The organism is Halomonas sp. MCCC 1A11062 (assembly GCF_021404355.1).
Taxonomy (GTDB): domain Bacteria; phylum Pseudomonadota; class Gammaproteobacteria; order Pseudomonadales; family Halomonadaceae; genus Halomonas; species Halomonas aerodenitrificans.
This window is the reverse complement of sequence record NZ_JABFTW010000001.1, coordinates 1-114021: the sequence shown is the minus strand read 5'-3', so window position 1 is coordinate 114021 and position 114021 is coordinate 1. Positions and strand designations below refer to the sequence as shown.

Genomic DNA, 114021 nt, shown 5'->3' with positions numbered 1-114021 from the left:
TTCGTGCCGCGTGGCCGCTACGACGAGGTGATGAGCCGCCTGCTCGAGATCACCCGCGGCTTGCGCGTGGGTCATCCCGAGGCTGTGGGCACCCATCTTGGGCCGCTGATCAACGAGGCCCACCGCGACAGCGTGGCCGCCTACGTCGACCAGGCCTGTGCCGAGGGGGGGCGGATACTGTGCGGTGGCGAGGCGCCACAGAATGCCGAGCTGGCTCGGGGCAGCTACTACCTGCCCACCATCATCGAGGGGTTACCTCATGACAGCGCGGTGTGTCAGGAGGAGATCTTCGGCCCGGTGCTGGTGGCACTGCCCTACGACGACGAGGAGCAATTGGTGGGACTGGCCAACGACAACGTCTTCGGTCTGGCCGCCGGTATCTGGACTGCCGACTACCGCCGCGCCCTGCGCCTGGCCGCGCGATTGGAGGCGGGCACGGTGTGGATCAACACCTACAAGAAGTTCGCCATCTCCACCCCCTTCGGTGGCTACAAGGAGAGCGGCCTGGGACGCGAGAAGGGCCGTCAGGGCATCCAGGCCTACATGCAGCAGAAGAGCCTCTATCTGGGGCTGGAAAGCGAGCCCATGAGCTGGGCCAACTGACGCCGCGCCGGCAATCACAACAAAGGAATTCACCATGAGCACCATTACCGTCGGCGAAGCGATCGCCCGTACCCTCGAAGCTTATGCGGTCTCCGCCGTCTATGGCGTCATTTCCATCCACAACCTGCCGATTGCCGACGCCATTGGCCGCCGCGACAAGATCCGCTTCGTGCCCGCCCGCGGCGAAGCCGGTTCGGTGACCATGGCCGATGCTCATACCCGGGTGGGCAGCCTGGGCGTGGCGCTGACCAGCACCGGAGCTGGCGCCGGCAACGCTATTGGTGCTCTGCTCGAGGCTCTCAACGCCGGCACGCCCTTGCTTCACATCACCGGTCAGGTGGAGAAGGCCTACCTGGATCGGGATGCCGGTTTCATCCACGAGACCAAGGATCAGCTCACCTTCCTCAAGGCCAGTGGCAAGGCTGCCTACCGGGTCTGTACCCCCGAGCAGGCGGTGCCCCTGCTGCACCGTGCCATCCGCGAGGCGCTGACCCTGCCGCGGGGGCCGGTGAGCCTAGAGATTCCCATCGACATCCAGGCCGCTCAGGTAGCGTGGGTGGAAACCGCTCCGGTAGCGCCGCCCACCCCGGCGGCGGTGAGCGATGCTGAGATCGATGCCCTGGCCGCACGGGTCGAGGCAGCCAAGCGCCCCATGCTGTGGATCGGTGGCGGCACCCTGGAGGCGGGCAAGGCGGTGAAGCGCTTGGCGGATGCGGGCATCCCTGTGGTCTCCAGCACTCATGCCCGGGGAGTGCTGCCCGACGGTCACCCGCGCAGCCTGCGCGCCTTCCACAATGCTGCCTCGGTGGAGGCGCTGTTCGCCGAGAGTGACCTCATGATCGTTGCCGGCTCAAGGCTGCGCAGCAACGAGACCAAGACCTACTCAGTCGAACTGCCGCGCCCTCTGGTGCAGATCGATATCGATCCCGCCGCCGCCCATCGCAACTACCGGGCCGATGATTTCCTGTGCGGCGACTGTGCCGACGTGCTGAGCCGTCTCGCTGACCGCCTGGCGGGCCGCGAGCCGGACGCCACTTACGACACGACGGTGGTCAAGGCGGTGACCGAGGCCGAGCAGGCCCTGCGTGACCAGGTGGGCGAGTACGCCAAGCTCAGCGACGCGGTGCGTGCCGCCCTGCCCGAGGACGGCATCTTCGTACGTGACATCACTGTCTCCGGCAGCACCTGGGGCAGTCGGCTGCTGCCCATCCAGCGTCCGCTGACCAATATCCACTCCCTGGCGGGAGCCATCGGCCTGGGGCTGGCCCACGGCATCGGCTGCGCCGTGGCCCAGCCCCAGCGCAAGGTAGTCACTCTGGTCGGCGATGGCGGCCTGGCGCTGGGGCTCGGCGAGCTGGCAACCATGGCTCAGGAAAAGCTCGACATGACCTTGGTCGTGATGAACGACGGCGGCTACGGGGTGATGCGCGGCATCCAAGAGAAGTACTTCGAGGGGCGCCAGTACTACAACGAGCTGCACACCCCCGATTTTCAGCAGCTGGCCGATGCCATGGGCATCCGGCGCTGGAAGGTAAGCCACGGCGATGACTTCGGCGCGGTGCTGACCGAGGCGGTGGGTCATCCCGGCCCGGCATTGGTGGAGGTGGACATGCTCAGTGTCGGCGAACTCAAGTTCTCGGGACCGCCCCAGAAGAAGCTCTACTGACGACCTGATTCGTCTTGCCGTAACAGCGTGACGCCACCCACCGACCACTGGCTCGGTGGGTTGGGGAGATCGTGTCTTGAACTCGACTAACAGGAGGTGTCCAGCCCGCAAACATCGACTTGTCCCGAATTATAAAAACGCTTTGTTCTTATCCAAGAGGAACTAAAAAATGAAATATAACAAGGTAATTGCACTGGCGGCGATGCTGCCGGTGGGGCTGACTGCTGTCGCAACTTCCCAGGCTTTCGATGTGGTGCCTGCCGGACAGCCGGTCGTCACCGGCGAACCGAGCCGTGTGGGTCCGCCTTGGAACCACCGCTCGACCTTCAATATTCCCGGTACCAATACCGACTTGGCCTTCGGCGGCTATGCGAAGTTCGATGCCTTCTACGACTTCGATGCGGACCTCGGGGAGGTGACCGAGCCGCTCAATCTGCTCAATCCGGCCAACGAGACCGATGGGCGGACCAGCTTCACCGCTAACGAGTCGCGGCTCAACTTCCGCACCCATACCCGTACCGACCGTGGTACTGTGACCACCTTCGTCGAGGGACACTTCCTGCCGGGGGGCTCTTTCAACCTGCGGCATGCCTACGGTGAGTACATGGGTGTGCTGGCCGGCAAGAGCTGGACCAACTTCATGCACTTCCACGGCACGCCGCGGATTCTCAAGCTGGGCGGGCCCATTGGCTACGCAACTGGCTTGGTCAACCAAGTGCGCTACACTCACCGCGCCGGGCCCAATGCCTTCTCGATTTCCCTTGAGGAGCCCTCGAGCCTGATCTCGCCGATCGGTGGAGTGGAGTCCGAGACCGAGCTGCCGCACCTGACCGCACGCTACCAGTACGGTCAGACCTTCGGCATTTCCGGGGTGGTGCGTCAGTTCTCCACCAATGAGGCCACTACCGGCGTAGATGAGAGCGCCACCGGCTATGGCGTGGCCGCCCAGTTGGCCCTACCGCTGGGCAGCGCCACCAGCTTCAAGGCCAATGCCACCGTTGGCAGCGGGCTGGGTCGCTATCTCAGCATGGCGCCGGCGGCACCGGTCGCTGCGCGCACTCCGGACGCTTATCTCGATGCCAACGGCTCTCTGGAGACCGTGGACCTGCGTGCTTTCGGGGTCTCCCTAGAGCACAACTGGACCAGCAACTGGTCCAGCGGTATCGGCACCTCACGGGTCAGCCAGAGCCTGCCCGACGACATTGCCGGCTTCCAAGGTCATGCGGATCGCATCCAGTACTCCTTCGTCAATCTGATCTGGGACGTCAATCAGCGCCTCTCCACCGGTATCGAATATCAGCACTCCGATATCAAGCGGGTCAACGGCGAATCCGATGATGCCAGTCGTATCCAGGCCAGCGTGCAATTCCAGTTCTGAACGACTCTTGAATGGAAACGACATAGCTCGCTCTTATCACTAGCTCGCATACTTAGTGCCAATGGATACATTGGCACTTTTTTATTCCGCCCCAGTTATTTCGCTTCAATTATTTCATACAAACTGTTTCGTGCAGATGAGGATGGTATGCCCAAGACGATCCGTGCCCTAGACCGAGGACTCAGGGTGTTGACCGCCCTCGGTCAGGCAGATGAACCCCTTGGTCTCGCAGCGCTGCACCAACTGACCGGACTCGAGAAGAGTACCCTGCTGCGGATACTGGCGACCCTGAGCGAACGGGGCTGGGTCACTCAGGGTCTGGCGGATAGACGCTACCGCTTGGCCCGTCGCATGACGGCGCTAGGGGAGCGCCAGACGACGGTGGAGCTGATGGCCGAGCTGGCCCTGCCCACCCTACGGGAGCTGCATGATATCTTCGGCTGGCCCTCTGACCTGTGCATCCAAGAGGGGGCGGCCATGCGGGTGATCGAAAGCTCACGCTCTCTCGGTGGGCGGGTAATGCACTGCAACGTGTTGGACTTCACGCCATGTCTGCTGCGTTCTGCAGTGGGTCGCGCTTACCTGGCGAGCTGTGATGAGGCGCAGCGCGAACGTCTACTGAGAAAGCTGCTTGCCCTGGGCGGGCCCGTGGCCGAACTGGCCAGTAACCGGAGTTTTCTGAGGGTGCTGCTGGCCGAAGCGGATGGGCTTGGTCATTCGCGCCGTGTCCCGGGGGAGCGATTCATGGCCTCGGGGCGGGAGGCCGCCCACGACGCCATTGCAGTGCCCATCCGTGTGGGGAGCGAAGTATCGGCCTGCCTCAGCCTGGTCTACTTCTCCGGCGCTCAAGACGTCGACGAAGCGGTGCTTTCAAGAGGGCTTCGTCGAGCTGCCACGAGGCTTTCCGCCGCTTATGCCGCTCACCGGTGCATGTAACGGCTGTCCCGGCTTTTGCGGGACACCAGCCGGGTCGCTCCCGGGGTAGGCTGTCATTAGCCACAACGCCAACAGGAGCCGCCCATGCGACCCGCCGGACGCGCCGAGACCGACTCGCTCTATTTCGATTATCCCCACTTTCCCTTCGTTCGTCCCGCCGAGCTGGATGGCCGGGCGGTGCGCCATCGGGTGGCCATCGTCGGTGCCGGTCCGGTGGGCGTCACCGCGGCGCTGGAGTTGGCGCGCCACGGCATCGAGAGCGTGGTGCTCGACGACAAGGCCACTGTCAACGACGGCTCGCGGGCGATCTGCATCTCCCGTCACAGCCTGGAGATCCTGCAGCAGCTCGGCGTCGACACCCCCTTCGTGGCGAAGGGCCTGGGCTGGACCCGGGGCCGTACCTACTTTCGCGACCGCGAGATCTTCCGCTTCGAGATGCCCCACTCCGAGCAGGAGCGCTTCCTGCCGATGATCAACCTGCAGCAGCAGTACATCGAGCAGTTCCTGATCGACAAGGCCGGCGAGAGCGAGCTTGTCGAGCTGCGCTGGCAGAGCGCGGTGACCGACGTGAGTCAGGACGAGAGCGGCGTGACCCTCGAGGTGTCCACCCCGGAGGGCGATTATCGCCTCGAGTGCGATTACCTGCTGGCCGCCGACGGTGCGCGTAGCGTGGTGCGCAAGGCGTTCGGCCTGGCGCTGCACGGCGAGGCCTACGAGGGCCGCTACGTGATCGCCGACATCCACCTACGCTCCGGCTTTCCCACCGAGCGGCGCGCCTTCTTCCATTCCCCCGCCCTGCCCGATACCACCATCTTGGTGCACAAACAGCCAGACGACATTTGGCGTATCGATTACCAGCTCGGCCCCGACGAGGACCCGGACCAAGCGGTGGCGGAGGCCAGCATCCGCGAGCGGGTAGGTCTGATCGTGCGCGAGGTGCTGGGCGAGGGTGACGACTGGGAGCTCGAATGGTGGAGCCTCTACAAGGCCTACACCCTTGCGCTGGATGATTATCGACACGGCAGGGTGCTGTTCATCGGCGACAGCGCCCACTTGGTACCGATCTTCGGCGTGCGCGGTCTCAACAACGGCCTGGCCGACGCCGCCAACGCCGGCTGGAAGCTGGCCTGGGTGCTCAAGGGGCTGGCACCGGATCGGCTGCTCGACAGCTACAGCCCGGAGCGCCGCGGTGCCACGCTGGACGTCTTCACCAACGCCGGCAAGAGCACCCGCTTCATGACGCCGCCGAGCCGGGGCTACCGGCTGATGCGCGACGCAGCCCTGACGCTGGCGCTCACCAACGACTACGCCAGCGGCTTCGCCAATCCGCGCCAGGTCACGCCCTATACCTACGCCGGAAGCCCGCTGACCATGCCCGACGATGCCGGCTTCATTGCCGGGCCGATCCCAGGCGCACCGCTGTGCAACCATCGCCTGGGCGAGGGCGATTACCTGCTCGACCACCTGGGCAGTGGCTTCACCCTGTTGTACTTCAGCCGGGATGGCCAGGTCGATGCCGCGCTGGCAGAGCGGCTGGCTGTGCTGCAGGCGCAGGATAAGCGTATCGACCTGTTGGCCATTGCTCGTGAGGCGCCAGCCGAAAGCGCGCTGAAGGACGTCGATGGCAGCCTGTTCGCCGCCTACGGCGCCGAGACCGGCAGCGCCTACCTGGTGCGCCCCGACCGCCACGTGGCGGCGCGCTGGAAGCGGCTCGACCCTGCTGACTTCGAGCCCGCCATCATGACCGCCCTGGGTGGAAAATGAGATGACCGATACCACACTGCCTTTTGCCGACCTGGAGCGGGCCTACGAATGCCTGGCCGAGACCCTGGACTCACTCCCCGAGCATCAGGAGCGACTGTTCCTGGCCCAACTGGCCCTGGCGCTGGCCCACCGCGTCGGCGACGTCGAGCGGGTGATGGCTGCCGTCGAGGAGGCGCGGTGGGGCGTGGCTGAGGTCTCCGACGGCTGATGCTCGACGACCCGGGAGTGAGCAAGGGTTCACTTCATTGATCATAAATTGAGCAGGGTCAAAGCGAGATTCGGCAGAGGCGCTAGGGTAAGAATTGTCATAGAGGAGCGCCTCGATGAGTAAACCTCGACCTCCCCAAGAGAGCCGTCCACCACCAGGCGACGAGCAGCAGTTGCACCACTATCTTGAAGGCGAGCGTGCCCTGCTCGAGCTGCGCTGCTGCAAGCCGAAGGCGCTGAGCGCGCTGATCCATGATCTGGCGCACCCCATGAGCCCCTCGCTGGAGCAGGCCATCGCTCGTTGCCTGGCCGATCGGGAACTAACGGAGTTCGCCCCAGCGGAAACTCTGCTGCCCGTGATGATGCGGCGCTTCGGCCTCGACCCCGTTGCCTGCGGCCGCGATCCGGCCATTCATGCCCTGCGCACAGTGTGCAGCGCCTGCCCGAAAGTCGCGACCTGCTGGCTGGCGCAGCGTCATGACGCCTCATTGGAAGAGTGCACGAGCTTCTGCCCCAATGCCGAAACGCTCGCTGGCTGGGTCACGCGGCCGCCAGCCGATTGAGCGACTCGAGAGCGCTTCCGAATGGCTCAGACAGCAGCGGCAGCCAGCCGCACAAGCAGATCGTCGATCATGCCGATCTTGGCTTCGGCCTCGCGTATCTGGGTCTGAAACGCCTCGCGCTTCTTTCTCAAGCGGGCTTCCAGCTCGTCGCAGAAGGGGGGCTCGGGGCGAAAGCGCGGCATCGCTTCGCGGATCTCGTCCAGGCTGAATTCCAGTTCGCGGGCCCGCCTCACGAAGCGTAGCTCCGCCAGGGTCAGCTCGGTGTAGTCGCGATAGCCGTTGTCGCGTCTCGACGGGGGCGTGATCAGGCCACGCTTTTCATAGAAACGGATGGTGTCACGGCCAAGCCCGCTGGCTTTTTCCAGCTCGCCGATCAGCATGAGGAAACTCCTTGACTGTGGAGTTGGCTCCACACCTTACCATGGTTCGAGAAGCCCGCACGGCGGCAGTCCCGACATGGTGAGGAGGCAACGTGATGGAACCCCAGCTCGAGGAACGGCAGGTAGAAGCCAGCGATGGCGTGGCCATCGCTGCTCGCTTCGTCACACCGGCAAAACCCACGGCGGCGGTACTGATCGCCCCTGCCATGGGCGTGCCTCAGCGCTTCTATGCCCCGCTGGCGCAGTGGCTGGCGGGGCAAGGCATGGCCGTGGCCACCTTCGACTACCGTGGCATGGGGGCGTCGCGACCGGCGCGGCTGAGCGGTTTTCCGGCCACCATCATGGACTGGGCGCAGCTCGATGCGTCGGCGGTGCTCACGGCGCTGGAGCATCAGGCGCCGGGGCTGCCGCGCTACTGGATCGGCCACAGCCTGGGCGGACAGATACCGCCGCTGGTGGCGGGGCACGAGCGGCTCGAGCGCATCGTCACCGTGGCCTGCGGCAGCGGCTACTGGCGTGAGAACGCGCCGGCGCTGAAGCGGCGCGTGTGGCTGTTCTGGTTCGGTGCCGTGCCGCTGCTCACCCCGCTGCTGGGCTATTTTCCCGGCAAGCGGCTCAACATGGTCGGCGACTTGCCCCGTGGTGTGGTTGAGCAGTGGCGGCGCTGGTGCCTGCATCCGGAGTATGCGGTAGGGGCGGAGCCCGGTGTGCGTGAACGCTTCGCCGCCGTGCGTACGCCGGTGGTATCGCTCTCCTTCAGCGACGACGACTTCATGTCAGCGCGCAACACCGAGTCGTTGCACGGCTTCTACGTCAATGCGCCCCGCACTCTGCTGCGTATCCAGCCACGGGAAGCGGGCCTGACCCGTATCGGCCACTTCGGCTTCTTCCGCCCGGAGCATGAGCAGTCCCTATGGCAGCGTTATCTGCTGCCGGTACTGCAAGGCAGCGAGCCGTAGCTGACGGCGATGGCTAGAACGAGTGGCAGTTTCACCCTCTAACCTCTTTTCGTACGAAGCCCCGGTCAGGCCGGCTGCTCCTGCTCCAGCAGCGCCGCCACCGCTTCACCGACACGCTTGATGCCGGCCTCGACGGTTGGTGTCATTGCCGCAGCGTAATTTAGCCGCAGGCAGTGACGAAACTTCCCCGAGGCGGAGAACAGCGAGCCCGGGGTGATGTGCAGGCCCTCGCTCGCCAGCTGCTCCTTGAGACGCACGCAGTCGATATCGCCCGGCAGCTCCAGCCACAGCAGAAAACCGCCCTGGGGAAAGCTGACCCCGGTACCCGGCGGGAAGTAGCGCGTGACCCAGTCGATCATGATGTCGCGGTGGCGGCGGTACTGGCGCAGCATCTCGCGCAGGTGGCGCTCGTAATGGCCGTGCTGGACGAATTCGGCCACGGCGAGCTGCGGCAGCGTGGCCGAGGCACCGGTGGAGACGTACTTCATGTGCAGGGCCTGGTCGCGATAGCGCCCCGGCGCCATCCAGCCGACCCGCAGCCCCGGCACCAGCGTCTTGGAGAAGGCGCTGCACAGCAGCACCCGGCCGTCGTCGTCGAAGCTCTTGAGCGTGCGCGGCCGAGGCGCCTCGAAGGAGAGATCGCCGTAGATGTCGTCCTCGACGATCGACACGTCGAAGCGCTGGGCCAGGGCGACCAGGGCACGCTTGCGGGCCTCGGGCATGGTATAGCCGAGGGGATTGTTGCAGGTGGGCGTGATCTGGATGGCCTTGATCGGCCACTGCTCGAGCGCCAGTTCCAGCGCCTCCAGGCTGATGCCCGTCCGCGGGTCGGTGGGAATCTCCAGCGCCTTGAGTTTCTGCGCCTTGAGGATCTGCATGGTGCCGTAGAAACTCGGCGAGTCCACCGCTACCACGTCGCCGGGTTCGGTCAGGGTGCGCAGGGCCAGCGAGAGCGCTTCCTGGCAGCCGGTGGTGATCAGCACGTCGTCGGGGTGCAGCAGGCAGCCCGACTTGGCAGCCAGCCGCACGACCTGACGGCGCAGTGCGAGGCTGCCCTGCAGGCTGTCGTAGTTGAGCCCGTGGGCCGCCACGTGGCGGTGCAGCGTCCCCAACTGACGCTGCAAAGGGCGCAGGCTGACGGCAGCGAGATCGGGGATGCCGCGCCCCAGCATCAGCAGGCGGTCCTCATCGGGAGAGCGGGCCACCAGCTCCAGCACCTGGTCCCACTGGGAAACGTCGAGCGGACGCTGGGCGGGGCGCGACACCTTGGGCAGCAGGCTCGGCGTCGGCCGGGGCAGCACATAGTAGCCCGAGCGCGGGCGCGCTTCCGCCAGGCCGGCCTCCTCCAGGCGACGGTAGGCCTCCTGCACGGTGGAGACGCTGACCCCCAGCTCGGCGCACAGCGTACGCACGGAGGGCAGCCGATCGCCGACGCGGTACTGGCCCTGCTCGATGCGCTGGGTCAGGGTCTGCGCTACCTGATCGTAACGTTTCATGACAGATTCACCGAGCCTTTCTCCCTTTCGGTACAGAGGCGATGGAATTGGGCGGTACAGAGTCAGAATAGCTCTATCTGTACTGCAAAACTATTTTCATGATGAATCTGTATTGATTTTCCTCCCGGCCATAGCCTGTCAGAACCACCGACAGGAGATGCCGCCATGCTTACCCAACGCTTTCTTCATCTCTCCCGCTGGCTCAGGAGCCGGCAGCAGCGTCACCGGACTCGCTACGACCTGCGCCACCTCGACGATCACCTGCTGGCCGATATCGGCCTCGACCGGGCCACGGTCGAGCGCGAGCTGCGCAAGCCGTTCTGGCGCTGACTGGTGCGCCGGTGGGAACCGCAGCCGAGGGACGCTACCTAAAGGACAAGAGGTTCAGGCAGCCAAGGAGGAGCCCGCCATGATCGAGACACTGCCCGCCCCGGAGTATGTCGCCGCGTTCCGCATATCCGGCACGCTGCACAGCAAGGACTACGACATTCTCATTCCCGCCATCGAGTCGAAGCTCGAGGAGCACGAGCAGATCGGTGTGCTGGCCGACATGACCGACTTCGACCACATGACCCCCGGCGCGCTGCTGCGTGATCTCTCCTATGCCCTGAGCAAGCTGGGGGAGTACCACCGCTTCAAGCGCGCCGCGGTGATCGCCGACAAGCGCTGGATCGAGACCACCACCAAGCTGGCTGACAGGCTGTTTCCGCGTACCGAGATGCGCGTGTTCCATCACGGCGAGCTGGAAGAGGCCATGCGCTGGGTGGCCGGTTTCGCAGCGACTCGATGAGCGGCGGGCTATGAGGTCACGGCAGCGGCAGCCCGCTCGCCGTGCCACTGGCGCAGCAGCCAGGCGAAGGTGAGCCCCAGCGCCAGCAGCCACACGCCGGCGCAGGCCAGCAGCCACAGGCTATCGGCCAGGCGCAGTATCAGCCCGCCGAGGCTGACGCCTACCGACTGGCCGAGGAACAGGCAGCCGGCGAACACCGCCATGGCGGTGCCGCGCATGGCAGGCGCCATCTGGGTGGCGTTGATCTGCAGCGTGCTGTGCATCATGTAGAAACCCAGTCCGGCGGCGAAGGCGCTGGCGGTGGCCAGGGCCGGCAGCGGCGCCAGCGCCAGCCCGACGAAGCCGAGTCCCATCAGCACGCCGCCGCCCGCCGCCAGACCCGGCTCGCCCAGGCGGGTGACGAGCGGTCGCGCCAGGGCGGCGAAGATCAGTCCGCCCACGCCGAACAGCGCTACCATCAGCCCGGCCTGGGTCAGCGAAACCTCCAGCCGGGTATAGAGGTGGCTGGCAACGAAGGCCAGTGCGCCGAAGGCGGCGATTCCTTCCAGAAACACCAGCGCCAGGATGCGCCGGGCGCGGGAAATCAGCAGCACCTCGCGGATGCGCGAGAAGAAGGCGATGCGACCCTGGTCGGCCTTGGGCGGCGACAGCTGCGGCTGGCGGTGCAGGGTCGTGAGCAGCAGCCCCCCGGCGCCGAGGAACAGCAGCGTGAGCAGCACGAAGGCCGCCTGCCAGCCCAGCGTATCGGCCAGGAAGCCGCCCGCCACTTGCCCCGAGATCAACCCCAGCACCGCGCCGGAGAGCATGTGCGCCAGGGTCACCTGGCGCTGCTCGTAGGGCACGTTGTCGCCCACCCAGGCCATGGAGAGCGGGATGATGGCAGCGGCGGTGGCGCCGTTCAGGGTGCGGAACAGCAGCAGCATCGAGAGCGACTCGGAGAGCGCCGAACCCAGCGCACCCACGGCGCAGGCCAGGGTGGCCAGGCCGATCACCCGCAGAGTGCCGTGGCGGTCGCCCAGCGGGCCATAGGCGAGCTGCATGAGGCCGTAGGCGATGGCGAACAGGGTGATGTTCTGCGCCACGTCGGCCACCGGCCGGGCGAAGGCCTCGGACAGTGCCGGCAGCATGGCGTCGGTAACCCGCATCGAGGCCATGCTGGCAAAGCCCGCCAGCGCCAGCAGCAGGATGACGAGACGGCTGGGAGGCGACGCAGCAGTCATGGCACTCATGGCTTGCCCCCTTCGGCCTGCTCCACCCTCATGGCTCGTTCGGCGGGCCGTACCAGCCCCAGGAAACTGGCCACGGCCATCAGGCCGCCCAGGGCCACCACGATGGCCATGGTGCGCGAGGTACCGTCGTGCAACTGGGCCACGGCACTGCCGATCGCGGCGGCGATGCTCATCTGCAGGAAGCCGAACAGCGACGAGGCCGAGCCGGCGCAGTGGGGGTTGGGCGCCAGGGCGCCGGTCATCGACTGTGGCATCAAGATGCCCATGCCGACCATGAACAGCACATGCGGCCCGACCACGGCCCAGGCGGCATACACCCCGAAGAGCGCCAGGAACAGCATGAAGCTGCCGCCCAGCGCACAGATCAGGCTGGCCAGACCGACCAGCCGCTCGCGGCCCAGCCGGTGGCTGTAGCGGCCGCTGAGCAAGGTGCCGACGAAGAAGCCGGCCACGATAAGGGTGAAGAACAGGCCGTACTGGAACGGCGAGACGCCGAGGAAGTCGATCAGCACGAACGACGAGCCCGAGAGGTAAGCGAACAGCCCCGAGAAGGCCGCCGCGTTGGTCAGGGTATAGCCCATGAAGGTGCGCTGGCCGAGCAGCATGCGAAAATTGGCCACGATGACCTTGGGGTGGATCGACTGGCGCCGCTCCGGCGGCAGTGGCTCAGGCAGCGCCAGGATCAGCAGCGGCAGCATGGCGGCGGCGTAGAGTGCCAGCAGCACGAACACCGACTCCCAGCCCCACAGCAGCAGCAGACCGGCGCCGACGATGGGCGCCACCGCCGGGGCCAGCGACATGGTGCTGGCCATGTAGGAGAGAATGCGTCCGGCCTCGAGGGGGCCGTAGATGTCGCGCACCGCGGCACGACCCAACACCGGCCCGGTGGCGCCCCCCAGCGCCTGCAGGAAGCGCCCGGCCAGCAGCCATTCGATGCTGGGCGCGAAGGCGCACAGCAGGCTCGCGACCAGGAACAGGCTGAAGCCGAAGATCATCACCGGCTTGCGCCCGAAGCGATCGGAGAAGGGGCCGCAGAACAGCTGGGCGGCGGCGAAGCCGGCCATGTACAGGCTCAGGGTCAGCTGCACCTGATCGGGCCCGGTATCGAGCGCTTCGGCCATGGCCGGCATGGCCGGCAGATACATGTCGGTGGCCAGTGGGCCCAGCGCGGTCAGGGCCGCCAGGGTGATCACCGTGGCAGGGGACTTCAGCCTCAGCACATTGACCTCATTCTCGAAGGGCGTCTCGAAGGGCGCTCGGGGGCGAAAGACAACGACCGACGGGCGCCGCTTCTCCCGCTCCAGCTGGAACAGGGAGGGGCGGCGCCCGCCAGTCGTTAGCTTGCTTAATATAGCCTAATTAGCGCGGCGTTGCTCAACCTGCATCCGGCTGTGCCCCCGGAGCGGCCTTGGCGAAGGCTTCCATCGCGCGGCAGCGCTCGGCGATGCGGCGAATCGTCGGATACGCCGAGAGGTCGCACTCGAAGCGTTCGGCGTTGAACACCTGCGGCACCAGGCAGAGATCCGCCAGGGTCGGGCTGTCGCCGTGGCAGAACTCGCCGGTGGCGGGTTCGCCTGCAAGCCTCGCTTCCAGCGCGGTGAAGCCCTCGGCGATCCAGTGGCGGTACCAGGCCAGCTTGGCCGCTTCGTCCAGCTTCAGCTCGTGTACCAGGTACTTGAGCACCTTCAGATTGTTGAGCGGGTGGATCTCGCAGGCCACCAGTTGGGCCAGCGAGCGCACCCGGGCGCGGCCCTCGGGGTCTGCCGGCAGCAGCGCCGGCTCGGGATGGCGCTCCTCCAGGTACTCGCAGATCGCCAGCGACTGGCTAAGCTGGACGCCCTCGTCGGTCTCGAGGATCGGCACCAGCCCCTGGGGATTGCGGGCGAGGTTGGCCTCGTCCCGCTGCTCGCCCTTGACCAGATTGACCGGCACCTGGGCGTAGTCCAGCCCCTTGAGGTTGAGCGCAATGCGCACCCGATACGCCGCCGACGAACGGAAATAGCCGTACAGCGTTGTCATGCGTGGCTCCTTGTGTCGCGTCACTCTGGCTGGCTTGCTCTGGCTGGATTATTTGGGCCGGTAGGCCACTACCTGCTGGTCGATGGTGCCGAAGATGTTGTTGCCGTCACGGTCGAACATCTCGATGCGCACCCGGTCGCCGAAGCGCATGAAGGGCGTCTTGGCCGCGCCGTGCAGGATCTGCTCCACCATGCGCACTTCGGCCAGGCAACTATAGCCCACGCCGCCGTCGGCGACCGGCTTGCCTGGGCCGCCGTCAGGGTCGGGATTGGAGACGGTGCCCGAGCCGATGATGGCGCCGGCGCCCAGGTAGCGGGTCTTGGCCGCATGGGCGACCAGCTCGGGGAAGCCGAAGATCATGTCCGGGCCGGCCTCCGGCTCGCCGAACTTCTCGCCGTTGAGGTGTACCGTCAGCGGCAGGTGAACGCGGCCATCCCGCCAGGCGTCGCCCAGCTCGTCGGGGGTGACGCAGATCGGTGAGAAGCTCGAGGCCGGCTTGGCCTGGAAGAAGCCGAAGCCCTTGGCCAGCTCGCCGGGGATCAGCCCGCGCAGGCTGACGTCGTTGACCAGCATGATCAGCTTGATGTGGCCGGCGGCCTGCGCCGGGGTCACGCCCATGGGCACGTCGTCGGTGATCACCGCGATCTCGCCCTCGAAGTCGATGCCGTGCTCCTCGCTGACCGCCTCGATGTCCTCGGTGGGGGCGAGGAACTTGTCGCCGCCGCCCTGGTACATCAGCGGATCGGTCCAGAAGGTCTCGGGCATCTCGGCGTTGCGCGCCTGGCGCACCAGCTTGACGTGGTTGAGGTAGGCGGAGCCGTCGGCCCAGTGGTAGCTGCGCGGCAGCGGCGAGTGCAGCTTGCTCTGGTCCAGGCTGAAGGCACCCTCGGCGCTGCCGTCGTTGAGCTCGGCGTAGCGTGCTTCCAGCTTCGGGCTCACCGCGTCCCAGTTCTCGATGGCTTGCTGCAGGGTGGCGGCGATGTCGGTGGCGGAAACGGCGCGGGTGAGGTCGCGGGAGACCACCAGCAGTTCGCCGTCGCGGCCGTTTTTCAAAGTGGCGAGTTTCATCTTGGCACAATCCTTTCGTCAGGGGCGGGGCTCGTCGGCCCCGTCCGGTTCAGCGTTTCGTCTCTCGGGCTGTTCTGTAGCGCTCAAGGCTGTCAGGGCTGCTTGGGATCGAAGTGCGAACGCAGGGTCGACCACACGTCGACGTAGTCGCGCTGGCGAATGTCCGCGTTGAGCGCCGCTTCGGTCGGATGAAAGACATAGCGGCTCTCGAACATGAAGGCCAGGGTCGCATCCAGGCGCTGCGGTGTCAGCTCGGCGTTGGTGGCCTTCTCGAAGGTCTCGGCGTCGGGGCCGTGGGGCGACATGCAGTTGTGCAGGCTGGCGCCGCCGGGCAGGAAGCCCTCGGCCTTGGCATCGTACTCGCCGTGGATCAGGCCCATGAACTCGCTCATCAGGTTGCGATGGAAGTAGGGCGGGCGGAAGGTCTGCTCGGCCACCATCCAGCGCGGCGGGAAGATCACGAAGTCGATGTTGGCCATGCCCGGGGTGTCGGAGGGTGAGGTCAGCACGGTGAAGATCGAGGGGTCAGGGTGATCGAAGCTCACCGTGTTGATGGTGTTGAAATTGGCCAGGTCGTACTTGTAGGGGGCGTAGTTGCCGTGCCAGGCCACCACGTCCAGCGGCGAGTGGCCGAGCTTGGTCACCCAGAAGCGGCCGGAGAACTTGGCCACCAGCTCGAAGTCGCCCTCGATATTTTCATAGGCGGCCACGGGGCTCTCGAAGTCCCGCGGGTTGGCCAGGCCGTTGGCGCCGATGGGGCCGAGGCCGGGCAGTTCCAGGGGGCTGCCGTAGTTCTCGCAGACGTAGCCGCGGGCGGCGTCGGAACCCGCGGCCAGGCGCACCTGGAATTTCATGCCGCGGGGAATCACCGCGATCTCGCCGCCCTTGACCTCGAGCTCACCGAGCTCGGTGCGCAGGCGCAGGGTGCCCTGCTGCGGCACGATCAACAGCTCGCCGTCGGCGTCGTAGAAGAAGCGCTCGGTCATGTCGCGGTTGAAGGCGTAGACGTGCACGCCGCAGCCGGCCTGGGTACCGGCGTCGCCGTTGACGGCAATCGTCAGCAGGCCGTCGATGAAATCGGTGGGCTCGGCGGGAATCGGCAGCGGGTCCCAGCGCATCTGGTTGGGATCGGCGGCGGGCCTGGCCAGCGGCGAGGTGGCTACCCGGCGGTTTTCCAGCGGCCGATACTCGCTCTGCACCACCGAGGGGCGGATGCGGTAGAGCCAGCTGCGCAGGTTGGCGTGGCGCGGGGCGGTGAAGGCCGAGCCGGTGAGCTGCTCGGCATAGAGACCATAGGCGCAGCGCTGGGGCGAGTTCTGCCCCACCGGCAGGGCGCCGGACAGCGCCTCGCTGGCGAAGTGGTTACGGAAACCGCTCTGGTACTCGAGCGTCTGGGTCGTCATGTCGGAGGTCCTCTGTCTCAACGTCCTGTCGAATTTTGCTTTGCTCAAGCCGTTTGCTTGGCGGTGTCGTGTGTGGCCTGGCCGGCGATGGTCAGCGCCTCCTCGAGCACCTGCTGGTCGCCGATGTGGTTGGCCAGCAGCAGGATCAGCCGGGCATTGATGCGCTCGCTCTCGGCCTCGCTACGCTCGCGGTGCAGCTCGGTGAGCGCGGCGTAGAAGGCGTCCGGGTCGGTGAAGTTGGGGTTGAGCTCAAGCCGTGGCATGGGTGCCTCCCTGAACGGTGGAAGGAGCGAGATAGGCGCCCAGGGCGCGGTCCATCGCCTCGCCGACCGCTGCCGCCGTAACGTCGTGCCAGCGGGCGGTGACATGCTGGTCGGGGCGCAGCAGGTAGGCGATGCCGGCGCTAAGGCCGTAGCGCTCGCCGATCAGGTTCTCCACGTCCTCGATCTGGCGGCTGCGCGGCAGCTCGGTCAGGGCGTGCGGCGCCGGGCCGACGATCAGCAGATCCAGGTCGTCGCGGTGCTCGAGCAGCGGAGCGAGTTCGCTGCGCAGGGCCTCGGCCCGTGCGCTGTCGACGCGGCCGTCGAGCAGCAGTACGAAGCGCTCGCCGAGCTGGTTGAGCAGCCAGGCACGGCGGCCGGCCAGGCCGATCGGCGCATCCTTGGCCGGGCTGCCGGGGCGCAGCTCGAGCGGCAGGCCCTCGGTCTCGTGGCCATTGAGCGGCGAGTCGTCGTAGCGGCACGGCATGGAGAGTCGGCCGCTGTTGACCAGGCGGCGGGCGAAGGGGTAGTGCTCGGCCAGCTCCAGCACGCTGTCGCGAAACAGGCGGCTCACCCGGCTCTTGGGCGTGATGAAGTCGGTGGCGCGCGTCGAGTTGAGGATGTTCTCGGCGGCGCCGTGCTGGCGCTCGTCGTCATAGGTGGCGAGCAGTGCCGCGGGAGCCTGGCCCTTGAGCACCCGGGCCAGCTTCCAGGCCAGGTTGTCGGTGCCCTGCAGCGCGCCGTTGGCGCCGCGGGCGCCGAAGGGCGAGACCTGATGGGCAGCGTCGCCCATGAAGAACACCCGCCGATGGATGTAGCTGTCCATCTTGCGGCAGCGGAAGGTGTAGACGCTGGCCCACTCCAGCTCGAACTCCACGTCGGCGCCGAGCATCGCCTGCACCCGCGGGCGGATGTTCTCCTCCTTCTTCTCCTCTTCCGGGTCGGCGTCCCAGCCCAGTTGGAAGTCGATGCGCCAGACGTTGTCCGGCTGACGGTGCAGCAGCACCGACTGGTTGGGGTGGAAGGGCGGGTCGAACCAGAACCAGCGCTCGGTGGGAAATTCCGCCTTCATGATCACGTCGGCGATCAGGAAGCGGTCCTGGAACACCTGGCCCTTGCTCTCCAGGCCCAGCATGTCGCGAATCCTGCTGTTGGCGCCGTCGGCTACCAGCAGGTAGTCGCAGGAGAGGCGGTAGTCGCCGTCTTCGGTGCTGACCAGCACCTCGCTGCGCTCGGTCTGGCTGTCGACCTTGATGACCTTGTGCAACCAGCGCAGGTCGATCAGCTCGTTGAGCTCATTGGCGCGGTCGACCAGGTACTCCTCGAAGTAGTACTGCTGCAGGTTGATGAAGGCGGGCATGCGGTGGCCCTCTTCCGGCAGCAGGTCGAAGTCGTAAACCTCGCGCTCTTGGAAGAACACCCGGCCGCGCTGCCAGGTCACGCCCTTGTCGACCATCGGCTGGGCGCAGCCCAGGCGGTCGAGGATCTCCAGCGTGCGCTTGGCGAAGCAGATCGCCCGCGAGCCGACGCTGACGGTGTTGTTGTCATCGAGCACCACGCTGGCGATGCCCTGCTGGGCCAGGTCGATGGCCATGGCCAGACCGGTGGGGCCGGCGCCGACGATCACTACCGGGCAGTGGCGCACGTCGCCACGGTCGAGCTCCGGCGCGCGGCGGTACGGGTAGACGGGATTGTTGTAGGTGGTTGGCATCGTGCTCCCCTCGTGCTTACCGCCGGGTGGCGTACCGGCGGCAGGCCTGGTCCGGGACGTCCCCGGGTATCGTTGTCGTTACTGGTTTGCGACGACTTCCTGCAGCGAGTGCCACATCTCGGTGTCGCGCTCGGCGGTCCAGATACGCGGGTCGGGGTATTCGCCACCGGCCTCGTCGTAGCAGCGGGTGATGTCGAAGGGCAGGCAGTGGTCGAAGATCACCCAGTGGCCGTACTTGGGCTTGAGCTTGGCGTAGGTCTCGGCATAGCACTCGGAGAGCGACTTGCCGGCCGCCTTGCCCGCCTTGACGCTCTCGTACATGTCGGCGAGGAAGTCGCGAGTGCCCTGGATCGCCTCCTGGCACTGCTCGGGGGTGGTGAGCGCCTCGCCGCGACCCGGCACCAGCTTCTGCGGGGCCAACGCCTGCAGGCGGTCGAGGGTGGCGGGCCAGTCCTCGTGGTAGGCGTCGCCGGTATAGGGGGTGGCGCCGTATTCGACCAGATCGCCGGAGAACATCACCTTCTCCTCGGGCAGCCAGACGATGGTGTCGCCCTTGGTATGGCCGCGACCGAGGTGGATGATGCGTACCTCACGCTTGCCCATGAACACCGTCAGCTCCTGCTGGAAGACGATGTTGGGCCAGGTCAGGCCGGGCACCGAGTCGACGCCCTTGAACAAGCGCGGGAAGCGGCCGACTTCGGATTCGTAGTCCTGCTGGCCGCGCTCGACGATCAGGTCGTAGGTGTGCTGGCTGGCGTAGATGTTCTCGGCACCGTAGGCCGAGGCGCCCAGCACGCGTACGGCGTGGTAGTGGCTCATCACCACATGCTTGATCGGCAGGTCGGTGACCTCGCGGATGCGGCGAATCACGTCCTGGGCCATGATCGGCGTGGCCTGGGTGTCGATCACCATCACGCTGTCGTCGCCGATCACCACGCCGGTGTTGGGGTCGCCCTCGGCGGTATAGGCGTACAGGCCCTCGGCCAGTTGGGTGAAGCTGACCTGCTTCTCTTCGGTATCGGCGTGGGAAGCGAACTTCTTGCTCATGGTTCCTCCAGGGTCGTCAGGGTCGTCACGTGGGCCGTGTTCCGCCCACCAGCGGTGCCGGAATGCTGCCAGCATAGTTGTGTTTGAAACTATATGTCCAGCAAATCACGGACCAATACGCAAATCAAGCGATGATAGAATGAACATAATTTGCTTTAGATCATATGGTTAATAACTTTTTCGACCTAAGTCTAATAACGAAACTCTGTAAAATTAGTTGCACGGGAAATTAACTAACGGCAAGGTGAGGCTGACTAACATAGGCCGCGTCGTCACCGGCGAGCGCAGCCGAAGACAGCGACGCAGCCATTACAACAATGCAAAGCCACCACGTGGCGCGAGTACGCCACCCGTGACGATCCAGGAGCTCACAATGAAAACCACCAACCGCCTCATGATCGGCGCCGTAGCGGCGCTCGGGTTTGGCCTCGGCACGCCAGCGCTGGCCCAGACCGCCATCACCGTCAGTACCTGGGGCGGCCCCAATCACGGCGTCAACACCATCGTCTGGCCGACCTGGAAGGCGTGGATCGAGGAGGCCACCGAGGGCCGCGTGACCGTCGAAGTGGTGCACGACATGGGTCCGCCGGCGGCGCAGATGGAGATCGTCGCCGATGGCATTGCCGATGCCAGCTGGATCTTCCACGCGCACATGGCCGGCCGCTTCCTGGCCACCCAGCTGCCGGAGTTCCCCACCTTCGAGGAGTTCTCCTCCGAGGATGCCGCTGCGGCCTACTGGCACACGCATCAGGAATATCTGGCCCAGGCCAACGAGCATCGTGGCGTCGACGTGCTGGCCATGGGCGTGCACGGGCCGGGGCAAATCTTCACCCGCGACCAGATCGGCTCCATCGACGAGCTGGCGGGCAAGCGCCTGCGGGTCGGTGGCGGGGTGATGAGCGGGCTGGCCGATGCCATGCGCGTGACCGGCGTGGCGCTGCCGCCCACCGGCGTCTACGAAGCCGCCTCCCAGGGGGTGGTCGACGGCGCCATGCTGACCCTGGAAAGCCTGCGCAGCTTCCGCGTGGCCGAAGTGGCACCGCACACCCTGACTGTGGATGGCGGCTTCTATCGCGGCAGCTTCGCCATCGTCATGAACCCGATGTTCTGGGATCAGGTCTCGCCCGAGGATCGCGAGGCGATCGAGGCCGTCTCCGGTGAGCACCTGTCGCGGCTGTTCGGCTACATGATGGACGTTTCCGACGAGAGCGGCGTCGAGTTCGGCCAGGAGCGTGGCGCCACCTTCACCCAAGCGCCCGAAGCGGATATCGAGCGGTTGCGCGGTGTGACCGAGGAACTGATCGCCGAGTGGTCCAACGCCGTGGCGGATCGCGGGGTCGATGCCGAGGCTGCCCTGACACACTTCCGCGAGCAGTTGGCCCTGGCTGCCGAGAGCGAAGGTATCGCCGAGCGCGTCGTGCGCCAGTAACCCGCTGTACGTTTCTGGAGGCTAGACCATGCCGACCTCGTCCACGCTCTGGTTGCGAGTCGGCCGTGTCATGCAGCTGACGCTGGAGGGGGTGGCCGGTGCCACCCTCTTCGCCATGATGCTGCTGACCACGGCGGACGTGACCGGACGCTACTTCTTCAACTCGCCGATTCTCGGTACCGTCGAGCTGACCCAGCTGATGCTGGCCGCGCTGGTGTTCCTGTCGCTGCCGGTGGTGTGCTGGCGCGAGGAGCACGTCAGCGTCGATCTGCTCGACAGCGTGTTTCCCGCGCGCCTGATCTGGATCCGCCAGGTGCTGGTCAACCTGATTGTCACCGGGGCACTGTGGATCATGGCGCGGCGTATCTGGGCGCTGGCCGAGCGCGCCATGGAGTGGGGCGACGTGACCGAGTTTCTGCGCATCCCCAACGGCTATCTCATCTATCTCATCTCGATCATGCTGGCCGTCTCGGCCGCGCTGACGCTGCTGCGCGCCACCGGCTACCTGCTGGAAGGCGTGGGCGTGCTCGAACGCGGCGGCCCGCTCAGCCCCGAGAAAGGCAAGGGAGGCGATCATGACTGAAGCGCTGTATGGGTTCGCCGCCCTGCTGCTGCTGGCTTTTCTGCGGGTCCCCCTGGCGTTTGCCATGGGCATCGTCGGCTTCGCCGGCTTCTACTTCCTCACCGGCAACTGGAACGCCGCCGAAGCCATGGCCGCGCGGCGGGTGGTGGACACCGCCATGGACTACGGTCTGTCGGTGATCCCGCTGTTCATCCTGATGGGTAACCTGGTCTCCCACGCCGGGCTGTCCGATGCGCTGTTCCGCGCCTCCAATGGCTTCCTCGGCCACCGCAAGGGCGGTCAGGCCATGGCCACCATTGTCGCCTGCGGCGGCTTCAGCGCCATCTGCGGCTCGAGCCTGGCCACCGCCGCCACCATGGGCCGGGTCGCCATGCCGCAGATGCGCAAGTACGGCTACAAGGACACCCTGGCCTCGGCCTCCATCGCCGCCGGCGGCACCCTGGGCATCCTGATTCCCCCCAGCGTGATGCTGGTGATCTACGGCATCCTCACCGAAACCAGCATCCGCGAACTGTTCGCCGCCGGCTTCATTCCCGGCATACTGGGCATCATCCTCTACCTGGTCGCAGTGAAATGGGTGCTGTGGCGCGACCCTGCGGCCGGTCCCGCCGGCGAGAAGGTACCGTGGCCCGAGCGCTTCCAGGCGCTCAAGAGCGTGGGCAGCACCCTGGCCCTGTTCGTGCTGGTGATCGGCGGCATCTACCTCGGCGTGTTCACCCCCACCGAAGCGGCGGGCATCGGCGCCATGGGCGCCTTCATCATCGCCCTGCTGCGCCGGGCGCTCACCCCTCAGGTGCTGATGAACGTGCTGATGGACACCGTGCGTACCACCGCCATGCTGTTCGCCGTGGTGCTCACCGCGCTGATCTTTGCCAACTTCATCAACCGTGCCGGGCTGCCCAATGACCTGCTGGCCTTCGTCAACGGGCTCAACATCGCTCCGTTCATGGTCATTCTGGTGATACTCGCCATCTACGTGCTGCTCGGCTGCGTGTTCGAGAGCATGTCGATGCTGCTGCTCACCGTGCCGGTGTTCTTCCCGGTGGTGGCGGGGCTCGGCTTCGACCTGGTGTGGTTCGGCATTCTGGTGGTGATCGTGATCGAGATCAGCCTGATCACGCCACCGGTGGGAATGAACGTGTTCGTGCTGCGGGCGGTGCTGCCGGATGTTTCCACGGGCACGATCTTCCGCGGCGTGACGCCGTTCTGGGTGGCCGGCATGGCGCGTGCGTTGCTGGTGCTGGTGTTCCCGGGTATCGTGCTGTTCCTGCCGCAACTGCTCTATTGATCGCTGCCAAGTGCGGGTGAGGAGTCTCGAGATGAATACAGAAGAAGAACGCCAGGCCGGTCTCGCCATGGAGGGCGACGAGGACCTGGCCGGGCCGCCGACCAAGCAAGAGTTGGATCTCAATCAGTTCCTGCCCTACCGGCTCAACAGCCTGGCCGATCGCATCAGTCAGGCGCTGGCCGAACTCTACGAGGAGCGCTACCAGCTCAATATCGCCCAGTGGCGGATACTGGCCTGGCTCAGCCACTGCGACGAGCTGACGGCAAAGAAGATCTGCGCATACACCTATATGGACAAGGCCCGCGTGTCGCGGGCGATTCAAGGGCTGGAGGAGCGCGGGTTGATCAGCCGCACGCCGGCGCCCGAGGATCAACGTCAGCAGGACCTGCACCTTACCGCTGCCGGGCGGAAGCTTTTGACCAAGCTGATCCCCGAGGCCCAGGCCTGGGAGGCGGAGCTGGTCGCGACCCTCACCGCCGGTGAGTATCGCGACCTGCTCAACGTGATGCGCAAGCTCGAGCGGCAGCTGGAGCGGATCGGCGACAAGGGCTAGCCCGCTGGGCGGGCCGGTTTCACGCTTTCACCGCCGCTTCGGTGGGCACGCGCCCGCCCAGGCGGGCGGTGATTTCGGCGGCGGTTTCGCGCACCAGCTCACCCAGCTCCAGCAGCCGCGACTCGGGAATGCGAGCCACCGGGCCCGATACCGAGATCGCCGCCAGCGGCGTGCCGTGCTCATCGTGCAGGCACGCGGCCACGCAGTGCAGGCCGATGGCATGCTCCTCACGGTCGCAGGCAAAGCCTTGACGACGTACTTCGGCCAGGTTGGCGCGCAGCGACTCCGGGGTATGCAGAGTATTCTCGGTGACTCGCGTCAGGCCACGTTCGGCCAGCACCCGCTCGAACTCGTCGTCAGGCAGCCAGGCCATCAGCGCCTTGCCGACCCCCGAAGCGTGCAGCGGCGCGCGGGAGCCGAGCCGGGTGATCATGCGCATCATCTGCGGCGACTCGCTCTGGGCCAGGAACACTGCCGTGGCGCCGTCGCGGATGCCCAGGTTGGCGGTTTCGCCGGTCTCGGCGGTCAGCCGACGCAGGAAAGGCCGGCTGGCGGCGACGAAGTCGCGCGCTTCGAGAAAGCTGTTGCCGATGCGGAAGGTCTTGACGTCGACCTTCCACACGCCGAGCGCGGCGTCCTGGGTGATGAAGCCCTGCCCCTGCAGTGCCTGCAGCAGGCGGTGCGTGGTGGAGGGGGCCAGGTCGACCATCTCCGCCAGCTCCGAGAGCGCCAGGCCGCCCGGCGTGGCCGCCAGGCGCTCGAGCAGATTGAGGCCGCGCACCAGCGACTGACTATGACCGCTGGCGCTCTTGCCAGGGCCGGGCGGACGCCCCGCCGTTCTGCGTTTGACTTCACTCACCTGCGTATATCCTCTGCGTTGATCTGGGCCGCAAGGCCTGCAACAGGATACCCGCTCGGTGCTAGCTTGTCTCGATTGCGGAAATGGCTTCCACTCTTCTTTCGCAGGGGGGCGCTTCAGCGATGTCGCCACTGGGGCTCCCGCTTGGCGATAAAGGCATCGATGCCCTCTGCCACGTCCTCGGCCATCATGTTGCAGGCCATGGTCTCGCCGGCCAGGGCGTAGGCTTCGCGTAGCGGCATCTGCAGCTGTCGCTGGAACAGCGCCTTGCCGGTGCGCAGGGCCACGGCGCTCTTGGCGCACAGACTGGCGGTGAGCTGGTCGAGCACCTCGTCCAGCGCCTCGTCGTCGGCCACGCGATTGATCAGCCCCCAGTCGAACGCCTGCTCGGCATCGATGAACTCGCCGGTGAACAGCATCTCTATGGCGCGCTTGCGACCGATGTTGCGCGAGAGCGCCACCGCGGGGGTCGAGCAGAACAGCCCGACGTTGATGCCCGACACCGCGAAACGCGCCGATCTGGCCGCTACGGCCAGATCGCAGCTGGCCACCAACTGGCAGCCGGCGGCGGTGGCCAGGCCCTGTACCCGGGCGATTACCGGTACCGGCAGCTCGACGATGCGCTGCATCACCTCGCCGCACTGGGCGAACAGCGCCTGGTAATAAGCCTTGTCGGGGGTGGCGCGCATCTCCTTGAGGTCGTGCCCGGCGCAGAAGGCGCGCCCCTCGGCGGCGATGACCACGCAGCGCACCGAGTCATCATTGGCCAGGCGGGAAAGCTCGCCGCCCAGGGCCTTGAGCAGAGCCTCGGACAGCGCATTGAACTGGTGCGGACGGTTCAGCGTCAGGGTGGCGACACCGCGGTGGTCGCGACGAATTACCGGGCGCTCGTCGACGGTAGTAGTCATTGTCGTATCCTGTAGCAACGTGCCCTGCACCAGACTAGCCTGACACGTGCACATTTCGATACCTCTACGACCAAAGAGGATGTGCCGCGCTTCCTGTGTCCACCCAGCGAGAGTGAAGCATGAACCACACGTTTTCCGACCTCGAGACCCAGCACAAGGGCATGCCGGAAGTCGGGACCAGCCTGCTGTCGGGCGTCAGCCTACCCGCGGCGGTGATCCACGAGCCGGCGCTGGCCCACAACCTGGCCTGGATGCAGCGTTTTTGCGAAGACCACGGCGCGCGGCTGGCCCCGCACGGCAAGACCACCATGTGCCCCGAGCTGTTTCAGCGTCAGCTTGCCGCCGGTGCCTGGGGCATCACCCTGGCTACCGCACCACAGTGTCGGGCGGCCTTCCGTCATGGCGTCAACCGTCTGCTGATGGCCAACCAGCTCGTCGGCGAAGCCAACATGGCCATCGTCGCCGAGCTCATCGAGGCGGGAGCCGACTTCTACTGTGTGGTCGACAGCGTCGCGAACGCCGACCAGCTGGCGCGCTACTTCACCGCCCGCGGCCTGCGCCTCCAGGTGTTGATCGAGCTGGGCGTGCCGGGAGGGCGCTGCGGCTGCCGCGATACCGACGAGGTGATGGCGCTCGCCGAGCGTATCGACAGCGAGCAGGCGCTGGTGCTCTGCGGGCTCGAAGGCTACGAGGGGGTGGTGCACGGCAACGACCCCGAGCGTGCCGTGCGCGCCTATGCCTGGCAACTGGTGGAAGCGGCCCAGGCGCTGGACAAGGACGCCCTGATCGAGAGCCCCCGGCCGCTGATCACCGCGTCCGGCTCGGCCTGGTATGACATGATCGCCGAAGTGTTCCGCGAGGCGCATCTGGGCAAGCAGTTCGTGCCGGTGCTGCGCCCTGGCTGCTACGTGGTGCACGACCACGGCATCTATCGTCAGGCCCAGCATGACATCCTCGGACGCCGGCCGGAGCTCGAGCGCGGGCTCAAGCCAGCGCTCGAAGTATTCGCCCAGGTGCTGTCGCTGCCGGAGCCGGGGTTGGCCATCGTCGGCATGGGCAAGCGCGATATCGGTCACGACCAGCTGCCCGAACCGTTGCGCCGCTATCGTGAAGGCGACGAGCGACCGGGGCGCACGCTTTCGGTGGCGGGGTGGCGCGTGACCAAGCTGATGGATCAGCACGCCTTCGTGCAACTGCCTCACGACGAAGATGAGCCCGAAGTGGGCAATGGCAGGGTGCGGGTGGGCGACATCGTCGCCTTCGGCGCGTCACATCCCTGTCTCACCTTCGACAAGTGGCGGCGGGTTTGCCGCGTCGATGAGAGGCTGGAAGTGGTCGAGGTGATGCAGACCTGCTTCTAGCCGCGCTCAGGAGGGCGTGGCCTCACGCTCGGCCTTCAGCCGGGCCAACCTGTCGCCGAACAGGTAGGCGCCGAGCGCCACCAGGATCAGTACCGCTCCCGCCAGCATGGAGGACGATGGCTGCTCCTGATTGAGCGTCATGCCCAGGCCCAGAGCCAGTACCGGGGTGATCAAGGTGACGAGCGCCACGCTGGCGGCCGAGAGCCGCGACAGGATCAGAAAGTAGCAGAGGAAGCCCAGCAGCGAGCCGAACAGCGCCAGATAGAGCACAGACCACAGGCCGCGTGTGCTGAGCGGTATCGCCATGGGCTCGCCGCTGACCAGCCACAGGATGAAGAAACACGGCAGGCTCAGGGCCAGGGCGCCCAGGGTTTGCTCCAGTGGGCCGAGCCCGGCCGCTACCCGCTGCACGGCGATGCCGCTGCCGCAGAACAGGGTCACGGCAAGGACCATCATCAGCAGGGCCGGCAGCTGGTCGCTGCCCAACACCAGGCTGTCGGCGAAAACCACGCCCAGCCCCGCCAGGCCGAGGGTGCAGCCGAACCAGTGCCAGCGACGCAGCTTCACGGCACCGGGCAGTAGCTGCAGGATCAGCCCCGAGATCAGCGGCGCCATGCCAAAAATCACCGACATCATGCCGGAGGGTAGCGTCATCGAGGCGTGATAGCTCAGGGCCATGGCCCCGAATACTCCGGGAACCGCTGCCGCGTAGCTTGTCATGGCGCGCCGGTCCCTGCGTAGTCCGCTGCGCAGGACCACCAGCACCAGCAACCCCGCCAGAAAGGCGATCGCCATGCGCAACAGCACGCTGCCTACGGGCGCCCCCGCCTCGGCGCTCCACTTGATGGCCAGTGGCGTGGTGGCCCACACCAGCACTACGATCAGGTAGGCGGCGCTAGTCGGCATGCACTTTTCCTTGTGAAGGCGGCAATATACGTTTTGAAAAGAAATGATTAGCACAGCAAGGGGCTGCGCGTCTAACCACAAGGGCTGCGCATCTAACCAAGTGTTCGACCTCGCATAACCTGGGTTAGGCATTCTAGCGGCGAGGTTCTGATATGTTCCAAACGGGGCGCGAACATCTGTCATTGGAGGATGAATGAGCGACGAACTGAGCGAGTTCGAGCGGAGCATCAAGCGCGAGATAGATGCCTTCATGAAGCCCGGCCACGAGCCGTCGCCGGTGCGCGACCTGCTGGGCGACAAGAAGGACGAGCAAAAGAGTCGTGCCAAGAAGGGCAAGCAGAAGAGTGCCGGGGCGGCCGGGATGTCTGCCCAGTCCTACAAGACCGGCCACCTGGTCCGGCTTGCAGTGAGAACACGCAAGCTGGAAGCCGATACCGTCTTCGAGCACCGTTCCACCAGCATTTCCAAGCTCGAAGCCCAGTTGGAAGCCGAGAAGGCGGCAAAGCAGGCCGGCTACCCGATCATCGGCTACGTCATCGACATTCAGAGCCTTTAACGCAGACCGCCGCGCTAGGCGCGGCGGTCTAGTGGCGGTGAGCCGCTTGCTCACTCCTCGAAGTTGGTCTCGGAGTAGAGCACCCGTACACGCAGGGTGTGATCGACCTTGCGCAACGCCTCGAGCGCCTGCTCGCCGTAGGCCTTGTCCACGTCGATGACCACGTAGCCGACCTTGTCGTTGGTCTGCAGGTACTGCCCGGAGATGTTGATGCCGCTCTCGGAGAGCACCCGGTTGATCTCGGAGAGCACGCCCGGCACGTTGTCGTGGATGTGCAGCACGCGATGCTTGTCCGGGTGGGCCGGCAGTGCCACCTCGGGAAAGTTCACCGAGGTCACGGTGGTGCCGTTGTCGGAGTAGGTGATCAGCTTCTCGGAAACCTCGATGCCGATGTTCTCCTGGGCTTCCAGCGTCGAGCCGCCGACGTGGGGCGTGAGGATCACGTTGGGGATGCCGCGCAGCGGGCTGACGAACTCTTCGTCGTTGCCCTTGGGCTCCACCGGGAAGACGTCGATGGCGGCGCCATAGAGACGGCCGGCCTGGAGTGCCTCGGCCAGGTCCTCGATCACCACCACACTGCCGCGGGAGGCATTGATCAAGATGCCGCTGGGTTTCATCAGCGCCAGCTGTTCCTTGCCGATCATCCACTTGGTGGAGGGCAGCTCGGGTACGTGCAGGCTGACCACGTCGGCACGTGCCAGCAGCTCCTCGAGGCTGGCCACCTGGCTGGCGTTACCCATGCCGAGCTTGGTCACCACGTCGTAGAAGATGACGTTTAAGCCGAGCGACTCGGCCAGCACCGAGAGTTGGGCGCCGATATTGCCGTAGCCGACGATGCCCAGGGTCTTGCCGCGGGCCTCGTGGGAGTTCTTGGCGCTCTTCAACCAGCCGCCCTGGTGGGCGCGGAGGTTTCTCTCGGGGATGCCGCGCAGCAGCATGATCGCCTCGGCCAGCACCAGCTCCGCCACCGAGCGGGTGTTGGAGTAGGGAGCGTTGAATACCGGGATGCCACGTATCAGGGCGGCATTCAGGTCGACCTGATTGGTGCCGATGCAGAAGCAGCCCACGGCATTGAGCTTCTCGGCGGCGGCGAACACGCGCTCGGTGAGCTGAGTGCGTGAGCGAATGCCGAGGAAATGCGCGTCGCGCACCTTCTCTACCAGCGCCGCCTCGTCGAGCGAGGTGGGCAGATGCTCGATGTTGGTGTAACCGGCATTCAGAAAATTGTCCACCGCGCTCTGGTGGACGCCCTCGAGCAGCAGGATCTTGATCTTGCTCTTGTCCAGGGACGTTTTGGCCATGGTCGAATCAACCCCTTCGTGGTACGCCGCGTGCTGTGCTGGAAGACCGGAGGGTGCCGAAACGGCGTGGTGCCATCCGGTGTTCAGGCTGGGAACAGGGCGCTCATGTTAACACAACCGATACGCGTCAAGATGAAAATGCTGCGTCGCGAAGATGAGCGCGCTGCACGTGACTCGGCGCGGGCAGACGACCCCTGGGGCAGTGCGTATAGGGCTGTGCGTGTATACTGTGCCTCCTGAAAACAGCGGTGACCAATAGGGGTGTCATGGCCGAGCGTGACAAGCAAGCGATGGGCGAGACGGTGGGCGATGAAGCCGAGGTCGATTTCGCCGCTGCCGTGGAGCGACTGGAGCAATTGGTGGAGCAGCTGGAGTCGGGCGAGCTGACGCTGGAGGGCTCGCTTGCCGCCTTCGAGCAGGGCGTACGCCTGACCCGCAATGCCCAGCGTCGTCTCGACGAGGCCGAGCTGCGCGTGCGCACCCTGGTCGAGGGTCCCGACGGCGGCATCGACTTCGAACCCTTCGCCGGCCCGAGCGCGGAGGACGACAGTGAGCACTGACTCTCTTTCCGCCACCCTGGCGGTCGACCGCGCTCGGGTCGATGCCTTCCTGGCGCGCGCCTTCGAGCAGCGCCAGCCGCCGGCTCCGCGCCTGGAAGCCGCCATGCGCCATGCGCTGCTGGTGGGCGGCAAGCGCCTGCGCCCACTGCTGGTCTATCTGGCCGGACGCTCGCTCGGGGCCAGCGACGAGGCGCTCGATGCGCCTGCCGCTGCCGTCGAGCTAATCCATGCCTACTCGCTGGTGCATGACGACCTGCCGGCCATGGACGACGACGACCTGCGCCGGGGGCAGCCCACGGTGCACCGTGCCTTCGACGAGGCCACGGCGATACTCGCCGGCGATGCGCTGCAGAGCCTGGCCTTCGAAGTGCTCGCCCGTGCTGCGCATCCGCGCCTGCCGGCACTGATCTTCACGCTGGCCGTCGCCGCCGGTCGCGACGGCATGGTGGGAGGGCAGGCATTGGACCTGGCGGCCGTTGGCGGCCACCCTGACGTCGAGGCACTCGCCACCATGCATGCCCACAAGACCGGCGCGCTGATCTGCGCCGCGGTACGCATGGGGGCGTTGACGGCCGTACCCGAACAGGATCCTCGTGTGGCGGCGCTGGATCGCTACGCCGAGGCGCTCGGTCTGGCCTTTCAGATACACGACGACGTTCTCGACGTCATCGGCGACACCCAGACCCTGGGCAAGGCATCGGGTGCCGATGCCGCCCGCGACAAGCCGACCTATCCGGCCCTGCTGGGATTGGAAGGCGCTCGTCGCCGGGCCCAAGAGCTGACCGACGAAGCGCTGGCGGCGCTGGCGCCGCTGGGCGAGGCGGGCGACCCGCTGGCCCAACTGGCCCGCTACATGATCGAGCGCGACCACTAGCCGCCATACGGCATGACAGCCAGGACGACCGAATCGCAATGAAGCTCTACGACGTAATACCTGTCGAGCGCCCGGTAACCCCGCTGCTCGATTCGCTGAACACCCCGGCGGCTCTGCGCGCCATGAGCAGCGCCCAACTGCTGCAGGTGGCCGACGAACTGCGCGCTTACCTGCTCTACAGCGTGGGCCGCAGTGGCGGTCACTTCGGCGCCGGCCTGGGAGTGGTGGAGCTCACCGTGGCGCTGCACCATGCCCTGGAGACGCCCCACGACCGCCTGGTGTGGGACGTCGGCCATCAGGCCTATCCGCACAAGATCCTCACCGGCCGGCGCGAGACCATGCCGACCATCCGGCAGTACGGCGGCCTGGCGGCGTTTCCGCGGCGCGCCGAATCGCCCTACGACACCTTCGGCGTAGGCCACTCCAGTACCTCGATCTCGGCGGCGCTGGGCATGGCCCTGGCCGCTGCCACCCGCGGCGACAAGCGTCGCGTCTGTGCGGTGATCGGCGACGGTGCGCTGACCGCCGGCATGGCCTTCGAGGCGCTGGCCCACGCCGGTCACCTCGATGCCAACCTGCTGGTGGTGCTCAACGACAACGAGATGTCGATCTCCGAGAACGTCGGCGGCATTGCCAGCTACCTGGCCGGCATTCTCTCCAGCAAGCCCTACCTCGCCATCCGCGAAGAGGGCAAGCGGGTGCTGTCGCACCTGCCGGGAGCGCTGGAGCTGGCGCGGCGCACCGAGGAGCACATGAAGGGCATGGTCAGCCCTGCCACGCTGTTCGAGGAGATGGGTTTCAACTACATCGGCCCCCTCGACGGCCACGACCTGCCCACCCTGATCCAGACCCTGCGCAACATCCGTGACCTGGACGGCCCGCAGTTCCTGCACGTGAAGACCCGCAAGGGACGTGGTTTCCTGCCCGCCGAGGCCGACCCCATCGGCTATCACGCCATCACGAAGTTGGAAAAGAACGAGCTGGAGAAGAATGGCGATGCGCCCAGCAGTGCGCCGGTGGTGCCCGCAAGAAAAAAACCCAAGTACTGCAATGTCTTCGGCGAGTGGCTGTGCGACATGGCGGCGGTCGACAAGCGCCTGATCGGCATCACCCCGGCGATGCGCGAGGGGTCCGATCTGATCCGCTTCTCGAAGGAGTATCCCGACCGTTACTACGACGTGGCCATCGCCGAGCAGCATGCGGTGACGCTGGCCGCCGGCATGGCCTGTGAAGGGGCGAAGCCGGTGGTGGCGATCTACTCCACCTTCCTGCAGCGCGGCTACGATCAGCTGATCCACGACGTGGCGGTGCAGGAGCTCGACGTCACCTTCGCCATCGACCGCGCCGGCCTGGTGGGCGAAGACGGCCCCACCCACCACGGCAGCATGGATCTCTCCTACCTGCGCTGCGTGCCCGGCATGGTGATCCTGACGCCGGCCGACGAGGCCGAGTGCCGCGCCATGCTCAGCGCCGCCTACCATCACCCGGGACCCGCCGCGGTACGCTACCCCCGCGGCAGCGGGCCGGGCGTGGCGATACCCTCGAACCTCGAGCCGCTGGCGATCGGCAAGGCCGAGCTGCGCCGCGAGAGCGGCGCCGAGCCCGGCAAGCGGGTCGCCCTGCTCGCCTTCGGCAGCCTCAACGGCCCGGCGGCCGAGGTGGCCGCATCCCTCGATGCCACGCACCTCAACATGCGCTCGGTGAAGCCGCTCGATCGCGAGGCGATTCTGGCCGCCGCCGCCGACCACGAGCTGCTGGTCACCCTGGAGGAGAATGTGGTAGCCGGCGGCGCCGGCAGCGGCGTGAACGAGTTGCTTGCCGCCGAGGGCGTGCAGGTGGCGCTGCTCAACCTGGGCCTGCCCGACACCTTCGTCGAGCACGGCAAGCCCGCCGAACTGCTGACCGAGTGTGGCCTCGATGCTGCCGGTATCGAAGCGGCGATTCGCGCACGTCTGGGTTGAGGTCTTTGCCGCGGGGAAGGGAATCGGCCGGGCGCATGCCCGGCCGATTCGTTTGAGGGGTACTGGTTCTTCTCGTACTGCCAGCGTCATTCATCGTACTTCGAGGTGAAGCGAATGACGTATCAATTTGCCCTATATTTCTTATATTCGTGTAAGCGATCACCTACAAGCTTTGTAGTTCATTCGCTCATCCGCTTGTCAGCAATGGCCTGCGTTCAGCAACGACCCGCGTCGCCGCGGGGGTTGTGGCGGATTGCGTGTAAGCCGAAACGACACTCTGTGTCTCAATTGTAACCGTCACTCGGCCGATCGGGCCGTTTGGCACATGCCGCAAGCCTGATTACTCTCTCGCCTCACGAGCAAGGGCGATAACGCTTCTCACCTGAATGCTGACCGCATCTGCCTGACTGAGAGTGGGCTGATGCGGACAGGGCGTGGTGCGTTGTCGACGCAGCTGTAGCGACTCAGCTGTTGCGATTCCAAACAAGGCGGTCCATCAGGGAGCTTCTCCAATGGCGAAGGAAGGAACCGTTGCGCCTAAAGAGCGCATCAACATCAAGTACGTGCCGGCTACCGGCGATCAGCAGGCGGAAACCGAACTGCCGCTCAAGCTGCTGGTGGTAGGCGACTTCAAGGGTGGTGCCGAGGCCACGCCGATCGAGGCGCGGGAAAAGCTCTCGGTGGACAAGAACAACTTCAAGTCGGTAATGCGCGAAGCCGGTCTCAGCTTGACCGCCAGCGTGCCCAATCGCCTCGAGGAGGGCGAGGACGCCGGCGACCTGCCGGTCAACCTCGAATTCAAGTCGCTCGAGGACTTCACTCCCGACAGCGTGGCACGCCAGGTGCCCGAGCTGCGCAAGCTGGTCGAGCTGCGCGAGGCGCTGGTGGCGCTCAAGGGCCCGCTGGGCAACGTCCCTGCGTTCCGTGACCAGCTGCAGAAGCTGATGGAGAGCGACGAAGCGCGCACGCAGCTGCTCGCCGAACTCGAGCTGCTGGACACTCGCGACGACGCCAAGAGCTGAGGCTCCCGCGTCACAGAGGCATTCCGGGAGCGCGCCCACAGCGCATGAAGTTCCCGGCCAGGCAAAAGATTCGAGGCACGTACAATGAGCGAAATGGCACAGACGCAGGGGCAGGCCGCTGAGGCCAAAGCCGAGGGCTCCCTTCTCGATCAGGTGATGGCGCAGACCCGCCTGGCGCCGTCCGAGGACGGTTACGACATCGCCAAGCAGGGCGTGGCCGCCTTCATTGCCGAGCTGCTGCGCAGCGACGACGCGGCGCCGCAGGTCAACAAGGCGGTGGTGGACCGCATGATCGTCGAGCTCGACCGCAAGATCGGCAGTCAGGTCGACGAGATCCTGCACGACCGCGGCTTCCAGCAGATCGAATCGGCCTGGCGCGGGCTCAAGCTGCTGGTCGACCGCACCGACTTCCGCCAGAACATCAAGCTCGACCTGCTGCATGCCACCAAGGAAGAGCTGCTGGAGGACTTCGAGTTCGCGCCGGAGCTCAGCCAGAGCGGGCTCTACCAGCACGTCTACGCGACCGAGTACGGTCAGTTCGGCGGCGAGCCGGTGGGTGCCATCATCGGCAACTACGACTTCTCGCCCTCGACCCCCGACATCAAGCTGCTGCAGTTCACCGCCGCAGTGGGCGCCATGGCTCACGCGCCGTTCCTCTCCTCGGTGGCGCCGAGCTTCTTCGGCATCGACAGCTTCCAGGAGCTGCCTAACATCAAGGACTTCAAGGCGATCTTCGAAGGGCCCAAGTACGCCCGCTGGCGCAGCCTGCGCGAGTCCGAGGACGCCCGCTACCTGGGCCTGACCGCGCCGCGCTTCCTGCTGCGCATGCCCTACGACCCGGTGGAGAACCCGGTCAAGACCTTCCACTACCGCGAGACGGTCAGCGAGAGCCACGAAGATTACCTTTGGGGCAATACAGCCTACCTGCTCGCCGAGCGCCTCACCGACAGCTTCGCCAAGTACCGCTGGTGCCCCAACATCATTGGCCCGCAGAGCGGCGGCGCAGTGGAGAACCTGCCGGTGCACACCTACGAGGCGCTGGGCCAGTTGCAGGCCAAGATCCCCACCGAGGTGCTGGTCACCGACCGCCGTGAGTTCGAGATGGCCGAAGAGGGCTTCATCTCGCTGACCATGCGCAAGGGCAGCGACAACGCCGCCTTCTTCTCGGCCAACTCGGTGCAGAAGCCCAAGGTCTTCCCCAACACCCCCGAGGGCAAGGCCGCCGAGACCAACTACAAGCTCGGCACCCAGCTGCCCTACATGTTCATCATCAACCGCCTGGCTCACTACATCAAAGTGCTGCAGCGCGAGCAGATCGGCTCCTGGAAGGAGCGTCAGGATCTCGAGCGCGAGCTCAACGTGTGGATTCGCCAGTACGTTGCCGACCAGGAAAATCCCCCGGCCGAGGTGCGCAGCCGTCGTCCGCTGCGGGCCGCCTCGATCCAGGTCTCCGACGTCGAAGGCGATCCGGGCTGGTACCAGGTTTCCATGTCCGTGCGTCCGCACTTCAAGTACATGGGCGCCAACTTCGAGCTGTCGCTGGTGGGTCGTCTGGACAAGGAGTAAGGGGAGGGCGCGGCCATGACGATTCACCGTGGTGGCGTGCTCGGCAACCGGCTGTTCGAGCGGTTGGCGGCTCCCGAGCGACCGGAAGCCGGCGGCGCCGAGGCGAGCCTTGCCGAGATCGTCGAGTCCATCAAGCGCCATCTGGTCGATCTGCTCAACAGCCACCCGGGGCACAGCGAATGTGCCCCGGAGCTGGGGCTTCTCGACTTCAACGACGCGACCATCGGCGTGCTCGATCTGGAACGCAACATCCAGCGTGCCATTCGCCAGTGCATCGAGCGGTTCGAGCCGCGTGTGCGGCAGGTGGAAGTGGAGTCGCTGCCGCGTGGCAGCGACCCCTTGCAGCTGCGCTTCCAGGTGCACGCCACGGTGGATCTCGGGCGCGACCAGGGCCAGGCCACCATCGATCTGCTGCTCAACGACAAACGCTACCAGTGCCTGAACTGAGTACCCAAGCCGATTAGCCCCAGCCAGGAAGCGAGGCGTGCATGCTCAATCGTTATTACCGGGACGAGCTCGACTACCTGAAGCTGCAGGGGCGGGAGTTCGCCGAGGCCAACCCCGGCCTCAGCCGCTTCCTCTCCGAGCGCAGCACGGACCCGGACGTCGAGCGCCTGCTGGAAGGCTTCGCCTTTCTTACTGGACGCATGCGCGAGAAGGTCGAGGACGAGTTCCCCGAGCTGACCCACTCGCTGATCTCCATGCTGTGGCCCAACTATCTGCGCCCGGTGCCGAGCATGACGATCATGCAGTTCACGCCCAACAAGGGTGCCTTGAGCGGACGCCAGGAGGTGGCCGCCGGCACCACGCTGGCGGCGCGCCCCATCGACGGCACCGCCTGTCGCTTCCGTATCTGCCACGACGTGGCGCTCTATCCGCTGATGCATGCCGGCGTGGAGGCGCGCCACTCCCGTGAGTCCTCCATCGTCGAACTGGCTCTCGACGTGGACGGCGACCAGTCGCTGGATGCGCTGGGCATCGACAACCTGCGCCTGCATCTGGGCGGCGGCGGCTATACCGCACGCACGCTCTATCTGTGGCTGGGCCACTATCTGTCGCGCCTGGAGTTGGAGATCGATGGCGCCGTGGTTCCACTGCCTCGCGACATGCTCTCTCCGGTGGGCTTCGAGCGCGAGCACGCGCTGCTGCCCTATCCGCGCAACGTGCACCAGGGCTATCGCATCCTGCAGGAGTACCTGTGCTTTCCCGAGGCCTTCCACTTCGTCGATCTGGTGGGGCTGGGTCGGCTGCTGCCGGCGCGCCAGGCCTCGCTCATCGTGCTGCGCTTCGTCTTCTCACGCACGCTGCCGGCGGACGCCAAGGTGCGCGACGAGCATCTGGCGCTGTTCTGCGCCCCGGCCATCAACCTGTTCAGTCACGACGCCGACCCCATCGACCTCAACGGCGAGCGCAGCGAGTACCGCATTCGCCCCAGCAGCCGCGCGGCGGAGCACTACGAGGTGTTCAGCGTCGACGCGGTACAGGGTTGGCTGGAGGGCGATAGCGGCAAGATGCGCGGCGAGCCGCGTCAGTACGTGCCGTTCGAGAGCTTCCAGCATCAGATCGAACGTGACCGCGGCCGCGAGGCGCGCTATTTCCGCGTGCGGGTACGCGACAGCCTGCGCGGCGACGGCTTCGACCACGACATCGCCTTCGTGCGCGGCGACGAGCAGGCCTGCGTCGGCATGCGCGAGACCATCTCGCTGCGCCTGACCTGCAGCAACCGTACCCTGCCCGAGCGCCTGGCGGTGGGCGACATCATCGCTTCCACCGATACCAGTCCGGTGTTCGCCGCCTATCGCAACATCACCCGGCCCACCCCGGCGCTGCGCCCGACCCTGGACGGCAGCCTGCTGTGGACGCTGATCTCCAACCTATCGCTCAACTACCTGTCGCTGCTCGAGCGCGATGCGCTGTGCTCGGTGCTGCGGGCCTACGACTTCCGTGCCCTGGTCGACCGCCAGGCCGAGCGGGTGTCGCAGAAGCGTCTGGCCGGTGTGCTGAACATCGAGACCCGCTCCATCGACCGGCTCAAGCGTGGCCTGCCGGTACGCGGCCTGCGCTCGGTCATGACCTTGGACCAGGAAGCCTTCGGCGACGAGGGCAGCCTCTATCTGTTCGGCAGCGTGCTGGCACGATTCTTCTCGCTCTACGCCAGCATCAACTCGTTCCACGAACTCCACGTCGTCAATCGTCACAACCAGGAACGTTACGCATGGACCTTACAGTCGGGCCAACAACCCCTGATCTAGCGCCGCTGGCCCTGATCGAGGGAGCCCGGCGCTACGATTTCTACCAGCTCGTCGAGCTGCTGCATCGTCACCATGACGACGATCTCGAGCGCGTGGCCGACGTGCATCCCGGTCGCGAGCGGGTGCGCTTCAGCGCCTCGGCGTCGCTTGGCTTCCCCGGCAGCGACGTGGTGGCACTGGAACCGCGCCCGAGCGGCGAATACGCGCTGGAAGTCAGCTTCTTCGGCCTGCAGGGGGCCCAGTCGCCGCTGCCCGGCTACTACCTGGAATCGCTAGCCCATGAGGCGGCCCATCACGAAGGGGTCGCCCGCGACTTTCTAGACTTCTTCAACCACCGCCTGCTGACCCTGGTGCATCGCAGCTGGCGCAAGTACCGCCACTACGTGCGCTACCAGGATGGCGCCAGCGACGGCTTCTCCGCCGCGGTGTTCGCCCTGGTGGGGCTGGCCGACGAGGAGCTGCGCGGCGAGGCGCCGATCAACTGGGGCAAGATGCTGGCCTATGCCGGCCTGTTGGCGGGGCGCTCGCGCTCGCCCGAGGTGGTCGAGAGCGTGGTCGGTCACTGCTTCGACCTCGACGACGTGAGCGTCGAGCAGTGGGTGCACCGCTGGGTCGAGATTCCCGAGGACCAGCGCAGCCGCACCGGCCTCGGCGCCATGACCCTGGGCGAGGACATGGTGGCCGGCGAGCGGGTCGCCGACGTGGGCGGCAAGTTCGCCCTGTGCCTGCAGGGGCTCAGCCTGGCCCGCTTCCGCGACTTCCTGCCCGACGGCTGCGAGCATGCGCCGCTCAAGACCCTGGTCAGCTTCGTACTGCGCGAGCCGCTGGCCTACGACCTCGAACTGGAACTGCTGGAGAGCGCGGTGCAGCCCATGCGTCTTGGCGACCATGGCTGCTGTCAGCTCGGCTGGACCACTTTCGTCAATCCCCAAGCCGGTGCCGCCTCGGGGCGGCGCCGGGTGCGCATTCAGATGACAGGGTAACGCGATGACGTATCTTTCCCGGCCCCAGGTCGCCGCCAGCGCCGTCACCTTGGTGGTGCTCAACAGCGAACGGCTGGAGGGGCGTTCCACCAGCAGCCATGTATTTCCGGCCTCGGGGGGAACCCTGGGCAGCGCCGAGAGCGACGACTGGCTGCTGCAGGACCATGCCGGGCGAATCCGCCCCGCCCATGCCGAGATCCGCAGGGCCGACGGCCAGTTCTGCCTGATCGACCGCAGCGGTCACACCTTCATCAATCAGGCCACGCTGCCGCTGGGCCGCGAGCGCCGGGTCGCCCTGCGCGATGGCGACGAGCTGGGGATCGGCGAATACCGGGTGCGCGTGCATCTGGGCGACCGCCAGGCCGGCCTGCCCGGCGCCCAGCCGCTTGCCGCGCTGGTCGACGACGAACAGGAGGTGCTGGCGGAGCAGGGCGTGGTGCCGTACCGGGCCGCGCACTCGGCCGCCTTTCCGCCGCCGCGCCGCGACGACCCGCTGGAGGCCCTGGGCGAGGCCACGCCGGGCGCCAGCCAGCGCGATCCGCTCACTGCCCTGGCCCACGAGCATGACGCGGCGCAAGGCGATGACGATGCGCTGCTCGGCGTACTGGCCGAGCAGCGGCATGGCGACACGGGACAGCACGGCTCTCTGGAGTGGCGCGCAGCGACGCCGACCAATCGACGATACGAGGAAGATACCAACATGAACCGGGAAATGGACGAAGGCCTGCTGAACGATCTGGAACGCTCGGTGGGTGAGCAGCTCGAGGAGCGCTGGCAGGACAGCGTACCCGCCGGCGCCGGCTCCACCGGCAGCGATCCGCTGCTGCGCGCACTCGGCGCCGAGCTGCGCTTTGCCGACAGCGAAGAGCAGCTCAACTTCCTGGCCGAGGCCGGCCAGACCCTGCGCGCCGCCATCGAAGGCCTGCAGGCGCTGCACCGCGCCCAGGACGACAGCCGCTATCCGCTGCGCGACCGCCGCCTGCAGCCGATCGAGGACAACCCGCTGCGCCTGGGCCAGCCCTACCGCGAAACGGTAGAGACGATGTTCTCCGCCCGCCGCAGCCCGGTGCACCTCTCGGCGCCGGCGGCCGTCACCGAGTGCCTGACCCATCAGGGGCAGCATCAGGCGGCGGTGGAGGAGGCCATCGGCGAGGCGCTGCAGGCGATCCTCGATGCCTTCGCCCCCGATGCCCTGCTCAAGCGCTTCCACGCCTATCGCGGTGCCGGCAACCGTCTCGACGACGAGGGCAGCTGGGCCTGGGAGATGTATCGCCATTACTACCAGGAGCTCAACTCCGGCCGTCAGCAGGGCTTCGCCAAGCTGTTCTGGGAGGTGTTCGAGCAGGCCTACGACCAATCGGTGCGACGTCAGCAGCGCGAAGCCAAGTGAACACAACAAGACGGGACGCAGGAAACATGAGTACAAGACTTTTGCGCGCAAGCAAGGCCTCGGGGCGCTCCTTGACGTGGCTGGCGGTGCTGCTGCTGGCGCTGGTTCTCAGCGGCTGTACCACCATCGGCAAGACCTGGCAGGTGATCCGTGATCCCTCGGTCCCGGTGGGCCACCCCGAAGACCGCCCGACCCGGGTCGACCTGGCCATGCTCGCCGAGCCCGACGTCAATCCCAACTTCGAGGGCGAGGGTACGCCGCTGCGTTTCCAGATCCTGCAGCTCAAGGACGACTCCATGCTGATGGCGGCCGACCACCAGCAGCTGCTCAACGACCTGGAAGGCGCCCTGGGCACCAACTATCTCTCGCATGACGACTTCACCCTGCTGCCGGGGCAGTGGAAGTTCTACGAGCCGTTCGACATCGACGAAGAGACCCGCTACATCGGGCTGATCGCCTTCTACAACAACCCCGACCAGACCGAATGGAAGAAGGTGGTCCGGGTCGCCTCGCTCAGTGAGGACTACCACCTGCTGGTGCACCTGCGCGCCGACGAGGCCGAGCTGAGGAAGGAAGACTGATGGCCAGCCGCAACCGAGTGGTATGGAGCGAAGGGCTGTTCATCAAGCCGCAGCACTTCCAGCAGCAGCAGCGTAGCCTCGAGGGCCTGCTCGAGACGCGCCTGCGCGGCATCAGCCACGCCCTGTACGGCTTCCAGACCCTGGAGCTCAACGCCGAGTACCTGAGCTTCGGGCGCATCGCCATCAGCCGTGCCAGCGGCGTGATGCCCGACGGTACGGCCTTCCTGCTGCCCGAAGACGACATCGAGCCGCAGCCGCTGGAGATCGACGACGCCGGTATCGCCAACCAGCTCGTCTACCTCTGCCTGCCGCTGGCCACCGATGCGGTGGGCGAGGTGCGCTGGCCCGACGACGACCTGCCGACCCGCTATCGCCTGGCCCAGCGCAGCGTGCGCGACCTGCACTCCCGCGACGGCGACACCGCCATTCTCGATGTCGCCCGGGTCGCGCCCAGGCTGCTGCTCGAGCGCGACGACCGCAGCGCCTACACCTGCCTGGCGGTGGCGCGCATCCACGAGCGGCGCCCCGACGGCAGCCTGGTGCTCGACGAGCAGTTCATCCCTACGCTGCTCAACGTGCAGGCGGCGCCGGTGCTGCAGCGCTTCGTCGGCGAGATGGCCGGGCTGATGCGTGAGCGCGCGCGCAATATCGCCCATCGCCTCGCTTCGCCGCACCAGGCCGGCGTGGCCGACGTCTCCGACTTCATGCTGCTGCAGCTGCTCAACCGCGCCCAGCCGCGCTTCCAGCACCTGGCGCGCCTGGGTCATCTGCACCCGGAGCGGCTGTTCGCCACCATGCTGGAAACCGCCAGTGAACTGGTGACCTTCACCGACGAGTCGCGGCTGCCGCCGGAGTATCCGGCCTACGACCACGACCACCCCGAGCGGGCCTTCCGCATGCTGATGCAGAGCCTGCGACAGGCGCTCTCCACCGTGCTCGAGCCGCGCGCGCTGGCGATCCAGTTGCAGTCGCGCCGCTACGGCCTGCTGGTGGCACCGCTGGCCGATCCGGCCCTGCTCGAAAGTGCCGATTTCATCCTCGCGGTGCGTGCCGACATGCCCCACGAGCGGCTGCGCAAGCTGTTCCTGCAGCAGACCAAGGTGGCCAGCGTGGAGCGCATCCGCGACCTCATCAGCCTGCAGCTGCCTGGCGTACCGCTGGAGCCGCTGCCGGTGGCCCCGCGCGAACTGCCCTACCACGCCGGCTACAGCTACTTCCGTCTCGACCGGCAGAGCCAGGCCTGGAGCATGCTCGACGGTGCCAGCGGTTTCGCCTTCCACGTGGCGGGCGAATTCCCCGGGCTCGAAATGCAGTTCTGGGCGATCAGGAGCTAAGCCATGCAAGAACTTGCCACCACGCGATACGAACCCGAGGCTGGCGCCGTGGCGCGCTATGCCCCCACCCGCCATGAGGACCGCATCGACGAGCGCGGGCTGGAGCGGCTTATCCACAGCCATGCCGAACAGCTCGACGCCGACGAGGAGTACTGGTTCCGCCTGCGCGGCTACAACCTCAACCCGCTGGCCGACGCCGCCAGTTCGCTGCTGGGCATGGTGCTGCGGGTGCGCCAGCTCGACGGCGTGGGCGATCTCGACCGGCTCTACCGTCAGGTGGTCGACGAGATCGCCGCCATCGAGGTGGAGCTCACCGAGCAGGGCTACGACCGGCCCACGCTGCTGGCCTTCCGCTACGTGCTCTGCTCGTTCATCGACGAGGCGGTGATGGGCACGCCCTGGGGGCACCAGAGCAGCTGGGCCGAGCACTCGCTGCTGACGCGTTTCCACAATGAGACCTGGGGCGGCGAGAAGGTCTTCTCGATCCTCGCCCGGCTGCAGCAGGAGCCGCAGCGCTACCGCGACATGCTGGAGTTCATCTACCTCTGCCTGTGTCTCGGCTTCGAGGGACGCTACAAGGTCATGGACCACGGCCGCGAGGAGTACGAGCACATCGTGCGCACCCTCGGCGACCAGTTGGCGTCCCTCAGCGACACCCCCGAGGACAGCCTGACCCGGCCGCTCGACAACGTCATGCCGGGACGTCACCACCGCGGTCGCGGCATGCCGGTGTGGAGCGTGTTTGCGCTGTTCGCCGTCGCCATGGTTGGCGCCTACCTGGGCTTCGCCTGGACGCTCGATCAGCAAGCGGCCCAGGTCGGTACCCTTCTCGATCAGATTTACCGTTAGGAGATCCCATGCTCAGGGTAGAGCTTCCCGCGCTCATCGGCCGTCTCAACGCCGTTTCCCGTCAAGGCCTGGAGCAGGCCGCGGTGCTGTGCGCCGAGCAGCAGGCCCCCGAGGTCACCGCCGGCCATCTGCTGCTGGCGCTGATCGATCAGCCGCTGTGCGACCTGCGCTGCCTGCTCGAAGGGCAGGGCGTCGACCTTCATGAGCTGCGCGCACGGCTGGCCGAGGAGACCCGCCCGCCGCGGGATCTGGCCGTCACCACGCCGAGCTTCTCGCCGCTGCTGGTCGAGCTGCTGCAGGACGCCTGGCTGCTGGCCACGACCGAATTCAGCTATGACAGCCTGCGCAGCGGCCTGATCTTCACCGCCCTGCTGCACAACACCGGGCGCTATGTGGGACCGCGCAGCGCCGCGCTGCTGGCCGAGATCAATCGTGAGGGACTGCGTCGCGGCTTCGAGCGGCTGGCCGCCGACTCCGCCGAAGCGCCCCGCGCCGAGTCCGGCGACGCCGGGCGGCGTCCGGCCCAGGCCGCTCAGGGCGACAGCGCCCTGGCACGCTTCGCCACCTCGCTCACCGAGCAGGCCCGGCGCGGCGAGCTCGACCCGGTGCTGTGCCGCGATCCGGAAATCGACCAGATGCTCGACATCCTCGGTCGTCGGCGCAAGAACAACCCCATCGTCATCGGCGATGCCGGGGTGGGCAAGAGCGCCGTGGTGGAGGGTCTCGCCGCGCGCATCGTCGAGGGTCGCGTACCCTCGGCGCTGGCCGATGTCGAGCTGATGAGTCTCGACCTCGGTGCGCTGCAGGCCGGTGCCGCGGTCAAGGGCGAGTTCGAGAAGCGCCTCAAGGCGGTGATCGAGGAGGTCAAGTCCTCGCCGCGGCCGATCCTGTTGTTCATCGACGAGGCCCACACCCTGATCGGCGCCGGCAATCAGGAGGGCGGTGGCGACGCTGCCAACCTGCTCAAGCCGGCCCTGGCCCGCGGCGAACTGCGCACCATCGCCGCCACCACCTGGCGCGAGTACAAGAAGTACTTCGAGAAGGACCCGGCGCTCTCCCGGCGCTTCCAGCCGGTGGCCCTGGCCGAGCCCAGCGTCGACCAGGCGCTGATGATCCTGCGCGGCCTGCGCGACACCTACGAGAACGCCCACGGCGTACTGGTCGGCGACAGCGGCCTGCGCGCCGCCGCCGAGCTTTCGGCGCGCTACCTGGCCGGCCGCCAGCTGCCCGACAAGGCCATCGACGTGCTCGACACCGCCTGTGCGCGGCTCTCCCAGGCGCTGGATACGCCGCCGCGTCGGCTCAGCCACCTCAAGAGCGAGCACATTTCGGCCCAGCGCGAGCGCGAGCAGCTCGACCGCGAACGCCTGCTGGGGCGCAGCCCCGATCCGGCCCGCGAGGCCGAACTCGACGCCCGCCTGGCACGCCTGGAGGAGGAAGTCGAGCGGCTCGAGGCGGCCTGGATCGACCAGCGCGAGTGCGTCGACGCTATCATCGCGCTGCATCGTCAGCTGCTCGAAGCGGGCAAAGAAGACGCTGACGCCGAGCCTGCGGCTGCCGAGGCCGAGGTGGCCAGCGACGGCGTGACGGCAGCGGATGCCGTCGCCGCGAGCCCTGCTGATAGTCTTGCAGAAGGTCTTGAAGCAGGACTTGAAGAAGGCCTTGAAGCGGGTGTCGCCGAGAGCCCTGAAGAGAGCGCCGGCGAGGCTGCCGATGGGGGCGCCGTCGCAGAAGAAGATCCGCACGAAGCTCTGGCCCGCCACGAGGCGCGTCTGGCCGAGCTGCAGCAGGAGTTCGCCCTGGTCAACGCCAGCGTCGAGGAGGCACAGATCGCCCAGGTCATCGGCGACTGGACCGGGGTGCCGGTGGAGCGCATGACCAGCGATGAGCTGACCCGTCTCACCGAGCTGCCCGAGCACCTCGGCCGGCTGGTGCAGGGCCAGGACGTGGCCATCGAGCGCGTGCATCGTCACCTGCTCACCGCCCGCGCCGACCTGCGCCGTCCCGGCCGCCCACTGGGTGCCTTCCTGCTGGTCGGCCCCAGCGGCGTGGGCAAGACCGAGACCGTGGTGCAGATCGCCGAGCGTCTCTACGGCGGTCGCCAGTTCCTCACCACCATCAACATGTCCGAGTACCAGGAGAAGCACACCGTGTCGCGGCTGATCGGCTCGCCGCCGGGCTACGTGGGCTTCGGCGAGGGCGGTCTGCTGACCGAGGCGATCCGTCAGCGGCCCTACTCGGTGGTGCTGCTCGACGAGGTCGAGAAGGCTCACCCGGACGTGCTCAACCTGTTCTACCAGGCCTTCGACAAAGGCGAGCTGGCCGATGGGGAAGGGCGCCTGATCGACTGCAAGAACGTGGTGTTCTTCCTCACCTCGAACCTCGGCTACGAGGCCATCGTCGCCCACGCCGACGAGCCCGCGGCGCTGGACGACGCGCTCTACCCGGTGCTGGCGGGCTTCTTCAAGCCGGCGCTGCTGGCGCGCATGGAAGTGGTGCCCTACTTCCCGCTGGGCGCCGACACCCTGCGCGACATCGTGGCGGCCAAGCTCGACACCCTGGCCGAGCGTATCCGCTCGCGCCATCGCCAGGCCGAAGTAGTGCTCGACGAGGCCCTGCGCGACGCCATCTGCGTGCGCGCCACCCGCAGCGAGAACGGCGCACGCATGCTCGAGTCGGTGATCGACGGCGAGCTGCTGCCGCCGGTGTCGCGGGCGCTGCTCGACCGCATGGCGCGGCGCGAGCCGGTGACCCGGGTGGCCTTGGGCGTCGACGAGGCGGGCGCCTTTACCGCGGAGGTGGTGTAAGCGATGACGGCGAAGGCGATCGACATGCGCTGGTGCGAAGGCGACCTGCCGACGGGGCCCGGCCTCGACGGCATGGCGCGCGCGCTGGCGCTGGTCGAAAGCGCCTCGCCCGCCGAGCTGCGCGCCTGCGCCAGCGGCATTCTCCAGGCCAGCCACCAGCTGGCCTGGGTCAGCTGTCTCTACCTCGACGGCAGCGGACGCTGGCTGGGTGCCGACGGTCTGGGTGGCGATGGTAGTGACGTGCGCTTCGACTGCGACGACTTCCGTCACCCCTATGCCTATGCCATTCGTCAGGGCAAGCCGCTGCGCCTTGGCCTGCTGGAGGCGCGTTCGCGGCTCGACCACGCCGACTTCCAGGCTCAGGTGGCAGCGCTTTCCGGTGGGCTGCAGCTGGTGGTGCGTCCGCTGCGGGCGCTGGACGGCAAGCGTGAGTGGCTCGGTGCCCTGGCCATGGCCGGTGAAGCGGCTACCCTCGCCCGGCTCGAGGCGGACGGCGAGTTCGCTGCCTTCGAGGCGCTGCTGTGCCGACTGTGGGCGGGGCTGACCCGCCACCAGGGCGAGCGTCAGCGTGAGGCGAGCCTGCGTCAGTCGCTGGCCCAGCTCAGCGACGGCGCCCGGCGCCAGGCCCTGGCCGAGCGGCTGGCCGCGGATCTGCTGGGTGGCTCGCCGGCCATGCAGGCGCTGCGCAGCCAGGTGGTACGGGCGGCGGAAACCAACCTGGCGGTGCTGCTGCAGGGTGAGACCGGCACCGGCAAGGATCGCGTGGCTCGTGCCATTCATCGGCTCTCGGGACGGCGCGAAGGCGCCTTCATGGCGATCAACTGCGCGGCGATTCCCGAATCGCTGCTGGAGTCGGAACTGTTCGGTCACGCCAAGGGCGCCTTCTCAGGGGCCGACCGGGCCCGCGAAGGGCTGATCAGCCAGGCCGACGGTGGCACCCTGTTCCTCGACGAGATCGGCGACATGCCGCTGCCGCTGCAGGCCAAGCTGCTGCGGGTGCTGGAGAGTGGCTGCTACCGGCCGCTGGGCTCGAGCGAGGAGCGTCGCGCCGACCTGCGCCTGGTGGCGGCCACCCACCAGCCGCTGCGCGAACGGATTCGCGACCAGCACTTCCGCGCCGATCTCTACTACCGGCTGGGGCAGTTCCCGCTGACCCTGCCGCCGCTGCGCGAACGCAGCGAGGACATCGCCGAGCTGGCCGAAGCCTTCGTCGCCGATTTCTGTACCCGCGAGGGGCGCGGCGAGATGGGCATCACCCCGGCCGCGCTGCGCCAGCTGCGCGAGCGTGACTACCCGGGCAACGTGCGCGAGCTGAAGAACCTGATCGACTACGCCTGCGCCATGACCCGCCCCGGCGAGGATGTCGCCCCCGAGGCGCTGCCAGCCCAGGCCGATGGCGAGGCGCAGGCCGATGACGATGGCAGCGCCTCAACAGCGCCCGTCAAGGCGAATGCCGAAAGCGTGAAGGATCTGCGTCGCGCCTTGCGCGACTACGAAGCGGAGCTGATTCGCCAGCGCCTGCTGCTGTTCGATGGCAACCGCGCCCTGGCGGCCGAGAGCCTCGGCCTGCCCAAGCGCACCCTGGCACACAAGTGCCGACTGCTGGAACTGGATGCCAAATGAGTTCGACCTCTGTTTTCCGCCGCGCGCCGTGGCTGGCGCTGGCCGTGAGCCTGATCGTTGCCGCCGACGCCTGGGGCGACACCGCCGAGGCCGTGGTGGCCCAGGCCCGCGAGTGCGCGGCCGAGTCCTCGCGCCTGGAGCGGCTGGGCTGTTATGACGCCCTGTTCCTGACCTTCGACGAAGAGACGATGAGCGAAGAGCTGCGCCCCGCCCTGTGGCACGCGATCAACGCCCAGGAGGCCGAGCGCGAAGGCGACGATATGGGCCTGCTGGTGCGCGAGGAGGGTGAGGACGTGCGCATCAGCGCGCCGGCGTTGGGCAGCGTGCCGCCGCGGCCGCAGCTGGTGATCGCCTGCGAGAAGACCATCACCCGCTTCCAGCTCCACCTGCCTCAGGCGTTGGACGCGCCCCGGGTGCAGGTGCGCCTACGGGCCGGTGGACGCGAGCTGGAGCAGGTATGGCAGGCCCGCGACGGCGGCTACGTGGTCAGTGGCGGCCGGGGGCTGCCGGCCATCGCCACGCTGCAGCAGCTGCTGGACGCCGACGAGCTGGTACTGGGCAGCGATCAGGCCACCCTCGACGGCCTGCGCTTCGAGACCGCCGGGCTGCGCCAGGCGATTCAGCCGCTGCGCGACGCCTGTCGCTGGTGAGGTAGAGATGCGAATCGTCAACGAGACACAGTTGGAAGGCCTGCTGGCCGCGCTCCCCCCGGAGGGCGTGGGCAGGTCCGTGGTCGACAGCGCCGACTATGCCTGGCTCGACGAGGAGATGATGAAGATCGGCTCGCTGCAGCACGGCGGTGTCGATTGGGAGGGCGCCGAGACCCGCGCCGTGCGGCTGCTGAGCGAAACCGGCAAGGACCTCAAGGTGCTGGGCCACCTGCTGCACTGCCTGCAGCGCGGCGGCGACGGCGTGCGCTTCGCCCTCTCGCTGCGGCTGTTCGCCGGCAGTCTCGAAGGCTGGTGGAACCAGGCCTACCCCTACGGCGGCGTGCAGGGCGAACGGCTGCGGCCACGGCTGTTCCTCCAGTTCGCCCAGCGTGCGCTGACGCTGGCGGAAACCCTCGACTTCGACAACGCCGCCGACGAGCACCAGGCCTGCGAGGGTGCCCTGGAGGCCCTGCTGGCGGCGGCCCGGGGGCTCGAACTGCCCGATGAGCCGCTGGTGGACCTGCAGCGCCTGCTGCGTCAGGCCCGCCCCAGCCAGGCCGCGGCGTCCACCGCCGCGCCGTCGCGGGAAGAGGCTTCACCAAGTACCGCGCCGAGCGGTACCTCGGCGCCCACGGCCAAGCTGCCTGAGATGCGTCTGGAAGCGGGCAACGAGCGTGGCAACCGGCAGGCGCTGCTGAAGATGGCCGACTTCCTCAACGAGCAGAGCCCGAGCGACCCGCTCGGCTATCGGTTGCGGCGTCACGCCATCTGGCATGCCATCCAGGCGCTGCCGGCCACCCGCGACGGCGTCCGCTCCGAGCTGGCGCCACCCGCCGCCGACCGGGTGGCGGAGTATCGCGAGGCGCTCTCTCGCGGCGCCGACGCCGAGCTGTGGAAGCGCATCGAGAACAGTCTGGCGGTGAGCCCCTACTGGCTGGAGGGGCACCGTCTCAGCGCGAGCGCCGCCGAGCGGCTCGGCCATCCGCGTTGCGCCGCGGCCATTCGCGATGAGGCGGGTCGCTTCGTCGAGCGTCTGCCCGGCATCGAGGCGCTGACCTTCAACGACGGCAGCGCCTTCGTCGACGCGGAGACCCGCCAGTGGCTGGAGGCCGCCGCGGGCGGTAGCGCCGGGGGCGGACAGCAAGGCGGCGGCGATCCGTGGCAGGAGGGGCTCGCCGAGGCGCGCGAAAAGCTCGATGCAGAGGGCCTCGAAGCGGCACTGACGGGGCTCGACCGCGGCCTGGCCGAGGCCCGCTCGCCGCGCGAGGTCGCCTATTGGCGGCTGGCCAGCGCCGACCTGCTGCGCGATGCCGGTCTGGCGGCGCTGGCCGCCCAGCACTATCGCGCGGTGCACGCCTCGCTGGCGGGCCTGGGCTTGGAACAGTGGGAGCCGGCGCTGCTCGAGCGACTCGAGCGGGCGTTGGGGAAGGGCGCATGAACTGGCACATGAACACGATTCGAACACGAGCTGATCGGCACCCCGAGACGACCGACAGCAGCATCACCACCGACAACATCATCATCGACAGGGACGAGGGCTAAGGCTCATGTGGAAAAGTGTGAAGTCCGGTCTGAGTCGCTGGGTACCCGGCGCCTCCAGGGCTGAAAGCAACCTCAACCGGGCCAAGATGCACGGCAACAAGGCTCAGGGCATCGGCAAGCAGGCGAGCAAACTCACCGCCGTGCTCTGGTGGCTGCTGCTGGCCGCACTGGTCGCCGCCATCTGGTGGCTGGGGCCGATGTGGCAGGTACGCGACAGCTACCCGCTGGCGCCCTGGCTCAACCGTCTGCTGGCCACCCTGGCGCTGGCCACCCTGGTGGCGGTGGTGTGGGGCATCCGCCTCGCCCGCCGGCTGCGCGAGGTGAGCGACGAGCGCCGCCACAACGAGCAGTTGCAGCTCGACCCGGTGCTGGCCCAGGTAGAGCAGCAGGAAGCGACGCTGAACGCCACCCTGCACGAGCTGCTCGACAACCTCGGCGCCGGTCCCGGAGCGCGCTACAAGCTGCCCTGGTACCTGGTGATGGGCGTGGAGAACGCCGGCAAGACCAGCCTGATCAACCGCTCCGGCCAGAACTTCGCGCTGACCCACGTGATGAAGGCCTCCGGCCAGGGCAAGAAGGGCAATCAATACGGCTTCGACTGGTGGATCGGCGACAAGGCGGTACTGATCGACCCCGACGGCGAGCTGCTGACCCAGGGCGCGCTGGAAGGGGGCGAGCCCCAAGAGATGCAGAGCCGGCTGTGGGATCACTTCGTCGGCTGGCTGGAATACAACCGCCCCCAGCGCCCGCTGGACGGCGTGGTGCTGGTGCTCGACCTGGCGCGGCTGAGCGATGCCCGGGTAGCGGTGCGCAAGGCCTACGCCTCGCTGTTGCGTGCGCGCATGCGCGAGCTGATGGAGCGCCACGGCGCGCGTCTGCCGGTCTACGTCACCTTCAGCAAGATGGACCTGCTGCACGGCTTCGACGACTTTTTCCGCCACTACTCCCGCGCCGCGCGCCGGGCGCCGCTGGGCTTCACCTTCAGCGCCGAGAGCGTCGAGCGTATCGATCAGTGGGCCGACGAGTTCGCCAACTCCTACGATGCCATGCTCGAGCGCCTCAACCGCAGCCTGCCCACGCTGCTGGCCGAGTGCCGCGACCGCGAGGAGCGTGAATCGGTGTTCCGCTTCGTGCGCCAGCTCGCCGGCCTGCGCGACGTGCTGCTCGGCTTCCTGCGCGAGGCGCTCTCCAGCGACCGCTACTCCACCGCCGCCATGGTGCGTGGCACCTACTTCACCTCGGTGTACCAGCAGGGCGTGCCGGAAGATCCCTTCGTCGACGCCGCCGCTCGCCGCTACGGCATGGCCGATACCACTCAGCCGGCCCACCGCGCCGCGCGCAGCGCGCTCTACTTCACCGAGGAGCTGTTCGAGAAGGTGATCTACCCCGAGGCGGGGCTGGCCGGCGACAACGCCCGTGCCGCCCGGAGGCGGCGTCGCCTGCGTCGTACCAGTGCCTTTGCCTGCCTGGTGGGCGGTCTGGCGCTGGTGGGTGGCTGGAGCCACTTCTACCAGAAGAACACCCAGGCGCTGGCGGCGGTTGAGGAGAAGGCCGAGGCCTTCCTCGCCGCCCAGCCCGACGAGCTGCGCAGCGATGACCCCACCGGCTATGCGCTGCTGGAGCCCCTCGACCGGCTGCGCGCCGCCACCCTGGAGTTCGGCGACTATCGTGAGCACCTGCCGTGGCTGGCCGACATGGGCCTCTACCAGGGCCACGCCGTGGGACGTCAGGTGGAGAGCGCCTATCTGGCGATGCTCAGCTACCACTTCCTGCCCTCGCTGATGATCGGCATCATGGACGACATGAACCGCGCCGAGGCGGGCAGCAACGAGAAGCTGGCCCTGCTGCGCGTGCTGCGCATGATGTCCGACGCCAGTGGGCGTCAGCCCGAGCGGGTCGAAGCCTACATGGCGCGGCGCTGGCAGCGTGCCTTCCCGCAGCGCGGCAGCGTGCAGGAGCGCCTGCTCGACCACCTCGCCTACGCCATGGCGCACACCGACCTCGAAGGCCAGATCGCCTCCGGCGACCGTCACGCCGAGCAGGCCATGGCGGCACTGCGCGGCAGTCTGCAGGCCGCTCAGGAAGAGCTCTCGCGTCAGCCCATGGATGAGCGGGTCTACGCCACCCTCAAGGCCGAGAGCTCCACTCGCAGCGGCGCGGTGCTCGAACTCCCGCAGGGTGTGGGACCGTCGTTCAACGCCGTGTTCATGGCCCGCGACGACGAGCTGGAGCGCCTGCAGGTACCCAGCCTGGTGACCCGCGACGGCTTCGAGGGCTACTTCCTCAAGGAGATCGAACAGGCCACCGAGCTGGCGATGATCGACCTCTGGGTGCTGGGCCAGCGTGACGACATCGCCTTCAGCGCCGCCGACGAGCGCCAGCTGCGCGATGCTCTGCACGAGCGCTACGTCAGCGACTACCACGTGACCTGGCGTCAGGTGCTCGACGACCTCTACCTGGTACCGCTGCCCGACATCGATCAGGCCGTGTTCGTGGCCGATACCCTGCTCGGCGCCAGCCGGCCGCTGGATCGCCTGCTCGGCGAAGTGGCGCGCCACACCCGGCTCTACCCCGAGCTGCCGGAAGACGACGAGACCGCCCGCCAGGCGCTGGAGCGCTCGCCGCGCTACCGTCTGGCCGGCGAGATCGAGCGCAACTTCCGCGATCTCAATGCGCTGCTCGACGCCCGCGGCGACAACCCGGCCGACATCGCCGAGATCAAGGTGGCCATCGGCGAACTGCGCGACTACCTGCGCCAGGTGCAGGGCGCCAGCGACCCGGGCCGGGCGGCCTTCCTCAGCGCCCGCGACCGCCTGGCGCTGCGCGGCGGCGACCCCATCCACAACCTCAAGCGCATTGCCGAGAACACCCCGGCCCCGGTGGATCGCATGCTCGAGAGTCTGGCCGACCAGAGCTGGCAGCTGATGATGGCCAGCGCCATCCGTCACCTGGAGCACCAGTGGCTCGACGAGGTGGTGGGGCCCTATCAGGAGCGTCTGGCAGGCCGCTATCCGCTGGTGCCCAGCGCCTCGCGTGAGGTGGCACTGGCCGACTTCGAGGCCTTCTTCGCCGGCGGTGGCATCCTCGATCGCTTCTATCAGGAGAACCTGCGTCCCTTCATCGAAGAGGCTCCCGAGTTCCTGGTCGACGCCGAGGGTAGTCCGCTGCTGCGTCAGAGCGTGTTCACCGCCTTCCAGCGCGCCGAGCAGATCCGCCAGGCCTACTTCGGCCGCGACGGCGTGCTCGACGTGGAGTTCGCCCTGGAGCCGGTGAGCCTGAGCGCCGACAAGCGCCGCAGCGTGATCAACATCGACGGGCAGATCATCGACTACGCCCACAGCGCCAGCTCGCGGGTCTCGATGATCTGGCCCAACGCCCTGCGCGGCGGCAACGAGAGCCGCATCACCCTGGTGCCGAGCCAGGTCAACCGCTCGCCGCGCAGCCTCAGCCGCGACGGCGCCTGGGCCTGGTTCCGTCTGCTCGACGAGGCGGAGATCACCAGCGCCGGCGAGCGCGACCTGGAGCTGCGTTTCCAGGTCGACGGTGGCACGGCGCGCTATCGCCTCTACGCCACCGGCTCGCGCAACCCCTTCACCCGCCCACTGGTCGCCGGCTTCCAGCTGCCCACCGCGCTGTACGCCGAAGGAGGCTTCGATGTTGGCAGCCTTTAAGCGCCTGTTCGGCGGCGAACGCCGCAAGGAGGCGGCGCCTGCCAGCACGGAGGAGGCGGTGAAAGGGCTGGAGGAGGCCTCGATGGAAGACATCGACGCCTTCCTCGAGGCGGCCCGGCGTGCCGATACCAAAGGGCACTCTCCCTGGGTACTGCGCGATGAGGCCCGCCTGGCCACCCTGCGCCGGGCGCTGGAGTTCACCGTGCAGCACGGCCAGTGGCTGCAGCGCGACGGCGGCAACATCGCTCGCTGGCAGGGTCGGCTGCTCAAGCTGCGTCACGGCGAAGGGCCTACCCTCGGCATGCTGCTGGCGTGCCGACCGGATGACGAAGCGGCCTGGCAGCTGCGCTTCTTCTTCGTCGAGCCCGAGTGGCAGGGCAGCGGACACGGGGCCCGCCTGCTGCGGGCGGCGCGCCTCAGCCTGAACGGCGTACCGCTCAACGCCCGGCTGCCACTGGCCTGCCAGTCAGCGATACGCAGCCTGGAGCAGGCCGGCTTTGCACGCATGCACGTCAATGCCTTCGAGGTGGCCAGCTTCGAAGCGCCCGCCGAGTGGGACTAGGCGAATAGCGACAGGAGAACGACAGATGGGACGCAAACTGGTACTCGTGGGTGACATCGGCACCGATCACGACGGCTTTCCGCCGACGCCGGTCACCGCCGGCAGCCCGACCGTGATCATCGACGGCAAACCGGCAGCGCGCCTGGGCGACCCCCTGGCCCCGCACGACAAGCCCAAGCACCCCTCGCATCCGCGCTCCATTGCCGAGGGCTCGGGCACCATCCTGATCGATGGCAAGCCGGCAGCACTCACCGGCCACGCCGTCGATTGCGGCGGCGTGGTGATCGGTTCCGCCAGCGGGGAGGGCAGCTGACATGGCCGACCGCACCGGACTCCAGTTCACCCTCGACCTCGCCGGGGTCGACAGCGCCGAGCTGGCGGTGATCGACTTCACCCTGGAAGAGGCACTCTCGCAGCCCTTCCACCTCGAGGTGCGTTTCGCCAGCCGCGACGGCAGCCTCTCCGCCACCGAGCTGCTCGACCGCCCGGTGAGCCTGACGATCTGGCAGGACGGCGAGGTGCTGCGCCGGGTCCACGCCGTCGTCAGCGAGTTCGGTCGCGGCGACCGCGGCCATCGCCGTACCCTCTACTCCCTAGTCGCCCGCCCGGCGCTGTGGCGCCTCGACCTGCGCCACAACTCGCGCATCTTCCAGGAGGTCTCGCCGCTTACCGTACTCAACACCCTGTGCGACGAGCGTGGCCTCACCGACGTCGCCTTCGCCGTCACCCGAGATCTGGCGGAAAGAGAATTCCTCGTGCAGTACCGGGAGACCGATCTCGCCTTCGTCGAGCGCCTGGCCGCCGAAGAGGGCCTGTTCTACTTCCACGAATTCGAAGACGCGCCGAACGGCGCCCATCGTCTGGTGTTCGCCGATGCGCCCCAGACCCTGGCCCACCTGGGCGAGCGTACCTACCACGGCCGCGCCGGCGGCACCCCGCCGAGCCGCCACGTGCGCAAGCTCCAGCAGCTCGCCCGGGTCGCCCCGGCCTCGGTCACGCTCAAGGACTACTCGTTCAAGAACCCCGCCTATGCCCAGCTCCACGAGCACGCCGCGGGTGACCTGGAAGAGCACGCCCAAAGGGACGACTACGAACACTACGACTACCCCGGGCGCTACAAGGCCGACGCCTCCGGCGACGCCTTCACCCGCATCCGTCTCGAACACCTCAGAAGCGGCGCCCTGACCTGCGTCGCCGAGAGCGATCTGCCCGAGCTCGCCCCAGGGGTCAAGTTCACCCTCACCGACCACGACCTCAGTGAGCTCAACTGCGATTGGCAGGTGGTCAAGGTCAAGCACACCGGCAGCCAGCCCCAGGCCCTGGAAGAGGATGGTGTTACGCAGAGTGATGCGGCGGGCCTAGGCCTGCGGGGTCGGGCAGGCTCGGAAGCCATGACCAAGTTCGACAACGAACTGATCCTCACCCCCGCCGACCGCGCCTGGCGCCCCACGCCCAACGCCAAGCCCCGCGTCGACGGCCCGCAGATCGCCTTCGTCGTCGGCCCCGAGGGCGAAGAGATCTACTGCGACGAGCACGGCCGGGTCAAGGTCCAGTTCCCCTGGGACCGTTATGCCGAACCCAATGAAACGGCGAGTGCCTGGGTGCGTGTCTCCCAAGGCTGGGCCGGCGGCGGCTACGGTAGTCTCGCCATCCCGCGGATTGGGCATGAGGTGGTGGTGTCGTTCCTCGAGGGCGACCCGGATCAACCGCTGATCACCGGGCGCACCTACCACGCCGTCAATACGCCGCCCTACGAACTGCCGGCGCACAAGACGCGTACCGTCATCCGCACCCAGAGTCACAAAGGCGAAGGCTTCCAGGAGCTGCGCTTCGAAGACGAAGCCGGCCAGGAACAGATCTGGCTGCACGCCCAGAAAGACCTGGAGTTGCTGACCCACAACGACCGCACCGAAGAGATCGGCAACGACAGCTTCCTCACCGTGCACCACGACCGCATCGGCGAGATCCACGCCGACGATCACCTGACGGTACACGGCAGCCGCCACACCCAGATCGACGGCGACGACCACCTCATCGTCGACGCCAGCCGTCACGAGAAATACGGCCGCGCCCTACTGGTCGAAGCCGGCCAGGAGATCCACCACAAGGCGGGCATGAAGGTGGTGATCGAAGCCGGCGCCGAGATCACCCTCAAGGCCGGAGGCAGCTTCGTCAAGCTCGACCCCAGCGGCGTCACCATCGTCGGTAGCCAGGTCAAGATCAACTCCGGAGGCAGCCCCGGCTCCGGCAGCGGCCAGGCCGCCCAGGCACCGGCGCTGCCGCGGGAGGCGGTGGGGGAAGTGCACGAGAATGTCACCATGGGGCCGGTATTCGGTAAGCGTCTCGATCAGGCCATGGCCGACGATATCCCCATGATCGAGCGCTGCCAGATGCAGCGTGACGGAAGCTGCCCCCTGTCCGACTGCCCTTGCAGGGGGCGTGCAGCGTCATGAGGGTGATCCGCGCCGATACATTGTCCGAGCTGCTCGTTGGGAAGGGCCGCCACTTGAGTCATTGGCTGGTTCTCGAAGAGACCGGCCAGACACTCGCCTCTCTGTACCAGCGGGTACCGAAGCTCGAATACGAGTGGCTGTTTCTGGAAACGCCCTATGCCGACTTCCTGAAGCGGAGCCCAGTGGTGCTTCGGATAAACGATGCACCTGACGAGCTCTTGCAGGCATTTGCCCAGGACCCGCGCAAGGGAGTCTCGCCGGGTATCGTCGTGGCCAGCCAAGCTTCGGAAGATGCGGTGCTTACGCACTTGCGCCGTTGTTTGAGCGTTGCCTTCTACGGCGATCGCCAAGGCATGTTGCGGTACTACCACCCAGACGTGGCGGCAGTGCTCTTTGCTACTCCCGAACATGTCAGCCAGGCCTGGTTCGGTCCTATTGAGCGCTGGATATGGCACGGCGAAGCGCATCCGAGAACGCCGGCAGCGTCCGCATGGCATGCGCTATGTGCCGACGATGAAGTGTCTGTGCAACACGTCGATCCGCTCCGGCAGGCCGAGGCGGCGGCTCAGCTTGCACTTACCGCCGGGCAGGAAGCCGCACTCGAGCGCCATATTCGGGTGATGAGGGCCTGGAAGGCGTTCCGCCAACCGGGCGAGCGTCTTGATGACCCGGCAGCCTACCGCCGCTTTCTTGCCAGTGCCTACCTCGAGCAGGCGCTGGGTCGGCAAAGCGATCCGGCCGTTGCCCTTGAAGAGCCTATGCAACCCCCTAGTCAATGGAGTGCCACATGAGCCAGGAATTGAGCCAGCACAAGGCGTGTGAAGAACCCAAGCTCTTCATTCAGGTCATGGGCAAGGACCACCCCGAGGGCCACCGCTTCGTCTTCTTCGACCTGGAGAACCAGCAGGAGCAGGTGGACCTTGCCGAGGCAGTCGAGGAAGAAGACTTGCCGGAACCGCTGAGCCGCATCCATGGCTGGGCCTGGGAAGGGCAACCGCGCCGTAACGTCTGGCTGGAGATCGCCAGCGAAGGTGAGCCGATACGAGTACCGCTGTTCGGCAACGTAGGCGTCACGCCATGGCAAGAGCATGAGCGGCATACCGTCCACCAAGCGCATGTCGTGCAACCCGTCATCCCGTTGGCTTTCTGGCAGTCGCTGCAGGACGATGCTACCCACGCCCTGCCGTGTCGCCCCGGCTACCTCTACATCCATTATCGGGGGGCCATATGGCGAGAGATCGAGGTGGGTGTCTCCGAGTCGGGTGAGTGGCAGTTCCGTGATGTCGATCTGGCACAGCACCGCAGCGAGACAGATGGCTATGTGGAGGACCGTCGTCCCACCGTGGGGCTGCCGTTGACGGAAATCTGGCTGCCGGCCCGGCGCGAAATGAGCTGGATGGGCCGCGAGGTCAAGGTGGCGTTCTCCGACGTGCAGTGGTCGGCGGCCAGACTGAACCATCTGGAAGCCAACCCTACGGCGATCAATCAGCGCTTCCAGTCCGTTTCGCTGCGCGATCCGTCCGAACGCGTTGCAAGCGGAAGGCTGCTGGCCGCCGAGCGGCTGACGCCGCAGCGCGAACGAAGCGCCAGTCTGGAAATGCAGGTCGCTCACCCGCCGCTCTGGACCGAGGATCTTTCGGGCAGCGTATTGTCCTCGCTTTACCAGCAAGCCTTGAGCGAGCAGCAGCGCTTCGATGGAGGCGGTTCGGACGCAGTGAACGGCGCCTGGAACGAAGCCAACAGGGATGACTCGCCTCTGAAGCGGGAGGTCGGTCTGCGTGCCGCTGCTGTCGAGTCGGTGTGTCAGGCAAACCGCAGCACACCCGTGCAGATGGAAGAGGCCAGCGAGCCGCCAGTTTGGGAAGAGCTGCCTGAAGGCAGCGACATTCTTGAGGATGCCAGGCAGCGTGAGATACCGGGCCTCGTCATACATGACCCCTTGTTCGAACTTCGCCACGCCCTGAGCCAGACACAGCTGGCCCAGAACTACCTGGCGCTGCTGCTCGAGCGCTGCGCTTCCCGGCCACACTTTCGCAGCGCCGTGCTGGTGCAGAAGCGCGTCATGCCCGAGCGCCTAGGGGGTGAGAGCAACCCGCTGCGCCGCTTTGCTTCGCAGCCGGCGCTGCGCTACCTGGGTGGGGAGTTTCACACCAGCGTGGCCACGCTGGCACGAGACATTGCCCATCGTCTCTGGGAGTTTCACCAGAATCGCCTCGCCGACTTGCTGGGCAATGCGGTCTACCAGCGGATATTGGCGGATTACTTCAGCCTGGAGGGGGGAGACTATATCAGTGGTTTCTGCCTTGCCGAGCAGTGCTTCACCGCCCTGAGCCTCGACCCGAAACGAGTCGACACCCTGGTAGATCAAGACATTCCCAGTCTGTTCCACACTGCCAATCCGGCAAAGGCCCAACGCACTCTACTCTCCTTGCTCGAGGATGGCAGCCGCGAACCGCTGCACGCCATGTGCTTCCCCGACAGCGAGGCTCATCCAGTCGAGGTGCCTTTCGTACTACCGGAGGAGGAAATCAATGACGGTAGCGGTCGTTTCCGCCCAAGGGCGTTGGCCGAGGAGAGCGAACGCAACGACGTTCCGGATAAGGACGACCTGCAGACCTTTGAAGCTTCTTTTCTGGCTGCCATGGCTCGCCTCGGCACTCTGGATGAACTCAAGCGCTGGGCCGATGCTCTCGATAGCGTATTCGGCAAGATCGCCGAGAGCGGCAGGAACCTGCTGGGCCAGGTAGCAAGCGAAAGCCAGCGCACGTCCGCAACGGCCAGAATCTATCTACCCGCCTTCAATGCCTCGCGCGGCGCGTTTCATAGCCTGCTGGGCGATCTCACCTTTCGCCCGTTGGATGGGATCAATTTGGATCGTATGGTCTTGCTCGGTGTTGAGGATGTCGCCACGGGCATGACCTTCGGGCTTACGAGAGCGGATCGCCTGCACTTGCAGCAATACCAGCAGGGCCAGTTCTACGGTGAGGTGTATCGCACCTCGGACGGTCAGTTGCTGGGCGGCACCAATAAACAGCGGCTTCGCTCCATGGCCGAGGTAGGCGAAGCCCGGGAGGTACGCTTCGTGTTTGCGCCTGCCGATTCACGCGCCGCCGATCTGGTACGCCGTGGCAGCAGCCGTATTGGCTTTGCTGAGCGCGCCACGGAAGCTACACGGCTGCCTTATATTATGGTCGTCGTACAGTCAGTTAATTTGTGGCAAAGTTCTAGTGCGGTAAAGGAAAGAGCGAAAGCCCGCTTTGATACCGTGACCGCTCTGGTTGATTTAAGCCTCGCCACATTGAACGTAAGTGACTATATAGCTCGGCGGCATCAGGCGCCTAAAGTTGCTATTGTTAAGATTAGCAATATTAGTCAAAGAGTTTTGGTGCGAAATGGTCAGGCTAATATAATAACGCGTCTGTTTCCTGATTTAATAAAGGTCAACTGGGCAGTTGCCAAGTTTGCAGGCTTTCTGATGGCGATATCCATGACTTGGGACGCTATTGGGCGTATGCGTGAAGGGGATAATGACGCTGCGCTGGCTTATGGTGTGGCAGCGGTAGGTGCCACGATGTTGATGCTATTCAGCGGCCCGGTGGGCTGGGTCGGCTTAGCGTTGCTCTTGGGCGGTGCCGTGGGCGGTATATTGCTGACCGATGGTCCGTTGGAGCAGTGGATCAAGCATGGCCCCTTCGGCGATCAGCGTGGCCGTGCCCCATGGCTGGAGGAGCCGGAGGAAGCCTACTATCGCTTACAGGGTATATTCGCCAATATCCAGGTTTCACTGCGTAGGGTCAGCCCGGTGGAACGCGACTCCCTGCTCGCCAAGCTGGGCAACACCCATACCTCTCCAGTGGAAACGGTCATGCCAATGGGGCAGCTATGGCAAGCTCAGTTCGATCCGCGCCAGGCCATCAACACCGCCATCGAGGTACGTAGCGCCTTGCCCGGTATGGGGAGAGAGCTGAACGATGTCACGGTGCTGCGATTGGTACAGGGATCGCACTATCGTTCGCCAGCAGGCAGTTCATGGACGGAGAGATCCTCGACTCGTTTTCAACCGCTGCTTACGCAGCTGGGTGCGCAGCACATCACCTACTTTGTGCATTCTCCCGCCAACGAGGCCATGCGTGGCTTTGGCAGCAGCACCGAATATCGCTGGGACGTTCAGGTACAATTCCGTGAAGCGACGCAGATACCGCTGCGCCCTAGCCGGCGCATCTACCCGGCGCCAGCTCCACTGACAGCCATGCCGGACGATATGTCGGCCATCCTCAGCGTCGAGAGAGCCGAAGATGACTACTGGATCAAGGAAAGACTCAATGTCCGCTAAAGAACATCTCGGTGACTACTACGCCGATAGCGCTTATATCCCCACCAAGCGTCAGCAGTGGGAGGTGGCGAACCCTGAGCGAGACACTATTATTGGCTCTCGGCTTTCTTGGGACCGGCGGACCCAGGATAATGGCACTAATGAAGAGTATGGCTATAATAATATTGCCATTTCCCAGAACTGGGAGGAGCAACGTGCGAGTAGTGGGCTGGAAGGTGACGAGGTTTTCAAAGCTATAAAGGTACGTTACGATCATCAAGTTGTTATGCCGCCTAATTACACAGCCATGGCGAAATATCTTCATATGGTAATGGGTTTTGCTATTGTTGGATTTTGTTTGTTTTTATTTGGGTTTCTTTTTCTGACGGTTCTTGACTTTTTCCGATGGGCATTCGGTGGAGATAGTGTTGAGGAGTTTTATGCGGGTTTCTTGATTAATGCGGGCCTGTGCTTGCCTGTGGTAGCGATTTGTTTGATTCTTTGGCGAGGGGGGCGATATCTGGAAAAAAAACATCCATCCGTATTTTATGGCATGCGAGAGGCTCCCCTCTGGCAGCTTAATCGCCAAACGGGACTTTTCACCATCTATGATCCTAGGAATGCCTGGAAGACTCGCCTGGAAGCCCCTTTCTGGGAGTTTGATGCCTTTCTGGAAAGCTCCCCCGATACCCAGGGCAGTGCCACCTACTCGCTGATTCTCTATCACCCCTTCCAGCGGATCCGGCAGAAGCTGGATGCCCAGTTTCCGCCGACCAAGATGCCCGGTGAGCTGGTCGCGGCCTGGCAGTTCCTGCAGCGCTACATGGATGTTTCGCAGCCGCTGCCCGATGTGCCGGGCCTAGAGATTCATCGCCACAAGGACCCCACCACGGCGGCGGCGGACCAGCAGCAGGGCCGCAACCCGCGCTACTGGCGCGACATGGACGAAGCCAGCGTGAAGCAGATCCAGGAAGCGAAGTACCGCAAGAACATCCGCCTGCGCTAACCGCAGTCAACGAGCCAATCGCCGGGCCTTCTACTCGAAGGCCCTAGCCCCGCTATTGCCTGAAACCGCGCAGCGGGGCGGAAACATACAACCATCAGGGCCGACGCCAAGCGTCTGCCCCGGCGGTAGCGTGGGGAAATCCAGAGGCATGAGGGGTTGGCTGGCGCCTGCTCCGCTGACGGCGATGCCGGAAGATATGTCGGCTATCCTCAGCATCGATAGAGCGGAAGATGACTACTGGGCCAAGGAAAGACTCAATGTCCGCTGAAGAAATGGCTTGAGTGAACCTTTCCTTGCACCAGGTGAGCACGAGTTTTTCCAAAATACTTTGATGGCGCTCTGCCAGAAAGAAAAGAGGAGTTCTGGGGTGTTTAGGAGTTGTCTATGCACAATTCCTGAATGCCGGAGAGGATCGTATATTCTACGCCGTCGATTGCCATAATGATGAAGGAGTGCGGGATCTTTCCTGTGGAATGGTCAACTACAGCGATGTCCTGAATATTTGGATTGATTCATATTGTTGCAGTGTTAGTGGGGATAGGAAAAGGAATGATGAGCGCTATTAAATATTTTGTTCTTGTTGCAGTTGTTTTGTTCAGTATTTCGATATCGGCTGACGAAAATTATGGTGAGGAAGAGGCGGTAATAGAGTTGTTTTTCGAATATCTGGCTGCTTACTCAGATTCAGATTTTCATAAAGCAGCCACGTTTGTTCATCCGCAACATTTGAGAGACTATGAAAAATACACCCTCCCGGTTCTCATTGAGGCAAAGAACCACCCCTTGAGTTCGCAACACATGATTGTGGAGGTATTTTTTGAGGGGGTGCCAGACGAAAAAATATATGAAATAACCGGTGCTGAGATATCAGCGCGCCTTGATCGTGCCATGGTCAGGTTTCTTCCAGTAATTATTGAATCAGCGCGTCTAGAAAATATAAGCATCAAGTCTGTCGAATTCCTTAACGAAAACCGTGCCAGGGTAAGTTATGATTACCATCCTGAGGATGGTGGAGTAGAAGAGATTGAGGATAATTTCGCCAAGTATTATGGAGCGTGGCGCATTCTACTACCCGAGTCACCTAAACAAGCTTCAGAGAGTTTAAAGAGCCTTTTTGAGTAAGGCGGCCGACTGTCAGGTAAAGACCTTCACACTTAATTATGATGCAAGAAATGCCTGGAATACTCGCCTGGAAGCCCCTTTCTGGGAGTTCGATGCCCTTCTGGAAATCACCCCCCGCTACTGGCGCGACATGGACGAAGCCAGCGTGAAGCAGATTCAGGAAGAGAAGTAGCGCGAGAACATCCGCCTGCGCTAAGCGCAGTCAACAAGCCAATCGCCGGGTCTTCTACACGAAGGTCCTGGCCTCGCTATTGCCTGAAACCGCGTAGCGGGGCGGAAACATACAACCATCAGGGCCGACGCCAAGCGTCTGCCCTGATGGTAGCGGAGGGCTTCATAGTTGTGTGATCCCTTCGTACGCGTCTTGCCAGTAATGAAAGGCCTATCAGAATAGGAAATTACATGTCCTTAAGTAGCGAGTATTCCTTACGCCCACCAGTAGGGCGCATCACACAAACGGCTAACCGACTTCTGGTACGTGCCTTGGAGGCGCTTTTTTCCCTCTGGGGACTGCTGGCCGTCGGTGCCTGTGTGTTGGCAGGTATCGCATTAATGGTTGCTGGTTCATGGGCGAATGGGTTTCTGCTAATCATCGCCCCTTTCGGCCTGCTGTTCGCGATTGGACTAGCCTGGCTGGCGATCGCCACTTATCTGTTGATGCTGTTTGGCGAGCATGAAAGTGGTCGTACGTTTGCGATGTTCATACTTGCGATGTTCGTGTTGCCGCCAATGGTACTGTCAGTCATGTACGATACCTTGCTTTTCCGGGTTATGAGCCCTTCGCTGTCTGCCACTGTGCTGACTGGAATGACAGTGGGATTGTTGATTCTCGGCCTGTTTGTGGTCAACCAAGCTCTAGCTCGCTGGTCGCATCGTATCGACTTGTTGGCTCATGGTCTCAATCTGCTGTTGGTGTTAGCGGTAGTGGAGTTGACTTTTCCGTACCGGGAGACATTGCTTACCCATGTTCAAACTAGTAAATGCCATACAGTAGAAAGTACCTTGCGCTCTGGGATTAAGCAGAGCGGCACAATCTGTCTGGCAAGCTTTTCTATTGACGGTAAGACTCGTGAAATATGGATATCACCTGGCGCTAGGCGTAGTGTGCGTGTTCGACACGGAATATTTAACCATTATCGTTGAGAGCAGTTCCCTCGTTGCTTTTAATTGCTTTCTAAACTAATGAGAAAACCATGCTTCCATTAAATTTCAAACAGACTTTCGACATCGAATTTCTCCAGTCCCTGTATGATCACCTCCAAGGCTATGACGAATCGTTGAAGCTGGTGCTTAGGACAAAGAGTGGTCGCAAGACTGATGACCCTAGTCAGGCCTGCATTGGGGAGATTCGTAATTCCAGCAACAAACCGCTGTTTGGTATGGGGCCGAAGGAGGGAGTCGTTCACCTGAAGCATACAGGAGAGCTTCGAACTCCCTTGCTCGATTTTTTGAAAGAACAGGGCGTCGATAAGGAGGCAGTAAGTTTTGATATGGGCATCATCTGCGTGATGGCATACGCTGTGTTGGTCGCAGGTGGTGGACTGGTCTATGCCGTAAATAACTATGCCGAATTTCTATACCCTTATATTCTTGCCTGCGTAGCTTTTGTACTCTCAGGCCTAGCGCTGATGGCGTACTCCTACAAACCTGGCCAGGAAAAATGGTCGGTTCCTTCCTTTATCCTGCTCGCCATTGGTGCTTTGCCCACCGCTCCAGCAAGTCTATTGACATTGCCAATGGTCAAGTCCCTCGGGCGAGCCAAGTTAAAAAGGCTTCTTGAGCACGGTGAGGAAGAAAAAGGCTTATCGCACACCTAATTGAACCTACTTTTATCAGGGAATGAGAGAGTGAGTAAGAAAGAAGAAAAAGCTGTGTTGGAAGACCTGGATTTTAAATGCTCTTCATGTGGTTCATGTTTCTGTGAGGAGTCGCAATGGATTGCTGGGCTACTGGAGTCACGGACGGCCACTTGCCCGAGTTGTGGCGCTGAGTTGTTGCTAGGGAAGGAGGAAGAAGGAAAGCTGGCAGCCTTCATGAAAAAGAAGGATAGATTCGGGAAGGCAATGTTCGTCTTTATGTGTGCCTATTCCCTGGGTGGGCTCGTCGTGTCTTTACTTTTCGGCGGGCTGGGCTTTGTGCTTTATATGCCTGTTGGGCTCGTGGCCTTCACTGCTTTAAAGATGTCGTTCGACAGCAGGTCTGATCTTTCAATTCGATTGGAGGTGATGACCTGATCATTGTGTCGGCTTTTGGTTGTGCTCTAGAGGCGAGAAATTTTCTTTAACTGAAAAAGAGAGAATGTCGTGGGGAACAGAGTGTTTGGTGAGGTTGAAGTTGATTTTGAAAGCTTACCTGAAGAGAAAGAGGTGCCAAGGTTTGAGTCTCGATATGAGGCTTACTGTAGAGAAAGCAAGACAACCAAGGTCATCGCTAATGTAGTGATGTGTGTGGCAGGGTTGATGGTCTTTGTCGGGGGGTGCTTCCTGGTATTCGGGCCAAGCACCGTCATGGTCAACAGGTTTTCAGGTCCGACATTCATACAGTTTCTTCAGCTATATCCTGGGCCTATTGTTTCATTTGGTGCCCTCTTGGCTTTTTTGGGAGCCAAGCTCGTCCCTGATAATCACACGCCCGAAACGTATATGTTGACGTATTACGGGTTGAAAGGCGAGGAAGAGTGGGGCAAGCCACTGAAAGTAGATCATGTGAAGGGAGATCTCTTCCGTTTCGATCACTATAGCGACGAGGAGCTGAGTCGCCTTGGCTTTGGTAATAGTCAAGAGAATGTCGAGCGTGCCGATACTTGAGATGGCGTGACAGTGGGCTCAATGAAGCGATGTAATGATAATCTTTAGGAGCGGGGAATGAAGTGTACTGCGTGTGATTCGGGCAATCTAGTGCCCAGCTTTCTGGACGATCTGTTTCGTTGCCATACGTGTGATAACTGCGGCGGAAACTGGATTCTGATCGAGGATTATATCGGTTGGAAGGAACGGCATCCCGAGCATGTATTCTCTGGTGAGAGCATAGAGGCCGAAGATTCTCCGGGGGCGCTGATCTGCCCTATGAGCGGCGGAATCATGCGGAAATTTCGCGTTGCGAAGGACAACGCTCATCGTCTGGATTATAGCGCCAGGGTTGGTGGGGTGTGGTTGCACAAGGGCGAGTGGGAGATGCTGGTGGCTGAAGGACTGGCGGGTAACCTTAACGCCATTCTTACCGACCAGTGGCAGCATCGTATCCGCAAGGAGAAAGCCAGCGAGTCACTCGAGAACCTGTATCGCAGTAAGTTCGGCGATGCCGATTACGAGAAAGCCTGTGATATCAGGGAGTGGCTGCATGCTCATCCTCATAAGTGTGACATCCGCGCGTTCCTGATGGCTGATTCGCCTTTTTCAGCTTCCTGAGAACAGGATAAACGATTTCTTTATAGAGCCGGAGCCAAGCCAGGATGGGGGGAAGTATGGGAGCAGTAGATGATGTAGAAGCCGTTGATGAAGTTGATTCGAAACGTAACGGCGTGGCCTATGAAAGTTTGACGAACAACCCTTTTTTCATGCTTAAGGTGTCTCCAGAGGATAGTCTGGAGGTGCTTACGGATCGCTTCGAAGACATCGTCGATGACCATCTCATCGATGAGCAAGCAGCTCTGAAATATTACCAGGCCTTGAGCAGCTCGTTACCTCGCCTTGAGGCAGAGGTGGCTTGGCTGCCTGGAGTGCCCTTCGCACAGGCGTTCGAGGCGGCGCGTGATAGCAAGGTGGCCGACCTATCCGATTGGCCGCCGCTTGCCGCGGCCAATCTCGGAGTGATTCGAATTGCCATGGGTAGTGAGGCGACGGCGACGGAGCTGAAATCTCTCCTGGCGCAGTGGCAGGCCGTTCAGCCCGATGAGCTAACGAAGTCGATCTCCCGGCAGCGCGAGGCCAGCGGTTTTCCCGCGGTGGATGTCGAGCAGGTCAAGGAAGTCGTGGAGCGCCATACACGCGAGCAAGCGAAACACCTCTTCGAGGCGTTGAGCCGAGGTGCAGAGGAGCGGTTACCTGCCTTGTTGTCGGAGGCGCTCGAGGGCATTGAGGAATCCTCCTCTTCGTGCCGCTTCACACGAGAATTGTTGACGGCTTATCAGCGGTGGTGTGATGAGCCAATGAAGGCGCTGGGTGCCGAGATTGACACCAGCCTTCAGCAAATGAATACGCTCCTCGACAGCGTCCTCGAACTGGACATCGAAACCGAGAGCGAAGCCGATATGGAAATCGGCAGCGGGATCGAGAGTGAGGCTTTCCATGCGCCGGCAGAGACTCTGCTCGAATGCCTCAACCGCTGGGAAGTACTTTCGCGACCGCTCCGGTTGGAATGTCAGCGCAGGAGCGTAGATGAGGCGCATAGTATGAGAGTCGTTGCTGCCACTTTGGACGTTGGCATTCGAGCACATACTTACATCCCTGAACGGGCCACTGAGCTGGTTACCATGGCGCGTCGATTGACGCTTGGCGTACCGGGAATCGCCAAAAGAGCGGAACTCATCCTGAATATGCTGCAGGACATCGCCGACCTCAATTACCTCGAGGAGCATGCCCCGGATTTTGGCCGCTGGGTGGAGAGCCTGGGGAGCGATCAGGAGCAGCTGGAGGCGACGATTCTCGCTCACGAGCAGCACCATCCGGAGCCCAGCATCGAGAACAGCCTCTTTCCAGGTTTGGTTGAGTTGTTGGAGAGCGCTACTGATGAAGCGCTGGTCCGCGGGGCTTGGGTGCGGTGCAATAGGGTGCTCGGAGAGATGACCAAGGTCATGCCGCTGGTTCATGCGGCTCGTCATCTTATCGAGATCGAGCGGCAATACCCCTTGGAGGGCTCATTTGGCGAGCGGCTGCGATCGAACTGGCAAGAAATGCTGTGGCTCGAGGTGCAGGCTGGTATCGAGCTGAGCCGCTACCTATACAATCAGCAGAACCTCACCGAGTGGCTGCAAAAAGGTCATGAGCGTTTCGGCCATGATCCTGACAAGCTTCGCTTTCTCGATGCCCAGAAGACGACAATCGACCCACCGTCAGATAATGGCGTTGTCAACTTCGTGGTATGGGGCGTAATAGCAATTGTCTTCTTCCTCTTACTCCTTTCTCTGTGAAGCCTAAGTCATTTAAGGACAATCATGGATATTGATCTCGCGAAAGGGATGCTTCTGGAATATTGGCGTGTCGAAAAGCTGTGTGAATCACTGCTCGATGCCTTGCCACCTCATCAATTCAAGCAACAGGCTGCGCAGCTGCGCTACTCGGCACGGCAGACTTCTCGACTCATAGCGCCGCTGGAGTTGGAGGTGGTGGATTATATTCACCAGCGTTACGTGCCAAATCTTCCGGTACAGGTAATCAATAACGAAGAGATGGTTGGAGAGGGTGAGCTGACCATCGTCCAGACCATCGAGCCGACCATCGTTCGCCAAGGAGAGGTGTTGCACCTCGGTCGCGTCATCGTCAAGGGAAGGAGCTGAGCATGTACATCGGTATCGATTTGGGTACTTCCAATAGCGCAGTGTCTTGCTATTTCCAGGGCAAGGTGGAAGTCGTGTCCATCGAGGGGGGAGACAATGTTCTGCCCAGTGTCATCTACGTGGACGAGTCAGGGAACAAGCTTTACGGGCAGCGTGCCTTCGAGCAGATGGTGCTGTCACCTGACAATGTGGCGGCCGGCTTCAAGCGCCTGATGGGAACTTCCACGGAGCTACACGTGGGGCATGGCAGGACGATGACCGCAGAGCAGGCCAGTGCGGATATCGTACGTCAACTCTTGGCCCAAGCCTTCAAGGCCTACCCCGATGAACCGGTGGAAGGATGCATCGTCACGATTCCGGCGGCGTTCAATCAGATGCAGAGCGAAGCCACGCTTCGGGCTACCCGGGCGGCCGGTGTCGAGGCCGTAGGGCTGCTGCAGGAGCCGATCGCTGCCTCCATGGCGGCGATCGCTGCCGGTGAGCTCGATACCGGACTATTCCTGGTCTACGACCTGGGGGGCGGTACCTTCGATGTGGCGTTGGTACAGAGTGTCGGTGGAGCGGTCAATGTCCTCGATAACCTCGGTATCAACATGCTTGGTGGACGTGACTTCGATCGCGAAATTCTGCATGCCGTGGTCGTCCCTTGGCTGCAGCAACGCTTCAGTCTACCCGAGAACTTTCTCACTGAGCCTGGCTACCAACGGCTGTTGCGCATCGCTCGCATGGCAACCGAGCGTACGAAGATTGCGCTATCCAGCAGCGATGTCGAAACGCTTTTCGTCTCCGGAGACGAGATCGGCACTCGTGATGAGCGCGGCGAACCAATCTACCTCGATCTAGAGATCGGTCGGGAAGCGCTGCGTCAGTTGATCGAGCCGCAAGTGGACGAAACCGTTGCGTTGTGTCGACACATCCTCGCCAAGAACGGTTATCGGGCCAGCGACGTGGCTCGTATCGTTTTCATCGGCGGGCCGACGAAAACGCCATGGTTGGTAGAGCGAGTCGCTGGGCAGCTGGATATCGTGGCCGACACTACGGTCGACCCCATGGTCGCGGTGAGCTATGGCGCCGCCATTTTTGCCGAAAGCCGCGAGTGGGAAGAGGGTGGTTCCGTACGCAAGTCGTCGCGGAACACGCTGGAAGTTGCGGAGTTGGCGCTGCGCTACGATTTCCCCGCACGTACTTCCCGGGATACCGCACGGCTGAAAGTGTCGCGAGGTGCGGTGGGCGGCGAGGCGCTGGAAATTCAGGTCGACTGCTCCAGAGGGTGGACGTCGGGCCGGCAAAAGCTCGAGGAGTCGGTGACGTTGCGACTGCCTATCGCCCAGCAGGGAGAGAATCACTTCCGTATCAGCATGTTCGGCAGCGATGGCCGGCCACTCGCCGAAGCCAGCCGGCAGATCGTGATTCTGAGAACCCATGCTAGCGCAACCGGCATTCCAGCGACTCAGACCATCTCGGCGAAGGTGGTGGAGATGGGAAGCGGTGGAGCGATCAACACACTCGAACCCATGATCGCCAAGGGCACTTTGTTACCCGCGGAAGGCACCAAGTCGTTCCGAGCGGCCCGAGGCGTGCGCTCAGAGAGTAACGAGCACATCTCCCTGGAGCTGTATCAGCATGCCGAAAACGTGGATGATCCGGAACAGAATCTAAGCGTTGGAGCTTTTCGTATATCAGGCAGCGATCTGCTGCCGGGCATGTCAATCAACAAGGGTGACGAAGTCATTTGCCAATGGCGCATGAACGATAGTGGCATCCTGCGTGTGGTGATCGACGTTCCAGCGGTAGGGCAGACCTTCGACACGGGGCATCTCTATGCCGATACCGATGGACACCGCAACTTCGACGGCGAGGAAGGCAAGGGTTTGCTGTCCAGCCAGATGGAGGAGGCCAATAGCGAGCTGGCGCAGGCCAATACACGTCTGGGCAAGGAGGCACGACAAGAACTAGGTGCCATTGGTGCTGCCCTGCAGGAGCAGCGTCGTGCTGCGGAACGTGCCGTCGACCCCGAAGTGCGGCGGGGCATCAGCGAACGGGTGAGGGCTTTACGCCAGGACCTCTCACGCCTGGTGCACTCGCCCCAGCACCGCAAGACGATGCTGAGTGGGTACCATGACGAGTTGGTCAAACTCTACGAGCGTGAGCTCGATATTGGCAATCTGCCTCTCGACAGCGAGCGCTTCCGGCGTATGTCGAAAAGTGCCCTGGAGGAACTCGAGCGCGGCGACTCGGCGGCGCTCAACGATGCCGAGCGGATCATCAACGAGATGGATGCGCTGGTTTACGACTTGATGCTCCAGCGACCTGAAGTCGTGGTCAATGTGTTCCGCAGCGTGGCGGAGCGCTCTGCCACGAGCGTAGATGCCGAACGGCATGCGAACCTGGTGAAAGAGGGCCAGGAGGCGGTCCAGAACAACGAAATCATGCGGCTCAAGTCGATCAATAATCAGTTGTTCAATCTTCAGGCTCAACATGGCGCGGGACACTCGGTGAACGTGACCGATCTCGCTGGCCTGATGCGGGGGTGACGGTGGCTTCGTTCCCTTGGTTTCCCCTGAGGACGCGACTGGGGCACGAGCATCATGTTGCTGGCCTCAAGCACGAGGGGCCTGGCTATCAGGTGCTCGCACTCGAACCGGTGGATCAGGTTGCCCTGGTTCTGGCCCATGGTCATGACATGGCTGCGGCCTGGGAGCAGGTGTTGGCACCGCGACAGGAAGCAGGGCGCTGCTGGGTCGAGCGATACGGCAACGATGCTTACTGGGTGAGTCTGTTCCAGAAACAGCATGAGCCATTGTCCATCGAGGCGATCGCCCAACGGCCCGATTACATGTCCCCCCGCGATCTCATGGCCATTGCTCGCGCCCTGCGTAGCATGCCCGACGGCCATTGGGGAGCGGCGCTCTATTGGCCGGATGCCCAGCTCTGTCTACCGACCAGCCTTGAAGCGGAGACGGCTGCTCAGCGCAAGGATTTGGTCATCTCCCTGCTGACCGGGGGCGTTGCCGATGGCCGGCTTTCGCCCCAGGAAATCCTGCGCTTCAACCAGTGGCTGACGCTGCAGGATGTCAGGGCGATCTTCGAGGTGCTGGACATCGACCGGGTGGCTGCCGAAGGCAGCCGCCCCTTGCCCAGTGAGCCCTTCCGCCTGGCTGGACAAGCCAGGCTGGAGGCCTTCTTCAATGAATACATCGTCGACTATTACCGCCGCAAGGACGCCTATGCCGCCATGCAGGTCGCGCCACCCAACGGGGTACTGCTGTACGGGCCACCTGGCTCGGGCAAGACCTATGCAGTGCGAAAATTTGCGGAATACCTCGGCTGGCCGGTGCGGGAGGTCGATCTTGGCAAAGTCGGCAGCACCTACATTCACCAGACCAGCCTACGGCTGCGCCAGGAGTTCGAGCAGGCCGAGCGCGAAGCGCCGAGCATCATCATCATGGATGAGCTGGACGCCATGGGGGCGAGTCGTGAGGGAGTGCGTCACGAGCACAAGATCGAGGAAATTTCGGAACTGCTGCGCCTGATCGATGCGGCGGGCCGCCGCGATATCCTGGTAGTGGGCATGACCAATCGGCCGGAAGCGCTGGACAGTGCACTGCGACGACGGGGCCGCTTCGACTACATGTTGGAGGTTCCCTATGCCGACCGAGAGGGCGTGAGGGACATGCTGCGCAGTGAGCTGGCCAAGCGGCCCACGGCATCGAGTCTCGATCTGGAAGCGTTGGCACATCGGCTCACGGGGCATCCGTTGAGCGATATTGCCTGGGTCATCAATGAAGCCGGACGTCTAGCGGTGCGCAGCCAGCACAATATCATCGACAGCTGGTGCCTGGAGCAAGCGATGGCCTCTCTTGTAAAAGAGAGCTGAGGCTTTGCCAATCCAGGGGAGTGTTGATGCTCGGCTCGACATCCTCGTCTTGCCAGGAGGGAATCAGGAGCCATGGGTGCATGGCTCCTGATACTGGTCACGCGCCAGGCTGATTGCGCGAGGCCTTGAGGCGAGCCATGACGCTTTCCACGGCATCGCTTTCCTGATTGATGCCGGCAGCCTTGAGACGCTCGTCCAGGTCGGCGCCGGTCAGTTCCTTCTCGAGCTGCACGCTGGCACTCTGCTGATCCTCGATACGCTGCTGGCGCTCGCGGATACGTTCCAGGGTGGCCTTGGCACTGCTCAGGGAGGATTGGTTGCTGCCGATGTTGGTATCGATCTGGGCGGTAGTGCGCAGCACCCGCTCGTTGGTCTTGACGACCTGGAGTTCGCGCTTGTATTCGGCCAGCTGCTTCTCCGAGCGCTGCATGCGCTCGCGCATGGCGTCCACCTTGCCCTGCAGGTTGGCGCGGGTGGCGGTAAGGTCGCTGCGTTGCCGTTCGGCTTCGACGATTCGCTCCGCGACTTCACGGGCGAGGTCTTCCTGGTTGGCTTGCAGGGCCTTGTGCGCCTCGGCTTCTCGACGTGAAATCTCGTCTTCAAAGCCCTTGATCTGACGGCCGAGCGAGGTGTTTTCCGCCATCAGGGCGGCAAGTTCCTGACGCGCCTGGCGGAGTTCGTTCTCGGCGTCGCGGATCTCCTGCTCGAAAATGCGGTTTGCCTGGCTATCCACGACGGACTCGCCCAGCTCGTTGACGCCGCCGCGTACGGCGGTAAGGATTTTTTTGAACATCGATCTCATTCCCTGTGGCTCCTTCCTTTTACTTTAAGAATTCTTCAAACAATTCAAGTAAATCGATGGTGTTGTCAGCAAGGGAGCCGAGCTCCTGAGCGATTTCCCGGTAGGTGGCGGAAGTCGAAAGTGCGCCATGCACGACATAGCGCTGGTCGATCTTGCCTAGGGCACTCAAGGGTAGCGGCACGCTGAGCCGAAGCATGCTGTCGAGGAGTTCCGGAAGGCGCTCCTGAGTGACTTCGCTCTCATCGAACAGGTAAGTGAAACAAAGGATTTGTGTTTCGTCGAAAGTTAGGTAGACAGGCACCTCTTCTGCACCCGAAACGGTGACTTGCAGAACGTCTTCTTTGCCTTCTATCGGCATGACATGAAAGTGGCGGCCTTCATAGGTGGTGTCGCTGAGGTGTAACATTAGGTCTTGCGTATCCACTTCGCTCTCCTTTTCTCGTGGAAGCCTGTTGACAGAATTAATACAACTCATTAAGTTTATCCAGTTGACTCGGGGGTTGGCAACGACAATTGATTACAGCTGTCGTTGAAGGGGGCTTTGCCAAGGATCACTCAGGCAGCCTTGGGTAAGTCTGTATCAGGGATGATTGCATAAATGTCGATATTCCTTTCTATTGTCACGTCTTTTCCTACCGTTTTCTTTACCGTTCTACTCTGCGTGGCTGTTATCTATTGGCTGGTATCCCTGACGGGACTGGTCGATAGCGATGCGCTGGATGGCGACATCGGGGGCGATGGGGCGGTGGATTTCGGTGGGTTGCTTGCCACGTTAGGGCTTCAAGGCGTCCCGCTCCCTCTGGTGATTACGTTACTTTCCCTGTCTGGTTGGCTGATCAGCTACTTCGCCGATCTTTTGTTGGGAATCAATACTCTTAGCGGCTGGCTGGGTGGGCTGCTGAGTGTCATTCTGCTGATCGTGTCGATCATTGGCGCATTCATCGCCACAGCGGTGTTCATCCGCCCGCTACGCCCTCTCTTCGTCCGGGCTTATCACAAGCCCCAGGACATGCAGCTCATCGGCGCGCTGTGCACGATTCGTTCCGGCTCGGTTGGAGCGACTAGCGGAAGTGCCGACGTGCATATCGATGGCTCGCACTTGATTCTACAGGTAAGAAGCGATTCACCCCTGGTTCGTGGGGACAAGGCAGTGCTCATCGAGTACCTGCCTGAAAAGAAGGCCTACTGGGTCGTACCAGAAAAAGAGTTCCATTCCGGCTAAGCCGGGTTAAACGCGCGGGAAACTTGGGAGACTAAAGCAATGGACTTGTCGTGGATCATGCCGCTGATCGTGGCAGTTGGCGTCATCGCCATCACCATTTTTGCCTTGTTGGCTTTATTTCAGGCTTTTTATAGAAAGATCGATCAGGGCCAGGCCCTGATCGTCAACGATCTTTCAGCGACACCCAAAGTGTACTTTACCGGTGCCATGGTGCTGCCCGTGATCCATCGGGCCGAAATCATGAAGATATCGGTCATTACCCTGGAGATGAATCGTACCGGCAAGGAAGGTCTGATTTGTCGCGACAATCTGCGTGCCGACATCAGCGTGGCATTCTATCTGCGGGTCAATGCCACGGCCGATGACGTATTGCGTGTTGCCAAGTCGGTTGGCGTGGGCCGCGCTTCCGACCGGGATGCAGTGAACGAGCTGTTCAATGCCAAGTTCAGTGAGGCGTTGAAGACCGTCGGCAAGAAGATGGACTTCATGCAGCTCTTCGATGAGCGTCAGCAGTTCCGCGATGCCATCGTCGAGACCATCGGTCAGGATCTGAACGGCTACATCCTGGAAGACGTGGCGATCGACTATCTCGAGCAGACGCCCAAGAGCTCACTGGACCCTAACAACATCCTGGACTCGGAAGGCATCAAGCGCATCACCGAGATCACCGCGCTGCACAACGTCGAGACCAATCGTCTGGAGCGCGACCAGGAGCTGGAGATCCAGCGCAAGAACGTGTCTGCCCGTGAGGCGGCACTGGAACTGGAGCGGACCCAGACCGACGCCGAAGCGCGTCAGCGTCGCGAGATCGAGAGCCTGCAGGCACGCGAGAGTTCCGAAACCGAGCAGGTTCGTCAGCAGGAGCGCGCCAAGAGCGAGGCGGCTCGCATCAAGACCGACGAAGAGCTGGCGATTGCCGACGAGAACAAGCAGCGCCAGATCGAGATGGCGGCCAAGGCTCGCGAGCGTGCCGTACAGATCGAAGAGGTGCGCATCCGCCAGGCGCGCGAACTCGAGGACGTGAACCGCGAAAGGGCGGTGGAGATCGAGCGGATCGGCATGGAGAAGGCGCTGGAAGAAGAGCGCAAGGAAATTGCCGACATCACCAGCCAGCGCATTGCCGTCGAGCGCAGCGTGGCGGAAGAAGAAGAGAACATCCATGACGTTCGCAACCGTGCCGAAGCCGAACGCCAGAAGGTCACTCGCCTGACGGCTGCTCAGGCCGAGGCCGAAGAGCGCAAGCTGAAGGAAGTGCGGCAGGCGGAGGCGACCTTCGAGCGTTCCAAGCTGGAAGCCGAAGAGCTGCTGATCCGCTCCCAGGCGGAGCTGGATGCCGCCGAGAAGAAGGCCGCGGCAGAAGAGAAGCAGGCGCGTGGCCATCAGGCCATGGCCGCCGCCGATGGTCTAGCCGAAGCCCAGGTGCTGGAAGCGCGTGCCCATGCGCTGCGCAGCGAAGGGCTGGCCCAGGCCGAGGTCAAGACGGCCAACGCCAAGGCCGAGGAAGAGACCGGCATGGCCGAGGTGCGCGTACTCGAACAGCGCCTCGAGACCGAGGCGATGGGCGAAGAGAAACTTGGCACTGCAAGGGCCCAGGCTCGCGAGGCCATGGCTCGCGCCGAGGCCAACGGCCTGGTCGAGAAGCTCAGGGCCTACGACAACATGTCCGAAGAGGCGCGTCATTTCGAGGAGTTCCGTATGAACCTCGAAGTGCACGAGAAGGAGGTCATGGCGCAGATCGAGGCTCAGCGTATCGGCATGCTGGAGAACGGCAAGGTCATGGCCGCGGCGCTGCAGAATGCCAAGTTCGAGCTGATTGGCGGCGACGGCGATATCTTCGAGAAGTTCGCCAAGGGTCTTGGCTACGGCAAGACCGTGCAGGGTGTCCTCGACAAGTCTCCGGCGCTTCAGGCGACCCTGATGGGCCTCGCCAACCGGGCAATGAGCAGCCAGCCGGCGGTCAAGTCCTCCGAAACCGCTTGAGGCCGGGGCAACACCGCCCGAGTGGTGTCGCCTCGAACGGTCGTCGGCGGGGCCAACCCTGCCGGTGACCGACCTTTCGCTTCAGGACCGCCATGTGCCCCACATGCTGCGGTCCTTGCCATTGCCAGCCTACTTCCAGGATGAAGACTATGTCGAATGGACCATCTCAGGTCGAGAGCATCGTCAGGGAAAGCACCGCGTTCGAGACCATTCAGCGGCGCTTGCGAACTCAGGGAGAAAACCTGCATGCGTCAGTCGATAAACTGAACGTAGAGCGGGCGGGAGTTTTCGGTAGCAGCAGCATGGCCCTGCTGGGGCGTGCTCGGGTGCGCACCGAGAACAATGCCATTGCGCGGGACATGGTGCGCATCGGCGACAGGATACTGTTCGGTTTCAACGTGCAGTTGGGCCTGCGCAAGGCGCTCGAGGTCGGCGATCTCTTTTCTCTCTATTACCTTGAAGACACGGACGAGGGGTTCGAGCTCCAGGAAGCGCCGATCGAGGGAAGTTTCCTCACCGACGAGCGGTTCGTACAGGACTTCCGCGAGCTGCAGCAGTACTACAGCAACGCCGTGCTGCTGCAACTGGTGACGCTGAACGGCAAGCTGCTGGCGGCCTTCCAGATAGGCGAAAAGCTGACCGACGTGCGCGTCTTCCGCTGGGAGCTGGCGGCCAACGGCAGCGTCAGGCGCTACATCGACAACCGGGGCGAGCGCGACCTCGTGTTGCCGGAGCGCTTTACCTTCCCCTGGAAGGAGGCGGGCCGCGACCATCATGAACAGGGGCGCGCGCCGCACCTGAACATTCTCGATACGGTCTTCATCGACAACCTGCGCGGCAACATCACCTTCAAGATCGAGAACAACACCAGCAGCGGTGAGGGGATCTACTCCGATCCGGTGGAGTCGGACTCCCAGTCGCTGGACGATGCGACCTTCGAGTACGCCGATCTGGGCGCCGTGCTGCTGGTCAGAATCCTGCCCTTCAACGAGAGGCAGTGGCGCTACTACCTGTTCAACCGCGCCGAGCAAGTGGTGCAGCGCATCGACGACATGGCCGGTTCGGTGGTCGCGCTGCCCGAGAATCACGGCATCATCTTCCCCTCGGGCTACTACCTCAACAGCGGCGAGCTCAGGACCTACGAGGTGCCCGAAGAGGACCTGCGCTTCAAGCGCATGGTGCGCTCGCCGAATGGCGAAGACGTTCTCTATATCTTCTATGCCCCCAAGACCGGGCATGTGGTGCTCTACCGTTACAACCTGATTCGCAAGCAGACCGATACGCCGATGATCGGCCACGGTTTCGCACTGCTCGAGAATGGCCATCTGGCGATCTTCCATTCGGAAGACGAGCCGACCCTGGTACACCCGATCCAGGTGTGGGACACGCCCTTCATGTCGGAGAGCTTCCACGCCCAGGATGCCGTGCGCAACGATACCCCGCTGGGGCGAATCGGCAACCCCGAGCTGGTGCGCGGCATTGCCGAGCTGAACAGCATCGTGCAACTGGTGGGTGAGCGGCAGGCGTCCGAGCGACATTACAACGCCATCATTCGCCGGGTAGACCGCACGCTCAACCAGTTCCACTGGCTGGGTGAGGCCACCTTCCAGGCCATGCACGACCTGCTGGTGCAGCTCAAGCACACCGCCGAACTGATGCTGGACGAGTACGAGAAGGTTCTGGCGATTCGGGCGCAGACGGCCGAGGCGCTGGACAACGTCGGCAAGCGGCAGGATGAATTGCTGCGGGAGCTCAAGCCGAGCAGCTGGAAGACACCGGACCAGTTCGTATCGTATCTCAAGGCGCTGCGCGACCATCGCGGCGGCTTGCTGGCGCTGCGCGACCGTCGCTACCTCGACGAGGAGCGCCTGAAAGAGCTGGAACAGGCGCTCGACAAGGCCGAGCAGAACCTGACCCGGCAGACCTTCGACTTCCTTGCCACCCCCGAGGCGCTCAACGGCTATCGGGAGACCCTGGCGGCATTGGCAGAGCGAGTGAAGGAGGCCGAAACGCGGGATCAACTGGCGAAGTGCGTGGCCGAGTATCGTGAGTTGACCGCCGGCCTCGACATGATCCAGGGCATGCTGTCGTCCATGTCCGGCAACGACGCCACCCAGCAGACCCGTATCACCGAGAACATCTCGAGCATCTACGCCACCATCAATCAGCAGCGCTCCGAAGCCGAGATCCGCATGCGCGATCAGGGCAGTGCCGAAGCACGAGCCCAGTTCGCCGCGCAGATTCGCCTGTTCGAGCAGAGTCTGGCCAATGGCGTCGGGGCGCTGCGCGAACCCGACGACTGCGACCAGCTGATGACGCGAATGCTGGATCAGCTGCAGGAGCTGGAAGGCCAGTTCGGCGAGTTCGACGAGTTCCTGGCCACCATCCTGGAGCAGCGCGAGAGTGCCCACGAAAGCATCGAGGCGCGCCGGCAGCAGCTGCAGGACGAGCGTCAGCGCCGGGTCACCACCCTGACCGATGCCAGCAAGCGCATCCTGCACAACGTGGAGCGGCGCACCGAACGCTTCGAGACCCTCGAAGCCCTGCACAGCTTCTTCGCCTCGGATGCGATGGTGGCCAAGGTGCGCAGCATGGCGGAAGAGCTGCGCGCCATGGGGGCGAGTCTGGAGGCCGACGATCTGGCCGGGCGCCTGCGCTCGACCCAGGATGCCGCCCTGCGCAGCGTACGCGACCGGGCCGACATCTACGAATCCGGCGGCAACGTCATCCGGCTGGGGCCACGCCACCGCTTCAGCGTCAACCAGCAGCATCTCGATCTGACGCTGGTGCCCCGCGATGACAAGGTCATGCTGCACCTCACCGGCACGCAGTTCTACGCACCGCTGCAGGATGAGGGCATCGAAGCGCTGCGGCCCTACTGGGCTATCACACTGCCCTCGGAGACCGATGCCGTTTACCGGGCCGAGTACCTGGCCTACCTGGTCATGGAAGAGCTGGCCCGTCCCGGAGCCGAGCGGGTAAACGTCGAGGACCAGGCAGAGCTGGAGCGCCACATCAGCCGCTTTGCTTCACCGCGTTACCGCGAAGGCTACGAAAAAGGCATTCACGACCACGATGCCGCGAAGATCGTGCGCACCCTGTGGCCGGCGCGACAGAGTGCCGGGCTGCTCGGCTATGGGCCGCTGCCGCGTGCCTTGGCCATGCTCTACTGGGCGCAGTGTCGCGAGGACGAAAGCGCTGCCCGCAACCTGCGCGCGCGCTGCCTGTCGGCCGGCATGCTGTGCCGGATCATGGGCAATGAGGACCTGCTGGCGGCCCTGGTCGAGGAGATCGCCCCACTGCTGGACGCCTTCGTCAGCCAATGCCAGCTTGCCGGCTCGCCGAGCGAACGCAGAAGCGCCGCGGAATACCTGGTGCGGCAGCTGGCCGAGGAGGGGGAAAGCATCCCCGTCACGCAGTATGCGGCCGAGCTGGTCAATGGCTTCGTCACTGCGATGAAGCAGCAGGGGCATTACGGCCACTTCGAGGAGTCGCTGGCGGTAGTGGCCGGGCAGCCCGGCCCCCGCTGGACGATCACCTCACACTGGTTGCACGCGCATGCCAAGAAAGTGGGCAAGGAAGCGCTGCTGCACTACCTGCCGGAAGCGATCGCCTTGCTGAACACGGCAGATCGGCTGAGCACGGCGCCCCACAATGTCGAGCTCTCGTTCCGCGTCGAGGGGCTGCTGGGACAGCACCCGAGACTGACGGAGCAGGCTCTGGAGCTGCAGCTTGACGACTTCCACGGGCGCCTGCGTCACCACCAGCAGGAGGTGTTGCGCGGCTGGTCGGAGCTGCAGGAGCGCCGCCAGGTCGTCCTGCGCGAACAGCGCGAACGGCTGCGGCTCAAGGAGTTCATGCCCAAGCCGCTGACCTCCTTCGTGCGCAACAAGCTGATCACCGAGAGCTACCTGCCGATCATCGGCGATAACCTGGCCAAGCAGATGGGTACCGTCGGCGATGCGCGGCGTACCGACAACAGCGGCCTGCTGATGATGATCTCACCGCCCGGCTACGGTAAGACCACCCTGATGGAGTACGTCGCCAATCGTCTGGGGCTGATCTTCATGAAGATCAACTGCCCGAGCCTTGGCCATGACGTCACCTCGCTGGACCCGGAAATGGCCGCCCACTCCACGGCGCGGGCCGAGCTGATCAAGCTCAACCTCGCGCTGGAGATGGGCAACAACGTGATGCTCTATCTCGACGACATCCAGCATACCCATCCGGAGTTCCTGCAGAAGTTCATCTCCCTGTGTGACGGCAGCCGGCGCATCGACGGCGTGTGGGAGGGGCGCACCAAGACCTACGACATGCGCGGCAAGCGCTTCTGCATCGCCATGGCGGGCAACCCCTACACCGAGAGCGGGGAAGCCTTCAAGGTGCCGGACATGCTGGCCAACCGGGCCGACGTGTATAACCTCGGCGACGTGTTGAGCGGCATGGAAGGGGTGTTCGCCCTCTCCTACATCGAGAACGCCATCAGCTCCAATACGGTGCTGGCGCCGCTGGCCACCCGTGGGCTGGACGATTTCTATCGTTTTGCCGACCTGGCGGCGGGACGCGAGGTGCCGAGCACCGACTTCGAGCACGACTACAGCGCTGCCGAGCGGGAAGAGATCGTGGCGGTGCTGAAGCACATGTTCAAGGTACGCGAGGTGGTGCTGCGGGTGAATCAGCAGTACATCGCCTCGAGCGCTCAAGCGGATGCCTACCGTACTGAGCCGAGCTTCCGCCTCCAGGGCAGCTACCGCAACATGAGCCGTCTGGCCGAGAAGATCTCGCCGATCCTGTCCGACGAAGAGCTCGAAGCGATTCTCGACGACCACTATCTCGGTGAAGCCCAACTGCTGACCCAAGGCGCGGAAGAGAACCTGCTCAAGCTCAAGGAGATCCGCGGCACCCTGAGCGCCGAGGAAGCTCAGCGCTGGGAGGCCATCAAGCGCGAGTTCCGTCGCCGCCAACTGACCGGTGGCGATGAGGAAACCGGTGCTCTGGTGGTGCGTCAGCTCAGCCTGATCGCCGAAGGCGTCGGCAACCTTGGCGCCTTGAAACCGACCGGGCAGAGCTACTGCGAACCGAGCTAATACAAAGGCTCTACTTCTCCGCTACCGCTAAGAAAACCGCGAGTCGGCTTTCTTGGCGGTAGCGTGGTCGTGAATCCAGCCGGGCAGACTCGATATGGGCAGTATGGTTTCCCAGGTGTGGACATTTAGCCAATGAGCCCTACCGACCCTGTCTGGATAGCGACAGGGCTTAGGCTTGCTATTCCAATGCCAGGGTCAGCGATGGGAATTATGGCAAGTCAGTTCTCGGAAGTAAGGGGAGTAAACGACGCCAAGCGATCCATGGTATTTCCCATATAGAAGCTGAAAGGGGAGCCAAGCTCGATTGCTCGTGTTCGACATCGGCTTCTCATGCTGGAATGGGATAAGTAGTCGGCCCTGCCTGCATAGTCATGCTGCAATACACCCAGCGAGCCAAGCTGCAGGTCCACCTTGCCGAGCCGACCCCTTGTCAGTGCATTCGACCAGTCCCGGCTATTGAGCGTAGGGGCTACGATCATTTCGCCTTTATCGAGAAGATCCTGAAGAGTTTCATCATTGAACGTCAGGGTGACATCAACATCCACTGAGTTCCAGCCAACGGCATATCTTCCATTTTCACCATCGTCATCTACCAGATACTTGATAAAAATGAAAGGTAGGCTAGGCTCGACACTCGCAGTGATGTTGCAATAGGCAGTGCTGCTAGCTCTGTCTGATCCGCTCAGTGCTGCTGCCAGTACAGTACCTATTCCATAGGTATGGCTCAAAATGACACCGTCGGGTACTAGCACCGCTTCTACCTCGTCGGGCAAGTCAGCGAGTCTCTCTTGAATCTCTGGTCCTTCGGAGCCCAAATTTTCTTTATCGAAATTGAAGGTCAGTGTAAGCGGTAATGCACTCCGAGACTCGACAATGCTGGAGAGTGCGTTGTGAAAGGACTCGAAGTCGTCGGATTCAGCTACTCTGGGGCGGGTGTTTAATATTACGGTATTGTCGTCATCCGGTGAGACGCGGATGCTTACCTTTTTTGGGTCGATGCCCTGGTCTTTCAGCAATGCCTCGATAGCATTTCTGTAGCCCTGCTTGACCTCGGGTGAACCATCTTTTGTTGATCGGTGCGTGTCACGCAAGGATTCGTCAAAGGTCAGCATTGTAACATCCTGACCTTCGCATCCGGCGAGTACCAAGAGGAAGGCAAGATAAGGTAGCTTACGCATCCATACGTCCAAGTGTATTTTTTGAAGCGGGGAAGTTTACTGAGCAATCTCCCAAGACTCAAGATCTTACTTTTTAACCTTGGCGGCGTTTGGATGGGGCGTATTGGCAGCGATATACTTGCCGAGCGTTTCTGTTCAAACGAAAAGCCCGGCCTTGCGGCCGGGCTGGATCTTCGCTTCCTTACCTCCACCTCGAGCATCCTTCCACCCGAGCATCCCTGGATAGTGAGTCTTCCTGACTCGGTCGTCCCTGGCTGAGCCTCCGTGCTCAGTACGGTTTTACTTTGCCAACTAACAGTGCTAGGTGACGTTAACCTGCGTCAATCTGAGTGTAGGAAATTGCCGATTCGTTTTGTAAGAAATAGCTTACGACCTTCGGCTACCCTCACTTTGCGCTTTCCGCCAGGCGCTCCGATGGCGCCTCGGCCGGCTGTGGGTGGACGCGCAGCAGCCATGAGGCGGCCGCGACGCCGGCCAGGCCGAAGATGGCACCTGGCAGGGCGCCGAGCGCCAGGCTGGCGATGATGCCGCCAAGCAGCGCCGCGCCGCCGGCGAGGATGGCCGGCGCAGCAGTGGCGGAAACCACGTCGCGCTTGCGGCGCATCTCGAAGCTCACCACTGCGATCATCACGGGAGCGACGGCCACGATGCACAGCGCAATCCACCACAGGCGGCCGAGCCAGAAGCCCACCTCGCCCGGTATGCCGGCGTCGATGGGCAGGCCCAGGCGCTCGCCCAGCCAGGCGGCCGGCAGTTCGGCGAGCTTGTGCCAGAGGTAGAGCGGCATACCCAGGGCGCCGAGGATCGTCACCGTCCGGTCGATTCGGCGGCGCTCCAGCAGGCGGCGCACCGGGGCTTCGAAGGTCAGCGCGGCGCCTACCTGAACCCACATCACACCGACCAGCGCCAGGGTGGGCGGCAGCAGGTTGCTGGGCACGCCGAAGGCGCCGTCGACCATGGCCACGGGGTAGCCCGAGGCCACGGCGGCGGCCAGCCATACCAGCCCGAGCAATAGCAGGGCGAGGCCACAGCCCAGACCGGAGAAGCGTCCGCGCTTCCAGGCGATGCCGAGCTGCTGCGGCAGCAGCCAGACCACTACGGCGTTGAGCCAGCCGATGCCGCCACCGTTGGCGGTGACGCGAGCGCCCAGCTCCAGCAGCTCGCCGGGAGAGCTAATGCCGGCGCGCAACAGGTCCACGGCGGCGGCGATCAGCAGCAGCCCTGCCACGGCCTTGAGCCCCCAGCGATTGTCGGCCCACACGCTCAGCGGCAGCAGCGCCTGCACGCCCAGCAGCATCATCAGGAACCAGAGGTGCACGGTCAGCGAGTGGTTGAGCGGGCCGAGCAGGCGCCCGCCGGTGTAGGCCGCCAGCAGGACGAAGGCCACCAGCACCGCCAGGTAGGTGACGGTGGGGCGGGCCAAGCCCAGTGCCCGACCCGCCCACCAGTGCAGCTGGCGCTGGCCCTGGTCCAGCCGGCGCTGGGCGCCGTCGGTGCTGACCGCGGCCGAGACGAAGACGAACAGCGGTACCACCTGCAGCAGCCAGGTGAGCACCCCGGCGCCGGTCCACACCAGCAGTAGGTGATCAGTGGTGGTCATCAGGCCGTTTTCCAGTCGCGGCAGGGTAGCGATCCAGTGGCCGAATACCACCACCAGCAGCGCGCCGGCACGCAGGGCATCGGGGTAGCGATCCCGAGCTGCCTGCGGTGCGGCTGCGCTATCCGAAGCCGAGCTCTGCCTGTGGGTTGCCTGTTTCATCATGTTCCGTTCCATTCGATTGGCGCTTGCAAATGGCGTGCGCCTGGTGGATATTAGTTATAGAACAGTGTTTCCTAACATCATCCATGAAACGTAAGCGCCTTGCAAGAACAGTGTGAGAGGCGCTGAAACAGAGGAAATCGCCATGGATACCCACACGCTGTTGATCCATGTCCTGCTGTACGTCTTCCTGCCGCTATGGGGAATCGCCGGCTTCGTCGACTGGTGCTGCCACCGTGCCACGCACATCGAGGAGACCTCGGGGCTGAAGGAGACCCTGATGCACTCGGCGATGGGCATTCAGGTGGGCATCCCCATCCTCATGTGCCTGCTCTACCGCATCAACGTGCTGGTGCTGCTGATCTGTCTGCTGGCCTGGGTGCTGCACGAGGTCGTGGCTCACTGGGACGTGCACTACGCCGCTCCCCGGCGTCACATCAGCATCTGGGAGATGCATGCACACAGCTACCTGGCCAGCCTGCCGTTCTACATGCTGGCGATGATCATGGTGATCAACTGGCCGGTGGTGGTCGATCTCGTCTCCTTCGACTGGGCCGGGCAGATGCGGCTGATTCCCGTCGAGGTGCCCCACGGCGGCGAGCGCTACCTGCCCTATTACCTGACCTTCATGGCACTGCTGTGCGTGTTTCCCTACATGGAAGAGAACCTGCGCTGCCTGCGTCACTACCTCAAGCACGGAGGCAATCCCGCATGAGCGTCTACATCACCAGTAGCGGCCACTATCTGCCGGGCGAGCCGGTGGACAACGAGCGGATCGAGGCGGTGCTCGGCCTGGTGCACGGCAAGCCGAGCCGGCTCAAGCGCCGCATCCTGCAATCCAACGGCATTCGCCAGCGTCACTACGCCATCGATGCCGAGCACAACACCCTGATCAGCAACGACGAGATGGCCGCCCGGGCGGGTCAGGCCTGCCTTGACGACAGCTTCCTCGGCAAGCCGCGGCTCGAGATGCTCAGCGTGGCCACCAGCCAGGGCGATCTGGTGCTGCCGGGGTTCGGCAGCATGGTCCAGGCCGAACTGGGCGTGGCCGGCGTGGAGCTGCACAGCAGCCACGGCATCTGCTCGAGCAGCATGATGGCGCTCAAGGCGGCCTACACCGGGCTCAAGGCCGGCGAGCACGATAACGCGCTGGTGATCGCCAGCGAGCTGGCCTCGCGGCTGTTCAAGGCCAGCCGCTACGAGGCGGTTGCCGAAGAGGTCGACTTCAATGCCGAGTTCCTGCGCTGGATGCTGTCGGACGGCGCCGGGGCGCTGCTGCTGGAGCGCGTGCCGCGCCGGCGCAGCTTTCGTATCGACTGGATTCGCGGCTTCTCCCACGCTGATGCCTACCCGGTGTGCATGAGCGTCGGCCGGGCGGTAGGCGAAGCGCGCAGCTGGCAGGATTTCGCCACCTACGCCGAGGCGGAGGCCGCCGGCGCCCTGCTGATCCGCCAGGACGTTCGCCTGCTCGACAACATCGTCAAGCTGGGGGTGGACGGCCTGCTACGGCTGATCGACGAGGGGCGGGTCGAGGTGGGCCGGATCGACCATGTGCTGTGCCATTACTCGTCGCACTATTTCCGCGGCAAGATCTTTGACATGTTGACCCAGGCCGGCGCGGCCATTCCCGAAGAGAAGTGGTACACCAATCTCTATACCCGCGGTAACACCGGCTGCGCCTCGATGTTCATCATGCTCGACGAGTTTCGTCGCACCCAGAGTTACCAAACCGGCGACACCATCCTGTGCATGGTGCCGGAGAGCGGTCGCTTCAATAACGTCTACATGCAGCTCACGGTCGTGGAGGAATAACCATGGAAAGCAAGGTCACCACCCAGTTGGGACAGGAGTGCCTGCAAGGGTTGATGCGCGTGTGGTTCGACTTCGAGCGCCAGTTGGGGCGGGTGCCGATCATCCAGCGCCTGGAGCGCGGCAAGTTCACCCGCGAGGATTACCGCAGCCTGCTGCTGCACCTGCGCCAGCAGGTGATCGAGGGCGCGCGCTGGATCACCCGCGGCGCCTCCAGCTTCGAGCGTGACTATGCCGATGTGCGCTCGGAAGTGATCGGTCACGCCAAGGAGGAGCATCGCGACTACGAGATGCTGGAGGCGGACTTCGTGGCGGCGGGTGGCGCGCTGGAGGAGATCCGCGCCGGGCAGCGCAATGCCGGCAGCGAGGCGCTGCACGCCTTCATGATGTATCGCGCCAGCCAGCCCAATCCGGTGGATCTGATCGGTGCCATGTGGATCATCGAAGGGCTGGGGCAGAAGATGGCCAGCGACTGGGCGCGGCGGATCGACGAGGCCACCGAGGGCGACGGCCGTTACACCTGCTTCATGCGCTACCACGGTGAGAACGACGATGCCCACCTGGACAAGCTCTATACCTTGATCGACCGGGTCTGCCGCACGCCGGAGCAGCAGCAGGCGATTCTGCGCACCGCGCGGGTGGTGGCGCGGCTCTACGCCCTGCAACTGGAGGAGATCGAGCATGGCTGATACCAGGCCGAGGCCGCGCAGCCCCTTCCTGCGCGCACTGGCGTTCGACGACTCCCTGCCCATCGAGCCGGCGGCGGTGCGGCTGTGGCTGGACGACCTGGAGCGCCCCACGCGCTGGTCGCTGCGCCCGCTGCTGCAGTTCCTGCTGGCCGTGCTGCTGCATCTGATCTGGTTCGTGAAGCGCCTGCCGCTGCCCCAGTTTCGCGCCCACGGCCTGCTGCAGCGGTTGATCTGCTGGTTCTGCATCCACTTCGTCAGCCCCAGCGCCAATCAATTGATCCTGCGCCACTTCGCCACCGAGTCCAACATTCTCAACTTCCTCATCGACAACGGCCCGGAGGTTACGGTGGAGCCGCTCACGCTCTACCCGAGCCGCATCGAGGACATGCTCGACGCCAGCTTCGTCAAGCACGACCAGGAGCTGTTCCGGGTGATCGAGGAGATGGGCTACTGGCGGCAGCGCCCGGCAGCCCTGACGCCGCAGGCGATCAACTGGGCGCACTGGCGTTCGTTGGAAGAGTGCGACTTCGAACTGCCGCGCCGACGTACCCAGGTGCTCGATTTCGAGAGCGCCCATGCGCTGTTCATGTGCCTGTTCTGCCTGCTGCTGACCCGCGAGGAGTACCGCGACGCGATCAACGGCTTCAACCTCGACCAGTCCATCGCCATTCGCATCGGCCAACTGATCGGCGACCCGAGCCTGGCCGAGATGGCCTACAACAAGTACCCGCACTACCTGGTCGGGCCGTGGAACCTGAGTCAGCGCTTCCTCATGCACGGCTTCTTCACCGAGTACCTCTATGCCCGGCTGGAGCGGCTCAGGCTGGCCGAGCATCAACCCCCGAACGGCAGCACGGCAGCGTAGACGGCGAAGTAGTGACAGGTACTGCCGCCGAGCACGAACAGGTGCCAGATGGCGTGATTGAAGGGGATCGCGCTGATGGCGAAGAAGACCACACCGAGGGTGTAGGTGATGCCGCCGGCAGCAAGCAGCACGATGCCAGCCGTGGGCAGGTTGGCACTCAGCGTTTCGCCGGCAAAGACGATCAGCCAACCCATGACCAGATAGATGGCGACTCGCAGGGCCGTGAAGCGATGCGGCCAGGCGAGCTTGCAGGCGATGCCGGCCAGCGCCAGACCCCAGACGATGGCAAACAGGGTCCAGCCGGTGGAACTGCGCATGTTGACCAGCAGGAAGGGGGTGTAGGTACCGGTGATCAGCAGGTAGATGGCACAGTGGTCCAGATGCTGAAAGAGACGCTTGAGCCGGGGGTGACGAACGCCGTGGTAGAGCGTGGAAATGGCATAGAGCAGCACCAGCGTCACGCCGTACAGGCTGATGCCGACGATTTTCCACGGGTCCACATGGGCGGCCATGCTAGCCAGTACCAGTAGCACCACGACTCCGACAAGACTCAGCACCGCGCCGATACCGTGGCTGATGCTGTTGAGCAGCTCCTCGATGAGGTGGTGGCGGTGGCCGCCCGTTGTTTCCGTTACTGGCATGGGATCGTTTCCGTCAGGGGCGCCCCGCTGCCGGGTGCGGCTCAGGGCTTGCGTTCGATATCCACGTCGCCGGCCTGGGTGAAATCGCCCAGCGCCATCATGTGGCCGAGCTTGCCCGCCTTGGTCGAGAGATACTGCTCGTTATGGGGGTTGAGACCCGTGGTCAGGGGTACGCGTTCCGCAATGGTGACACCGGCCTGGGTCAGGGCATCGACCTTGCGCGGGTTGTTGGTCATCAGCCGCAGGCTCTGGATGCCCAGGTGTTCGAGCATCGGCACGCAGAGGTCGTAGCGGCGCAGGTCGGCACCGAAGCCAAGCTGCTCGTTGGCTTCCACAGTGTCGGCGCCCTGGTCCTGCAGGTGATAGGCGCGGATCTTGTTGAGCAGGCCGATGCCGCGGCCTTCCTGGCGCAGGTAGAGCAGCACGCCGCGGCCTTCGTCGGCGATGCGCTTGAGCGCTTCCTGCAGCTGATAGCCGCAGTCGCAGCGCATGGAGAACAGCGCGTCGCCGGTCAGGCACTCCGAATGCACCCGGCCGAGTACCGGCTCGCCGTCGGCCACCTCGCCCAGCGTGAGCGCAATGTGGTCCTTGCCGGTGGCTTCGTCCTCGAAGCCGTGCATGGTGAAGGTGGCCCAGGGCGTGGGCAGCCGGGAGGCGGCGATGAATCGAATGGTCACGGGGTACCTCGGTCAAGACCACGGCGATGGCGGAAGTGAATCCCGCATTCTAGCAGGAACGCCGGCGCGGCTCACGATTGTGCGGTGTCTCCGATCTTGGCCCGGGTCAAGCCGCGTGGAAAAGGATGCGCTACAATGTGGCGACATTTCCCGGGGATGACTGCCTGCATGGATCTCAAGAACGATCGTTTTCTGCGCGCTCTGTTGCGTCAGCCGGTGGACCGCACGCCGGTATGGATGATGCGTCAGGCCGGCCGCTACCTGCCCGAGTATCGCGCGACCCGCGCCGAAGCCGGCGATTTCATGGACCTGTGCCGCAACCACGACCTGGCCTGCGAGGTAACGCTGCAACCCCTGGAGCGCTACCCGCTGGATGCCGCCATCCTGTTTTCCGACATCCTCACCATCCCCGATGCCATGGGGCTGGGGCTCTACTTCGAGACCGGCGAGGGACCCAAGTTCCGCAAGCCGGTGCGCACCGCCGAAGACGTGGCGGCTCTCAGCGTGCCCGACGCCGAGCGCGACCTAGACTACGTGATGCGGGCGGTCTCGACCATCCGCCGCGAGCTCAACGGCCGGGTGCCGCTGATCGGCTTCTCCGGCAGCCCCTGGACGCTCGCCACCTACATGGTGGAGGGCAGCTCGAGCAAGGACTTCCGCCACGTGAAGACCATGCTCTACGACACGCCCAGCGTGATGCACGACCTGCTCGACACCCTGGCCAGCGCGGTGACCGACTACCTCAACGCGCAGATTCGCGCCGGGGCCCAGGCGGTGCAGATCTTCGATACCTGGGGTGGGGTGCTCTCCACGCCGGCCTATCTCGAGTTCTCGCTGCGCTACATGGAGCAGATCGTCGCCGGCCTGATCCGCGACCACGAAGGCAAGCGCGTGCCGGTGATCCTGTTCACCAAGAACGGCGGTCAGTGGCTCGAGGACATCGCCCTGGCGGGGCCGGATGCCGTGGGCCTCGACTGGACCACCGAACTGTCCGATGCGCGCGCCCGGGTGGGCCACAAGGTGGCACTGCAGGGCAATCTCGACCCAAACGTGCTGTTCGCCCGACCGCCGGCCATTCGCGCCGAGGTGGGGCGTATCCTCGACAGCTACGGCGAAGGGCCGGGGCACGTGTTCAATCTGGGCCACGGTATCAGCCAGTTCACCAACCCGGACAACGTCACCGCCTTCATGGAGGCGCTGCACGACCTGAGCCCGCGCTATCACCGTGCCATCCAGCACCAGCATGCCTGAACCTAGTTGGCTCCAGCGCCAGCATGACCGCCATCGTCTATGGACGGTGCTGGCCGTGCTGGCGGCCGTGGCCATTGCCATCGGCAGCCTGACTCCTGGCGACGAGATGCCCACCAACCTGCCGTGGGACAAGTTTAACCACTTCGTCGGCTATGCCGGCCTGGCGGGACTGATCGGTCTGGCCGGGCTGCCGCTGGTGCGCACCTTCATTGCCGTGGTGCTCTACGGCATCTGCATCGAATACCTGCAGATCCCCGTTCCCGGCCGTAGCGGCGGCGACTGGGCCGATATCCTGGCCAATACCCTGGGTGCGGGAACGGCCGTGCTGGTGTTGGCCGGTATCAGACGCTACCTGCTGCGACGCTAAGGAAACACTGCACAAATGCCTGCGCGAGCGAATCACTGCGTTGCGCGGTGCTCGGAATCCTCACATATACCCCATATGCTCCGGTTCCTGTGCTCCGTGCGCCTTGTGCTTCATCCCGCTCGTCGATTTGTGCAGCGCTTCCCTAAGACACCCAAGCCCATACGACGACGCCCGCCATCGACCGATGGCGGGCGTCGTCGTGTCTGGGTGGTGCTCGTTTACTGCACTTCGGCACGCTCGATGATCACGGCTTCACGGGGCACGTCCTGGAACGGGCCGCGGCTGCCGGTGGGTACACGCTTGATGGCGTCGACCACGTCCATGCCCTCCACCACGCGACCGAATACCGCATAGCCCCAGGCCTGGCCGGAGTGGGTGCCCTGGTGGTTGAGGAAGGCGTTGTCGCTGACGTTGATGAAGAACTGTGCGGTGGCGGAGTGCGGGTCGCCGGTACGGGCCATGGCCAGGGTGCCGCGCTCGTTGCGCAGGCCGTTGTTGGCTTCGTTGGCGATCGGATCGCGGGTCGCCTTCTGGCGGAAGTCCTGATCGAAGCCGCCGCCCTGGATCATGAAGCCGTCGATCACGCGATGGAACAGGGTGCCGTCGTAGTGACCATCCTGCACGTAGGTGAGGAAGTTCTCGACGCTCTCGGGGGCCTGGTCCTTGAACAGCTCGATGCCGATGGGGCCGTGGTTGGTGTGCAGCACGACGTCGGCCGCCTGGGCGTGGGCGGCGGCCAGCGGCAGGCTGGCGGCGGCGAGCAGGGTGATCAGAGTTCGCTTCAGCACGGTAGCTCCTGTTGTTTGTGATGAGTGTTCGCGGTGAGTGTTCGCGGTGAGTGTGAGGCGGGAAAAACGCTGTGCCTAGCTTACGTCCAGACGTGTCCGCTGTCAGGCTTTCGTCGCCTGAAGTGGGGCGCGACATCCGGCCGCGCCGTTTTGTTTGACATGGATCACAACCCCACCGTGAAAAGAAGTATTGCGTGTAGATATTTAGCGCCATTGGTCGGACCATTCCTGTCATGCCGGTCGAGGCGCGCCTGCTCTTAGTCTTTCATCCCGTTCGTCTCGGCCACTCACGTTCGTCAGTGACCGGTCGCCGCGCTTCTCTTCGGCACCGGGGAAAGCGGGAGGTGCCGGCCCATGGTGGCGGAACTCGGAAATTTTGCCCTTATCCTGGCGCTGTGCCTGGCGTTGGCTCAGAGCGTGCTGCCCCTGGTGGGCGCCCAGCTCGGTAACGCCCGGCTGATGCGCACCGGTCGCTTCCTGGCCACCGGTCAGTTCGTTTTCCTCTCGCTTTCGATGGCGGTGCTCACCTGGGCCTTCGTGGTCGACGACTTCACGGTGCGCTACGTGGCCAGCCACTCCAGCCTCACCCAGCCGCTGATCTACAAGGTCACCGCGGTATGGGGCGGCCACGAGGGCTCGCTGCTGCTGTGGGTCTTCACCCTGGGCGCGTGGGGCGCCGCCGTGGCCTACTTCAGTCAGTCGCTGCCCAGGGAAATGCTGGCGCGGGTGCTGGCGGTGCTGGGCATGGTCTGCGTCGGCTTCATTGCCTTCACCATCTTCACCTCCAATCCGTTCGAACGCGTCGTGCCGGGTCCGCTGGACGGGCGCGGCATGAACCCACTGCTGCAGGACCCGGGCATGATCCTGCATCCACCGCTGCTCTACATGGGCTACGTAGGCATGGCGGTGGTCTTCGCCTTTGCCATGGCGGCGCTGCTCGGCGGCCGCCTCGATGCCGCCTGGGCGCGGTGGTCGCGGCCCTGGACCACGGTGGCCTGGGTGTTCCTGACGCTGGGCATCGCGGTGGGCTCCTGGTGGGCCTACTACGAGCTGGGCTGGGGCGGCTGGTGGTTCTGGGATCCGGTGGAGAACGCCTCCTTCCTGCCCTGGCTCACCGCCACGGCGCTGATCCACTCCCTGGCGGTGACCGAGAAGCGCGGCGGCTTCAAGGTCTGGACCCTGATGCTGGCGATCATCACCTTCGCCCTGACGATACTCGGTGCCTTCATCGTGCGCTCGGGCGTCATCACCTCGGTGCACGCCTTCGCAACCGACCCGGAGCGTGGGGTGTTCATTCTCGTCATGCTCACGCTCACCCTGCTCGGTTCGCTGACCGTCTATGCCTGGCGGGCGCCCAGGGTGGGGCTTGGCGGCGCCTTCGGCTGGTACTCCCGTGAATCCTTGTTGCTGGCCAACAACGTGCTGCTGACGGTGGCCTGCACCGCGGTCTTCATCGGCACGCTCTACCCGCTGGCGCTGGATGCCTTCGGGCTGGGCAAGATCTCGGTGGGCCCACCCTACTTCGATGCGGTGTTCGCCCCGGTGATGCTGCCGCTACTGCTGCTGGTGGGCCTCGGGCCGTCGGTGCTGTGGAAGCAGGCCAATCCTGGCGAGACCTTTCGTCAGCTGCGCTGGGTGCTGGCGGTCAGCGTGGTCGCCGGCGGGCTGTGGCCGCTGACCCTGGGCGCCTGGCGTCCCATGACGGCGCTGTCGCTGATGCTGGCCGTCTGGATCGTACTCACCGCAGTGCTGGATATGCGCAAGCGCATGGGCTCGGCGCGCCAACCCCTGCCGGCGCGGCTGCGCAAGGTCATGCGGCCGAGCTTCCTGGGCATGCATTTGGCCCATATCGGCCTGGCGCTGATCGTGGTGGCCATCGCCATGGTCAACACCTACGAGGTGGAGCGTGACGTGCGCATGCAGCCGGGGCAGAGCGCTTCGGCGGCGGGCTTCGACTTCACCCTGCTGCGCATGGAAAGCGTGCGTGGCCCCAACTGGGATGCGGATCAGGCGGTGGTCGAGGTGCAGCGTAATGGCCGGCTGGTGGCAACGCTGCTGCCCCAGCGTCGCTACTACGACACCCACGCCGAGATGCCCATGAATCAGGCCTCGCTGCATCGTTCGAGCACCCGAGACGTCTACGTCTCGCTGGGCGAGCGGCTGGTGGGCGATGCCTGGAGCTTCCGGCTCTACTACAAGCCCTACATGTTCTGGATGTGGTCCGGCGCGATTCTGCTCTCGCTCGGTGGTCTGCTGGCGGCCTGCGACAAGCGTTACCGTCTGGCCAGGAACCGCGTGGTCAGGCCGCAGCGTCGGTCGGATGAGATCATTACACAAGCGCAGGAGGCGACCGGCTGATGAAACTTCGCCTGTTACTGCCGCTGGTCGCCACCGTTGCCCTGCTCGGCCTGCTGTTCGTGGGCCTGGGCATGAACTCCCGCGATCTGCCCTCGCCGCTGGTGGGCAAGCCGGCGCCGGCCTTCGCTCTCGAAGCGCTGGAAGACGCCGAGCGCCTGGTCACCGAGCAGGACTTCATCGGCGAGGTGGCGCTGGTCAACGTCTGGGCCACCTGGTGCAGCACCTGCCGCTCCGAGAAGCCGCTGCTGATGGAGCTGGCCCAGGGCGGCATTCCCATTCACGCCTTCAACTACCGCGATGAGCGGGAGGCGGCGGTGCGCTATCTCGGCGTCAGCGGCAACCCTTACCGCACCATTGCCTATGACCCCCGTGGCGATGCCGGCATCGACTGGGGCGTTTACGCCACGCCGGAAACCTACGTGCTCGATGCCGAAGGGGTGATTCGCTACAAGCGCATCGGCCCGCTCTCCCGCCAGCTGCTGCTCGACGAGGTGCTGCCGCTGGTCGAGAAGCTGAGAGCCGAGCAACTGAGAGCGGCGCAGCAGCGCAAGAACGAGGCGAGGAGGGTGGCGCAATCATGAAGCGATCCCTGTTCCTGAGCCTGCTGGGCCTGCCGCTGTGGTTGGCGGCGGGGCTCGCCATGGCCCTGGCCATCGGCCAGCCGCTGGAGTTCGACAACGAGGCCCAGAAGCGTCAGTACGACACCCTGGTGCGCGAGCTGCGCTGCACGGTGTGCCAGAGCGAGACCATTCACGAATCCAACGCCGAGCTGGCCGCCGACATGCGTCGGCGGGTCTACGACATGACCCTGGCCGGCCACGACGCCGACGCCATCGTCGAGTTCATGGTCCAGCGCTACGGCGACTACGTGCGCTACCGGCCGCCGCTGCAGGCCAACACCTGGCTGCTGTGGGCGAGCCCCTTCCTGCTGATGTTCGGCGGCGCCCTGGTGTGGTGGCGCGTCGTCGTCGGGCGGCGAGGCATGGCCGAGCGCCCCGACTTCACCGAGCAGGAGCGCGCCGTGCTCGAACGGCTGCGTCATGAAGACTGCTCCCGGAGGATGAGATGAACGGACTGTTTCTACTCTTTGCCCTGCTGCTCTGCGTTTTGGCGCTGACGTTCGTGCTCTATCCGCTGCTGCGCGAGCCACGCAGAGAGACGCTGCCGTCGCGCCGGGCGGTCAATGCCAGCGTGCATCGCGACCGGGTTCACGAACTGGAGCAGGACCTTGCCGCTGGCACCCTGACCCAGGCCCAGTACGCCACGGCCGTGGCCGACCTGGAGCGCGAGCTGCTCGACAGCGGTGCCATCGAGCCCGACGAAACACCCTCGGACGCAGGACAAGGTGGGGCGCGTGCGGTGGGCGCTGCCGCCATCGTCAGCATTGCCGTGCTGCCGTTCATGGCGATCGGCATCTACCTGGCGGTGGGGCATGCTGAAGAGGTGTTCGCCACTCAGCGGCCCGCCGGCGAGATGGCGGTTGCCGAGCCGACCGCAGCCACCGAAGCCGAGCTGCGAAGACAGTTCCAACTGATGGCGCAGCAGCTCCAGGGCCGCCTGGCCCAGCAGCCGGACGACGTCGAAAGCTGGGTGCTGCTGGGCCGTACCCTGGTATTTCTTGAGGACCTGGACGCCGCCGAACGCGCCTTTCGTGAGGCCATGGCCCACGGCGGCGACGGCGATCCCGATCTGCTCACGCGCTATGCCGACGTCATGGCCGAGCGTCAGGGTGGCCTGAGCGGCGAACCTTTGCGCTTGATCGAACAGGCCCTGGAGATTGACCCCTACCATGCCCAGGGGCTGTGGCTGGCCGGATCCCGGGCCTACCTGGAGGGGGAAATGACGAGTGCCCGCGACTACTGGGAGCGCCTGCTCGACGTGCTGCCGCCGGACTCGCCGGAAGCCGAGATAATTCGCGGCAACCTGGCCCAGGTGACGCAGACCACCACGGAAGGCTGAACCGGAGCTGCCATGATGAAGGAGAAACCTATGAAATCACCGCTGAGTCGTGAGGCCCTGCAGGCCGTCAGGCAGGTACCGCTGTTCTCGGGGCTCGGTGACGAGACCCTGGCACTGCTCACCGACGGCGCCCTGGAGCGCAGCTATCGTCGCGGCACGCTGCTGTTCAGCGCCGGCGAGCCGGCGGACCGCTTCTACGTGGTGCTGAGCGGCTGGGTGAAGCTGTTCCGCGAGAGTTCGGACGGCAACGAGTGCATGGTGGGACTGTTCACCCGCGGCGAGTCCTTTGCCGAGGCGGCGATGTTCGATCGCCTGGGGTTCCCGGTCAACGCCGCCGTCGCCGAGGATGCCCGCCTGCTGGTGTTCACCGCCGATCACTTTCTCACCACCCTGGAGCGCAACCACGGCCTGACGCTCAACCTGCTCGCTAACCTGACGGGCATGCTGCGCTATCTGGTGCGTCAGCTCGACCAGCTGACCAACCAGCCGACCTACCAGCGCCTAGCGGCCTTCATCGTTGCTCTGTGCCCCTGCGAAACCAACCGGGCCACCGTCTGCCTGCCCTGCGACAAGCTGCTCATCGCCGGCCGGCTCGGCATGAAGCCGGAGAGCTTCTCGCGGGCCATGGCCCGGCTCAAGGAGGTCGGGGTGAGCTGCGAGCGCAACTGTGTGCACGTCGAGGACATCGCTGCTCTGCGCCGCTTCGCCAATACCGAAGAAGAGGAGCTGCTTTCGCCGCTGCCCAGTGTGGTGCCGGAGCAGCGAACCGCGGCGATGCGCCCCTGTCGCTGACGCTCACCCCTGCCCATGCCGCCCTCATGCATACCCTGCGCACCGGTCTGCCCAGCGGACCGGTGCTTGCCTGCCGCCGGTTATTTCGCCCCTCTTCTGACATAAGTCAACTCCAGAATGCATCAATTGACAGTGGTCAAGTGAGCCAAAAGTCAAAGCTGCTACTAATGGCGGCAGGTGGGGGGTGGCTGAAGCGCATGGTCGCCGAGCGGTTGAGAAGAAAAGGTCATGCCGGGCACCCGCCAGCCACTACCCGAAGGGGAAACCAAGCGAGGCACGATATGCACAAGCGAGCATTGACCAAGGGGATCTTTGCCCTGAGCTTTCCATTGGCCGCGATGATGGGGATGGGTACTGCCCAGGCCGCGGCCCCGGAAATGACGGCCGAGGAAATGGAGCGCGCCAGCGCCATCTACTTCCAGCGCTGCGCCGGCTGCCACGGCACCCTGCGCAAGGGCGCCACCGGCCCCAACCTGCTGCCCGAAAACACTCAGGAGATGGGCCAGCGCCGCCTGGAGAGCATCATCGCGCTGGGTACCGAAGGCGGCATGAACAACTTCGACGGCATCCTGGATGAAGAGGAGATCACCCTGATCTCGAAGTACATCCAGCAGACCCCGGAAGAGCCGCCTGAGATGTCGCTGGCCGACATCCGCGAGACCTGGCGCATCCTGGTGCCCCAGGAAGAGTGGCCGGACTCGCCCCAGCACGACCGCAATTGGGAAAACTTCATGGTCACCATCCTGCGTGACCGTGGCGCCATGGGCATCATCGACGGCGACACCAAGGAGCTCATCACCGAGGCCGAGACCGGCTATGCCGTGCACGTGGCCAAGTCGAGCTCCGACGGCCGCTTCTGGTACGTCCAGGGCCGTGACGGTCGTCTGACCAAGATCGACCTGTGGATGGACCCGCCCCAGGCGACCGCCGAGGTGTTCATCGGCATCGACGCCCGCGACGTGGCGGTGTCTCACTACGGCGAGTGGGCGGACAAGTACGTCATCGGCGGCGGCTACTGGCCCCCGCACTTCGTGATCGCCGACGCCGAGACCATGGAGCCGCTCAAGGTCGTCTCCACCCGTGGCTACGACACCGAGGGCAACTACGTCCACGAAGCCCGCGTGGCGGCGCTCTACGATACGCCTCATGCGCCCTCCTTCCTGGTCAACGTCAAGGAGACCGGACAGGTCTGGCAGGTCGACTACAGCGATATCGACAATCTGCGCATCGACCACATTGCGTCTGCCGAATATCTGCACGACGGCTTCTTCGACTCCACCGGCCGCTACTTCATGATCGCGGCGAACTTCAGCCACAAGATGGCCTTCGTCGACACCGTGGAGCGCAAGCTCGTCGGCCTGCTCAACACCGGGCAGATCCCCCACCCGGGCCCGGGTGCCAACTGGATCGATCCGGAGTGCGGCCCGGTGGCCGGTACCACCCACCTGGGAGAGGGCCTGGTGACCTTCTGGGGCACCGATCCCGAGGGCCATCCGGAGCATGCCTGGGAAATCTGCGGCACCGTCGAGACCGACGGCCCGGGCCTGTTCCTGCGCAGCCATCCGAACTCGCCCCACGTCTGGATCGATCAGGCCATGCACCCGGAGGCCGACGTCAACCAGTGGATCATGGTCATGGACAAGGAGACCCGCGAGCTGACTCCGATCCACGTTGCCGATCGTCCCGCCGAGCATGACGCGGTGGCCGTGCACATGGAGTACGACCAGTCCGGCACCGAGGTGTGGGTCTCCATCTGGGCCCGCGGCCGTGGCCACCAGGACGATGGCGCCATCGTGGTCTTCGACGACGCGACCCTGGAGGTCAAGGAAGTCATCGAGAACCTGAACACGCCGACCGGCAAGTTCAACGTCTACAACCGTCTGAAGAAGTACGAGCGCGGCTAAGCCCGCCGGCCGGAGCGCCCCGCGGCGCTCCGGCTTCTTCTTCAGTCGCTGCGTGCGGAGCGCCTGCAGAAGAAGCCGACAGCCCAGGCACCACCGGGAGGCAGGCATAAGCAACAGCAAGACTCGTGGCACGACATTCTGGGGAGAGCGAGATCATGGGGGAGCGTCTACGAAACTGGCGCAGGATCACCATCATGGGGGCATCGTTGGGTGCCGCCGTGGTGTTCTTCGTTGCCGGCATCCTGTTCTGGGGCGGTTTCAACACCGTGATGGAAGCCACCAACAGCATGAAGTTCTGCAGCACGGCGTGCCACGAGATGAGTTGGGTGCACGAGGAGTACCTGGACCGGCCCCACTACCAGAACGCCACCGGCGTCGGGGCCACCTGCTCGGACTGTCATGTGCCTGACTCCTGGGGGCCCAAGATGGTGCGCAAGATCGAGGCCAGCCGCGAGGTGTGGCACTGGATGTTGGGTACCATCAACACCAAGGAGAAATTCGAGGAGAAGCGTCTGCACCTGGCGGAAAACGTCTGGCGTTCGATGCTGCGCACCGACTCGCGTGAGTGTCGCAACTGCCACGACTGGTCGGCCATGGACCTCGAGCAGCAGGCGCCGCGCGCCGCCCGCGAGCACGCGCGTGGATTCGAGCAGGGCCAGACCTGCATCGAGTGCCATCAGGGCATCGCCCACGAGCTGCCCGAAGACTGGGACGAGTCGCCGGTGTGGGCAGCCCGTTTCGAGCACGACGAGCCCGTCACCGATCTGCCGGAGCGCGGCGAGCCGGCCCTGCCGCTGGAAGCCGAGGAGCTGGGCGAAGCCGTGGCGGCCGAAGGCGACATCGCCGCGACCCTGGACTGGAGCGACGTGCCGGCGCTGGACCTGACTCTGTTCCTGCCCGGCCAGGCCTCGATCGAGTGGATCCAGGACGGCAGCTCTCACGGCGGCGGACGCGCCTTCAGCTTCGGCGACCGCTGCGTGTGGTGCCATGCGGGCGAAGAGGCGCAGATCGGAGCGCTGGCCACCAGCGCCGAGAAGATCGAGACCTATGACCTGGGCGACAAGCGTGGCCACATCCCGATGACCGTGCAGGCCTCCTTCGATGACGACTACCTGTTCATGCGCTTCCAGTGGGAAGCCGGCGAGCACGCGCCGCTGCCCTTCGTCGACGGCGGCCGCATGGATCCGGACAACCCCATGAAGCTCACCGTCAGCTTTGCCGACGAGCGGGTCGACATGGCCGACCGCGGCGGCTGCTGGGCCAGCTGTCACCACGACTCCACCTACATGCCCGATGCGCCGGAGGCGGAAGCCCTGGCTCAGAGCGAGCTGGCCGAGCGCCTCGACATGCTCAACGGCGTGACGAAGTACCTCAGCGAGAGTCGCAGCGAGATCGAGATCCGCGGCCGCCGCGGCGCCGCGCGGGGTGGCTGGGACAAGCTCAAGGACGAGGCGGAGATCGCCGAGCTGCTGGGCGGTGGTGTCTATCTCGATATCGCGCGCTACAAGAGCGGTGCCGAGCTCACCGAGAGCGGCTATATCCTCGAGCAGCGACATCTTTCCGAGAGCGAAGCGGTGGTCATGACGGCGACGGAGGAGAACGGCGTATGGACCGCCTATCTGACCCGGGCCCTGCGTACCGGCGTGGAGGGCGACAAGCCGCTCGCCACCGACCGCAAGTACAGCTTCAACGTGGCGCTGCACGATGACTATGCCGCCTCGCGCTTCCACCACGTCTCCTGGCAGTACGGTCTGGCCTTCGACGCCGAGATTCCCGGCGACTTCGAGGAAGACATGGTGGAGATCAACGCCACGCGCATCACACGGTGATGCGTCCGGATCCGAGGAGGAGTGCGCAATGAACATGCACGAGCGGTTTCTGACCACCCTTGGCCTGCTGGGCGCCCTGCTGATCGGCGGGGCGGCCCAGGCCGGCGGCGATGTGGTCGAGATCGAGATGGTCAACAACCGCTTCCAGCCGGATGAACTGGAGGTCAGCGTCGGCACCACGGTGCGCTGGGTCAACGCCGAGCGCCGCTCCAACCACGACATCTATTTCCCCGACGAGGAGATCGCCTCCGGCCGCCTCTTCCCCGAGGAGAGCTGGGAGCGTACCTTCGATGAAGAGGGCACCTACGAGTACTACTGCCAGCCCCATCACAACCGGGACATGGTCGGCGTGATCCATGTCGTGGCGGCCGAACAAGACGATTAGACGATGGCTGTTCAAGCCCAAGGGGAGGACGCATGGCGATGACCACGAAGCTGGTGGCGCTGACGGGTGGGTTGTTCACGGCGCTGGCGCTGATCGTAGCGAGTGTCGCCACCGCGGCTGAAGAGATCACGGGCTACCGCAGCGCCGAGTTCGGTATGTCGTCCGAAGCGGTGCTGGAGCGGCTCGAGCAGGACGGCGTGACGGACATCGAAATACGTGAAACCGAAGACAACGATCGACTCATCGACGGCGAGCTGCAGGTGGAGGGCGAGCCGGTGACCGATCTGCGCTACGTCTTTCCGGCCGGCAGCGACCGGCTGGCCCTGGTGGTGGCCTTTTACCCCGACGTGGCGGATCACGCGGCCGTGAAGGATCAGTTGGTCTCGCAGTACGGCCAACCTTGGGGCGAGGAGATGACCGAGTGGTGGTTCGAGCAGCTCAAGGAGGGCATGCCGGTGGCTCCGAATGACCTGACGATCTGGGGTGGCAGCGAGAGCGAGCGCCAGGAGCGTAGCCGCTTCGTGCGCCTGTGGGCCTTCGACGACTATCTGACGGTGGAGTACCTGGATACCCGGCTGCTGCGCTGACACCACCAGCCGCCAAAGGCAAGCCGCCGCCCGCGGGCGGCGGCAGTCGAGTACTTTGCTCGGACTCGTGCACGAGCTGATTTTTAACGCCGTATGGCCAAGCGCAGGCAGTTTTCAGGCAGTGCCTAGATGAGGCCCAGGAAGGGTACTAAAGTCAGCGCCAGTATCGCTGCCACGGCGCACACCACCAGCAATACCTGCAAGGGATGATGGCGCAGGCGCTGCCACAACGTGGGCGCCTGGCCGCGCTCGACCTGCTTGGCATGTTCCTGCCGCACCCGCTCCTGACGCTCGGCCTGGTAGCGGGCGAGCGCTTCCCGCGCCGCTTCCAGTTGGGTGTCGTCGCGCAGCCAGATGGCGTCGACCCCCAGGCGCCAGAAGCCGGCGTGGGTCTCGTAGGTATCGAAGCCGTGCTCGTCGAGCAGGCGGCGCACCTCCCAGGCCTCTTCCTCGGAGACGTTGGCCAGCCGGAACAGCAGCGTTGCCATCAGCCGGCCGCCTTGCACAGTTGCTCGGCGCGGGCGATGGCCTCGTCGGCACCCGTCAAGTCGAAGCTCATGAACCAGTAGTCCTCGTCGCCGCGATCGAAGCGCAGGCGCAGGGTCTCGCCGTCGCGCATCTCATCGAGCAGCAGATCCAGCTCATCGAGATAGAAGTTGACGTAGAAGCCGCGGTCGCCGCGCTGGGTGATGAACTCCGCGGCGCCGCTGTGGATGGTGGCGTAGTCGACCCGCAGGTCGCCGGGCACCAGGTTGGCCACGCGGCTCTCCGACTGCAGCTCTTCGAGCTCGACGCGTACTTCCAGCCACGGCAGGTCGCACACCCCGGGGGTGTAGTTCACGCTGAAAATGGAGTCGCTGTAGCTGTGCTGCTCCAGAGCGCGGAAGTGGCGCTCCTCGCCCAGCGACAGGGCCAGCGAGTGCCAGTGGCCGTGAGCTTCGACATCGCTCACGTTGTAGTTGGTGGCCAGTGCCACGTTGGCAAAGGGAAAGGCCGCCAGCAGCGCCGTAGGCACCAGGCCGGCGAGCAGCCGGCGGGCGGCGTGTGGCCGAAGGGATCGGGTCATGTTCGGGTTCCTGATCGACAGGCCTGGGATGGTAGCACTCGCAGCGCGCCGCGCCGACCCCGTCAGGTGTCGGTTACGGCGAGGAGTGGCTTCACGGCACGCTTGCGTCGGCGCCCTCAGTGCGCGGCTCCTGCTGCGTATGGGGCTCAAGCTGTGCCTGGGGGGCAAGCCGTGAGTAGTAGGCCGCCAGGTCGGCGATGTCCTGATCGCTGAGACCGCGGGTCATGCTGGCCATCAGGTGGCCGCGCTCGCCGGCCCGCAGCGACTGCATGCCGGCGATGAAACGCGCTTCGTCCATGCCGGCGATGCTCGGGTAGCGGGAAGTCACACTGCGCCCTTGATAGCCATGACAGCTGGTGCACAGCTTGGCCATGTCGGCGCCGCGCTGCGCGTCGCCGACCAGCGCCGGAGAGGAGGTATCGCCGGACCAGACGGCCTGGCTCAGCGATATCAGCAGCATGGCGATGGCACGCGAGGCGAGCTTCATGACCATGGGCTGGACCCTCCCCTGCAGTGGGTACGTATCAGTGGCCGTGCATGGCGCCACCGTGACCGGCGTGGTCATTCACTTCGTTGCCATGGCCTTCGTGACCGGGCATGCCGCCGTGGTGCTGCATGCTGGCATCCGCCCGCGCGAGCTCGGTCAGCAGCTCCAGGTCGATGTCGCCGAAGGCGAGCACCTCGCCGCCATGGGTCTCGCTGAAGGCCTCGGCATGATGGCGCTCCCTGAAGGATGCCAGCGTATGGCCCATGGCGCCACGCTGGTCGTGGCCCGCCACGTACCAGGCTTCGCTGGCCAGGATGAAGGCGTCGTCGGCCGGCCGGCTCCAGGGGGTCACGGCCACGTCGTGGACCCATGCATGGCTCAGGCGGTTCTCGTTCTCCGGCTGCAGCAGGAAGGCGAACATATCGGTGGTGGAGCAGAACTTGCGTACCGCCTCGTCGCGATTCAGATAGGCCTGGCCCTTGGGGCCCGGCAATTCTGCGATCAGCATGCCGCAAACGTGGCAGCTGTCGCCGTCGGTGATCGGCTGGGCCGCGGCGAGGGGCTTGTCTTCACTGCCGCTGCAGCCCGCCAGCAATACGGCAAGAACCAGGGCGGTAAGGGTAGTGCGTGTCATGGTCTTTCTCCGAAACGGGCAAATCAGGGATCAGGCGGAATGGTGGCGAAAGCGCAGGATGGCCAGTCCCAGCGGAGCCACGATCCAGCCGACCAGGATCAGCAGCAGCCAGCCGGCATGGAAGGCGGTGTTCTGGGCGATGGCGGTCACCCCGGTGTAGGCCTGGGCGGACTCGAAGCCGACCATGTTGATCAGGCGGAAACCGTCGGTGGGATTGAGCAGCAGCAGCCACGGCAGCCAGTCGCCGCCGCTCTGCACGCTCACCAGCAGTGCCAGCAGGCCGAGATCGAACACCAGCACGAACAGGAACCACACGCCCAGTGCCAGCCCGGCGGCGCGCGCCTTTTCGGTCACCCACACGCTGATCAGGTAGGCGAAGGCGATGAATACCCAGCCCAGCAGCACGCTGCTGAGGATCAGCAGGCTGAGGCTGGCGACCAGATCGCCGAGCGCCACGCCGTCGGCGGCGAAGGCGATCACCACCCCGGCAATGCCGAAGCCCAGCGCCGTGGCGGCGCCCAGGATCAGGCCGTGGCCGAGGAACTTGCCCAGCAGCAGCGAGGTGCGACTGAGCGGGTAGGTGAGCAGCAGCAGCAGGGTGCCCGACTCCTGCTCGCCGACCACGGCGTCGTAGGCCAGCAGCAGGGCGATCAGTGGAATCAGGAACACCGCCAGGGTCGACAGGCTGACCACCGTGGTGGCAAGCGACGTGAAGCCCATGCCGCCGCTGGCGGCGGCGCCGAACCAGGCGATGCCGACGGCGAGTGCGGCCAGGATCAGGGCGATGGCCAGCACCCAGCGATTGCGCAGGCCGTCCTGGAACTCCTTGCGGGCGACGATCAGGGTGGTGTTCATGGTGTGCCTCGCTGGTCAGGGGTGGACGAAGCTGCGGTGACGGGCGCCGAGAAGTGGGCGTACAGGTGCTCCAGCGTCGGCGGCAGCACGTCGATGTCCTCGACCCCCGGCGTGCCGGTCAGCCGGCGCAGGGCGCTCATCTTGGCCGAGGGGTGAACGCCGAGCTCCAGCGCTGAGCCGTTGAGGTAGCGCGGGGCGATGCGGCTGTCGTCCCAGCCGGCGGTCCAGTCGACCCCGGGCCAGCGGCCCTTGGCGCGAATGGTCAACGGTAGCGAGGCTTCGCGGCGCAGCTCCTCGAGGCTGCCCAGCGCCAGGCGCCGGCCGGCGCCGAGGATCAGCGCGCGGTCGATGTAGGGCTCCACCCCAGGCAGCACGTGTGAGGAGAGCAGCACTGTGCAGCCGCGCTCGCGCAGTTCGCGCACGGTTTCGTAGAAATCCCGGGTGGCGGCAGGGTCGAGCCCGGTGGTGGGCTCGTCGAGCAGCAGCAGGCGCGGCTCGCCGAGCAGTGCTTGAGCCAAGCCCAGGCGCTGGCGCATGCCTTTGGAGTAGGTCTTGACCCGACGCTTGGCCGCATGGCCCAGGCCGACCTTCTCGAGCAGCTCATCAACCTGCCGACGATCGATGCGCTTCAGGCGGGCGAAATAGTCGAGTACCTCGCGACCGGTGAGCTGTTCGTAGAAGCTGACGTTTTCGGGCAAGTAACCCAGATGGCGGCGCAGGATTTCGGCATGCGCGCCGTCGGGGGCGCCGCCGAGCACCTCGAGCGTGCCGGCACTGGGCGAGATCAGGCCCAGGATCAGCTTCATGGTGGTGGTCTTGCCGGCGCCGTTGTGGCCTAGCAGGGCGAGTACCTCGCCCTCCTTGACCGTGAGATCGAGGGCCTCGAGGCGGGTGAGGTCGCCATGGCGCTTGGTCAGCCCGTGGCATTCGATTACCGGATTCATGAGTGGGCTTCTCCAAGGCTAAGGGCTTCCCCAGGACTAAGGGCTTCCCCAGGGCTAGGGGCGTGCATCAATGGGGCGCTGTCGCGCACGCCCTGGGCGCGGAAGATGGGGAACTGGCGCTGCACCCAGCGCAGGGCGACCACGGCGGGGCTGTGCAGCAGCAGGCGCGCCTCGGGGTGGCGCCACAGCAGGCGGTCGACGGCGTCGTTGGGCTCGTAGGGCGTATCGCCGACGCCGTTGCCGTCCAGGTCCCAGCCCAGGTAGTCGCTCCAGTAGTTGCCGCGGCCGTCCCGAGACCATTCCTGATGGCGGGTGGCCACGTACATCACCTGCTGACGGTTGTTGAGGAAGGCGTTGTCGTAGAGGCGGTTGTTCTCGGAGCCTGCCGTCAGGTGGATGCCCATCTCGCTGTCGGCCAGGCGGTTGCCGCGAATCTCGTTGTGCTGGGAGTTGTAGATGAACAGCGCCTTGCCCTCGGCGCCGAGCGTGACGCCGTGCTCGCTGCCGCCGGGCCCGTGCCAGGCGGTGATGCCGCGAATGTCGTTGCCGGCGATGGTGCTGTAGTTGACGTAGTTCATCAGGATGCCGTAGTTCATGTCGCGCTCGGAGCGGTTGTTCACCACTTCCAGATCGCGGGACATCATCAGCGCGTATCCGGCGCGGGTGCCGCTGGTATGGTTGCCCACGATCTTGCCGCCGTGGGTGAACATGTAATGAATGCCGAAGCGCGAGTCGCGCAGGCGGTTGTTGCGAAAGGTCAGGTCGCGGCTGGTATCGACGTAAATCGCATCGCGGCTGTCGCGTACGTCGTTGTCGGCGATGGTGCCGCCGCTGATGTTATAGAGGCGGATAGCGTCGCCACGGTCCTGGGAGCGCACGCCGGTATTGCCGGCGATGCGGTTGCCGATCACGCTGGGTGTTTCCAGGTGCCACAGCCACAGACCGAAGGCCACGTTCTCCAGCACGTTGTTCTCGATATGGATGCGGTGGGCCTCGCGCTCGACATGGATACCAGCGTTCATGTCGGTCAGATTGAAGCCGGAGTTGCGCAGGGTCAGGCCCTCGATGCGCACGTCCGGGGCGCTAATGCGAATCACGTCGCCGTTGCCCTCGCCGTCGAGAATGGCGCCGGGCTCGCCGCGCAGGGTCAGCGGCTTGTCGATCAGAATGCTGCCGATGTGCAGCCCTTCAGTGAGGATCAACTCGCTGCCGGGGGCGGCGGCATCGATATGCGTCTGGAGTGGACCGTCGCCGGGCGCGATGCGCAGCTCGCCGAAGGCGAAGGTCGCCGTCAGCAGCAGGCCGCAGCCACCCAGGAAAGAAAAGAGACGTTTCACTACGGTCACCTCGAGTAGGACAGTGGCCGGCCCCGCGGGGCCGGCCGGGTTACATCGTCATGCGGGTTCTACGAGCATGCGACCTGACATCTCCATGTGCAGGGCGTGGCAGAACCAGCTGCAGTAGTACCAGTGGACCCCGGGTTTGTCGGCAACGAAGGTCACCGATGAGGTCTGCTGCGGATGGATCTCGAAGTTGATGCCGTGGTTGACCAGGGCGAAGCCGTGGCTGACGTCCTCGATGGTGTCCATGTTGGTGACCACGATGGTGACCTCGTCGCCCTGCTTCACGCGGAACTCGGTGGTGCCGAAGCTCGGCGCCACCGAGGTCATGTAGACGCGCACCTTGTTGCCGTCGCGAATGACCTTGTTGTCGCGTTCCAGGGTCACGCCATCGGCCTGAGCCATGGCCACGGTCTCGGCGAAGTAGGGGTCGTCGCGGGTGTAGACCTGCGACGGGTTGAGCTGGTCGGCACGGATCATCAGCGCATCGTGGGGCTCGGCGTAGGTCGGGCCGTCGTGGATCAGCTTCATCTGCTCGCCGCTGATGTCGATCAGCTGATCGTTCTCGGCATGCATCGGACCCACCGGCAGGAAGCGGTCCTTGGAGAACTTGCACAGCGCGGTGAGGTACTTGCCGTCGACGTCACGGCTACAGGCCAGCGAGGCCTTGATGTGGCCGATGTTGTAGTGCACGTCGATGCGGTCGCGGATGTAGTTCACCTCCTCGCCGTTGTAGGCGCGAATGGAGTCCTCGATGTTCCACTTCACCACCTGGCTGTCGAGGAACAGCGAGGTGTAGGCGTTGCCGCGGTTGTCGTAGGTGGTGTGCAGCGGCCCCAGGCCCACTTCCGGCTCGGCCACCACGACGTCGCGCGGGTCGGACAGGCCACCGTCGAACCACTCGGCCACGCGGGACCACTCGATCACGGTGCAGGTCGGCGACAGCTTGCCGCTGACCACGCAGTACTTGCCTTCCGGCGGCGCGGTGTTGACGCCGTGCGGGCTGCGCGGGGTCGGCACATAGAGGGCAAAGGCGTTGCGGCCTTGGTGGGCCTGCTCACGGGCGTCGACCACCGGTACCGGGGAGTCGCCGATGGTGGTGTATTCGCCCGCGGCAACGGCACGCTCGATGGCCGGCACGTCGAATATCACCGTCCAGTCGCGCTCCGGGCCCATCATTTCCGGCAGGGTCATGCCGCGGGCCGAGTTGTAGCAGGAGGCGGCGACGAAGCGGCCGCTGTAGTCGGTGTCGCAGTTGTCCAGGTTACCGTCGACGATCGCCTGCCACTTGAACTCCATGGTCTCGGCGTCGATGCAAGTCATCATGGTCCAGTATTCGGACGGATCGTCCAGGTACTCGCCGTTGTTGTTCAGCGGCACGATCATCTCACCCGCCGCGAAGACCCGCTCGGTACTCGGCACGCGCTGCAGGGTCAGGCCGTGGATCGACTGCACGTTGGGGATGGTGAGGATCTTGTCGGCACGCATGATGTCCAGGCGAATCCGCGCCACCCGGGTGTTCAGCTTGTCGTTGATGAAGCAGTAACGACCGTCGTAGCGGGCGTCGGTGTAGCTTACCTTGGGGTGATGGGTGTCGCCGTTGAGCGGGGCGTTGGGGCCCAGCACGCGCTTGGATTCATTGGTGATGCCCCAGCCGGTGGCGCTGTCGACGTTGAACACCGGGATGCGCAGCAGCTCGCGCATGGAGGGCACGCCGAGGATGCGCACCTCGCCGGAGTGGCCGCCGCTCCAGAAGCCGTAGTACTCGTCCAGCTCGCCCGGCTCCACGTGGTGCTCGTTGTTGGTCGCCGCCTCGGCGGGGCGGCTGCGCACCAGGGCACCGGCGCCGAAACCGCCGGCCAGGCTGGCCCCGGCCACGCCGGTCACTGCGCTGTTGCGCAGGAAGTTGCGGCGGCTGAGGTCCTTGATGTGGTCGTTATTGTCGCTCATGGTTCACTCCTCCTGAAGAGTGGGAATGCGCTGCAGTTTGGCCTGGCTGCCCTGCGCAGCATCGGCCGGATAGGTTTCCACGGCACCGCCCTTCGAGGAGCCGCGAGCGGCCTTCTCGTAGCGCTTGCGGCGCTTGATCATCGGCGGACAGCGCCGGTCGTCGTGGTAGGTCACCTGGCAATCCAGGCAGTAGTGGCACTCGTTGGCGTTGATGCGGCCGTCGGGGTGGATGGCCTGCACTTCGCATTCGTTGGCGCAGATCTGGCAAGGGGTCCCGCAGCTGCCGCGATGGCGCTTGAGCCAGTCGAACAGGCGCAGGCGGGCGGGAATGGCGAGCCCCGCGCCCAGCGGGCAGATGTAGCGGCAGTAGGCCTTGTGGGTGAAGGCCGAGATGGCGAGCAGGCCAAGGGCATAGGCCAGGAAGGCCCACTCGCGCTGGAAGCGCATGGTCACGGCGGTCTTGAACGGCTCTACCTCGGCGTAGCGTTCGGCCTGGCCCAGCGAGTGCAGCGAGACCGCGAACAGCGCCAGCAGAATGATGTACTTGATCGCCCACAGCCGCTCGTGCAGGGCGAAGGGCACTTCGAACTGAGGCACCCGGAGCTTGCGCGCGGCCTTGTTGATCAACTCCTGCATGGCGCCGAAGGGGCACAGCCAGCCGCAGAACACGCCGCGGCCCCACATCAGCAGCGTGACGGCGACGAACGACCAGAGGATGAACATCATCGGGTCGATGAGGAACGACTCCCAGCTGAAGCCGCCCATCAGCGAGTGAACGAAGGTCAGGATGTTGACCACCGAGAGCTGGGCCAGGGAATACCAGCCGATGAACACCACGGTGTAGACCAGGAAGCCGACCCGCAGCGGGTTGAATACCCTGGGATAGCGCACCAGCACGTCTTGGAACAGCATGATCGCCGTCAGTACGGTCAGGCCGGCGCCGAGCACGGCGATCTGGAAGGTGCGGTCGCGCCACACCTGGACCCACAGGGCCTCCTCTACCGGGGGCTCGAAGCGCTCGATGAAGCGTTCGGGGATGCTGTAGTGGGCGTTGAAGCGGACGAACTCGGTCTCCAGCGGCCCGGCGGCGCGGCGCACCAGCAAACCCAGCTCCCAGGGCTCGCCCGGGTCGAACTCGGCCTCGTTGCGGATGATGAAGATGTCGCGCTCGGTCAGCCGCGGTGCCCCGTCGATGCCGAGGCGCACGATGCGCCGGTGGTCGCTGTCCTGGAAGGCGATGTTGGTGTTGCCCTGAGAGGCCTCGATACGGTCGAAGATACCGCCGCGCACATAGCCGGAGCCCTTGAAGGAGTAGTCGCCACTGGCCATGACCCCAATGGCATGCTCGCCCTCGTCGAGTCGCTCCATCAACTGCTCGTAGACGATGTCGCCGAGCAGATTGCGGCCGGCGGTCGGCGCATTGAGATAGGTGACGTAGAGATCGATGAAGGTGTTCTCGGCCGCCTGACCGCTGGCGTAGCCTTCGGCGGCGGTGCCGACGAAGGCCTCGTCGATCTCGCCGTGGGTCAGGTGCAGACGGCGAATGGTGCCGTCGCCTACCAGGGTTTCCCAGTCGGCCGGCTCGAACACCTCGTAGCGTACTTCGGCCGGCGGTGTGGCCAGCGGGTCGTCAATCAGGCCCTGCTCGGCGGCGACCCGGCGGGCGGAGCGCATGACGGTCTCTGTGAGCACGATCACGGTGACCGTGGCACCGGAGATGGCATCCAGGTTCTCGCCCACGCGTAGCCGCGCGTTGACGTGATGGGGCGCGTGGGCATCGGCATAGTCGATCAGGCGCTGCTCGGGAATGCCCACCAGCATGATCGGCTCTTCGTGGCCGAGAATGGTGGCCTGAGTGATGCGAGCTTCCAGGTCGATGCCCACCAGCATGTTGATCGGTTTGCCGGAGTAGGCCGGAATCGGCGCAATGTCGTCGGTCTCGAAGGCGTAGCCGAGCAGGGTGTCGCCGGTGTAGACCGCCTTGGCGGCATGCTCTCCCTCCACTTCCGCCAGTCTCGTGGCGCTGGGGAACCCCGCCTTCACCTGGGAAAGTTCAAAGGCTTGCGCGGACGCGCCGAGCAGCATCGACAATCCAAATACACAGGCAAGAATCAGGGTGAGGAGCGGGTAGCGCCGGATGGACATGGGCATTCCTTATCAAGCGCTTGTTCGAGGCCAGGAAAAGGACTTGCCAGGAACATGCATTTGAAATGTTGCTTATGTTGTTGTCCATCATGCCAGTTGACCAACGTCATCGAATTGACGTGGATCATGCGCGGGAGGGACTGGGGACGAGGTTGAAGAGGTAGTCCCGAGGGAGTAGGCAGGCTTGGTTACGGTGAGGTGTGGTGATGTCTGGAAGAGTATTGCGAAGGGGCGGCGGGGCGCGTGATGGCGATCTTGGCCAGCCGCCCCGCCGCTCAGGCGGAAATGTCCGCCTGAGCTTTGATGGCGTGATTAGAGCACCGGCTCGAGCATGAAGTCGACGGCGGCCTTCACTTCCTCGTCGCTCAGGTTGGCGTGTCCACCCTTCGGCGGCATGGCGCCGATACCCTCGATGGAGTGGGCATACAGGGTTTCCATGTCCTGCTCGAGGCGCTCGGCCCAGGCGTCGGCATCGCCCTTGATCGGGGCGCCGGCGGCGCCGGTCATGTGGCACGCCATGCACGCCTGGTTGTAGATCGCCTCGCCATCGGGCTCGGCCTGGGCCACGGTGGCAAAGGCCAGGGCGGCAGAGCCGGCGAGCAGAGCGGCGGTAAGTTTCTTCATGGGTTTCTCCTTATGCTTGATTCACGGTGAAGCCAGTCTTTTTTAATTCCACTCGAGGGCTGGCCTCGATTTACAGCCAAAGCGGATTTTGGCACATCTATGCGGCGCCTGTCGGGATCTGCATTAAGCGCGCGAGCTGGGGCTGCCGTCTGCCGAGCATGTCGGCAAGGGTGTAACGATCCAAGACTTCCATGAAAGCGCCCATCGCCTCGTTGAGAATGGGCTTGAGTCGGCAGGCCGGCGTGATGATGCATTCGTTATGATCGCGGAAACACTCCACCAGGCCGAGCTCGTGCTCGGTATCGCGCACCAGTCGTCCCAAGGTGATCTCCTCGGGGGGCCGACTGAGCAGCAGGCCGCCGTTCTTGCCGCGGATGGTGGTGATGTAGCCACGATGACTCAGATCCTGGACCACCTTCATCAGATGGTTGCGCGAAACGCCGAAACTCTCTGCAATCTCGTGGATGGTGGCCCGCTCTTCCCCTTTGACGGCGAGGTAGAGCAGAACGCGCAGCGCATAGTCGGTGTAACGGGTCAGATGCATGAAGTTCGGCCTGTCTTGATGGGCGTCAATTAAGGTGCGCTAACATCTTCTTATCATAACACTGCTTCGTTGCTTGCTCGCGCTGGGCATGGCTGTGGCATCGGGTCGCGTCAGTATGAAGGTGGCCACACAGCCGAAAATCGCTGCTGTCGTCCCCAGCACCAAGCCGGGTGCACCGCCGAACCATAGTACCAGCCAACTGAAAGCAAGCAGAACGATGGCGAGTTGCTTCGTCCTTCTGGCAATGGCCCGCTGCTCGCGCCAGGCATGCAGTGGCGGGCCCAGTCGCGGATGGTGCCATAGCCAACGCGCCAGGCGCGGCGAACCCTTCGGCGCTGCCCAGGCGGCCACCAGCAGAAAAGGGGTGGTCGGCAGCAGCGGCACCACCAGCCCGGCGGTGCCCAAAGCGATGGCTCCGTAGGCAAGCATTCGCCAGCCCAGGCGTAGCACGGTTTCTCTCATCACACCCTCGCGAAATTTTCGAGGCGCAGTTTCGCGCGTTCATTCTAAGTAGTATTTTATATACATGTTTAAAAACTTTGCCAAGTCTACGTACGCACCGGACCCTCAAGCGGGGGAGCTGCGGCTCCCGGCCTGGCGTTGGCTGTTCCCCTTGGCGGCCTTGCATGCCGCCCTGATGGTACCGCTCTCGCTGCTGGCGCTCTATCACGGCTGGACAGCGGTACAGCTGGCGACCCCGGCAGCCCATGCGCGCGAGATGCTGTTCGGCTTCGCCCTGGCGGTGATCGCCGGCTACCTGTTGGGACCGGTGCCGCGCCGCCAGCTGGCCGTGCTGGTGACGCTCTGGCTGTTGGGTCGAGTGGGCGTGCTGACCTGGCCGGGCGCCGTGGTGGCCTCGCTGGCCGACGCAGCCTTCGCGCTGTGGGTGGCCGGGGGGCTGGTGCCACGCTTCATCGCCGCCAAGAAGTGGCGCAACCGGCTGCTGTCGCCGCTGCTGGGCATGATCTGCCTGCTGGCAGTAGTGACCCTGACCTGGCGCTATCTCGACGACATGCCGACCACCGCGCCGCTGATGCATCAGAGCGTGCTGTGGCTGGTGCTGCTGATGACCTTCATGGGTGGTCGCGTCATCGTTCCGGCCGTCAATGGCTATTTCGCGCGAGAGTTCGCACGAGAGTTTCGCCAGGCCGGGGTGGGCGTGCAGCCGCGTCTGGAGGCGGCGCTGATCGTGCTGCTGGGGCTGGCGCCCTTCGTCATGCTGCTCGATCTGCTGCGCCCGTTGGCGGCCTTGCTGGTGCTGGCAGCGGGCCTGCTGGTGCTGACTCGCATCTGGCACTGGCGGCCGTTAGGCTGCCGTGAGCGGCCGGATCTGCAGGTGCTGATGCTGGGCTATGCCTGGCTGGCCATCGGCCTGGTGCTGCTGGCGCGCAGCTGGTGGGCGCCGCAGCATGCCAGCACCGCGTTGCACGCCTTCACCGTAGGGGCGCTGGGCACGCTGTCCAGCAGCATCATGCTGCGCCACGTGATTCTGCGTGCCAAAGGCCGCCCGGAGCGGGAGCGAGTGCTGCTGCCGCTGGCCGGGCTGTTCGCCACGGCAGCGGTCCTTCGCCTATGGGCCATCGATGCCGGCAGTGCCTGGCTGCTGCTGCTGTGGGGCTCGGCGCTGGCCTGGAGCCTGGGCTGGCTGCTGGTGGCCTGGCGGCTGTGGGTGTGGATTCGCCGATTGCCTCTACGTGACAACGCCACACTTGACTCGGGGCTCAATAGATAACCCAGTGCTGCAAAAAGCCGATGCGACGATAAACGGCGCAGGTGGTATGGATCCTGGCTCGTGTATACGGGGAGCGACTCAACCTGCTTCCAGTTCAGCCAGTCAGATACCATAGATGTCTTTCAGTAACGAAGTGAGCCAGCATCGATTATTGAAATACTGGCCATCAGAACGACAAGGCTCATAATGACGACAAGGACGCAAAGAGCTTTTTCTGCATCGCTATTTGGAGTAGATGGTACGCCATGGCGATTGGGCCCCGGGGTGCCGGGAGCGAAGAGCAACGCCAAGCCGATAAGTAGACCTACGAAAGGAACGAAGTATAACAATAACCACCAACCGGTGGCGTTAAAATCATTCAGGCGACGGGTGCAGTGAAGCACCATCATCACCATGCATGGAATCCATGCGAGCATGACGATGAGTGACAGCGCGACACCAGCACCGTCGCTACTCGATGAAACCCCCACCAGAATGGCCAATAGCATAAGTGCCGCAGGTATAAAGATCATGGTAGACATGTAAAGAAAAAAGCGAAGTCGGCCGATCCTGCCCCTGCTTTGAAAAATACTGGGCGCGTATGAGTCCATGCGTGAGTTCTTTGCGCTGCCAGGAGTAGCTGAAGCTCTTGCGGGCATTTGAGTCCTTGCGGGTTGTCTGCTTTAGAAACCGTGTGGGTAGTCGGAGGTAGGTTTCGATAGCAAGAAATGGGAGATATGAAAAGTGGACCAGCCCCACCCAGCGAGCTGACGGGTGGGGCTGGTGCTAGCCGATCAAGACTCGATCGGGGCGCGCCAGTCGTCGGAACCGGAGGTGCCGGCGACGTTGTGTTCCCAGTCGATCTTGCGGTAGGCCAGGGACACGTCCATCAGCTGAGTGAACTCAGACTTGGTGGAGTCCTGGGCGTGCGGCATGCGCAGGTTGATGTCGACGATAGTGGCGTCGGTCAGGGTGGTGGTGAAGAAGTGCTCCTGCTTGCCCTCGACGGAGGTGCGGTACCACTTCAGCTCGACGTTCGGCAGCATTTCGCCGGAAGCCAGGGCGTTGTACATCAGCG

The 114021-nt window shown here is 64.6% G+C and carries 104 protein-coding genes (1 of these 104 only partly in view); 69 read left to right on the top strand and 35 right to left on the bottom strand.

Annotated features, from left to right (window positions below):
* From HOP58_RS00520 to HOP58_RS00490, 7 genes are all read left to right on the top strand, one after another.
* On the top strand, window positions 1-603 hold the 3' portion of the coding sequence (locus tag HOP58_RS00520; protein WP_010626119.1) for an aldehyde dehydrogenase. The gene continues 864 nt to the left of window position 1, outside the view; only the last 603 of its 1467 coding nucleotides appear in the window; the start codon falls outside the window, past its left edge; the stop codon is at window positions 601-603.
* Between the two features lie 34 nt (window positions 604-637).
* Window positions 638-2269, top strand: a complete 1632-nt coding sequence (locus tag HOP58_RS00515; RefSeq protein ID WP_234259176.1) for a thiamine pyrophosphate-binding protein — start codon at window positions 638-640, stop codon at window positions 2267-2269.
* 169 nt (window positions 2270-2438) lie between these two features.
* The gene (locus tag HOP58_RS00510) at window positions 2439-3647 is read left to right on the top strand and encodes a DcaP family trimeric outer membrane transporter (protein ID WP_010626121.1); all 1209 of its coding nucleotides are present in this window, start codon (window positions 2439-2441) and stop codon (window positions 3645-3647) included.
* Between the two features lie 147 nt (window positions 3648-3794).
* On the top strand, window positions 3795-4583 hold the full coding sequence (locus tag HOP58_RS00505) for a helix-turn-helix domain-containing protein (protein WP_010626122.1): 789 nt from the start codon (window positions 3795-3797) through the stop codon (window positions 4581-4583).
* Window positions 4584-4667: 84 nt separating this feature from the next.
* Window positions 4668-6347: an FAD-dependent monooxygenase gene (locus HOP58_RS00500; protein WP_234253350.1), complete on the top strand. Its 1680-nt coding sequence runs from the start codon at window positions 4668-4670 to the stop codon at window positions 6345-6347.
* A 1-nt stretch (window position 6348) separates the two neighbouring features.
* Window positions 6349-6555, top strand: coding sequence for a DUF2783 domain-containing protein (locus HOP58_RS00495; RefSeq protein ID WP_234253349.1), 207 nt, complete (start codon window positions 6349-6351; stop codon window positions 6553-6555).
* A 115-nt stretch (window positions 6556-6670) separates the two neighbouring features.
* Entirely contained in the window at window positions 6671-7117 is a 447-nt protein-coding gene (locus HOP58_RS00490; protein WP_141638487.1) for a hypothetical protein, read from the top strand.
* 26 nt (window positions 7118-7143) lie between these two features.
* Here the strand turns inward: HOP58_RS00490 and HOP58_RS00485 are convergent, their stop codons facing one another.
* Window positions 7144-7497 carry a MerR family transcriptional regulator gene (locus HOP58_RS00485; protein ID WP_234259174.1) on the bottom strand — a complete coding sequence of 118 codons (354 nt, stop codon included), beginning with the start codon at window positions 7495-7497 and terminating at the stop codon, window positions 7144-7146.
* A 95-nt stretch (window positions 7498-7592) separates the two neighbouring features.
* On the opposite strand from HOP58_RS00485, the gene HOP58_RS00480 reads away from it, so the two are divergent.
* Window positions 7593-8456, top strand: coding sequence for an alpha/beta fold hydrolase (locus HOP58_RS00480; RefSeq protein WP_234253491.1), 864 nt, complete (start codon window positions 7593-7595; stop codon window positions 8454-8456).
* A gap of 65 nt (window positions 8457-8521) precedes the next feature.
* On the opposite strand, the gene HOP58_RS00475 is transcribed toward HOP58_RS00480, so the two are convergent.
* On the bottom strand, window positions 8522-9952 hold the full coding sequence (locus HOP58_RS00475; RefSeq protein ID WP_234259172.1) for a PLP-dependent aminotransferase family protein: 1431 nt from the start codon (window positions 9950-9952) through the stop codon (window positions 8522-8524).
* A 165-nt stretch (window positions 9953-10117) separates the two neighbouring features.
* Here HOP58_RS00475 and HOP58_RS00470 point away from each other — a divergent pair, with 165 nt between their 5' ends.
* Both HOP58_RS00470 and HOP58_RS00465 read left to right on the top strand, forming a co-directional pair.
* Window positions 10118-10282 (top strand): DUF1127 domain-containing protein, encoded by a 165-nt coding sequence (locus tag HOP58_RS00470; RefSeq protein ID WP_234259171.1) that lies wholly within the window; start codon window positions 10118-10120, stop codon window positions 10280-10282.
* Between the two features lie 79 nt (window positions 10283-10361).
* Complete coding sequence (locus HOP58_RS00465; RefSeq protein WP_234253346.1) at window positions 10362-10742, top strand: STAS/SEC14 domain-containing protein; 381 nt, start codon at window positions 10362-10364, stop codon at window positions 10740-10742.
* Window positions 10743-10750: 8 nt separating this feature from the next.
* Here HOP58_RS00465 and HOP58_RS00460 read toward each other — a convergent pair whose 3' ends face one another.
* From HOP58_RS00460 to HOP58_RS00425, 8 genes are all read right to left on the bottom strand, one after another.
* Window positions 10751-11971, bottom strand: coding sequence for an MFS transporter (locus HOP58_RS00460; RefSeq protein WP_234259169.1), 1221 nt, complete (start codon window positions 11969-11971; stop codon window positions 10751-10753).
* A complete protein-coding gene (locus HOP58_RS00455; RefSeq protein WP_234259167.1) occupies window positions 11968-13191 on the bottom strand; it encodes a multidrug effflux MFS transporter in 1224 nt (407 codons plus the stop codon). Before HOP58_RS00455 ends, HOP58_RS00460 begins: the two co-directional genes overlap by 4 nt.
* 154 nt (window positions 13192-13345) lie before the next feature.
* Complete coding sequence (maiA, locus tag HOP58_RS00450; protein WP_234259165.1) at window positions 13346-13990, bottom strand: maleylacetoacetate isomerase; 645 nt, start codon at window positions 13988-13990, stop codon at window positions 13346-13348.
* Between the two features lie 48 nt (window positions 13991-14038).
* Complete coding sequence (locus tag HOP58_RS00445) at window positions 14039-15058, bottom strand: fumarylacetoacetate hydrolase family protein (protein WP_234259163.1); 1020 nt, start codon at window positions 15056-15058, stop codon at window positions 14039-14041.
* 92 nt (window positions 15059-15150) lie between these two features.
* Window positions 15151-16461, bottom strand: a complete 1311-nt coding sequence (gene hmgA, locus HOP58_RS00440; protein WP_234259161.1) for a homogentisate 1,2-dioxygenase — start codon at window positions 16459-16461, stop codon at window positions 15151-15153.
* A 44-nt stretch (window positions 16462-16505) separates the two neighbouring features.
* Window positions 16506-16724, bottom strand: coding sequence for a DUF2783 domain-containing protein (locus tag HOP58_RS00435; protein WP_234259159.1), 219 nt, complete (start codon window positions 16722-16724; stop codon window positions 16506-16508).
* Complete coding sequence (locus tag HOP58_RS00430) at window positions 16711-18432, bottom strand: FAD-dependent oxidoreductase (protein ID WP_234259158.1); 1722 nt, start codon at window positions 18430-18432, stop codon at window positions 16711-16713. Before HOP58_RS00430 ends, HOP58_RS00435 begins: the two co-directional genes overlap by 14 nt.
* Before the next feature lie 78 nt (window positions 18433-18510).
* The gene (locus HOP58_RS00425) at window positions 18511-19479 is read right to left on the bottom strand and encodes an MBL fold metallo-hydrolase (RefSeq protein WP_234259156.1); all 969 of its coding nucleotides are present in this window, start codon (window positions 19477-19479) and stop codon (window positions 18511-18513) included.
* 373 nt (window positions 19480-19852) lie between these two features.
* On the opposite strand from HOP58_RS00425, the gene HOP58_RS00420 reads away from it, so the two are divergent.
* From HOP58_RS00420 to HOP58_RS00405, 4 genes are all read left to right on the top strand, one after another.
* The gene (locus HOP58_RS00420; RefSeq protein WP_010626139.1) at window positions 19853-20908 is read left to right on the top strand and encodes a TRAP transporter substrate-binding protein; all 1056 of its coding nucleotides are present in this window, start codon (window positions 19853-19855) and stop codon (window positions 20906-20908) included.
* A gap of 28 nt (window positions 20909-20936) precedes the next feature.
* The gene (locus HOP58_RS00415; RefSeq protein WP_234259153.1) at window positions 20937-21491 is read left to right on the top strand and encodes a TRAP transporter small permease; all 555 of its coding nucleotides are present in this window, start codon (window positions 20937-20939) and stop codon (window positions 21489-21491) included.
* Window positions 21484-22779 carry a TRAP transporter large permease gene (locus tag HOP58_RS00410; protein ID WP_234259151.1) on the top strand — a complete coding sequence of 432 codons (1296 nt, stop codon included), beginning with the start codon at window positions 21484-21486 and terminating at the stop codon, window positions 22777-22779. Before HOP58_RS00415 ends, HOP58_RS00410 begins: the two co-directional genes overlap by 8 nt.
* Before the next feature lie 67 nt (window positions 22780-22846).
* Complete coding sequence (locus HOP58_RS00405; protein ID WP_051004584.1) at window positions 22847-23332, top strand: MarR family winged helix-turn-helix transcriptional regulator; 486 nt, start codon at window positions 22847-22849, stop codon at window positions 23330-23332.
* A gap of 19 nt (window positions 23333-23351) precedes the next feature.
* On the opposite strand, the gene HOP58_RS00400 is transcribed toward HOP58_RS00405, so the two are convergent.
* Window positions 23352-24191, bottom strand: coding sequence for an IclR family transcriptional regulator C-terminal domain-containing protein (locus HOP58_RS00400; protein ID WP_010626141.1), 840 nt, complete (start codon window positions 24189-24191; stop codon window positions 23352-23354).
* A 116-nt stretch (window positions 24192-24307) separates the two neighbouring features.
* The gene (locus HOP58_RS00395) at window positions 24308-25099 is read right to left on the bottom strand and encodes an enoyl-CoA hydratase (protein ID WP_234259149.1); all 792 of its coding nucleotides are present in this window, start codon (window positions 25097-25099) and stop codon (window positions 24308-24310) included.
* A gap of 119 nt (window positions 25100-25218) precedes the next feature.
* On the opposite strand from HOP58_RS00395, the gene HOP58_RS00390 reads away from it, so the two are divergent.
* Complete coding sequence (locus HOP58_RS00390; RefSeq protein WP_234259148.1) at window positions 25219-26460, top strand: amino acid deaminase; 1242 nt, start codon at window positions 25219-25221, stop codon at window positions 26458-26460.
* Window positions 26461-26466: 6 nt separating this feature from the next.
* On the opposite strand, the gene HOP58_RS00385 is transcribed toward HOP58_RS00390, so the two are convergent.
* Entirely contained in the window at window positions 26467-27366 is a 900-nt protein-coding gene (locus tag HOP58_RS00385) for a DMT family transporter (protein ID WP_234259146.1), read from the bottom strand.
* A 193-nt stretch (window positions 27367-27559) separates the two neighbouring features.
* Here HOP58_RS00385 and HOP58_RS00380 point away from each other — a divergent pair, with 193 nt between their 5' ends.
* The gene (locus tag HOP58_RS00380) at window positions 27560-27922 is read left to right on the top strand and encodes a hypothetical protein (protein WP_234253330.1); all 363 of its coding nucleotides are present in this window, start codon (window positions 27560-27562) and stop codon (window positions 27920-27922) included.
* A gap of 50 nt (window positions 27923-27972) precedes the next feature.
* Here HOP58_RS00380 and serA read toward each other — a convergent pair whose 3' ends face one another.
* Window positions 27973-29223, bottom strand: a complete 1251-nt coding sequence (gene serA, locus HOP58_RS00375) for a phosphoglycerate dehydrogenase (protein ID WP_234259144.1) — start codon at window positions 29221-29223, stop codon at window positions 27973-27975.
* A 266-nt stretch (window positions 29224-29489) separates the two neighbouring features.
* Here serA and HOP58_RS00370 point away from each other — a divergent pair, with 266 nt between their 5' ends.
* The 34 genes from HOP58_RS00370 to HOP58_RS23235 all read left to right on the top strand — a co-directional run bounded on the left by HOP58_RS00370 (window position 29490) and on the right by HOP58_RS23235 (window position 71714).
* Window positions 29490-29783, top strand: coding sequence for an exodeoxyribonuclease VII small subunit (locus HOP58_RS00370; protein WP_234259437.1), 294 nt, complete (start codon window positions 29490-29492; stop codon window positions 29781-29783).
* The gene (gene ispA / locus HOP58_RS00365) at window positions 29773-30657 is read left to right on the top strand and encodes a (2E,6E)-farnesyl diphosphate synthase (RefSeq protein WP_234259142.1); all 885 of its coding nucleotides are present in this window, start codon (window positions 29773-29775) and stop codon (window positions 30655-30657) included. Before HOP58_RS00370 ends, ispA begins: the two co-directional genes overlap by 11 nt.
* Before the next feature lie 38 nt (window positions 30658-30695).
* A complete protein-coding gene (gene dxs, locus HOP58_RS00360) occupies window positions 30696-32618 on the top strand; it encodes a 1-deoxy-D-xylulose-5-phosphate synthase (protein ID WP_234259140.1) in 1923 nt (640 codons plus the stop codon).
* Between the two features lie 512 nt (window positions 32619-33130).
* Window positions 33131-33640 (top strand): type VI secretion system contractile sheath small subunit, encoded by a 510-nt coding sequence (gene tssB / locus HOP58_RS00355; protein ID WP_010626151.1) that lies wholly within the window; start codon window positions 33131-33133, stop codon window positions 33638-33640.
* Between the two features lie 84 nt (window positions 33641-33724).
* The gene (gene tssC, locus HOP58_RS00350) at window positions 33725-35206 is read left to right on the top strand and encodes a type VI secretion system contractile sheath large subunit (RefSeq protein ID WP_234253325.1); all 1482 of its coding nucleotides are present in this window, start codon (window positions 33725-33727) and stop codon (window positions 35204-35206) included.
* A gap of 15 nt (window positions 35207-35221) precedes the next feature.
* Entirely contained in the window at window positions 35222-35653 is a 432-nt protein-coding gene (gene tssE / locus HOP58_RS00345; RefSeq protein ID WP_234253324.1) for a type VI secretion system baseplate subunit TssE, read from the top strand.
* 41 nt (window positions 35654-35694) lie between these two features.
* Window positions 35695-37458, top strand: a complete 1764-nt coding sequence (gene tssF, locus HOP58_RS00340; protein ID WP_234259138.1) for a type VI secretion system baseplate subunit TssF — start codon at window positions 35695-35697, stop codon at window positions 37456-37458.
* Window positions 37422-38441, top strand: coding sequence for a type VI secretion system baseplate subunit TssG (gene tssG / locus HOP58_RS00335; protein WP_010626155.1), 1020 nt, complete (start codon window positions 37422-37424; stop codon window positions 38439-38441). The genes tssF and tssG overlap by 37 nt, the downstream gene beginning before the upstream one ends.
* Before the next feature lie 4 nt (window positions 38442-38445).
* Window positions 38446-39831: a type VI secretion system-associated FHA domain protein TagH gene (tagH, locus tag HOP58_RS00330; RefSeq protein WP_234259137.1), complete on the top strand. Its 1386-nt coding sequence runs from the start codon at window positions 38446-38448 to the stop codon at window positions 39829-39831.
* Window positions 39832-39857: 26 nt separating this feature from the next.
* Window positions 39858-40412 (top strand): type VI secretion system lipoprotein TssJ, encoded by a 555-nt coding sequence (gene tssJ, locus HOP58_RS00325; RefSeq protein WP_234259135.1) that lies wholly within the window; start codon window positions 39858-39860, stop codon window positions 40410-40412.
* Complete coding sequence (tssK, locus tag HOP58_RS00320; RefSeq protein ID WP_010626159.1) at window positions 40412-41746, top strand: type VI secretion system baseplate subunit TssK; 1335 nt, start codon at window positions 40412-40414, stop codon at window positions 41744-41746. The genes tssJ and tssK overlap by 1 nt, the downstream gene beginning before the upstream one ends.
* A gap of 3 nt (window positions 41747-41749) precedes the next feature.
* Entirely contained in the window at window positions 41750-42595 is an 846-nt protein-coding gene (gene icmH / locus HOP58_RS00315; RefSeq protein WP_234259133.1) for a type IVB secretion system protein IcmH/DotU, read from the top strand.
* A gap of 8 nt (window positions 42596-42603) precedes the next feature.
* A complete protein-coding gene (gene tssH, locus HOP58_RS00310) occupies window positions 42604-45402 on the top strand; it encodes a type VI secretion system ATPase TssH (RefSeq protein ID WP_234259130.1) in 2799 nt (932 codons plus the stop codon).
* A 3-nt stretch (window positions 45403-45405) separates the two neighbouring features.
* Window positions 45406-47025, top strand: coding sequence for a sigma-54 dependent transcriptional regulator (locus tag HOP58_RS00305; protein WP_234259128.1), 1620 nt, complete (start codon window positions 45406-45408; stop codon window positions 47023-47025).
* Window positions 47022-47675, top strand: a complete 654-nt coding sequence (vasI, locus tag HOP58_RS00300; protein WP_234259127.1) for a type VI secretion system-associated protein VasI — start codon at window positions 47022-47024, stop codon at window positions 47673-47675. Before HOP58_RS00305 ends, vasI begins: the two co-directional genes overlap by 4 nt.
* 7 nt (window positions 47676-47682) lie before the next feature.
* Window positions 47683-49113 (top strand): type VI secretion system protein TssA, encoded by a 1431-nt coding sequence (gene tssA / locus HOP58_RS00295; protein WP_234259125.1) that lies wholly within the window; start codon window positions 47683-47685, stop codon window positions 49111-49113.
* A gap of 109 nt (window positions 49114-49222) precedes the next feature.
* Entirely contained in the window at window positions 49223-52888 is a 3666-nt protein-coding gene (gene tssM / locus HOP58_RS00290) for a type VI secretion system membrane subunit TssM (RefSeq protein ID WP_234259123.1), read from the top strand.
* Window positions 52872-53450, top strand: coding sequence for a GNAT family N-acetyltransferase (locus HOP58_RS00285; protein ID WP_010626168.1), 579 nt, complete (start codon window positions 52872-52874; stop codon window positions 53448-53450). The genes tssM and HOP58_RS00285 overlap by 17 nt, the downstream gene beginning before the upstream one ends.
* Window positions 53451-53475: 25 nt before the next feature.
* A complete protein-coding gene (locus tag HOP58_RS00280) occupies window positions 53476-53763 on the top strand; it encodes a type VI secretion system PAAR protein (RefSeq protein ID WP_181513494.1) in 288 nt (95 codons plus the stop codon).
* Window position 53764: 1 nt separating this feature from the next.
* The gene (tssI, locus tag HOP58_RS00275; RefSeq protein WP_234259121.1) at window positions 53765-55903 is read left to right on the top strand and encodes a type VI secretion system tip protein TssI/VgrG; all 2139 of its coding nucleotides are present in this window, start codon (window positions 53765-53767) and stop codon (window positions 55901-55903) included.
* Window positions 55900-56694, top strand: coding sequence for a DUF4123 domain-containing protein (locus HOP58_RS00270; RefSeq protein ID WP_234259120.1), 795 nt, complete (start codon window positions 55900-55902; stop codon window positions 56692-56694). Before tssI ends, HOP58_RS00270 begins: the two co-directional genes overlap by 4 nt.
* A complete protein-coding gene (locus HOP58_RS00265; RefSeq protein WP_234259119.1) occupies window positions 56691-60236 on the top strand; it encodes a hypothetical protein in 3546 nt (1181 codons plus the stop codon). Before HOP58_RS00270 ends, HOP58_RS00265 begins: the two co-directional genes overlap by 4 nt.
* Complete coding sequence (locus tag HOP58_RS00260) at window positions 60226-61221, top strand: hypothetical protein (RefSeq protein WP_234259117.1); 996 nt, start codon at window positions 60226-60228, stop codon at window positions 61219-61221. The genes HOP58_RS00265 and HOP58_RS00260 overlap by 11 nt, the downstream gene beginning before the upstream one ends.
* A 549-nt stretch (window positions 61222-61770) precedes the next feature.
* Window positions 61771-62343, top strand: a complete 573-nt coding sequence (locus tag HOP58_RS00255; RefSeq protein ID WP_234259116.1) for a hypothetical protein — start codon at window positions 61771-61773, stop codon at window positions 62341-62343.
* Window positions 62336-62515 (top strand): hypothetical protein, encoded by a 180-nt coding sequence (locus tag HOP58_RS00250; RefSeq protein WP_234259114.1) that lies wholly within the window; start codon window positions 62336-62338, stop codon window positions 62513-62515. The genes HOP58_RS00255 and HOP58_RS00250 overlap by 8 nt, the downstream gene beginning before the upstream one ends.
* Before the next feature lie 230 nt (window positions 62516-62745).
* A complete protein-coding gene (locus HOP58_RS00245) occupies window positions 62746-63486 on the top strand; it encodes a hypothetical protein (protein WP_234259112.1) in 741 nt (246 codons plus the stop codon).
* 50 nt (window positions 63487-63536) lie between these two features.
* Complete coding sequence (locus tag HOP58_RS00240) at window positions 63537-64160, top strand: hypothetical protein (RefSeq protein ID WP_234259110.1); 624 nt, start codon at window positions 63537-63539, stop codon at window positions 64158-64160.
* A gap of 30 nt (window positions 64161-64190) precedes the next feature.
* Window positions 64191-64577, top strand: coding sequence for a hypothetical protein (locus HOP58_RS00235; protein ID WP_234259109.1), 387 nt, complete (start codon window positions 64191-64193; stop codon window positions 64575-64577).
* Window positions 64578-64646: 69 nt separating this feature from the next.
* Window positions 64647-65150 (top strand): hypothetical protein, encoded by a 504-nt coding sequence (locus tag HOP58_RS00230; RefSeq protein WP_234259108.1) that lies wholly within the window; start codon window positions 64647-64649, stop codon window positions 65148-65150.
* Between the two features lie 57 nt (window positions 65151-65207).
* Complete coding sequence (locus HOP58_RS00225; RefSeq protein WP_234259106.1) at window positions 65208-65750, top strand: zf-TFIIB domain-containing protein; 543 nt, start codon at window positions 65208-65210, stop codon at window positions 65748-65750.
* 56 nt (window positions 65751-65806) lie between these two features.
* Window positions 65807-67471 (top strand): hypothetical protein, encoded by a 1665-nt coding sequence (locus HOP58_RS00220; protein WP_234259104.1) that lies wholly within the window; start codon window positions 65807-65809, stop codon window positions 67469-67471.
* A gap of 24 nt (window positions 67472-67495) precedes the next feature.
* Complete coding sequence (locus HOP58_RS00215; protein WP_234259103.1) at window positions 67496-67837, top strand: hypothetical protein; 342 nt, start codon at window positions 67496-67498, stop codon at window positions 67835-67837.
* 2 nt (window positions 67838-67839) lie between these two features.
* Window positions 67840-70371 (top strand): Hsp70 family protein, encoded by a 2532-nt coding sequence (locus HOP58_RS00210; RefSeq protein ID WP_234259101.1) that lies wholly within the window; start codon window positions 67840-67842, stop codon window positions 70369-70371.
* A 92-nt stretch (window positions 70372-70463) separates the two neighbouring features.
* Window positions 70464-71714 (top strand): ATP-binding protein, encoded by a 1251-nt coding sequence (locus HOP58_RS23235; protein WP_234259099.1) that lies wholly within the window; start codon window positions 70464-70466, stop codon window positions 71712-71714.
* A gap of 97 nt (window positions 71715-71811) precedes the next feature.
* On the opposite strand, the gene HOP58_RS00200 is transcribed toward HOP58_RS23235, so the two are convergent.
* The gene (locus HOP58_RS00200; protein WP_234259097.1) at window positions 71812-72507 is read right to left on the bottom strand and encodes a PspA/IM30 family protein; all 696 of its coding nucleotides are present in this window, start codon (window positions 72505-72507) and stop codon (window positions 71812-71814) included.
* Between the two features lie 28 nt (window positions 72508-72535).
* Window positions 72536-72940 carry a DUF2170 family protein gene (locus tag HOP58_RS00195; RefSeq protein WP_234259095.1) on the bottom strand — a complete coding sequence of 135 codons (405 nt, stop codon included), beginning with the start codon at window positions 72938-72940 and terminating at the stop codon, window positions 72536-72538.
* A gap of 174 nt (window positions 72941-73114) precedes the next feature.
* On the opposite strand from HOP58_RS00195, the gene HOP58_RS00190 reads away from it, so the two are divergent.
* From HOP58_RS00190 to HOP58_RS00180, 3 genes are all read left to right on the top strand, one after another.
* Entirely contained in the window at window positions 73115-73738 is a 624-nt protein-coding gene (locus HOP58_RS00190) for a hypothetical protein (protein ID WP_234259093.1), read from the top strand.
* A gap of 39 nt (window positions 73739-73777) precedes the next feature.
* Window positions 73778-75718, top strand: a complete 1941-nt coding sequence (locus HOP58_RS00185) for a hypothetical protein (protein WP_234259091.1) — start codon at window positions 73778-73780, stop codon at window positions 75716-75718.
* A gap of 149 nt (window positions 75719-75867) precedes the next feature.
* Window positions 75868-80805 carry a DNA repair ATPase gene (locus HOP58_RS00180; protein ID WP_234259089.1) on the top strand — a complete coding sequence of 1646 codons (4938 nt, stop codon included), beginning with the start codon at window positions 75868-75870 and terminating at the stop codon, window positions 80803-80805.
* 218 nt (window positions 80806-81023) lie between these two features.
* On the opposite strand, the gene HOP58_RS00175 is transcribed toward HOP58_RS00180, so the two are convergent.
* Window positions 81024-81917: a hypothetical protein gene (locus HOP58_RS00175; RefSeq protein ID WP_234259088.1), complete on the bottom strand. Its 894-nt coding sequence runs from the start codon at window positions 81915-81917 to the stop codon at window positions 81024-81026.
* Between the two features lie 451 nt (window positions 81918-82368).
* The gene (locus HOP58_RS00170; RefSeq protein WP_234259086.1) at window positions 82369-83745 is read right to left on the bottom strand and encodes an acyltransferase; all 1377 of its coding nucleotides are present in this window, start codon (window positions 83743-83745) and stop codon (window positions 82369-82371) included.
* A 142-nt stretch (window positions 83746-83887) separates the two neighbouring features.
* On the opposite strand from HOP58_RS00170, the gene HOP58_RS00165 reads away from it, so the two are divergent.
* The 4 genes from HOP58_RS00165 to HOP58_RS00150 are packed head-to-tail and all read left to right on the top strand — an operon-like array spanning window position 83888 to window position 87105.
* Entirely contained in the window at window positions 83888-84457 is a 570-nt protein-coding gene (locus tag HOP58_RS00165) for a diguanylate cyclase (RefSeq protein WP_234259084.1), read from the top strand.
* A complete protein-coding gene (locus tag HOP58_RS00160; protein ID WP_234259081.1) occupies window positions 84454-85554 on the top strand; it encodes a beta-ketoacyl-ACP synthase III in 1101 nt (366 codons plus the stop codon). Before HOP58_RS00165 ends, HOP58_RS00160 begins: the two co-directional genes overlap by 4 nt.
* A gap of 2 nt (window positions 85555-85556) precedes the next feature.
* On the top strand, window positions 85557-86240 hold the full coding sequence (locus HOP58_RS00155; protein ID WP_234259079.1) for an iron-containing redox enzyme family protein: 684 nt from the start codon (window positions 85557-85559) through the stop codon (window positions 86238-86240).
* On the top strand, window positions 86233-87105 hold the full coding sequence (locus HOP58_RS00150) for a hypothetical protein (RefSeq protein ID WP_234259077.1): 873 nt from the start codon (window positions 86233-86235) through the stop codon (window positions 87103-87105). Before HOP58_RS00155 ends, HOP58_RS00150 begins: the two co-directional genes overlap by 8 nt.
* Here the strand turns inward: HOP58_RS00150 and HOP58_RS00145 are convergent.
* Together HOP58_RS00145 and ribA are read right to left on the bottom strand one after the other, a co-directional pair.
* A complete protein-coding gene (locus tag HOP58_RS00145; protein WP_234259075.1) occupies window positions 87075-87746 on the bottom strand; it encodes a hemolysin III family protein in 672 nt (223 codons plus the stop codon). The genes HOP58_RS00150 and HOP58_RS00145 overlap by 31 nt on opposite strands.
* 41 nt (window positions 87747-87787) lie before the next feature.
* Window positions 87788-88423 carry a GTP cyclohydrolase II gene (gene ribA / locus HOP58_RS00140; protein ID WP_010626184.1) on the bottom strand — a complete coding sequence of 212 codons (636 nt, stop codon included), beginning with the start codon at window positions 88421-88423 and terminating at the stop codon, window positions 87788-87790.
* Window positions 88424-88591: 168 nt separating this feature from the next.
* Between ribA and hemE the strand changes: the two genes are divergently transcribed.
* A complete protein-coding gene (gene hemE, locus HOP58_RS00135; RefSeq protein ID WP_085941245.1) occupies window positions 88592-89674 on the top strand; it encodes a uroporphyrinogen decarboxylase in 1083 nt (360 codons plus the stop codon).
* Window positions 89667-90041, top strand: coding sequence for a VanZ family protein (locus HOP58_RS00130; RefSeq protein WP_234259073.1), 375 nt, complete (start codon window positions 89667-89669; stop codon window positions 90039-90041). The genes hemE and HOP58_RS00130 overlap by 8 nt, the downstream gene beginning before the upstream one ends.
* A gap of 218 nt (window positions 90042-90259) precedes the next feature.
* Here HOP58_RS00130 and HOP58_RS00125 read toward each other — a convergent pair whose 3' ends face one another.
* Window positions 90260-90781, bottom strand: a complete 522-nt coding sequence (locus tag HOP58_RS00125; RefSeq protein ID WP_026037834.1) for a peptidylprolyl isomerase — start codon at window positions 90779-90781, stop codon at window positions 90260-90262.
* 402 nt (window positions 90782-91183) lie between these two features.
* Between HOP58_RS00125 and HOP58_RS00120 the strand changes: the two genes are divergently transcribed.
* The 9 genes from HOP58_RS00120 (at window position 91184) to HOP58_RS00080 (ending at window position 100643) form a co-directional block, all read left to right on the top strand.
* Window positions 91184-93187: a heme lyase CcmF/NrfE family subunit gene (locus HOP58_RS00120; RefSeq protein WP_234259071.1), complete on the top strand. Its 2004-nt coding sequence runs from the start codon at window positions 91184-91186 to the stop codon at window positions 93185-93187.
* Window positions 93187-93768 carry a DsbE family thiol:disulfide interchange protein gene (locus HOP58_RS00115; RefSeq protein ID WP_234253303.1) on the top strand — a complete coding sequence of 194 codons (582 nt, stop codon included), beginning with the start codon at window positions 93187-93189 and terminating at the stop codon, window positions 93766-93768. Before HOP58_RS00120 ends, HOP58_RS00115 begins: the two co-directional genes overlap by 1 nt.
* Window positions 93765-94256 carry a cytochrome c-type biogenesis protein gene (locus HOP58_RS00110; protein WP_234253302.1) on the top strand — a complete coding sequence of 164 codons (492 nt, stop codon included), beginning with the start codon at window positions 93765-93767 and terminating at the stop codon, window positions 94254-94256. The genes HOP58_RS00115 and HOP58_RS00110 overlap by 4 nt, the downstream gene beginning before the upstream one ends.
* A complete protein-coding gene (gene ccmI / locus HOP58_RS00105; RefSeq protein WP_234253301.1) occupies window positions 94253-95146 on the top strand; it encodes a c-type cytochrome biogenesis protein CcmI in 894 nt (297 codons plus the stop codon). Before HOP58_RS00110 ends, ccmI begins: the two co-directional genes overlap by 4 nt.
* Window positions 95147-95176: 30 nt before the next feature.
* Window positions 95177-95938, top strand: coding sequence for a Crp/Fnr family transcriptional regulator (locus HOP58_RS00100; protein WP_010626192.1), 762 nt, complete (start codon window positions 95177-95179; stop codon window positions 95936-95938).
* 281 nt (window positions 95939-96219) lie between these two features.
* Window positions 96220-97842: a cytochrome D1 domain-containing protein gene (locus tag HOP58_RS00095; RefSeq protein WP_234253300.1), complete on the top strand. Its 1623-nt coding sequence runs from the start codon at window positions 96220-96222 to the stop codon at window positions 97840-97842.
* Between the two features lie 125 nt (window positions 97843-97967).
* A complete protein-coding gene (locus tag HOP58_RS00090) occupies window positions 97968-99671 on the top strand; it encodes a NapC/NirT family cytochrome c (protein ID WP_202949051.1) in 1704 nt (567 codons plus the stop codon).
* A 28-nt stretch (window positions 99672-99699) separates the two neighbouring features.
* Window positions 99700-100056, top strand: coding sequence for a plastocyanin/azurin family copper-binding protein (locus HOP58_RS00085; RefSeq protein WP_010626195.1), 357 nt, complete (start codon window positions 99700-99702; stop codon window positions 100054-100056).
* A gap of 32 nt (window positions 100057-100088) precedes the next feature.
* Entirely contained in the window at window positions 100089-100643 is a 555-nt protein-coding gene (locus HOP58_RS00080; RefSeq protein WP_010626196.1) for a hypothetical protein, read from the top strand.
* Window positions 100644-100768: 125 nt separating this feature from the next.
* Here HOP58_RS00080 and HOP58_RS00075 read toward each other — a convergent pair whose 3' ends face one another.
* From HOP58_RS00075 to HOP58_RS00020, 12 genes are all read right to left on the bottom strand, one after another.
* On the bottom strand, window positions 100769-101131 hold the full coding sequence (locus HOP58_RS00075) for a DUF6164 family protein (protein ID WP_010626197.1): 363 nt from the start codon (window positions 101129-101131) through the stop codon (window positions 100769-100771).
* Complete coding sequence (locus HOP58_RS00070) at window positions 101131-101709, bottom strand: hypothetical protein (protein WP_010626198.1); 579 nt, start codon at window positions 101707-101709, stop codon at window positions 101131-101133. The genes HOP58_RS00075 and HOP58_RS00070 overlap by 1 nt, the downstream gene beginning before the upstream one ends.
* Before the next feature lie 91 nt (window positions 101710-101800).
* Complete coding sequence (locus HOP58_RS00065) at window positions 101801-102202, bottom strand: c-type cytochrome (RefSeq protein WP_010626199.1); 402 nt, start codon at window positions 102200-102202, stop codon at window positions 101801-101803.
* Window positions 102203-102233: 31 nt separating this feature from the next.
* Complete coding sequence (locus HOP58_RS00060) at window positions 102234-102830, bottom strand: nitrous oxide reductase accessory protein NosL (RefSeq protein WP_010626200.1); 597 nt, start codon at window positions 102828-102830, stop codon at window positions 102234-102236.
* Between the two features lie 30 nt (window positions 102831-102860).
* The gene (locus HOP58_RS00055) at window positions 102861-103685 is read right to left on the bottom strand and encodes an ABC transporter permease (RefSeq protein ID WP_010626201.1); all 825 of its coding nucleotides are present in this window, start codon (window positions 103683-103685) and stop codon (window positions 102861-102863) included.
* Window positions 103682-104629 carry an ABC transporter ATP-binding protein gene (locus HOP58_RS00050; protein ID WP_234259069.1) on the bottom strand — a complete coding sequence of 316 codons (948 nt, stop codon included), beginning with the start codon at window positions 104627-104629 and terminating at the stop codon, window positions 103682-103684. Before HOP58_RS00050 ends, HOP58_RS00055 begins: the two co-directional genes overlap by 4 nt.
* Complete coding sequence (locus tag HOP58_RS00045) at window positions 104626-105966, bottom strand: nitrous oxide reductase family maturation protein NosD (RefSeq protein WP_234259068.1); 1341 nt, start codon at window positions 105964-105966, stop codon at window positions 104626-104628. The genes HOP58_RS00050 and HOP58_RS00045 overlap by 4 nt, the downstream gene beginning before the upstream one ends.
* 57 nt (window positions 105967-106023) lie before the next feature.
* Window positions 106024-107919 (bottom strand): TAT-dependent nitrous-oxide reductase, encoded by a 1896-nt coding sequence (gene nosZ, locus HOP58_RS00040; RefSeq protein WP_010626204.1) that lies wholly within the window; start codon window positions 107917-107919, stop codon window positions 106024-106026.
* A gap of 3 nt (window positions 107920-107922) precedes the next feature.
* Window positions 107923-110064, bottom strand: coding sequence for a NosR/NirI family protein (locus HOP58_RS00035; RefSeq protein ID WP_234259066.1), 2142 nt, complete (start codon window positions 110062-110064; stop codon window positions 107923-107925).
* Between the two features lie 312 nt (window positions 110065-110376).
* Entirely contained in the window at window positions 110377-110688 is a 312-nt protein-coding gene (locus HOP58_RS00030; RefSeq protein ID WP_010626206.1) for a c-type cytochrome, read from the bottom strand.
* A gap of 97 nt (window positions 110689-110785) precedes the next feature.
* A complete protein-coding gene (locus tag HOP58_RS00025; RefSeq protein WP_010626207.1) occupies window positions 110786-111232 on the bottom strand; it encodes an Rrf2 family transcriptional regulator in 447 nt (148 codons plus the stop codon).
* A gap of 39 nt (window positions 111233-111271) precedes the next feature.
* The gene (locus HOP58_RS00020; protein WP_010626208.1) at window positions 111272-111694 is read right to left on the bottom strand and encodes a DUF454 family protein; all 423 of its coding nucleotides are present in this window, start codon (window positions 111692-111694) and stop codon (window positions 111272-111274) included.
* 64 nt (window positions 111695-111758) lie between these two features.
* On the opposite strand from HOP58_RS00020, the gene HOP58_RS00015 reads away from it, so the two are divergent.
* A complete protein-coding gene (locus HOP58_RS00015; protein WP_083861761.1) occupies window positions 111759-112964 on the top strand; it encodes an NnrS family protein in 1206 nt (401 codons plus the stop codon).
* A gap of 122 nt (window positions 112965-113086) precedes the next feature.
* On the opposite strand, the gene HOP58_RS00010 is transcribed toward HOP58_RS00015, so the two are convergent.
* Together HOP58_RS00010 and tssD are read right to left on the bottom strand one after the other, a co-directional pair.
* Window positions 113087-113554, bottom strand: coding sequence for a DUF805 domain-containing protein (locus HOP58_RS00010; protein WP_234259064.1), 468 nt, complete (start codon window positions 113552-113554; stop codon window positions 113087-113089).
* Window positions 113555-113737: 183 nt separating this feature from the next.
* Window positions 113738-114021 (bottom strand): type VI secretion system tube protein TssD (tssD, locus tag HOP58_RS00005; protein ID WP_234259062.1); only part of this gene is annotated, 284 nt, incomplete at its 5' end.

Excerpts from the sequence above, each read along its gene's own strand:
- HOP58_RS00515 (WP_234259176.1), top strand. The coding sequence starts at position 638 with ATGAGCACCATTACCGTCGGCGAAGCGATCGCCCGTACCCTCGAAGCT.
- HOP58_RS00510 (WP_010626121.1), top strand. The coding sequence starts at position 2,439 with ATGAAATATAACAAGGTAATTGCACTGGCGGCGATGCTGCCGGTGGGG.
- HOP58_RS00505 (WP_010626122.1), top strand. The coding sequence starts at position 3,795 with ATGCCCAAGACGATCCGTGCCCTAGACCGAGGACTCAGGGTGTTGACC.
- HOP58_RS00500 (WP_234253350.1), top strand. The coding sequence starts at position 4,668 with ATGCGACCCGCCGGACGCGCCGAGACCGACTCGCTCTATTTCGATTAT.
- HOP58_RS00495 (WP_234253349.1), top strand. The coding sequence starts at position 6,349 with ATGACCGATACCACACTGCCTTTTGCCGACCTGGAGCGGGCCTACGAA.
- HOP58_RS00490 (WP_141638487.1), top strand. The coding sequence starts at position 6,671 with ATGAGTAAACCTCGACCTCCCCAAGAGAGCCGTCCACCACCAGGCGAC.
- HOP58_RS00485 (WP_234259174.1), bottom strand. The coding sequence starts at position 7,497 with ATGCTGATCGGCGAGCTGGAAAAAGCCAGCGGGCTTGGCCGTGACACC.
- HOP58_RS00480 (WP_234253491.1), top strand. The coding sequence starts at position 7,593 with ATGGAACCCCAGCTCGAGGAACGGCAGGTAGAAGCCAGCGATGGCGTG.
- HOP58_RS00475 (WP_234259172.1), bottom strand. The coding sequence starts at position 9,952 with ATGAAACGTTACGATCAGGTAGCGCAGACCCTGACCCAGCGCATCGAG.
- HOP58_RS00470 (WP_234259171.1), top strand. The coding sequence starts at position 10,118 with ATGCTTACCCAACGCTTTCTTCATCTCTCCCGCTGGCTCAGGAGCCGG.
- HOP58_RS00465 (WP_234253346.1), top strand. The coding sequence starts at position 10,362 with ATGATCGAGACACTGCCCGCCCCGGAGTATGTCGCCGCGTTCCGCATA.
- HOP58_RS00460 (WP_234259169.1), bottom strand. The coding sequence starts at position 11,971 with ATGAGTGCCATGACTGCTGCGTCGCCTCCCAGCCGTCTCGTCATCCTG.
- maiA (WP_234259165.1), bottom strand. The coding sequence starts at position 13,990 with ATGACAACGCTGTACGGCTATTTCCGTTCGTCGGCGGCGTATCGGGTG.
- HOP58_RS00445 (WP_234259163.1), bottom strand. The coding sequence starts at position 15,058 with ATGAAACTCGCCACTTTGAAAAACGGCCGCGACGGCGAACTGCTGGTG.
- hmgA (WP_234259161.1), bottom strand. The coding sequence starts at position 16,461 with ATGACGACCCAGACGCTCGAGTACCAGAGCGGTTTCCGTAACCACTTC.
- HOP58_RS00435 (WP_234259159.1), bottom strand. The coding sequence starts at position 16,724 with ATGCCACGGCTTGAGCTCAACCCCAACTTCACCGACCCGGACGCCTTC.
- HOP58_RS00430 (WP_234259158.1), bottom strand. The coding sequence starts at position 18,432 with ATGCCAACCACCTACAACAATCCCGTCTACCCGTACCGCCGCGCGCCG.
- HOP58_RS00425 (WP_234259156.1), bottom strand. The coding sequence starts at position 19,479 with ATGAGCAAGAAGTTCGCTTCCCACGCCGATACCGAAGAGAAGCAGGTC.
- HOP58_RS00420 (WP_010626139.1), top strand. The coding sequence starts at position 19,853 with ATGAAAACCACCAACCGCCTCATGATCGGCGCCGTAGCGGCGCTCGGG.
- HOP58_RS00415 (WP_234259153.1), top strand. The coding sequence starts at position 20,937 with ATGCCGACCTCGTCCACGCTCTGGTTGCGAGTCGGCCGTGTCATGCAG.
- HOP58_RS00410 (WP_234259151.1), top strand. The coding sequence starts at position 21,484 with ATGACTGAAGCGCTGTATGGGTTCGCCGCCCTGCTGCTGCTGGCTTTT.
- HOP58_RS00405 (WP_051004584.1), top strand. The coding sequence starts at position 22,847 with ATGGAGGGCGACGAGGACCTGGCCGGGCCGCCGACCAAGCAAGAGTTG.
- HOP58_RS00395 (WP_234259149.1), bottom strand. The coding sequence starts at position 25,099 with ATGACTACTACCGTCGACGAGCGCCCGGTAATTCGTCGCGACCACCGC.
- HOP58_RS00390 (WP_234259148.1), top strand. The coding sequence starts at position 25,219 with ATGAACCACACGTTTTCCGACCTCGAGACCCAGCACAAGGGCATGCCG.
- HOP58_RS00385 (WP_234259146.1), bottom strand. The coding sequence starts at position 27,366 with ATGCCGACTAGCGCCGCCTACCTGATCGTAGTGCTGGTGTGGGCCACC.
- HOP58_RS00380 (WP_234253330.1), top strand. The coding sequence starts at position 27,560 with ATGAGCGACGAACTGAGCGAGTTCGAGCGGAGCATCAAGCGCGAGATA.
- serA (WP_234259144.1), bottom strand. The coding sequence starts at position 29,223 with ATGGCCAAAACGTCCCTGGACAAGAGCAAGATCAAGATCCTGCTGCTC.
- HOP58_RS00370 (WP_234259437.1), top strand. The coding sequence starts at position 29,490 with ATGGCCGAGCGTGACAAGCAAGCGATGGGCGAGACGGTGGGCGATGAA.
- dxs (WP_234259140.1), top strand. The coding sequence starts at position 30,696 with ATGAAGCTCTACGACGTAATACCTGTCGAGCGCCCGGTAACCCCGCTG.
- tssB (WP_010626151.1), top strand. The coding sequence starts at position 33,131 with ATGGCGAAGGAAGGAACCGTTGCGCCTAAAGAGCGCATCAACATCAAG.
- tssC (WP_234253325.1), top strand. The coding sequence starts at position 33,725 with ATGAGCGAAATGGCACAGACGCAGGGGCAGGCCGCTGAGGCCAAAGCC.
- tssE (WP_234253324.1), top strand. The coding sequence starts at position 35,222 with ATGACGATTCACCGTGGTGGCGTGCTCGGCAACCGGCTGTTCGAGCGG.
- tssF (WP_234259138.1), top strand. The coding sequence starts at position 35,695 with ATGCTCAATCGTTATTACCGGGACGAGCTCGACTACCTGAAGCTGCAG.
- tssG (WP_010626155.1), top strand. The coding sequence starts at position 37,422 with ATGGACCTTACAGTCGGGCCAACAACCCCTGATCTAGCGCCGCTGGCC.
- tagH (WP_234259137.1), top strand. The coding sequence starts at position 38,446 with ATGACGTATCTTTCCCGGCCCCAGGTCGCCGCCAGCGCCGTCACCTTG.
- tssJ (WP_234259135.1), top strand. The coding sequence starts at position 39,858 with ATGAGTACAAGACTTTTGCGCGCAAGCAAGGCCTCGGGGCGCTCCTTG.
- tssK (WP_010626159.1), top strand. The coding sequence starts at position 40,412 with ATGGCCAGCCGCAACCGAGTGGTATGGAGCGAAGGGCTGTTCATCAAG.
- icmH (WP_234259133.1), top strand. The coding sequence starts at position 41,750 with ATGCAAGAACTTGCCACCACGCGATACGAACCCGAGGCTGGCGCCGTG.
- tssH (WP_234259130.1), top strand. The coding sequence starts at position 42,604 with ATGCTCAGGGTAGAGCTTCCCGCGCTCATCGGCCGTCTCAACGCCGTT.
- HOP58_RS00305 (WP_234259128.1), top strand. The coding sequence starts at position 45,406 with ATGACGGCGAAGGCGATCGACATGCGCTGGTGCGAAGGCGACCTGCCG.
- vasI (WP_234259127.1), top strand. The coding sequence starts at position 47,022 with ATGAGTTCGACCTCTGTTTTCCGCCGCGCGCCGTGGCTGGCGCTGGCC.
- tssA (WP_234259125.1), top strand. The coding sequence starts at position 47,683 with ATGCGAATCGTCAACGAGACACAGTTGGAAGGCCTGCTGGCCGCGCTC.
- tssM (WP_234259123.1), top strand. The coding sequence starts at position 49,223 with ATGTGGAAAAGTGTGAAGTCCGGTCTGAGTCGCTGGGTACCCGGCGCC.
- HOP58_RS00285 (WP_010626168.1), top strand. The coding sequence starts at position 52,872 with ATGTTGGCAGCCTTTAAGCGCCTGTTCGGCGGCGAACGCCGCAAGGAG.
- HOP58_RS00280 (WP_181513494.1), top strand. The coding sequence starts at position 53,476 with ATGGGACGCAAACTGGTACTCGTGGGTGACATCGGCACCGATCACGAC.
- tssI (WP_234259121.1), top strand. The coding sequence starts at position 53,765 with ATGGCCGACCGCACCGGACTCCAGTTCACCCTCGACCTCGCCGGGGTC.
- HOP58_RS00270 (WP_234259120.1), top strand. The coding sequence starts at position 55,900 with ATGAGGGTGATCCGCGCCGATACATTGTCCGAGCTGCTCGTTGGGAAG.
- HOP58_RS00265 (WP_234259119.1), top strand. The coding sequence starts at position 56,691 with ATGAGCCAGGAATTGAGCCAGCACAAGGCGTGTGAAGAACCCAAGCTC.
- HOP58_RS00260 (WP_234259117.1), top strand. The coding sequence starts at position 60,226 with ATGTCCGCTAAAGAACATCTCGGTGACTACTACGCCGATAGCGCTTAT.
- HOP58_RS00255 (WP_234259116.1), top strand. The coding sequence starts at position 61,771 with ATGATGAGCGCTATTAAATATTTTGTTCTTGTTGCAGTTGTTTTGTTC.
- HOP58_RS00245 (WP_234259112.1), top strand. The coding sequence starts at position 62,746 with ATGTCCTTAAGTAGCGAGTATTCCTTACGCCCACCAGTAGGGCGCATC.
- HOP58_RS00240 (WP_234259110.1), top strand. The coding sequence starts at position 63,537 with ATGCTTCCATTAAATTTCAAACAGACTTTCGACATCGAATTTCTCCAG.
- HOP58_RS00225 (WP_234259106.1), top strand. The coding sequence starts at position 65,208 with ATGAAGTGTACTGCGTGTGATTCGGGCAATCTAGTGCCCAGCTTTCTG.
- HOP58_RS00220 (WP_234259104.1), top strand. The coding sequence starts at position 65,807 with ATGGGAGCAGTAGATGATGTAGAAGCCGTTGATGAAGTTGATTCGAAA.
- HOP58_RS00215 (WP_234259103.1), top strand. The coding sequence starts at position 67,496 with ATGGATATTGATCTCGCGAAAGGGATGCTTCTGGAATATTGGCGTGTC.
- HOP58_RS00210 (WP_234259101.1), top strand. The coding sequence starts at position 67,840 with ATGTACATCGGTATCGATTTGGGTACTTCCAATAGCGCAGTGTCTTGC.
- HOP58_RS00200 (WP_234259097.1), bottom strand. The coding sequence starts at position 72,507 with ATGTTCAAAAAAATCCTTACCGCCGTACGCGGCGGCGTCAACGAGCTG.
- HOP58_RS00190 (WP_234259093.1), top strand. The coding sequence starts at position 73,115 with ATGTCGATATTCCTTTCTATTGTCACGTCTTTTCCTACCGTTTTCTTT.
- HOP58_RS00185 (WP_234259091.1), top strand. The coding sequence starts at position 73,778 with ATGGACTTGTCGTGGATCATGCCGCTGATCGTGGCAGTTGGCGTCATC.
- HOP58_RS00180 (WP_234259089.1), top strand. The coding sequence starts at position 75,868 with ATGTCGAATGGACCATCTCAGGTCGAGAGCATCGTCAGGGAAAGCACC.
- HOP58_RS00175 (WP_234259088.1), bottom strand. The coding sequence starts at position 81,917 with ATGCTGACCTTTGACGAATCCTTGCGTGACACGCACCGATCAACAAAA.
- HOP58_RS00170 (WP_234259086.1), bottom strand. The coding sequence starts at position 83,745 with ATGATGAAACAGGCAACCCACAGGCAGAGCTCGGCTTCGGATAGCGCA.
- HOP58_RS00165 (WP_234259084.1), top strand. The coding sequence starts at position 83,888 with ATGGATACCCACACGCTGTTGATCCATGTCCTGCTGTACGTCTTCCTG.
- HOP58_RS00160 (WP_234259081.1), top strand. The coding sequence starts at position 84,454 with ATGAGCGTCTACATCACCAGTAGCGGCCACTATCTGCCGGGCGAGCCG.
- HOP58_RS00155 (WP_234259079.1), top strand. The coding sequence starts at position 85,557 with ATGGAAAGCAAGGTCACCACCCAGTTGGGACAGGAGTGCCTGCAAGGG.
- HOP58_RS00150 (WP_234259077.1), top strand. The coding sequence starts at position 86,233 with ATGGCTGATACCAGGCCGAGGCCGCGCAGCCCCTTCCTGCGCGCACTG.
- HOP58_RS00145 (WP_234259075.1), bottom strand. The coding sequence starts at position 87,746 with ATGCCAGTAACGGAAACAACGGGCGGCCACCGCCACCACCTCATCGAG.
- hemE (WP_085941245.1), top strand. The coding sequence starts at position 88,592 with ATGGATCTCAAGAACGATCGTTTTCTGCGCGCTCTGTTGCGTCAGCCG.
- HOP58_RS00130 (WP_234259073.1), top strand. The coding sequence starts at position 89,667 with ATGCCTGAACCTAGTTGGCTCCAGCGCCAGCATGACCGCCATCGTCTA.
- HOP58_RS00120 (WP_234259071.1), top strand. The coding sequence starts at position 91,184 with ATGGTGGCGGAACTCGGAAATTTTGCCCTTATCCTGGCGCTGTGCCTG.
- HOP58_RS00115 (WP_234253303.1), top strand. The coding sequence starts at position 93,187 with ATGAAACTTCGCCTGTTACTGCCGCTGGTCGCCACCGTTGCCCTGCTC.
- HOP58_RS00110 (WP_234253302.1), top strand. The coding sequence starts at position 93,765 with ATGAAGCGATCCCTGTTCCTGAGCCTGCTGGGCCTGCCGCTGTGGTTG.
- ccmI (WP_234253301.1), top strand. The coding sequence starts at position 94,253 with ATGAACGGACTGTTTCTACTCTTTGCCCTGCTGCTCTGCGTTTTGGCG.
- HOP58_RS00100 (WP_010626192.1), top strand. The coding sequence starts at position 95,177 with ATGAAATCACCGCTGAGTCGTGAGGCCCTGCAGGCCGTCAGGCAGGTA.
- HOP58_RS00095 (WP_234253300.1), top strand. The coding sequence starts at position 96,220 with ATGCACAAGCGAGCATTGACCAAGGGGATCTTTGCCCTGAGCTTTCCA.
- HOP58_RS00085 (WP_010626195.1), top strand. The coding sequence starts at position 99,700 with ATGAACATGCACGAGCGGTTTCTGACCACCCTTGGCCTGCTGGGCGCC.
- HOP58_RS00080 (WP_010626196.1), top strand. The coding sequence starts at position 100,089 with ATGGCGATGACCACGAAGCTGGTGGCGCTGACGGGTGGGTTGTTCACG.
- HOP58_RS00075 (WP_010626197.1), bottom strand. The coding sequence starts at position 101,131 with ATGGCAACGCTGCTGTTCCGGCTGGCCAACGTCTCCGAGGAAGAGGCC.
- HOP58_RS00070 (WP_010626198.1), bottom strand. The coding sequence starts at position 101,709 with ATGACCCGATCCCTTCGGCCACACGCCGCCCGCCGGCTGCTCGCCGGC.
- HOP58_RS00065 (WP_010626199.1), bottom strand. The coding sequence starts at position 102,202 with ATGGTCATGAAGCTCGCCTCGCGTGCCATCGCCATGCTGCTGATATCG.
- HOP58_RS00060 (WP_010626200.1), bottom strand. The coding sequence starts at position 102,830 with ATGACACGCACTACCCTTACCGCCCTGGTTCTTGCCGTATTGCTGGCG.
- HOP58_RS00055 (WP_010626201.1), bottom strand. The coding sequence starts at position 103,685 with ATGAACACCACCCTGATCGTCGCCCGCAAGGAGTTCCAGGACGGCCTG.
- HOP58_RS00050 (WP_234259069.1), bottom strand. The coding sequence starts at position 104,629 with ATGAATCCGGTAATCGAATGCCACGGGCTGACCAAGCGCCATGGCGAC.
- nosZ (WP_010626204.1), bottom strand. The coding sequence starts at position 107,919 with ATGAGCGACAATAACGACCACATCAAGGACCTCAGCCGCCGCAACTTC.
- HOP58_RS00035 (WP_234259066.1), bottom strand. The coding sequence starts at position 110,064 with ATGTCCATCCGGCGCTACCCGCTCCTCACCCTGATTCTTGCCTGTGTA.
- HOP58_RS00030 (WP_010626206.1), bottom strand. The coding sequence starts at position 110,688 with ATGAAGAAACTTACCGCCGCTCTGCTCGCCGGCTCTGCCGCCCTGGCC.
- HOP58_RS00025 (WP_010626207.1), bottom strand. The coding sequence starts at position 111,232 with ATGCATCTGACCCGTTACACCGACTATGCGCTGCGCGTTCTGCTCTAC.
- HOP58_RS00020 (WP_010626208.1), bottom strand. The coding sequence starts at position 111,694 with ATGAGAGAAACCGTGCTACGCCTGGGCTGGCGAATGCTTGCCTACGGA.
- HOP58_RS00015 (WP_083861761.1), top strand. The coding sequence starts at position 111,759 with ATGTTTAAAAACTTTGCCAAGTCTACGTACGCACCGGACCCTCAAGCG.
- HOP58_RS00010 (WP_234259064.1), bottom strand. The coding sequence starts at position 113,554 with ATGGACTCATACGCGCCCAGTATTTTTCAAAGCAGGGGCAGGATCGGC.